Raw genomic sequence first — 115343 nt, forward strand, 5'->3', positions numbered from 1 at the left:
CATAGACCGTCCGGGTGGTGGACCCCGACACGCCGTGATGTCGCGCCACCACCCGAACAGCCCATAGCCGTTAGTACGTTGGCAGGCTGGGGTCGACCTCGCGGGCCCACGCCAGCACACCGCCACCGACGTGCACGGCGTCCTTGAAGCCCGCCTTGTGCAGCGCCGCCAAAGCCTCCGCCGACCGAGCACCGGACTTGCAGTGCAGCACCAGCGGCTTGTCCTGCGGCAGCTCGGAGAACGCCTCCCCGGACAGGATCTTGTCCTTCGGGATCAGCACCGAACCCGGGATCCGCACGATCTCGAACTCGTGCGGCTCACGCACGTCCACCAGCAGGAAGTCCTCACCGGACTCCTGCTTGTGCTTGAGCTCCAGAGGCGTGATCGTGTTGCCCGCGGCCGCCTGCTGCGCGTCCGTGGACACGACACCGCAGAACGCCTCGTAGTCGATCAGCTCGGTGATCTTCGGCGACTCCGGGTCCTTGCGGATCTTGATGGTCCGGTAGCTCATCTCCAGCGCGTCGTAGACCATCAGGCGGCCCAGCAGCGGGTCGCCGATGCCCGTGAGCAGCTTGATCGCCTCGGTCACCATGATCGAGCCGATCGACGCGCACAGCACGCCCAGCACGCCGCCCTCGGCGCACGACGGGACCATGCCGGGAGGCGGCGGCTCCGGGTAGAGGTCGCGGTAGTTGAGGCCCTGGCCGTCCGGGGCGTCCTCCCAGAAGACGCTGACCTGGCCCTCGAACCGGAAGATCGAACCCCACACGTACGGCTTGCCCAGCAGCACCGCGGCGTCGTTCACCAGGTACCTGGTGGCGAAGTTGTCGGTGCCGTCGAGGATCAGGTCGTAGTCGCGGAAGATCTCCAGCGCGTTCTCGGAGTTGAGGTGCGTCTGGTGCAGGATCACCTTGACGAACGGGTTGATCTCGGCGACCGAGTCGCGTGCCGACTCCGCCTTGGGGCGGCCGACGTCGGACTGGCCGTGAATCACCTGGCGTTGCAGGTTCGACTCGTCCACGACGTCGAAGTCGACGACGCCGAGCGTGCCGACCCCGGCCGCGGCCAGGTACAGCAGTGCCGGGCTGCCCAGGCCGCCCGCGCCGACGACGAGCACCTTCGCGTTCTTCAGCCGCTTCTGCCCGTCCACCCCGACGTCCGGGATGATCAGGTGCCGGCTGTAGCGCGCGACTTCTTCCTTGGTCAGCTCCGCGGCTGGCTCAACGAGCGGCGGAAGCGCCATGCTGGTCCTCCTCGACGAATGTCTCCGTGTCCGAGACAACGTCTACCCTGCCTCGACTCTTCCCCGTTGGAAAGCTGTCTCAGCCTGCGGGAAACGCGTTCGGAGTGCAGACCTTGCCATCAGCGGGAACGACGTCCTGACCCGCGTTGAGCTGTGACACGAAGTCGTTCGAGACTCCGAAGGTCTGCTGCATCATCACGGGGGCGGGCGCGCCGTTCTCCCCGCAGGCCGCGTGGCCGTTGCCCAGGGCGTGACCGACCTCGTGGTTGATCACGTAGGTGCGGTATCCGGCCAGGTCAGGGCCGTAGACCATGGCGCCGCGCACCCAACGGGCGACGTTGATGATCACGCGCTTGGTTCCCGGGTTCCAGCAGGAGGTCTCGAACGGGATCTCCTTGCCGCAGAGCGTGTGCGTCGTCTTCGTCGTGGTCAGCGCCACGAAGAAGTCCGGGTTCTGGTTCGCCTCGACCCGCTGCAACGCGACCTGCTTGGTGCCGACCCAGCTGCGCGGGTCGGACAGGATTCCGTCGATCGTGCGGGCGAACGCGGCCGGGTCGTCGTTGAAGTCGGCGGGCTTCACACCGTCCTCGACGGCGATCGCGTACTTGCGGAACTTCGGCGCGTTGGCCTCGCCGACGCGCGGACCGCTGCCGGCGATCACTTTGAACGTGCCGACGCCGTCCTGCGAGAAGTCCGGACCGGCCGGCAACTCGGCGGTCGGGATCTTCAGGTCGGGCTTCTTGGCCGGCAACTCGGTGGCGGGCACCTCGGGCGTGCTGGCCGGGGTCTCGGCGGCGTTCGTGCTGCCGCCGTCAGCGGCCCCCGGCGCCTTCGGCTGGACCGTGTCGAGCACCACCAGCGCGGTCAGCACGAGAAGCACCGGGATCGCGTAGATCCGCCACCCGTAGTTGGCGACGAGCTTCTTCACGCCGCGGCGTCTGGGCGGCCTTCGCAGGGCCTGCGTGCCCTCCGGTTCCCAGGCGGCCGCGAGCGGTTCCGCGCTGGTCCGGCGCTCGCCGCGGCGGTAGCGGTCAGCGGGCGGAGCAGTACGTCCTCGCTCGGGGGCGCGATTCACGTGTTCCAGGGTCCCACATCCCCCGTATGGCCGTCGTTCATCACCATGAGTGTCGGTCGACCGCCTCCCACATGCCCAGCACAGCCCTCGCCACGGTGGCGGGCCGCTCCATCTGGGCGACATGGCCGGTCTTGGGAAGCACCAGCAGTCGCCCCTTGGGCAGCGATCGCGCCGTTCGCGGCCCCTTCCGCACGCTGACGAGCCGGTCGTTCTCGCCCCAGAGCACCAGCGTCGGCGCCTTGACCAACGGCAGCAGCCTCCACAGCGACCTCGGACCGGGCGTGAGCCAGCTCTGCATCAATCCGAACGTGCTGCGGTTGAGCGCCTGCCCCGCCCACTTCTGCCGGGCGCGCTCCTCGTTCTCCGCGATCGACTCCTCGATGCGGTGGTCGGGCACCACGCTCGGGTCGGCGAAGCACAGTTCGAGCATCTGCTTCGTGCGCTGGTGCGCGGTCAGCTTCGCGAGCTCGCGGCGCACCTTCGACCCGACGATCGGCAGGACGGCGAGCGCCATCCGCGGATCGGACATGCGGTCGAGGCGCGGCCTGAGGTCGGGCACGGCCGGCGAGACCAGCGTGAGCGTCTTCACGAGATCCGGCCTGCTGGCGGCGGTGATGACCGAGATCGCGCCACCCATGGAGTTCCCGAGCAGGTGCACGGGCTGTGAGAGCGTTTCCAGGTACTTGATCACCGTGCGGGCGTGCGTCGCGAGACTGAAGTCGTACCCGGGAATCGGCTCCGACCGCCCGAACCCGGGCAGGTCGATCGAGTAGCCGCTCACGTGGTCCTTCAGCTGCGCCGCGAGATCTGTCCAGTTCGTCGCGGACCCGCCAAGTCCGTGCACGTACACGGCCGGCGGCCCGTCGCCAGGAGTGACTCGCACGTGCACTTCGTGGTCGTCTACCTGGTGAAACTCGCCTGGCCACGGCGTCTGGGTCTTGTCCAGCGGCGGCAGCGCGACCGTGGACAACGGGGCGGGAATGATGGCGCTCACCGGACCAGGATGCGGGAAAGAACGCTCAGATGGTTCCCGGATGTGGGCTACCAGCGAGTAAGGTTGCGCTCAGCCTCGGTCTGGCAACCCCTCTCCGACGGCCGGATCACTCGTGCTGGAGGCACCATGACGGAGACGGCGCAGAGCGCACCCGCAGGCAGGGGCGTTCGACTGCCGCGCACCGCCCGCCGCGCGCAACTGCTGGCAGCGGCGCAGGACGTGTTCGTCGCCAACGGCTACCACGCCGCGGCGATGGACGAGATCGCCGAGCGCGCGGGCGTGTCCAAGCCGGTGCTGTACCAACACTTCCCCGGCAAGCTGGAGCTCTACATGGCGCTCCTCGAGTCCCATGTGGACGAGCTGGTCGGCCGTGTCCGCACCGCCATCGGCTCCACCACGGACAACAAGCTCCGCGTGCGCGCCGCCGTGGCCGCCTTCTACGACTTCGTGGACGGCGAGGGCCAGGCGTTCCGCATGGTGTTCGAGTCGGACCTGCGCTCCGAGCCGTCCGTGCAGTCGGCCGTCGAGCGCGCCACCACCGACTCGGTGGACGCCATCACCGACACCATCACCGCGGACGCGGGCCTGGACGCCGAACGCGCCCGCCTGCTGGCCGTCGGGCTGGTGGGCCTGTCCCAGGTGACCGCTCGCTCGTGGCTCGCGGACAACCGCCGGGTGCCGAAGGAGGACGCGGTCGCGCTGATCTCGAACCTGGCGTGGCGCGGCATCGGTGGCGGGTTCCCGCTCCAGCACTGACGACACGAAAAAGGGCCCGCGAGTGCGGGCCCTTTTCTACATCAGCGCGGCTATCCGTCTCGCCACGTCCTCGGACCGTTCCAGCGGCAACATGTGCCCGGTCTTCGGATAGATCACGAACTGCGCGCTCGGCAACGCCTCGGCCAGCACCCGCGAGTGCCGCATCGGCGTCAGCACGTCCCAGGACCCGGCCATCACGACCGCGGGGATGTCCGCCAGCACGGCAAGCGCTTCCCGCCGCTGGTGCCGGGTGAGCTCGCCCCGGATCCCGACGAACGCCTCGCCGGTGGTGTTGCCCGCCATCGCCGCCGCTGCCCGGACGTCGGCCCAGCGCGGACGCCGCCCGAACGTCACCCGCAGCCCCGGCGTGATCACCCACCCGAACCCGACCTTGGGCCGCTTGACCAGCCACTTCCCGGCAAGCCGTTCGATGCCGCTCTGCCCGGGAAGATCCCCGCACGACGTGGCGATCAACGCCACCCCCGACACGCGCGCGAACAGCTCTGGCCGTTGCTCGGCCAGCGCCATGATCGTCATGCCGCCCAGCGAGTGGCCGGCGAGCACGATCCGCCCGGTCGGCACGTGCTTCTCCAGCACGGCGGCCAGGTCGTCGGCGAGCTCCGAGATGGTCCCGGTGCCCGTTCCGGCGGACCTCCCGTGACCGCGCACGTCGTAGCGCACCACCCGGCCAGGCAGTGCGGCGGCGACGCGGTCCCAGGTGGTCAGGTCCATGGTCCAGCCGTGCAGCAGCACGGCGGTCACGTCGGAGGGCGAAGTCCCCGACGTGACGACGTTCAGCCGATCAAGAACGAGCGACGCCATGAGCGCATCCCCGGCCTTCCCACGAGTCCGGCCTCGTCGAGGAACGTCATGATCCGCTCGCCGGACCAGCGGATGGTCTCCTGGAAGCGCTCGTTGCCCAGCGCGACCCGGTGGGCCTCGCGGACGTCCAGCCCGACGGCGGCGTACGCGGCGGGGTTGATGATCGCGCGCGTGATCATCATCGACACGTACCCGACCAGCCACTTCTGGTACGGCAGCTCGTAGCCCTTCAGCTCCGACATACCGCGCTGCAGCTCTTCGCGGGCGAACCGCACGTGCCGCGCCTCTTCCAGCACGTGGATCCGGTTCACCATCCGCACGAGCGGCTGGATGGTGTCGTCGGTCATCGCCTCGCGCTGCAACCGGTCGAGGATCTCCTCCGCGACCAGGATCGAGCCGTACATCGCGGGGCCGTAGCCGATGATCGGCAGCAGCTTGCCCATGCGGTGCGTGTGCTTGGTGGGCCCGTAGGCCGGGCAGCCGATCCGCTCGACCAGGCGCGCGAACATCGTCGAGTGACGGCATTCGTCGGCGACCTCGGTCAGCGCGTACTGGGCGTGCCGCGTGGTCGGGTCGGTGTTGTAGACCATCTTGACCAGCATCTGCATGAGCAGCAGCTCGAACCACAGGCCGACGGACGCGATCGACGCCAGCTCGTGCTTCGACAGCTCGATGCGCTGCTCCTGGCTCAGCGTGTCGTACAGCGGGGTTCCGTAGAGCGAAATGCGCTGCTCAGGGATGTAGAAGAGCCCGTCGACCAGAGGTGCGGACCAGTCGATGTCCACCTCGGGGTCGTAGAACTTCTCGGCGGACGACTTGAGCAGCCGTTCCGCGGTCTTCTCCCGATCGGCGACCCTCATCGGTTGCCCTCCCCGGTAGGTGTTACTTGAGGTAACGGTTACTTCTGGTAGCGTGCGTCACATGGCACGCACTGTCAAGGGGCCGGACGCGCGACGTGAGCGGTGGAAGGGTCATCGCGAGCAGCGCAGGGCGGAGTTCGTGGAGGCCACGATCGCCGCCGTGGCCAAGAAGGGCCCCGACGTCGGCATGGAGGACGTGGCCGCGGAGGCGGGCGTCAGCAAGCCCGTGCTGTACCGGCACTTCACCGACAAGTCCGACCTGTACCTGGCAGTGGGCCAAAAGGCCACCGAACTGCTGATGGACCGGATGGGCCCCGCGCTCATCGCCGACGGCCCGATCCGCGGCCGCATCCTCGGGATCGTCGACGCCTACCTGTCGGTCATCGAGGAGAACCCGAACCTCTACCGGTTCGTCGTCAAGGGGTCCTTCGTGGACCGCCCGGTCGAGAAGGACGTCGTCGCCGAGGACAAGAACCTCATCGCGTCGACCCTGGCCAGGATCCTCGGCGACTACCTGCGTTCCTTCGAGATGGACTCCGGCGGCGCCGAGCCGTGGGCGCACGCGCTCGTCGGCATGGTGCAGAACGCGGGCGACTGGTGGCTCGACCGCCAGACCATGTCCCGCACGAACCTCAGCGAGTACCTCACGACGCTGATCTGGCACGCCATCGACGGGCTGCTGCGGTCGGCGGGCGTCCAGGCAGACCCGGCAAAGCCCCTCACCCCGCTGCGATTGGTGGACTGATGAGCGAGCACGAGCACGACGAAGAGGGCTACACCGGCACCGCCACCCTCGTCTTCGGAGAAGAAGAAGTCGCGGTCGAGGTCGATCTGCGGGGCTACTTCCAGCCGATCGACGGCCGCTACCACTGGTACGGGCGGATCAAGAAGCACGACGACGTCACCAGCCGCGTCGAAGGGGGCGCGCGGACCGCACTGCTGCGCACCCCCACCGGTGAGGCGGAGGGGACGCTCACCGACCCAGACCCGTGGGGCCGTTACCGGGTCGGTGGCGTCTCCACTCCGCCTTACAAGATCGAAGAGCCGGCCTAGGCCCTTCGCCTGATCAACACACCCGCGAGCAGCAGGACCAGGCCGAACGCCGCCAGTGGCAGGGCCGGGAAACCGGTCCACGCGATCGGCGGGTCCTGCCGCACCTTCACGGTCGCGGAGCACCTCGGGTCGGAGCCGCCGGGCCGGCAGTTCGAGCCCGGCACGTCCGAGGTCACCACGTTCCGCAGCTCACCGGGGCCGCTCGCGGTCACCCAGTACGTCACGGTGGCCGAGGCCCCGACCGCCAGCTCGCCGGACCAGGTCAGCACCGGTGAGGTGAACGTGCCCGCGTCGGTGCCGCCCCACGTCGCGGCCTTCAGCACGTCGGCCAGCGAGTCGGTGAAGGAGCCGGTGACCGGCGTCCGGCCGGTGTTCCGGACGGTCACGGTGTAGGTGATGCGGTCGCCCGGCTTGGCGTCCGTCCGGTCCGCCTTCTTCACGATCTCGAGGCCCGACACCGGGGTCTCGGTACCGCAGTTCGAGCCGGGGCAGTTCGACGGCGTGTCCGACGTGACCACGTTGCGCAGCTTGAAGTCGCCGGTCGGCGGGTCGTTCACGCGCACCCGGTACGTCACCGTCTTCGTGGCCCCGATCGCCAGCTCACCGGTCCACGTCAGCTTCGGCTTGGCGAACACGCCAGCGTTCGTGTCCACGAAGGACGCGTCGTCCAGCACGCCGCTCAGGTCGTCGACGAAACCGGCCTGTGGCAACGAGGTCTGGCCGGTGTTCGTGACCGTCACGGTGTAGGCGACGAGATCACCCGGCTTCGCCGAGGTCCGGTCGACCTTCTTGAGGATCTCCAGCCGCGGCACCAAGACCTCGACCGCGCAGCCGTCGCGGCAGTTCGAGCCGGGGGTGTCGGACGTGACGACGTTCTTGAGCCGCAGGTCGCCCTTGCTCGTGACGGTCACCGAGTACCGCACGGTCTCGGACGCACCGACCGCCAGATCGCCCTTCCACGTCAGCTTCGGCGCCGCGTAGGTCGCGAGGCCCGAGGTCGACGCGGCGTCGCCGTTGTACGTGGCGTCGTCGAGCACCTCGGTCATGTCGTCGACGAACGCGGCGTCGCGCAGCATCGTGGCACCGGTGTTCGTGACGACGACCGTGTAGGTGACCTTCTCGCCCGGCTTGGCCTCGGCCCGGTCCGCCTTCTTCACGATCTGGAAGCCGGCGATCGGGGTGTCCGTGGTGCAGCCCTCCGTGCAGTCCGTGTCCGGGACGTCCGACGACACCACGTTCTTCAGCCGCTTGTCGCCGTCGCCGGTCACCTTCACCGTGTACGTGATGGTCACCGACTCACCGACCGCCAGATCACCGGTCCACGTCAGCTTCGGCGACGTGAACGTGCCCGCGCTCGTGCCGATCCAGGTCGCGTCGTCCAGCACACCGCTCAGGTCGTCGGTGACCGTGATTCCACTGTGGACCGTCTTGCCGGTGTTGGTGATCGTCACCGTGTACGTGACCTCGTCACCCGGCTTGGTCGACTTCGGCTCCGCTGTCTTCACCAGCTTCAACCCGGCGATCGGCGTGGTCGTGGTGCACTCGACGCACTCCCCACCCGGCGTTTCGGTCGTCACCACGTTGTCGAGGCTGAAGTCGCCCTGCACCGGGTTGGTCACCTTGACCGAGTAGGTCACGGTCACGGTCGCACCGACCGGCAGGTCACCGGTCCAGGTCAGCTTCGGCGACGTGAACGTGCCCGCGCTCGTGCCGACCCAGGTCGCGTCGTCCAGCACCTTGCTCAGGTCGTCGACGAACGACGCACCCACCAGGTCGGTCTGGCCGGTGTTGCGCACCTTCACCGAGTACGTGACGGTGTCGCCGGGCTTGGCCGACTGCACGTCGACCGACTTGCTGACCTCCATGCCCGGCAACGGGGTCGACGTCGAACACTTCGGGTCCGTCGATCCCGGCGGGCAGTTGCCGCCGGGGTCGTCCGAGGTGACGACGTTGTTCAGCCGGTGGTCGCCGGCGGCGGTCACCTTCACCGAGTACGTGATGACGGCCTGCGACCCGATCGGCAGAGCACCGCTCCAACTCAGCTTCGGAGCCGCGTAAGTCACCTCGCCCACGGAAGCCTGCTCGTCACCACTCCAGGTCGCGTCGTCCAGCACGCCCGTCAGGTCGTCGCGGAACGACGCGTTCTGCGCGGTCTGGCCGGTGTTCTTCACCGTCACCGTGTACGTCACGACATCGCCCGGCACCGGCTTCTCCGGCGCGGCCTTCTTCACGATCTCCAGGCCCGCGACCGGGGTGTCGGTCGTGCAGCCCCCCGAGCAGTCGGTGCCCGGAGTCTCCGACGACACCACGTTCTTGAGCCGCTTGTCCCCCGCACCCGTGACCTTCACCGAGTACGTGACCGTCACCGAGGCACCGACCGCCAGATCCCCGGTCCACGTCAGCTTCGGCGCCGCGAAGGCGACCGCACCAGCCGAAGCAGCCTGATCACCGTTCCAGCTCGCGTCGTCCAGCACCCCGGACAGGTCGTCGGCGACCGAGATTCCACTGTGGACGGTCTGGCCGGTGTTCGTGATCGTCACCGTGTACTTGACGGCGTCGCCGGGCTTCGTCGTGGCCGGCTCCGACTTCTTCACCAGTTTCAGCGCGGCGACCGGCGTGTCCGTCGTGCAGCCGTCGACGCAGTTGTTGCCAGGAGTGTCGGACGTGACGACGTTCTTGAGCCGCTTGTCGCCCGCCCCGGTCACCTTGACCGTGTACGTGACGGTCGCCGTCTCCCCCACGGCCAACTGCCCGGACCAGGTCAGCACGGGCGAGGCGAACACACCGGCGCTCGTGCTGACCCACATGGCGTCGTCCAGCACACCGGTCAGGTCGTCGCGGAACAACGCGTCGAGCACGGTCTTGCCGGTGTTCCGCACGGTCACCGTGTACTTCACGGTGTCGCCCGGCTTGGTCGACGCGGGCTCGGCGGTCTTCTTGATCTCCACGCCGGACACCGGGGTGTCGGTCGTGCAGTTCGGCACGCAGTTGTTGCCGGGGGTGTCGGACGTGACGACGTTCGTCAGCTGGTGATCACCCTTGCCGGTCACGACGACCGTGTAATTGATGGTCGCGGATCCGCCCACAGGCAGCACACCCGTCCACGTCAGCACGGGTGACGTGAACGTCCCGGCGCTCGTGCCGCCCCACGTCGCGTCGTCGAGGACCTTGGTGAGGTCGTCGCGGAACGACGCGTTCAGCTCGGTCTGGCCGGTGTTCCGCACGGTCACGGTGTAGGTGACGGTGTCGCCGGGGTTCGCGGACTTCCGGTCGACCTCCTTCACGATCTCCATGCCGGGCAACGGGGTCGTGGTCGAACACTTCGGGTCCGTCGAGCCCGGCGGGCAGTTGCCGGGAACCTCGCTGCTGACCACGTTCGCCAGCTCGTGGTCGCCCTTGATCGGATCGTTGACGCGAACGACGTACGTCAGCGTCGCCGTAGCGCCGATCGCGAGATCGCCGGTCCACGTCAGCGTCGGCGCGGCGAACTCGGCCTTGCCCGTGGAGGCCTGCACGGACACCCACGAGGCGTCGTCGAGCACGCCGGACAGGTCGTCCGTCACCTTCTCGCCGACCAGGGGCACCTGGCCGGTGTTGGTGATCGTCACGGTGTAGGTCACCGGGTCGCCGGGGTTCGCGGACTGCTTGTCGGCCTTCTTCTCGATCGTCAGCTCACGGCCGGGCGTCTCGGTGCTGCACGACGGATCCGTGGAGCCGGGCGGACAGTTGTTGCCGGGCGTGTCCGAGGTGACCTTGTTGTTCAGCTTCTTGTCGCCGGGGTTCGGGTTCTTCACCGTCACCGTGTAGGTGATCGTGGCGGTGCCACCGATCGGCAGGTCGCCCTTCCACTCCAGCTTCGGCCACACCAGCGTGACGGCGCCGACCGTGGCCTTCGCGTCGTCGTTGTAGACCGCGTCGTCCAGCACCTTGGTCAGGTCGTCGGTGAACGATGCTCCTGTTTGGACGGTCTGACCGGTGTTGGTGACCTTGATCGTGTAGGTCACGGTGTCACCGGGCACGACCTGGTCGCGGTCGTCGGACTTCTCGATCCGCAGCCCGGCGATCGGCGTGCTGGTCGAACACTTCTCGCCGCCGGGGCAGTTGGCGCCCGGTGTGGTCGACGTGATCACGTTGTCCAGCTTGAAGTCCGCCGGATCACCGACCTTGACCGTGTACGTGACGGTGGCCGTGCCGCCGACCGCGAGGTCTCCCGTCCAGGTCAGCTTCGGCGCCGCGAAGGACGCCGAACCCGTGGAAGCCTCAGCGGAAACCCACTCGGCGTCGTCCAGCACCTTGGTCAGGTCGTCGACGAAAGTGGCGCCCTGCAACGGAGTCTTGCCCGTGTTCCGCACGGTCACCGTGTACTTGACCGTGTCACCGGGCTTGGCCGACTGCCGGTCCACCGACTTCTCGAGCTCGACACCGGACACCGGCGTGGTGGTCGTGCAGTTCGGCACGCAGTTGTTGCCCGGCGTCTCCGAGGTGACGACGTTCGTGAGCTGCTTGTCGCCCTTGCCGTTCGCGACCACGGTGTAGGTGACCGTCGCCGACTCGCCGGGCGCCAGCGGACCGTTCCAGGTCAGCTTCGGAGCCGCGAAGGACGCCGTGCCCGAGGAAGCGCTGACCGAGCCCCACGCGGCGTCGTCGAGGACCTGGGTCAGGTCGTCGGCGAACGAGGCGTTCAGCGAGGTCTTGCCGGTGTTCCGCACGGTGACCGTGTACTTCACGGTGTCACCGGGGTTCGCCGACTGCCGGTCGACCTCCTTCTTGATCTCCACCCCGGAGACCGGCGTCGACGTGCGGCAGTCCGGGTCGGTGGAGTCCGGCGGGCAGTTGTTGCCTGGCGTGGTCGAGGTGATCACGTTGTCCAGCAGGTGATCGCCCTTGCCGGTCACCTTCACCGTGTACGTGATCGTCGCCGAACCACCGACCGCGAGAGTGCCGCTCCAGTTCAGCTTCGGAGCCGCGAACGTGGCCGTGCCGGCGGAAGCGGTGGCAGAGCCCCAGTCCGCGTCGTCCAGCACCTTCGACAGGTCGTCGGAGAACGTGGCGTTCAGCGAGGTCTTGCCGGTGTTGGTGACCTTGACCGTGTAGGTGACGGTGTCACCGGGGTTCGCGGACTGCTGACCGACGGCCTTCTCGATCTTCAGCCCGGCGACCGGCGTGGTCGTGCCGCACTTCGGATCGGTCGACCCCGGCGGGCAGTTGCCACCCGGCGTGCTGGACGTGATCGCGTTGTCCAGCTGGAAGTCGCCCTTGACCGGGTTGGCGACCTTCAGCGAGTACGTGACGGTCGCGGACCCACCGATGGGCAGGTTGCCGGTCCAGGTCAGCTTGGGCGAGACGAACTCCGCCACGCCCGAGGACGCCGTCGCGGAGACCCAGGCCGCGTCGTCGAGCACCTTCGCCAGGTCGTCGGTGAAAGTGGCGCCCTGCAACGGGGTCTTGCCCGTGTTCGTGACGGTGACGGTGTACGTCACGGTCTCGCCGGGGTTCACCGACTGCTTGTCGGCCTGCTTCTCGAACCGGACGCCGGACACCGGGGTGTCGGTCGTGCAGCTCGGCACGCAGTTGTTGCCGGGCGTGGTCGAGGTGACCACGTTCGTCAGCTGCTTGTCGCCGTTGCCGGTGACGACGACCGTGTAGGTGACGGTCGCCGACGCGCCGACGGCCAGCGCACCGGTCCAGGTCAGCTTGGGCGAGGCGAACGTGGCCGTGCCGGAGGACGCCGTCGCGCTGCCCCAGGTCGCGTCGTCGAGCACCTTCGTCAGGTCGTCGACGAACATCGCGTTCAACGGCGTTTTACCGGTGTTGGTGACCTTGACCGTGTACTTCACCGTGTCGCCGGGGTTGGCGGACTGCCGGTCGACCGACTTCTCGATCTTCAGGCCCGGCGTGTTCACCGTGGTCGAGCAGTCCGGATCGGTTGATCCAGGCGGACAGTTGCCCGCGCTGCTCACCACGGCGTTGCGCAGCTGGTGGTCGCCGGTGATCGGGTTCTTGACCGTGACGGAGTAGGTCAGCGTGACCGTCTTGCCCTTGGCGACGTCACCCGTCCACGTCAGTTTCGGTGCGGCGTAGGAGATCGAGCCCGAGGTCGCGGCCTGGTCGTTGTTGAACGTCGCGTCGTCCAGCACCTGCGTCAGGTCGTCCGACACGGTCAAACCGGTGACGTCCGTGGCGCCGGAGTTGGTGATGGTGACCGTGTACGGCACCTGGTCGCCGGGGTTGGCGGTGGTCTTGGGCGTGGACTTCTTGATGTCCAGGCACTCGACCGGCAGCTGGTAGTCCTCGACCTCACCGCTGTCCGCGAGGCCCTTGTCGTTGCGCACCTGGTCGACGTTGTAACTCGCCCGGAAGCGCGCGTAGGTGTTGCCGCACTTGATGCTGCCCGGGATCTTCCACGTGATCGTGACCGAGGTGGCGCCGGCGCCGAAGTCCGCGCAGGCGCGTTCGTTGCCGCTCTCGAACGACCCGTTGCCGTTGAAGTCGATCCACGCGCACACCCGGCCGGCCTGCGAGGCGCCGGACAACGTCACGGGCACCGAGTAGTCCTCACCGGCGTTCGACCTTGCCAGTCGCGGGAACGCCGCCACGCCGTCGTCGAGGTCGTCGCCGTTGGGCAGGTTGTTGTCCGCGCCCGCCGCCACGGCCTTGGGGCTCGGCGTGGTCGACCCGAGGTTGATCGTCGTGGGGTTGTCGACCGACACGCCCGAGCCCAACGCCAGATCACCGACGACGTGGCTCGCCGCGGCACCGGTGTCGTAGCTCGCGGGCGCGTCGCCGAAGTCCTCGTCCACCGAGACGCCCGCGACGTAGAAGTCGTCGGTCGCGTTGCTGCTGTTGGTGAGCATGTCGACCTGGAAGCTCACGGAGCTGACGGTGCCGTTCATGCGGACGCTGCCGCACGAGGCGGGAGCCAGCCTCGCGCCGTTGGAGTTGCACAGCACGTTGAGGTTGCGGTTCGGCGCCTCGATGCGGGTGCCGTTCTGCCCGATCGTCATGTTCGTCGCGCCGGCCAGCGGCCCGGTCAGCGTCACTCCGGGCGTGGTCACGGTGTGTGCGACGTGCGTGCTGCCGGTGTCGCCGATGGTCGCGCCGCTGCCGGCGAGGTGCAGCACCGGATCGCGGACCGGCCGGTTGAACGAGAACGTCAGCGTGCCCCGGTTGAAGCAGTCCACGAACGCGGCACACCCCGTGGCGGCCGCGGTGAGGCCGATCAACGCCGTGTTGGCGGGGATCTGCGGCCGGAAGTTGCCGGGCACCGCCCCTCGGTCGCCGGGAGGCGAGTTCAGCGTGGTCAGCCTCAGGTTCGCCCCGGACACCGATGCCGTGACGACCGCACCGGACGTCAGCGTCGAACGCGCCGACGCGTTCACCGCCGGCAACGCGGAACTCGTGGACCAGGACCCGGCCGCGTGCGTTTGGTACGCCTGCGCGGGCAGGGAGAAGGTCGTTGCCGAGACCACGAGCAACAGAGCCAGCAGGGCGGCGCGCATAGCACTCCTCAGCAGCGTGACGACTCCGTCACGCTAGGTGCGCGCACATGCCTCTACCAGCGAAGTCACCGCTTCAGGCGACCTCGCTGAGGCGCCGGACTGCGAGTTCGGCGGCGGTGATCGATACTGCGCCGCTGCGGAACGAGAAAGGCCCCGGTCGCAGCGACCGGGGCCTTTCTCACGTTCTGCCGTCTCAGGCGCCGAACCCGACCTTGCGCGAGTCCTGCGGGCCGATCTCCACGTACGCGACGCGGCCAGCGGGCACGACGAACCGCGCACCCTTGACGTCCACCAGCGACAGCACGCTGGACTTGCCGGACACCGCGTCCGCCACCAGAGCCTCGACCTCGGACGGGTTGAGTTCACTGGTCACGACGAGTTCGCGCCCGCTGTCCGCGACGCCGATCCTGACCTCCACGCTGACCTCCGTGCTCAAGAGAAAAATCTACGGCCGAGCCTACCTAGCCGAGACCCAGCTGCGTCATGCGCCGCGCGTGCGACTGCTGAAGGCGGCGGAACAGCTGACCGATCCCGGCGAGGTCCCCAGAGCCCCGGATGATCAGCTCGGAGAGGCCGTCCCGCTCCGCCACCACGTACTGGGCCTGCGTCAACGCCTCGCCGAGCAGTCGCCGGCCCCACAGCGCGAGCCGGTCGCGCACCCGCGGATCGGCCTCGACGGCGGCCAGGACTTCGCGTTCAGCGAACGCCGAATGACCCGTGTCGGCGAGCACGTGGAGCACGAGCTCCTTGGTCGGCGCGTCCAGCCACTCCGCGATCTCGCGGTAGAAGTCCGCCGCCAGCCCGTCCCCGACGTACGCCTTCACCAGCGACTCCAGCCACGACTTGGGGCTCGTCGACTCGTGGAACGCGTCGAAACCCTTCACGAACGGCGTCATCGCGTCCTCGACGGTGATGCCCTCGGTGGCCAGGTGCTTCTGAAGCAGCGTGAAATGCCCGATCTCGGCTGCGGCCATCTGCGCGAGCGCCGCACGGCCCGCCAATGTCGGCGCCGTGCGCGAGTCCTCCGTCATCCGGTCGAAAGCCGAGAGCTCGCCATATGCAAGCGCTCCCAGAAGATCGACAACACCCTCCGCAACACCCATGGTGGTCAAGCCTAGTGGTCAAATAGGTCTGGGCAGGTAGAATGGCCTTGGACGCCCGGCGTGACGAGTGTGACGACCACGCTGCGCGGCGCAGAAATGGTGCGCGTACACCTTTCCCGCAGCTGCTCATCGAGCGCGGTCGAGAGGCCCGGCCAGGGCTCGTACGCGCTTGGTACGAGAGAGGCTGATCACCCTGACCGCTGAAGTAGAAGCACATCTGGACCCGGTGGCACTCGAACACAGCGAGGCCGGAGTTCCTGAAGAAGACACGTCGCACCCGTTGCTGGCAGACGCCCCGGTGCAGTCCGAATCACCCACGTTCGCCGAGCTCGGCGTGCGTCACGAGATCGTCAAGGCGCTCGGCGAAGCCGGCATCGAGCGCACCTTCGCCATCCAGGAGCTGACGCTCCCGATCGCTCTCGCCGGTGACGACCTCATCGGCCAGGCCCGCACCGGCATGGGCAAGACCCTCGGGTTCGGCGTGCCGCTGCTGCACCGCGTCGACCTGCCCGGCGACGGCACCCCGCAGGCCCTTGTGGTCGTTCCCACCCGTGAGCTGTGTCTCCAGGTCTCGCACGACCTCACCGACGCGTCGCGCCACCTCGGTGTGAGGGTCGCCGCCATCTACGGCGGCATCCCCTACGAGCGTCAGATCGCGCAGCTCCGCAAGGGCGCCGATGTCATCATCGGCACGCCCGGCCGTCTGCTCGACCTGGCCGAACAGCGCCACCTGGTGCTCGGCAAGGTCCGCATGCTGGTGCTGGACGAGGCCGACGAGATGCTCGACCTGGGCTTCCTGCCCGACATCGAGCGCATCCTGAACATGGTTCCCGACGAGCGGCAGACCATGCTGTTCTCGGCGACCATGCCGGGCCCGATCATCACGCTGGCCCGCACGTTCCTGAACCAGCCGACGCACATCCGTGCCGAGGAGAACGACGCCGGTCAGACGCACGAGAACACCTCGCAGTTCGTCTACCGCGCGCACTCGATGGACAAGCCGGAGATGCTGGCCCGCGCACTGCAGGCCCGCGACCGAGGCCTGACGATGGTCTTCGCGCGCACCAAGCGGACCGCGCAGAAGGTCGCCGACGACCTGACCGAGCGCGGGTTCGCCGCGGCCGCCGTGCACGGTGACCTGGGCCAGGGCGCACGTGAGAAGGCGCTGCGGGCGTTCCGCGCCGGCAAGGTCGACGTGCTGGTCGCCACCGACGTCGCCGCGCGCGGCATCGACATCGACGACGTGACGCACGTCATCAACTACCAGTGCCCCGAGGACGAGAAGACCTACGTCCACCGCATCGGCCGCACGGGCCGTGCCGGGCGCACGGGTGTCGCGGTCACGTTCGTCGACTGGGACGAGACGCACCGCTGGGCCTCGGTCAACGACCTGCTCGGCCTCGGCCAGCCGCTGCCGGTGGAGACGTACTCCACGTCCGACCACCTGTTCGCCGACCTGGGCATCCCGTCCGGTTCCACGGGCCGGTTGCCGCTGAGCCACCGCACCCGCGCGGGCCTCGACGCCGAGGAGGAGGAGAAGCTCGACACCGGCAAGCGCAAGCGCCGCAGCAGTCGTCGTCCCGGCTCCACTCCCGCGGGCGCCGAGCAGGCTCCGGAGGCGAACACCGAGGAGACCAGGCCGAAGCGTTCCCGCTCCCGCACGCGCAGCCGCGCGGGCGTGACGCAGGAGGGCGAGCAGGCGCCGTCGGCCGAGGGTGGCGAGAGCTCCGCGAAGTCCGCCTCGGACAAGCCGCGCAGGCGTCGGCGTCGCCGAAGCTCTGCCGAACAGGCCGCACCTTCGGCAGACTGATCACCATGTCGTCCCCCGGTTCCGACGTCACCGACGTCGAGGACGTCCTCGACGAACCCGCGCACGAGAGCGTGCCCGAGTCCAAGCCCGTCGAGGAACGTCCGCCCGCCCGCTCCTGGCGCACCCGTGCCGACTTCATCGCGGTCGCGCTGATCGCCGTGGTGTCGGTGACCGCGTCCGTGCTGACCTGGGCGTTCAGCGATGCTCGTGCCACGACGTCGGTCACCGGGCCCTCGTCGTGGGAGCAGCTGCCCGAGGTCACCGCGCTGCCTCCGTCACTCGGCGAGGTGTGGCGCGCGAAGAGCGGCGCCACGCAGTCGCCCGTGGTCGTGCAGACCGCGTCGAAGGACACGGGCGAGGAGAAGCCGTCGACGGTCGTGACCGGCGACGGCGGCGAGGTCAACGGGCGCGACCCGCTGACCGGGGACGTCCGGTGGACCTACGAGCGCGACCTGCCGCTGTGCGTGGTGAGCCCGGCGTGGGGCAGGGCGATGGCCCTGTACTCCAAGGGCACGAACTGCTCGGAGCTCACCTCGCTCGACGGCGTCACCGGCGAGCGCCGGGCGCAGCGCAACGGCGACGCGGAACCGGGCACGGCACTGCTCAACGAGGGTTCGCACCTGATCACGACGGGCTCGAAGTACGTCGAGGTCTACCGGCGTGACGACCTGGTGCGCTCGCTCGAGTACGGCTCCCTGCGCGCGATCGTGAACCCCGGCAAGCAGCCGCGCGTCGGCTGCACCTACGGCTCGACGGCCGTCACGTCCGGCAAGTTCGCGATCATCGAACGCTGCCCGGACGACGCGTCGGAGCGGGTCACGGTGCTCAAGCCGAACCCGGACAAGTCCGACGAGCCCAAGGTGTTCTCCACCGCGATGACCGGCGGCAGGAACGTGCAGATCGTCGCCATCACGGAGAAGCTCGTCGCCGTGGCGGTGCCGGGTCCGAGCCGGCTGCAGATCTTCGACACGGAGACCGGCAACCAGGTCGGCGAGGCGCCGCTCGACATCCCCGACGCCGACTTCACCGACCCGCCGAACCACGTGGCGCGCGTCTTCACGACGAAGACGAACGCCTTCTGGTTCAGCGGTTCCCGGACGGTCGCGCTGTCGCTGGAGACGCTCACTCCACTGTGGACCGCCGAGGGCACGCTGGGTGCCGGCACGACGCTCGCGGGCCGCGCGCTCATCCCGGTGAAGGAGGGCCTGCGGGTGTACGAGCAGGCCACCGGTGCCGTCGTGGGCACGATCAAGCTGAACCGCGAGGGCCACACGGGCCCTGTGCAACTCGCCACAGCCGGTCCAGTCGTGCTCGAGCAGCGTGGCGAAACCCTGGTCGCGCTGCGATAGTTCAGCTCGTGTACTCGCAGATCAGCCCGAACCGGGCGCAACGCGTCGACTTTCCGGGCCGCTACGGCACGATCGCGGCTCTGCGCGCGCCCGCGATGGGCGACGACGCGATGCGCACGACCGTGCTGCTCGTGCCGGGCTACACGGGTTCCAAAGAGGACTTCGCGCCGATGATCGACCCGATCGCGGACGCGGGTTTCGAGGTCGTCGCGATCGACCTGCCGGGCCAGCAGGACTCCACGGGCCCGGACGACGAGGCGCTCTACCGGCCGGGCCCGCTGGGTTCGGTGCTCGCCGAGCTGATCGGCAAGATCGCGGCGGACGGCCGGAAAGTGCTGCTGCTGGGCCATTCCTACGGCGGCATGGTGGCACGGGCCGCGGTGTTCGCGGGCGCCCCGATCACCGGCCTGACGCTGATGTCGACGGGCCCGTCCGAACTGCCCGCAGGCGATCGCCGCACCGTGCTGGACGTCGGCGAGCACGTGCTGGCCGAGCAGGGCGTCGAGGGCACCCACAGGCTGAACGAGCTGCGGTCGGCGCAGAACCCGGCCTGGATCGCGCTTCCGCAGGAGCTGAAGGACTTCTACCGCACCAGGTTCCTCAAGTCGCAGGCCGCGGCGTTGCTCGGCATGGGCAACGGCCTGCGCTACGAACCGGACCAGGTCGCGAAGCTGGCCCGTGCGCTGCGTTCGTCCGGCACGCCCTGCCTGGTGGTGTGCGGCGACGCGGACGACGCGTGGACGCCCGCGGCCCAGCGCGACATGGCGGAACGGCTGGACGCGGACTTCGCCGTGCTGCCGGGCGTGATGCACTCGCCGAACACCGAGGCTCCGCTGGACCTCATCTCCACGCTGCTGCCGACGTGGCGAGCCTGGCTGACTTCGTGAAGTTCCGGGAACGTCACAGCCAGGCTCGGCACGGTCACATCATCACGGGTTGATCCAGATCTGCTTCTCGTCGCTCGCGGAGTGCGGGTACGAGTTCAGGTCGGCCTTGGCGTAGGCGATGCCCACGCCGAACGGCCAGCCCGGATTCGCGGTCGCGGTGACCTTGACCGTCTCGAACCCGCCGGTGCAGGTGACGACCTTGGAACCGCTGCCGGAAGCCACCCCGATGAAGAACGACTGGGTGACGTTCACGTACACGTACGACTGCGACTGACCGACCGGGCAGGAGTAGGTCACGTCGACCTCGACCGCGGCGCCCAACGCCTTCACCTTCGCGGTCGGCTCGACTCTGACGGCCCCCAGGGAAGGCGACTGCGCGCTCACCTCGGCCATGACCGGCGCGATGGACGCGAGAACCGCGCCACCCACGACGGCGACGACCGCCAGCGCCTTGCCCCCGGAAAACTTCTTCATGCAGTTGCCCCCTCACTCATTCCGTCCTTTGTGGACGGAAACCCCAGACCGGCGCAGAGGCCGGCGACGACGAGGACGACGGGCAGGTGCCACAGGAAGTCGAAGCCGCTGTGCACCAGCACGACGGCAACCGCCGCCACCGCCCCCGCCTGCAACGGCGTCCCGCGCCCTCGCCACATCGCGAACAGCACGGCGGCCACAACCCCCAGCGCGAGCACCAGCCCGACAGCCCCCAGCTCAACGAGCACCTGGAGGTACTCGTTGTGCACATAACGCATGACGCGGGTGCTTTGGTTGCCCCCGTTGAAGAAAAAAGATCCATTCCCCGGCCCGGCACCGAGCAGCGGTGCCCGCGAGACGAGTTCCAGCGCGGCCTCGGTCGCCCCGGCGCGGTCAGGTGAGCTGAACGAGACCCGCGTGGCCAGCCGGTCGGCGAACGCGAACGCGGCCACCCCGCCACCGGCCGCCAACAGCAGCGCGATCGGCACCACGAACCGCCCCAGCCTGGGCAGACCCAGCGCCACCAGTGCACCGCCTGCCAGTCCCGCGATCGCGAGCAACGGCCGCGGCTCGTCGGCCACCCGCATCGACGGCAGCAGGGCGGCAACGGCCAGAACAGCCCCGAGCAGCGGCGGCACGGCAGCCGTCACCGTCTTCTTGAGGCCCCAGAACGCACACAGCACCACCAGCCCGGCGAGCAACGCGATCACACCGGCCCGGCTCATCGTCGCGCCGATCCCCGCGCACAACAGAAAACTCATCACCGCCATGTACACCGTCGGCCGCAGAACCAGCGACAACACGGCCGCCGCAGCCATCACCGCAGCGGCGGCGTTCGGGTAGGTCAGCGTCGACGCGGCCCGCAGCAACCCTTCCGCGACCGTCGTCCACGACGGCACCCGGAACACCACGGCCACCCACCCGGTGAACCCGACCAGCGCACCGACCCCGACAACGACCGCGGCAAGCAACTCACGCTGCTCACGATCAGCCTGCGCCGCAACAAGTGTGGCGCCAACGAACACAACGCCCGCGCCCGCCGACGGCAACCCCGACACCACATCGCCTTCGAGCAGCCCACGCACCAGCGCCCAAGCCGCGAACGCTCCCCCAAGCGCCGCAAGGAGATCAGGCCGAGGCCGGGCGAGAACGACGGCCACCCCGACCAGAAGCCCCGACAACACGCGACCAGGCAGGTAGTACCCACCCTGCGCGACAACGGCAGCGGCGAACCCCGCCACCACCAGCAACACCGGAACCGGCAACGCGACCGATTCACGGCGCGCGCGAACGACGTCCCCCACGGCCATCGACTTCCCCCAAGGATTCCGAACCGCCTCCCCAAGCGGATCGAAGGCACACTGTAGGGGCCCGGACGACTCGGGCGGAAGTGCGAATTTCCGGTCAATACAACAAAACCGGCGCGGTCCTGGCGGGCTGGCGCGGTCCTAGCGGGCTGACACGGTCCTAGCGGGCTGGCACGGCCCTAGCCGGCTGGCACGGTCCTGGCGGACTGGCATGGCCCCTAGCGGACTGGCACGGTCCTAGCCGGCTGGCACGGTCCTAGCCGGCTGGCACGGTCCTGGCGGACTGGTGCGGCCCTGGCGGCCTCGCACGGTCTGGCGGGCTGGCACGGCCCTGGCGGACTGGCACGGCCCTGGCGGACTGGCACGGCCCTAGCGAGCTGGCACGGCCCTAACGCACTGGCACGGTCCTAGCGGGCTAGGCCCACCAGAAGGTCCACAACGTCGCACCGCTGACGACGAGCACCGCGAGCGAGGCGACCGGCGCCTTCCAGTCCGCGTACCGGTCGGCCACGATCTGCCCGGCGACCACGAGCAAGGCCGCCACCACGTGCGCGACGACGGACAACGTGCCAGGCCCTGGCAGGTCGCGGGAGTTCGCGTAGAACTGGACGCCGATGTTCCCCAGTGCGAGCAGCACCATGCCCACCGCGAGCACACCGCTCACAGCGCGCAGGATTCCGTAGGTCCGCGAGGGCCGCTTGGCTGCTTCCACTTCCACTCCAGCCACCCTACGGGTCAAGGCGCGCGTGGGCAGGCATGGCCCAGCCGCCGTGGCGACGGCCTACGGCAAAAGCCGCACTCCACGCATCCTTACGGGGCAGCACCGCCGTCACGCACCCTTACGGGTCAGCATCGCCGTCCCACGCAAGCCCGCAGTCCGAACACGCAAGCCGCAGTCCGAACGAGCCCGGCGATCCACACGAGCCACAAGTCGCAAACGAGCCCGGCGACCCACATGAGCCACAAGTCGCATGAGCCACAAGTCGTCCGACTCCGAACTCGCTGCCCCCGCGCGCTTCCTTGTCACGCAACGAGTGAAACGCGTCTTCGGTTCCCGGCTATCCACAGGCTAGCCGACCACGCATAACCCCAGGTCACAAAGCCACACCCTGTGGACAACTCGCGATCATGCCCAGAGAGCTACGGCGCCAGGAGCGCCCACGGGTCCAGCGGAGGCGCCGCCTCCTGCCCCTCCGCACAGCTCCGCCGGAAGTCGCACCACTGGCACTGGCGCCCCGTCACCGGTGGGAACAGGACCTCCTTGTCCCCGCCGGCCTTCAGCGTCTCCGTGGCCAGGTCGATCTCGTCCGCGGCCTCCTCGGCGCGCCGGACGTGCCGGGCCAGCGACTCCTCCGTGTGCTCCCACTCCGCCACCGACCCCGACGGCAGGTGGTGCAGCTCGACGCGGCGGCACGGCTTGCGCAGCGTTCGGCGGGCCGCCAATGCGTAGAGCGCCAGTGCCTGTGAGCCGCGTGCGTCGTCGGAGGTCAGGACGTGGCGGCCGGTCTTGTAGTCGACGATGACGAGTTCGCCGTCGCGGTAGTCGATGCGGTCGACTCGGCCCTCGGCCACGATGCGGTCGGTCGGCGACGACACCCAGCGCTCGACGCCGAGCGGTTCGAAGTCGACGTCGAGGGCGCTCACGTAGTCGTGGACCCAGCCCTGGGCGCGGGTGCGGTACTCGGCGGCCTGGTCGACGTCGCGGAAGCCCTCGGACTTCCACTGCCTGTTCAGCAGTGCCACGGCCTGGTCGGGGGTGCGGCGGTCGGGCGTCAGGTCGAAGAGTGCCTTCAGCGCGTTGTGCACGACGGCACCGAGGGTGTTGTGCGCCCAGGCACCGCCCCGAGGTGGTGAGGGACGGTCGAGGTACGTCATGCGGAAGCGGCGCGGGCAGCTCGTCCACGTCGAGAGCTTCGCGGGCGTGACGCGCACGAGCCGGCGTGGTGCCGCGGTGCCGAAGTCGAAGCCGAGTTGTTCCACCCCAACCAAGTTACTCAGCACCCCTGACAGTGTTGGATTGCCCCTGCTCCGCAGATGGCGGCGAGTTCGTCGGGAAGTCGGTCGTCCGGCCGAATCGCCGGTGCCGAATTCGGCGGTGCCGAATTCGGCACCGGCGGTTGACCGGACGACCGACACGAACTCGCTACATTTCGCCGCATGGAGATCTGGCACAACCCGCGCTGCTCGAAGAGCCGCGCGGCCAAGCAACGCCTCGACGACAGCGGCGTCGACTACACCGAACGCCGCTACCTCGACGACGTCCCGACCGCCGAAGAGCTGGACCACGTCCTGCAACTCCTCGACAAACAACCCTGGGAGATCGCCCGCACCAAGGAAGCGGCCTACCCCAAAACCCTGGAACACGACCGCGCGAAGTGGATCGCGCACATGGTCGCCAACCCGAGCCTGATCGAACGCCCGATCATCATCGACGGCACGAAAGCCCACATCGAGCGCTAGACACCCGAGGCGATGAAGCCCGCCACCGACGACGCGACGAGCTGCACGGCGATCGCGGCCAGCAGCAGACCGGCGATCTTGGCCATCAGCAGGATCCCGCTCTCCTTGAACACCTTGATCAGCAGACCGGCGGACCGCAGCGTCCCCAGCAGCACGAGGTGCACGGCCACGATCGCCGCCGCCAGCGCGAAGTAAGAGCCCCAACCGTCGGCCTGGCGCACGAACACGATCGTCGCGGCGATGGCGCCGGGGCCGGCCAGCAGCGGCGTTCCCAGCGGCACGAGGGCGATGTTCACGTCCTCGACCTCGGGGTGGTTGGTCGCGCCCTTGCCCGTGAGCAGGTCCAGCGCGATCAGCAACAGCAGCAGCCCGCCCGCGCCCTGCAGCGCGGGGATGCCGATGTGCATGTAGGCCAGGATCGAGTTGCCGGCCACGGCGAACAGCGTGATCACCAGGAACGACACCAGCACGCCCTGCCGCGCCGCCTGCTTGCGGGCCTCGCGGGACTTGCGTCCCACCAGGCCCAGGAACACCGGCACGGTCCCGGGCGGGTCCATGATCACCAGCAGGGTGATCGAGGCCTCGATGAAGAGCCGCAGGTTGAACACCGCAACACCGCCCTATCCGACGAGGATCTTGCCGCCTGTCGCCCTCTCGGCCAGAGCATCCAGCATCTCCGGCGCCGTCGTCTCCGCGCCGAGCCGGACCGTCTTGTTCGTGCCGTGGTAGTCACTCGACCCGGTGACGATGAGTCCCAGCGAGTCTGCCAGCGACCGCAACGACCGGCGCGTCTCGGGATCGTGGTCCGGGTGGTCCACCTCGACGCCGGCCAACCCGCACGAAGTCAGCGATCGCACCACGTCAGGTGCCACGACGGGGCCGCGGGAACGGGCGAAGGGGTGCGCGAGCACGGTGACGCCGCCGGCCTCGGTGATCATCTCGATCGCGCGCTCGACGGGCGTGTCGGTGCGGCCCACGTAGTACTGGCCGCCGGTCAGGAACGTCGCGAACGCCTCGTCGACCGACGACACCACCCCGGCGCGGATCAGCGCCTGGGCGAGGTGCGGGCGTCCGGCCGGCGCGTCGAACGGCAGGCGGGACATCAGGTCGACCGGGTCGATCGGGAAGCCGTCGGCCTGCATCATCTCGGCCATCTTCTGCAGCCGCTGCCGACGCTCCTCGCGCAGGCGGGACTGCTCCTTCATCAGCATGGCGTGCGTCGGGTCGTACAGGTACGCCAGCAGATGAACGGTGATGGTGCGGCCGTAGCCGTCCGGCGAGGAGCACGACAGCTCTGCTCCGCGCACGAGCCTGAGCCCGGGAGGCAACGCCGCGACGGCCTCTGCCCACCCGGCCGCCGTGTCGTGGTCCGTGATCGCCACCGCGTCGAGTCCCGCGAGGGACGCGGCCCTCACCAGGTCGGCGGGGCTGTCGGTGCCGTCGGACTCGGACGAATGGGTGTGCAGATCGATGACCACGTCGTCCAGTGTGGACGACGTGATGAACGACCGGTGTTACGGGACCATCTTCTTGCCGCGCGCCGCGCGCTGAGCCTTGATCATCGAGAACCGCTCGGCCTGGGCCTTCTTGTCGCCGAAGGTCAGCTCCGAGATGGCGTCGTAGACCTCTTCGGGGTTCGGCAGGAACTCCAGGCGGTTCAGCGCCTGGATCTGACCCGCCGACTCCACGATGAGCGTGCCGTAGCCGAACATGCGTCCGCCCACGGTGCGTTCGTAGGTGAGGTCGGTGACCTTGGTGATGGGCATCATCGCGACCTTGGTCTCGAAGACGCCCGAGGTCAGCATGAAGCGCTTGTCGGTGACGACGATGCGCTCCACCCACCACTCGATGATGAAGTACGCGACGCGCAGCAACACGAGCAAAGCCCCGTACCACAGCACGTTCTGGATCACGCCCGCGTCCGCCGGGAGCAGGTACGAGATCATCATGAAGCCGGCGAGCAGCGCCGCCGCCTCCAGGACGTCCCAGATCAGATAGGACCAGTGCCTGCGCACACGGATGACCCGACGCTCGCTCTGGAGCAGGTAGTCGTCCGGATCACGTGGTGCGAACATGCGCTACCAGCCCTTCCTGGTACCAGGCACTGCCCTGTCCATCCTGCTCCCCCGGCCGCCCGGATGGGTAGCCGGTTACCAGGAAGCCTAGAAGACGGAGCGCACGAAGGTGATCAGAGCCTCAGCCGCGGTCCGCAGCGAGTTGAGGATGTTCTGCACCAGTTGGGCCGCCTGCTGGGGCTCCGCGATGAGGAAGAAGAGCAGCAAGGCGATTCCAGCGAAAGTGAGAATCTTCTTCAAGTTCACGGTGTCCACCCCGTCCGCGTCGCACCCGTTTGGCGCCGTTCGTGACCGTTGTACAGCACGATTCAGCACCTTGGGAGATTTGTACCGCAGCCGGGGTAGCGAAGAGCACCGCCGTTCCGGTGTGACTACGCTTCGTGATCGTGACGGCCAGCAGCAAGCGCACCATCCGTTGCGTCGGAGCTATCGTTCATGACTCGAATGGGCGACTACTGCTCGTGCGACGCGCCAATCCTCCTGGTGAGGGCATGTGGTCGATACCGGGTGGGCGCGTGGAGCCAGATGAGACGGATGAGACTGCCGTGACTAGGGAACTAGTCGAGGAGACGGGACTCTCCGTCACCGTCGGCCGCCTCGTCGGCCACGTGGAGCGACCGGCCCCGAATGGGGTTTATTCGATCTTCGACTACGAATGCCAGGTCACATCGGGTTTGCTCCGAGCGGGCGACGACGCATCGGATGTCGCTTGGGTCGACAGTGCGACCTTGGACACACTTCCGACCACATATGGGCTTGTGGAAGCGCTCTCCCAGTGGAACTGCCTGCCCAGGGCCTGATCAGGGTTCACGCGTTAGTGGCCCGCGCTCAGCGCCAAACGAGACGTTGCCCGTGGGCCTCGGTGGTCGCCAGAGTGGTCGTCTCCACGCCTGAGTCACGCACATGGATGAGCCGCAGCTCACCGGCCTCGTGCGCGGCCCACCAGACAGGCCGGCCCAAAGCGGACAACGCGGGCACGAGGTCCAGTCCGGACCCGCTGGAGATCACGACGAGCGGCGCGTCGATCGGCTCGACCGCCTTGGCGAGGTCCGTGAGCGGGTCGCCGGTCACCAGGCGCGGCGGGTTCTTGCGCAGCACCCCGCAGGCCACCCCGAACAGACGCAGCCGTTCCGGCTGGTCTGCCCACACACAGGCCTCCAGCCACGCGTAGGCGTCCTCGTCGGCCAGGTCGGCGGGCGCCACCCCGATGCCGGCCTTCGCGGCCACCTTGACCGTCTTGGGCAGCTTCGGCAGCGCCGCGCCCGGCGCGAGCTCCAGCGCGCAGTGCAGGCCCAGGGCGGCCTTGGCCGGCCCGGCGACGAGCTGACCGGCCTCGGCGGTCTGGTAGCGGTACGAGTACTGGTCGAGGCCGAGCAGCAGGCCGGCGGTCGTCGCGACCTCCACGAGCCCGATCGGCCCGCCCGCCTGCTTCGCCGCGGCCACGACGGCCGGGTAGAGCAGGGCGGCGCGCTTCACCTCGTTGGTCTGGATCACCTGGGTGCTCACCAGTGCCCGCACGCGGTCGCCGCGCTCCAGCACGAAGTCCCGGAACAGCGGCCAGGTGCTCTCGTCCGCGCCGTAGGTCCCGCCGAGCGACGGGTAGTAGTTCGAGAGCTCGTGGAACGGCTCGGCCTGCACCAGCCGGTGCGCCGCCGCCAGCAGGAGCTCGCCCGTGGCGTTGTCCTCGCTGGCGGCGGTCAGCAGGTCGGCGACCTCCGGATCGGCGGCCGCACGCGACGCGAGGTGCTCGTAGAGCGGCGAGGTCGCCGCTGCCTCCTCGGCGAACGCGCGCAGACGTTGCTGTGCCAGATCCAGAGAAGTCACTTCACTCCTTGGGTTCAGGGCGTCCCGGCTGCTCTCCACCGCGAGCGTCACCGTAGGACTGCTTCGGCACCATGACCTTGCGCCTGAAGACGCACACGACCGTGCCGTCCTGTTTGTAGCCACGAGTCTCCACGTAGACCACGCCCCTGTCGTCCTTCGACTTGGACGGCGTCTTGTCGAGCACCTCGGTCTCACCGTAGATCGTGTCACCGTGGAACGTGGGCTTCACGTGCCGCAGCGACTCGATCTCCAGGTTGGCGATCGCCTTGCCGGAGACGTCGGGCACGGACATGCCCAGCAGCAACGAGTAGATGTAGTTGCCGACGACGACGTTCTTGCCGAAGTCCGTCGTGTTCTCCGCGTAGTTCACGTCCATGTGGAGCGGGTGGTGATTCATGGTGAGCAGGCAGAACAGGTGGTCGTCGTACTCCGTCACCGTCTTGCCAGGCCAGTGCTTGTAGACCGCTCCGACCTCGAACTCCTCGTAGTACCGACCGAACTGCACCGCGCCTCCAACTACGTGTGATCGAGATCTGACTCAGGTGGGGAGACAGTCTTTACGCGGAGGGAGTACCCTCGGCAACCGGTGTGTGAGGATTTCCACCACCCGTGCCTTTCGCCCTTAGGAGGTGAGGACCCCGAAATGAGCAAGGACCCCCACCCTGCCAGTACCAAGCGCGTCCTCACCGAGGTGGCTTTCTAGATCCATCTAGAAGTTCCGTTCCACCGGTCAGGACGCCCGTCGTGCATCAGCACGTTCACGCCGGCGTGTGTACCTGGAGGAACCCACCATGCCCAGCCTGCCCTCGATCCGCGGACGCGGCGCCCAGCAGCGCCCCGCGCCGCACATCGCCGTGCCGTTGTCGCACTACGTGGTCGACTGCGCGGTGTACGTGGACGGCAAGCGCTTGCCCGGCCGCTGGACGCACACCGACGCCGTCAAAGAGGTGCGCAAGCGCAAGGACGGGTTCGTCTGGATCGGCCTGCACGAACCAGATGCCGAGCAGATCGAGGGCATCGCGGAGACGTTCGGACTGCACGAGCTCGCCGTCGAGGACGCGGTGCACGCGCACCAGCGCCCGAAGCTGGAGCGCTACGACAACACGCTCTTCATGGTCTTCAAGACCGTCCGCTACGTGACCAACGAGCACCCGGACGCCGCCAACGAGATCGTCGAGTCCGGCGAGATCATGGTGTTCCTGGGCAAGGACTTCGTCATCACCGTGCGGCACGGCAACCACTCCGGTCTCTCCAAGCTGCGGCACGTGCTGGAGGCCGACCCGGAGCGGCTGGAGATCGGCCCGTCCGCGGTGATGCACGCGATCGCCGACCAGGTGGTCGACAACTACCTCGAGGTCACCGACCACATCGAGGACGACATCGACCGCATGGAGGAACGGGTCTTCGCGCCGCGCACCGAGGTGAGCGCGGAGCAGATCTACATGTTCAAGCGCGAGGTCGTGGAGCTGCGCCGCGCGGTGATGCCGCTCGCGAACCCGTTGCGCCGCTTGGCGGAGGGCTACACGCCGCTCATCCCCGAGCAGGTGCGGGCGTTCTTCCGCGACGTCGACGACCACCTCACCGAGGTCTCCGAGCGCGTCACCGCGTTCGACGAACTGCTGACGACGCTGGTCGACGCGACGCTCGCGAAGATCACGTTGCAGCAGAACACCGACATGCGCAAGATCACCTCGTGGGTCGCGATCATCTCCGTGCCCACCATGGTCGTCGGTGTGTACGGCATGAACTTCGACTACATGCCCGAGCTGAAGTGGAAGTTCGGCTATCCGCTGATCATGAGTCTGGTCCTGATCGCCTGCCTGACGCTCTACCGAATACTGCGCCGAAATCGCTGGCTCTAGTCCCGGTTTCGCTCGCTTTGTTCGTGGTAGAAGGGCTTTGTCATGACCAGAATGCTCACCAACATCCGCTTCTGGATCCTCGCGTTCCTGCTCTGCTGGATCACCACCGTGTTCGTGCTCATCAGCGGAACGCCCTGACGTGTACGAGCGGCTGACGAACCTCAGGTTCTGGCTGCTGGTGTTCCCGATCGGCTGGCTCGCGATGGTGTTCGTCTGCATCGCGGCCTGGCCGTCTCCGGGCACCGCGTCACCGGACGAACTCGCCTCCGAGGTGACGAACGCGTTGCGCGCACACGACTTCCACAAGCTGGAGCCGTTGCTGGCGGTCGGCGGCGAGGACGTCGCGAAGTCGACGGCGGACCAGTTCCAGACCGCGCTGGTGGAGCGCGGTGTCTACCGCGACGGTGCCGTCGTCGTCGAGTACACGCATGACGGCACCCGCGCGGAGTTCCGGCTGCCCGTGGAGATGCAGGACGGCCGGTACGTGGTGAACCCGGTAGTCACTCCCAAGGGGTGACGTCCCAGGTGAACGGCGTGCCGTGGCCCGCGCCGTGGCCGAGGTTCAGCGAGATCCCGGCCGGCCAGAGCTTGAGCAGCAGCTCGAACCGGTAGTCGTCGTCCGTTCGGCGCGGCTCGAAGACCAGCAGTGCCAACGGTGACGTGGGTGTCGCCTTCGCGGCCGCGTCGGCCAGCACGGCCCTGCCCATCGCCCTGTCCGCGGGCGAGACGTACTGCCACACCACCGAATGCCACACGACGGTGAGCACGTCGCGTTCGGCACGGGCGAGCTGGTGCGCGAGCCATTCCGGGCCTGCCGACCGGTCGACCTTCACGGGATCCGTGGCGGCCAGTTCGAGCGCGTCCCGCAGGCGGTTCCACCTGCCGAGCTGATCGGCCCAGACGAACGAGCTCAGGTGCAGCCGTCCGTCCTCTGTGGACACGTCGACCGGGGTGAGGTCGCAGCCCGCCCTGCCGACGACGCGCAGCCGGTGGCTCAGATCCGCCGGTGGCCTGCCGGTCCACTCCGGGTCGAGGACCAGCGGGCTGTCCGGGTCGCCGAGGACCGTGTCCTCCAGTTGGTAGCCGACGTGGTGCGGGCGCAGGTTGAGCCCGCCGCTCGCGCCGACCTCCAGCAGCCGCACGCAGAACGGCACCTGTCTGCCCGCCGCTTTCGCGGCCTCCTGCGCGGCGACCACCAGGCCGCCGTACAGGGGCGCGCTGCGGCCGGGTTCGTTGGTCTGCACGACCGTGGCCAGGACGCGGTGCCGCAGGGCGTCCGCGTGCTCGGTGAGGGCGGGCAGCGCGTCCTCCCACAGCGTCGGCAGGTTCGGCTGGCCGCCGACGGACGGGTAGTGCTTCGCGAGGGCGGGCGCACGCCCTTCGAGCACGAGCCGGTGGACGGCGCCCGCGAACCGCAGACCGGGCACGGTGCCCTCCCGGTCGCGTTCGGAACCCGCCATGATCTTCGTCGTGACGCCGCCGGCCCTGAGGTCGTCGGCGGCGTCGTTCAGGAGTCGCTGGGTCAGCGGACTGCGGTCGCGGCATCCGTGAGCGGCCGCGGCGAACAGCTCGGCAAGCACGACGTCCACGGTAATGGGAGCGCTGCCGGCCGTCATGTGGTGAAAGACCTCATTACGCTGCTGGAATGGCACGGATTCTGGCTGTCGCGGACGAGGTGGTCGAACAGCTGTGGACCGACAAGGTGTTCCAGTACGCCGACGTGGACCTGATCGTCGCGGCGGGTGACCTGCCGTTCGACTACCTGGAACACCTGGCCAACGCGCTGGACAAGCCGCTGGTGTTCGTCCCGGGCAACCACGACGTCGACCTGTCGGGCTACTCGAACGTGCGCGGCCTGTGGACCAAGGCGGGCGTTCCGGTGCGCTGGCCAGGTCCAGCCGGTGCGGTGAACGCGGACGAACGCGTGGTCGACGTCGCCGGCCTGCGGATCGCCGGTCTCGGTGGTTCGATCCGCTACAACAAGGGCCCGAACCAGTGGACGGAACGGCAGCAGGCCCGCCGCGCCCGCCGGGTGTCCCGGCTGGCCGGGTGGCGCAGGCTGCGGGACGGACGTGGCGTGGACGTGCTGCTGACCCACTCACCGCCGTTGGACTGCGGCGACGAACCTGACGCGCCGCACCGCGGTTTCGAGTGTTTACGCGGACTTGTCTCGCGGCTGCAGCCGTCGTTCATGCTGCACGGCCACATTCATCCGCACGGCCATCCACGCCCGGACCGCTCGTTGGGCTCTACCCGCGTGATCAACGTGGTTCCGCAGAAGGTGCTGGACATCTCGGGAGGTCGCGATGAGACGTGACACCGGTTTCCCCGTGGCCGACGCGGAGAGCGACTTCCTGCGCGCCCGCCGGCGCCAGGTGATGTCGCGCCTCGCGACCTGGCTGCGCCGCGAACCAGACGACGTGAACATCATGCTGCCGTTCCACGAGGTCGTGGAGGCGCTGGGCATGGCGTCGGAGAAGCGCCTGGGCCTGCAGTCGATCCGGCTCGACTCGATCGTCGGCAGCGTCGACCGCACCCGCGACTTCGACCGCCGCTTCCGGCCGACCTCCGGCCGCGTCCGCGAGCGGTGGCAACGGCTGGCCCTGGCCGCGCGCCGCGGCGAGAGCGTGCCGCCGATCGAGGTGTACCGGATCGGCGAGCTGCACTTCATCATCGACGGCCACCACCGCGTCTCGGTCGCGCACGCCCTCGGCCTGACCACGATCGACGCGTACGTGACGCAGGTGATCACGCGGATCAACTCGTCCGGCATCCGGTATCGCGGCGACCTGATCGTGAAGGACTACCGGCGCCTGTTCCTGGACCGCGTGCCGCTGGGCGGCGAGGCCCGCGCCGCCGTGGTGCTGTCCGACCCGTGGCACTACGCCCAGCTCGGCGAGCACGTCGAGGCGTGGGGGTTCCGGCTGATGCAGGACACGTGCCAGTTCCTGGACCGCGGCGAGGTCGCGCGCCGCTGGTACGCCGACGAGTACAAGCCGGTCGTGGCGATGCTGCGGCAGGCCGACATGATCGGCGACCGGACCGAGACCGAGGCGTACATGTGGGTCGCGGCGGAGCGGTACCGACTCATCCGCACGCACCGATGGGACGCCGAGGTCATCAACGCCGTGCGCGAGGAAACCCGCACGCACGGCCGCACCGGCCGTAGTTAGCGCGCCCGAGGCGCCCGCTCCGAGACGCTCACCGAGGTGCCACCCGCGGCCCCTCCGCGTCCGGCAGCGGCCGCGCCTGGTCCAGCACCTCGTCGGTGTACTTGTCGAGCAGACGGGTGCCGATCTGCTGCGCGTACCCGAAGATGACCGCCCACAGCAGCAAAGCCGCCGCCGACGGGATGCCGATCAGCCCGCTCGTCACGCCCGCGCCCAGTGCCAGGATGCCGACCACCGCCAGCGCCGCCCCGAGCATGATCTTGATCAGCGCCTGGTAGCCGATCATCACGTACGGCGAGAGCGATGGCCGGCGGCGTAAGAGCAGCACCACCGAGGCCAGCACCGCGCCGAACGAGCCGAGCACCTGCACGAGCCACACGTCCACTCCGGACGCCTTCGCCGTGCCGCCAGGACAGACGGTGGGCAGTGCGTTCTCCTTCGGGTCGACGCACAGCGGGATGATGCCCGGCTTCACGATGCCGACGACGCCGAGGACCGTGTTGATGACGAACAGCACCAGGGACGCGGCGATCAGCTTGTTGCGCAGCGCACGGGAACCCGCGTGCGCGAAGTCCGAGTTGTCGTAGGCGGCACGCAGCGCGTCCACCACGATCGCGCGCTCGACCGCGGGCGTGAACTCCCCCGGCCGCAACGCTTCCAGGGCTCGGCGGCGCGGATCGTCGTCGTCCAGGTACTGCGCCACCCGCGCCTGCAGACCCGGCAACCGCCCCAGGAACCCGCGCTCGGCGGAGATCGTCGCCACCTCGGCCTCGTGCAGGGCGCGCCAGGCGCGTTCGATGTGCCAGCCCGACCACCACGACGGCAGCATGCGCCACCACGGCTCGCGGCTGCCGAGCATCGCCTCGACCACGGCGGCCTGCGCCTCGGCGGTGCGACGCCACACGTCGCCCTCGGGATCGACCGGATCGGACGGGCCGAGCGCGGCCAGATCCGCGCGGACCCGGTCCAGCCGGGACTGCACGACGAGCCGCCAGTCGGTGACTCTGGGTTTACGTTCGGCCATGTCCCGATGGTGACAGGCGACACCGACAATTTCCGCAGCCATCCGTGTGACGTGCGCAAACGTCACCAGAACGCCTATATGCACTTGTGCTTATATACATTTTGGATTATAAAACTGCCTGTGGATGTCTTCGAGGCCGTGGCCGAACCGAACAGGCGGCACCTGATCAGCCTGCTGGCCGAACGCGAACGCACAGCGGGTGAACTCGTGGACAGCCTGCCGGCGCTGACCCAGCCCGCCGTGTCCCGCCACCTCCGCATCCTGCGCGAGACGGGCCTGGTCGAGGTGCGCCCGGACGGCCAGCGCCGCATCTACGCGCTCAAACCAGATGGCCTGCAACGCATCGACGACTGGATCACCCCGTACCGCCGCTTCTGGCGCGACCACCTCGACGCACTTCGACAGCACCTGGAGAACGAATGACCGACCTCGGCACCATCACCGTCGAAGGCGCGCACGCCACCCTCACGTTCCACCGCAGGTTCCGCTTCCCGATCGACCGCGTCTGGGCGGCCATCACCGACGACGCCGAGCGCAAGGCGTGGTTCGGCGAGGGAACCGTTGACCCGCAAGGCGAAACGGTCGTCATCGAGCCGGAGGACCCGCCCGCGCCGATGGAGGCCAAGCGCGTCACGGGCCGCATCCTGACGTGGCAGCCGCCGGAGAACGGCCGCGCGGTCTTCGAACACGAGTGGCACCAGCGCATCGTGGAGGACAGCGTCGTGCGCTACGAGCTCACCGCGGACGGCGACGAGACCCTGCTCCAGTTCACCCACCGCGGACTGTCCGAACGCAACGCCAAGGGCTTCGCACCCGGCACGCACGCGTTCTTCGACCGCGCGGCAGCGTTCCTGCGCGACGAGACCCCGCCGAACTGGTCCGAGCGCTACGCCGAGGTCGCACCGAGCTACCCGTCCTGGCGGTGAAACCGGGCAACGTGCGAGTGCGCCCGTGCGAACTGCGCGTCCGCGTCCCCGCTGTACCCCCAGGGCCACCGCGACGCTCGCTCGCCGCCGCGAGCCAGGTGCAGGGCGAGCCTGTCGGTTGCGAAGAGCTCGTAGTAGTACATCGCGAAGATCTGGTGCGCCCACAGGGAACGCGGGTGGTCGTCGGTACCGGCGAGCAGGCGGTCGGACGCGGCGTCGACCTCGGCGCGCTGCTTCTTGAGGTACGAACGGGCGATGGTCTGCCACATCCGCACCAGGAAGCTGGTCTTCCAGGTCAGGTACACGTGCATCTCGATGTGCGCGGCCGGGATCAGCGCCAGCAGCGGGTGCCCGTCGGGCAGGCCGTCGGCGGTGCCCCTCGCGAACCCGAACATCTCCTCATGGCTGCCGTACCACTTCTTGCAAGCCGCGTGCAGCCGCCGGAACGACGCGTTGAACAGGTCGGGGACCCGCTTCACGACCTCCTCGTAAACCTCCGCGGCCTCACGACGGTGTGTGGGCAGCGCGACGGCCATCGACATCATCAGCGCCCATGGCGCGACATCGTCGAGATCGAGAGCAGCTGCACGGCGCAGCGTCTCGTGGGCCCTGTGGGAGAACTTTCGCAGTCCGTCCCACTGCCCCTCCGTCGTCCGGTCCGCACCCGCCGCACCACGCGACTGCCATCCCGCGACTGACTGGGCACTGCCCAGCAACAGCAGCAGTCGAGCTCGCGGCGGTGCGGCTCGTCACGGGTGGCGGCGATGAGACGAAAGTGCGGGGCCGAGGTCGCCGGAGACCAGCGCCAAAGCCGTGCTCATGAGTCAAGTGCGGCGGTCGGCAGTCGACCACAGCGGGGAGGCGCCGCCCAGGGCACCAAGCGGCACCTCCCCAGCGGGCTCAGGCGGTCTGCGAAGGCTCCACCAGCGCACGGAGCCGGGGAGGCATCCTCTTCTCCAACCCGTACGGTTCGAGGTGCGCCTGCAACACGCCCGTGAACGCCCGCTCCACCGAAGCGGTGTCCCAGTTGTCGCTCTCCAGGATCGGCTGCTTGAAGTACGGCTGCCCGACGATGTGCAGCTGCCTGCCGTTGCACCGGATGACCTGCCCGGTGATGCCCTCGGCGCGGTCCGAGAGCAGGAACAGCACGAGCGGCGCCACCTTGCCCGGCGTCCGGTCGGCCGGAATGGCGCGCAGAGAACGTTCCGACTTCCACACCATCCGCGTGTGCGCGACAGGGCACACGGCGTTCACGCGGATGCCTTCGGACTCCAGGTCGAGAGCCCACGAGTAGCTCAGTGAGGCCACCGCGCCCTTGGTCGCCGAATAGGTGGCGAGTTTGCGCTGGCCGAATGAGGCGCCGGAGGAAATGTTGATGATGGAGCCGCCACCGGTGGTGCGCATCGCCCTCATCGCCGCGATTCCGACATAGATGACGCCGAGGACGTTCACCTCGACCACTTGCTTGATCGTCTCGGGGTCGTCTTCCCACGGCGCGGTCTCGTAGTTCAGGCCGGCGTTGTTCACCAAACCGTCGACGCGCCCGAATTCGTCGACGCACAGGTCCACGATCTTGGCCGCCTCGCTCGGATCGGCGACCGTGTGGCTCGAGGCCACGGCGCGGCCACCGAACTCGCGGATGTGCTCCGCGACCCGTTCTGCCAGGTCACCATCGTTGTCGTTGACCACCACGGACGCGCCCGCGAGGGCAGCGTGCATGGCGTAGGCCTCGCCCAGCCCTCGGCCCGCCCCCGTGATGACGACCGCTTTACCGTCCAGGATCCCCATTGCACGCTCTCTTTCACTCGGCGACGGTTCCCGGAACCCCCCTGTGGTCCGGTACCCGCCTTCGACAAGCGTGCGGACGATCGCGTGCTGAGCAGAACATGTTTCGATGAGATGACGCTGCCGAGCGCCCAATGGCGAACCGAGTTCGGCCGGGCAGATGACCCGCACTAATCGGCCCTCTCGAACACGGTCCTTTGACCCTAACTCGATCGGGTGACAAAAACGGGCCGCCTTCCCGAGTGGGGAAGGCGGCCCGAGAAACGAGAATTCACCGTTCCGTGTAAGTCAGGTTCCTGCCGCTGGACGGGTCGAAGAGCTGCACCTTGTCCGCGTCGAACCAGATCTCCGACGAAGCGCCTTCCACTGCCTCGGACGCCGAGGACAGCCGCGTCACGAGCGAGATGCCGTCACCCGGCACGTCGTCCGATCCCGCGTCCGCCGCGAGTTCCTGGAGCTCGGCCGAGGCCGCCTGCTCGCCCGTGAGGTTGAAGTAGGCGTACTTGTCCGAGCCCATCGACTCCAGCACGTCCACCTGGTGCGTGAACTTGCCGCCCGACGACAACGCCGCCGCCTCGACCAGTGCCGCGTCCTCGAAGTGCTCCGGGCGGATGCCCATGATCACCTCGCGGGGCGCGTCGGCACCCTCCACCAGCTGCCGCACCCGGTCCGTCAGCGTGACGTCGCCGAGGATCGAGCGCAACGAGCCGTTCTCCAGCGTCGCCGGCACGAAGTTCATCGACGGGGAGCCGATGAAGCCCGCGACGAACAGGTTCGCCGGCTGGTCGTAGAGGAACTGCGGCGCGCCGATCTGCTGCACGACACCGCCGCGCATGACCACGACCCGGTCGCCGAGGGTCATCGCCTCGGTCTGGTCGTGCGTCACGTACACCGTGGTCGTGCCGAGCTGCTTCTGCAGGCGCGACACCGAGGTGCGCATCTGCACGCGCAGCTTGGCGTCCAGGTTGGACAGCGGTTCGTCCATCAGGAACGCCTTGGGGTTGCGCACGATCGCGCGGCCCATCGCCACGCGCTGCCGCTGACCACCGGACAGGTTGGACGGTTTGCGGTCGAGGTGCTGCGTGAGATCGAGGATCTCCGCGGCCTCCTTGACCTTCTTCTCCACCGTCGCGTTGTCGACCTTCGCCAGCCGCAACGGGAAGGCCATGTTCTCCTTCACCGTCATGTGCGGGTACAGCGCGTAGGACTGGAACACCATCGCGATGTCGCGGTCCTTGGGCGCCTTCTCGTTGACGCGCTGCCCGCCGATGCGCAGCTCGCCGTCGGTGATGTCCTCCAGGCCCGCGATCATGTTGAGCGTGGTGGACTTCCCGCAGCCGGACGGTCCGACCAGGATGATGAACTCGCCGTCGGCGATCTCGAGGTTGACCTCCTGCACGGCCAGCGCGCCGTCGGGGTACTTCTTGGTCACCTTGTCCAGAACGATCTCTGCCATTGGTCAACTCACCCCTTGACGGCGCCGGAGGTCAGGCCGGCGACGATCCGGCGCTGGAAGAACAACACGAAGAGGATGATCGGGATGGTGATGACCACGGCGGCTGCCGCGATCGACCCGGCCGGGTCCTCGAACTGCGAGCTGCCGGTGAAGAACGACAGCGCCACCGGCACGGTCCGCGACTGCTCGGTGGAGGTGAGCGAGATCGCGAACAGGAAGTCGTTCCAGCAGAAGATGAACACCAGGATCGCCGTCGTGAACACGCCCGGCGCGGCCAGTGGCGCGATGACGCGACGGAACGCCTGCCCCGGCGTCGCACCGTCCATCTTCGCCGCCTTCTCGAGCTCCCAGGGGATCTCGCGGAAGAACGCCGACAGGGTGTAGATCGCGAGCGGCAGCGCGAACGTGATGTACGGCAGGATCAGGCCGGGCCACGTGTCGAAGAGACCCAGCGAGCGCTCGATCTCGAACAACGGCGACACCAGCGAGACCTGCGGGAACATCGCGATCAGCAGCGAGACGCCCACCAGCAGGTTCTTGCCGGGGAACTCCAGCCGCGCGATGGCGTAGGCGGCCATCGTGCCGAACACCACGGCGATCGCGGTCGCGATGATCGCGATGCCGATGGAGTTGATCAGCGCCCGCGTGAACTCCGACGTCGAGAAGATGTTCTGGTAGTTCTCCAGACTCCACTCGCGAGGGATGAAGTTGCCGTCGGACAACGTCTTCGACGACTTGAACGACAGCGACACGATCCACAGCACCGGGATCAGCGCGTAGATCACGACGACCGTGTTGAGAACGCCCCAGCCCCACTTCTTGGCCGGGGTCTCCGCTCCTCCGATGCCCGCCATCAGCGCTTCCCTCCGTCGTCACTGCCGGGGGCAGCGGTGCCGAAGAGCTTGATGAACACGAACGCGATGATCGCGACCATGATGAAGATCAGCACGGACATCGTGGATCCGATACCGAGGTTCAAGCCCTTGATCAGGTTGTTGTAGGTCAGCATCGACACCGACGACGTGCCCTGCGAACCCGCGGTGAGCACGAAGAGGTTGTCGAAGATGCGGAACGCGTCGAGCGTGCGGAACAGCAGTGCGACCAGGATCGCCGGCTTCATGATCGGCACGGTGATCCTGATGAACCGCTGCCACCCGTTCGCGCCGTCCATCGCGGCGGCCTTGAGCAGGTCGTCCGGCACCAGCGCCAGGCCCGCCATCAGCAGCAGGGCCATGAACGGCGTGGTCTTCCAGATCTCCGCGAGACCCACGACCATCAGCGCCGGAATCTTCTCCGTGAGCACGGGATCGCCACCGAGCGCCTCGGCGAGGTAGCCGGTGCCGGGCGTCCAGGCGAAGCGCCAGGAGAACGCGGCCACGACCGTGACGATGCCGTACGGGATCAGCGTCGTAGTGCGGACGATGCCCCGGCCGACCAGCGCCCGGTGCATGATCAGCGCGAGCGACATGCCCAGCACCAGTTCGACCGCGACCGTGACGACGGTGAGCAGCACCGTCACCCAGACCGCGTTCCACCAGTACGGGCTGCTGAGCACCGTGACGTAGTTGTCGAACCAGATCCACTCGGTGCGGTCCGGGAACTTCAGGTCGAACCTCTGCATCGACAGCAGCAGCGAGTAGAGGATCGGCCAGCCGGTCACCGCGATCATGGTGATCGCGGCGGGCGCGCAGAGCAGCCAGCCGAGGCGGCGTTCGGCCTTCTTGCCTTCGCTCAGCGCCTTCTTCCTGGGCGCGACGGGAGCCGGTGAGGCTCCGGTCGTCGCCGTGTCCTCTGTCGTCGTCTGGCTCACGGCAGCACCCCCTTGGAGTCGAGTGCGTCCTGAAGTTCCTTGCGCAGCCTGTCCGCCGTCGCCTGCGGGTCGATGCTCGCGGGCGGCGAGAGGATCGTGGAGATGACCGTCGAGACGTTCTGGTAGGCGGGCGTGCGCGGCCGCACACTCGCGTTCTTCAGCGTCTCCTTGATGTCGTCGCGCATCGGGTACGCCTCGGCCATCTCGGGCTCGTCGTAGACGGCCTCGATGGTCGGCGGCACACCGTCCTTGAGTGCGGCGATCTTCTGGCTTTCCGCACCGCGCAAGCACAACACCGCGTCGAACGACTCGTCCGCGTGCGTGGTGTAGTTGCTGACGGCGTAGTTGATCCCGCCGACGGTGACCTTGGCGGCGTCACCGCTCACGGTGGGGTACGGCGCCCACTTGAAGTTCTTCGCGAAGTCCGGCTTCTTCTGCGCCGCCGCGTAGACGTACGGCCAGTTCAGCTGGAACGCCGCACTGCCGTTCTCCATCGCGAGGCGCGCGTTGTCCTCGGCCGCGTTGGAGAACGACGGGTCGATCGCCTTGGACGTGGCGAGCTTCTTCAACGCCGCCAACGCCTGCACGGCCTTCTCGTCGACGACGGCCTTGGTGCCGTTCTCGTCGAGGATCGTGCCGCCGTTGGAGTTGACGAGGGTGTTGTACAGCACGACGAGCCCCTCGTACTGCTTCCCCTGCGCCACGATCTGGCCGGGCTTCCCTTCCGCCACCAGCGCCTCGGCCATGGAGATCATCTCGTCCCACGTCTTCGGCGGCGTGGGCACGAGGTCCGAGCGGTACCACAGGAGCTGGACGTTCGTGTTGTCCGGAGCTCCGTACAGCTTGCCCTCGTAGGTCGCCGTGTCGAGCGGCGTCTTGAGCGTGCCGCTCTCCACCTGGGACTTGACGGAGCCGGTGAACTCCTTGATCCAGCCCGCCTTCGCCAGCTCCGCGGTCCACGTGACGTCGAGCCCGAGGACGTCCATGCTGTCGTCTTCCGCGGCAAGTCTGCGCACCATCTGTTCGCGCTGACCGTCCGCCTCACGCGGCAGCTTGTTGTAAACGATGTTGTATCGCCCGCCGGCCTTCGCGTTGCAGCTGTCAACGATGGCCTGGAAGTTCTCCTGGGGATACTTGTAGACGTTGACGGTGATGCCGCCGTCGCCCGACCCGCACGCCGTGAGCGTTCCTGCCGCGAGTACCGCGGCTCCCACTCCGGCGGCAAGTCGATAGCGCCGTGTCGCACCCATCGGCCCTGCCTCCTTCCCGACTACACGGAGGAGCCAGACCGCAGCGCCCGGCACCTCGTCGTGCCACCGGCCGCACCGGGCGGACCGGTCAGATGAACCTAGGCCGGGTGATCACGAGCCGCAACCAAGAGAGGCAACGATTCAGAACCAATGGGCGTCTGCACCGTCTCAATTGCCGGGGTTCACGGGCCGCATCGCAAGCCTCGCGAGCAGGTCACGCCCCTTCTCGGCGGACTTCGGGTTGCACAGCACGTCGTACCGGTTCGCGACCAGCTGACTGGCCGACTGGAAGTCCCGCTTGCCGCGCGCCGACCCGTACCCGACCGCCGCGAACACCAGCCCGAAGAACACACCGGTGATCAGACCCGTGAGCACCGGCCCCACGGTCACACCGGACTCAGGGCTGAAGAGGGTGAGCAGCAACCCGACGAACAGACCGAACCAGGCCCCACTAGCCGCCCCGGTCATGAGCACCCGGCTCCACGTCAGCTTGCCGGTGATGCGTTCCACCAGCATCAGGTCCACGCCGACGATCATGACGTCCTGGACCGGGAAGTCCTCTACGGCGAGATGGTCGACCGCACGTTGCGCTTCCTCATACGTGGCGTACGAACCGACCGGCCACCCCGTCGGCGGGGTGGGCAGGCGGGGAGGGACGCCGGGCCGGTTCGGGTTGGCGAACGGACTCGTCACGGGGACCACCTCTGTCGGACGCGCTGATCGTCCCATCCTGCCAGTGCCCGCTGCGGGGTGCCGAGACGCCTACGGGTGTTTTGCCGGAATCGTTGCGGGCCGCTCATGTGGACAACGAACCGCGCCCCCAAGGCGGGCTGCGTCCGTCCGATTCACCCCGACGGCGCCAGCGGATTCTCCGAGTCGAACTCGAACGTCTCGATCGCGGCACCGGCGGGAAATTCCGGGTGATCTCGCCACATCTCCGCGATCGAGACCAGAAGATTCCACGAAGCGGTGGCGTGATGTTCGGATCTCGCCGCTTTTTCAGGCGTCACGGCACGGTAGTGACGAATGGCCGCGATCTGCCTGTAAGCGACCATGCGAAGCGTGGCGACCGCACGACGAGACTCTCCTTCCCGAAGTGCGTCAAGATCGGAAATGCGCGCAAGAACGAACTGAACCAGCAGCGAAAGCTGTTCCTCAGTGATTCGCTCCATTTCACCCTTCCGACAAGAGAACCATGTTGCACGCCACCTTCGAACCTCAGCACCAGGCGAGGTGCCCGAGCGAAACAAACCCGGCCGAGCACCTCGCCACACCGCAAGCTCTACAACGAAACCAGATTCAGCACACTAGCACCCCGGCTTGTAGTCATAAACCTTGTTGTAGTTGTGGTTGTCCAGCCAGCCGATGTTGCCTCGGTCGTTGACGACGATTCGATACCTGTTCGTGTCCTTCGCGCCCATGTCGTAAATCGTCGCTCCTTCCCACTTCCGCAGCACCTTCGGCGGGGTTTTCCCCCTTTTCTCGTACGTGTCGGGCTCAGGCCCATTGCCCTTCGGCCTCGGGGTCGCCGTTCCGGCGACAACTTCCTCGAGTCGTTGCCGAACGATGTTCGGGATCACGGGCTCATCGCCACCCGCGTTGTGCACCAGCACCGGGGTTACGCCTGCCATCACGAAATATGTGTGAAGGCTGTCGACCGTCAGGTTGAAGGTGCGCATGACGCCTGAGTACCGGTGGACCGCGACCAGTTCGGCGCGACCGTCGCCCGGTGTGCTCAGAAGATCACCAGCGTCGAGTTGGTCCGCGTCCTCCCACTCTCCCGAACTGGCGTTGAAGAACGGGTGATGGGCGGTCGTCCGAACGACGTTCAGGCCGGCCGAGGTCGACACCGTGAGGTCCACGTACTCCTTGTCCTCGTCCGTCACGATGACGGCGAGCACCTCGTGCTGTTCGACCGACGGGCTTTCCGGCCGGCTTGAGGCGACCTCGTCTCCGATCTCGATCTCGTCGATCCGCTTGACCGAGCCGTCGGCCATCAAAACCAGGGTGTCGCCGGTGAAGCTGTTGGGCCCGCTGAGCCGGCAGGACCTCGGCGCCGCACGCGACGCGGCCCCGTTGCGGATCTTCAGCGCCATTGCCCCGCCCATAGCCATGTTGGCGAACTGGGACGCGACGTCCTCCCACGCCGCACCGTTGGAGCACTTGGCGAAGTTGTCAGCGCAGTAGTTCGCCGCGATGTCCTTGGCACCGGCGACGTCGTCCGGGTGAGCGAGCAGGTAGTTCCACGCTTCCTGGCAGGCCTGACGGCCGTAGCAGGCGGCGTGGCCGTCGCCCATGTCCTGGCCCCAGTAGTCGAGGCCGTAGCTGTAGCCGACCGTGCGCGTTGAGAAGATGTCGATCAGTTTGTGCACTTCGTTGGTCGCCGGCGAGTTCTTCTTCGTCCACCGAGTCTGAAAATCGTCACCGGGCGCGTCACCACCGAGCATCGGCTCGGTGGGCGGAGGCGGCGTCTGTTCGGCCTTGGTGCCACCAGGACGGCTGCTGCACGGCCCTTCGATCATGCAGCCCATCGCCAGCAGGCCGGACGGGTCGCTGAAGGTGATCGGCGAGTTGTTGCTGTACGCGTAGCCGTTCCACTGCTGCGGATCCTGGCCGTCCATGATCGGGTCGACGGAGATGAACCGGCCGATCAGCGGGTCGTACTGCCGCGCCCCGAGCTGGAGCAGCCCCGTGGAGGCGTCGATCGTGCCGCCGACGAAACCGCGTTCTCCCGGGAACGACGCCGCGCCGCCGCGAGGTGCCCCGAACGGGAGCTGGCGGCGGCGTTCCAGCGCCATGGTGTCCCGGTTGATCGCGATCTGTGCCGTGCCCTGGTGGTCGTTGGCCAGCCACGTGATCTTGGTCTGGCCTTCGCGCATCGCGATGACCTTGCCGCCGTGCGTGTAGTAGCGCGTGACGGTGGGCTTCGTCGCACCCTTGGCGAGGCGGAGTTCTTGGCCTGCCAAGTACAACGTCGTGCCGTCGGGGTCACGACGCAGCAGACGCGAGCCATCGGTGCCGTAGACGAACTTCGTCTCCTTGGCGCCTTCGGCGACCTTGGACACGCGTCCTTCGACGTCCCAGTCGAGAGTCTGGGACGTCCCAGCGAGATCGCGCGTCTTGGTGTTGCCCGCAGCGTCGTAGGTGAAGCGGTCGAGACGACTGCCACCGGGTCCGGAGGTCGTCACGGACGCGAGTTCGTGCGCCCGCGTGTAGCCGTAGGTGCGGGTGGTGTCGCCGCCAGTGGCGTGCTGGATCTCCTTCTTGCGGTTGCCGATGGCGTCGTACTCGAACGACTGCCAGTAGGGCGCGGGTCCGGTGAGCGTGTTCGAGGGATCGTCCGAGCACGGGGCCGACGGTGTCCACGCCTGGGTCAGCCGCTGCAGGTGGTCGTAGCGGAAGCACTGCCTGTCCACGCCGAGAACCGTGCTGTCCTGAACGGACAGGACGTTGCCGGAGTCGTCGTAGCTGTAGCTGACGTCCGCCTGCTTGGGCGACGGGACCTCGGCGTCGACGATGTACCGGTTCATCCGGCGGGTGTTGTCGTCGTAGTAGTTCGACATCCAGACGCGCTTGCCCGTCGTACCGCCGAGCTCGGTCCGGTAGAGCTCGCCGTACCGCGTGTACGTCGTGCTGTTGACGAGCATGTCGGAGGTCGTGCCGTTCAGGCCGGCCACGGTCTGGATCGGCCGTCCCAGGTCGTCGTAGTGGTGCAGCACGGTTTCGGACGGCATGTCGGCACCGGCGATGGCGCCGTACGTCTCACCCTGGACGCTGCCGTCGTCGTTGTACTGGAACGTCGAAAGGTACGTGCCCCTGAGCGGTCCTTCGGCGTCCGGGATCACGGTCTCGGTCTGCAGCGGCTGATCGAGCTGGCTGTAGGACAGCACCTTCGAGGTGTAGGCGTTGCCGTCGACGTACCTCGTCGATGTCGCCGGCAGGCCAAGGCCGTAGTCCGCGGTGTCATAGGTGAACTGCTGAAGCGTGGTCGTGCCCGACTTCGTCGAGACCTTGCGGTTCAACTTGTCGTAGGCGTAGGTGAGGGTCTTGTTCAGCGCGTCCGTGACGGTCTCGGCTCGGTCAAGCGCGTCGTAGGTGGTGGTGGACACGCCCTTGTCGACGTCTTCAGCACGGATCTGACGGCCGCGGACGTCGTACTCCCACTTCCACGTGTTACCCGCCGCATCCACAGTGGACGCGAGCTGGCCGGCGAGCGTGTACGTGTGGCGGACCACGTCGTGGTCACCGCTCGCCGTCGCCCCCTTGTACTGCCACAGTTCGGTCTTCTGGCCACGTGCGTCGTAGATCGTGGTGGTAGGAGTGGCGCCACGAGGTGGCGTGACGTCGACCCGGTCACCGCCGTACGCGGTGGTGGTGCGCCACTTCTCCTGCGCTCCCGCCTGGAAGATCGAGTTCAGGACCCGGCCGGATCCGTCGTGCTCCGTCCTGGTCAGACCGGGAACCTGGTTCTCCGAGAAGACGAGCAGGTTCGTGTCCACCGGCTTGTCGTTGAAGAACGGCTGCGTCACACGGGTAGGACGGCCCTGGGTGTCGTACTTGGTGTCCGCGACCAGACGTCCGCCGTCCGTCGGTGTCTGGGTCTGCCGCGGCCGGTACTGACCGTCGAAGACCGTGGTGCTGGTGAGGTAGTTGCTCTTGGCACTGATCTGCGTCACCTTGATCGAACTGGGAGCGTCGCGCTGGACGCCGTACTCGATCGACTGCGACGGCTTGGTCGGCCAGTCCTCCCGCGGGCGGTTCGGCAACCACACCGTGGTCGCCCGGCCGAGCGCGTCGAACACCGCTTCATGCACGTTCTCGTTGGCGTCGACCCGCTTCGTCTCCACGCCCCACGCCGGTTCGTACGTCGTGGTGACGGCATGACCGAGCGCGTCGGTGACGACCACGCCCGTGGCGGGGCCGCCGGTTGCCGGAACGAAGGCCGTCTTCGTCGTGTTGCCGAGTGCGTTCGTGGCCGTCAAGCTGCGGCCGTAGATGTCGTAGGTGCTGGTGAGCTTGGTGGCCCAGACCGGACCGGACGCCGGCCTCTGGTCGATCGTCTCGACCTTGGTGATGTTGCCGGCGTTGTCGTAGGTGTTGCGGACGCCGCCTAGCGACTGGGCCGGGAACGACGCCGCGGCGCCGCAGGCCGCGGCCACCGACTCCGATTCGAGCGGGTAGGACCAGCGCCAGCGGGGTTCGTCCTGCACGTAGGACGTGGTGGTGCAGCGGTCGTCGTCGGTCCTGTCGAGGTCGCCGTGGTCCTTGCTCTCGGTGACCTGGCCGTGGTCGTCGTACTTGCTCTCGGTCTTGGTCTTGCGCCAGCCACCCGACCGCAGCGCGGTGTAGGAGGTCGAGGATTCCTGCGCGGTCCAGTAGGCCTTGTGGTCGCCGCGGGTGGCGGTGGGGCCCCTCCAGGTCGGGGTCGAGATGGTCTTGGACAGGACGGTGTCGCCGGTGCCGTCGTGCACCTGCGACTCGAAGCGGAAACCGCTGAGCCAGTCGGAGTCCTCGCGTTTGCCGTTCTCCGAGTCGGTCACGTCGGCCGTGCGGGTCGCGTTGCCGGGCAGCTTGTCGCCGTGCATGCCGCGGTAGAAGCGTTCCTCGGTCATCGTGACCGGGCCGGCGATGTCGTTGTCCTTGCCGGTGAGCACGCGGACCCGGCCGAAGCCGCGGAACTCGTTGTAGGTCCGCTTGTCGTCCTTGGTGAACTCCGACTGGTCGCGCCGCCAGCCCGCGCCGTCGAGGTACTGGTAGCGCACCAGCTGTTCGGCGCTCGACGCGTAGCGGTCGGTGGTGGTGACCGATTCCACGACGTACTTGTGGAAGTAGTCGTCTCGCTGCTCGCCGTTCAGCGGCGCCCATTTGGCCGGGTAGCAGCGCTTGTTGTTGGTCTCCGGGTTGGCGGGCATGGCGGTGCCGGGAACACAGTCGGGTGCGGCGTACTTCACGGCGGTGACGCCGCCTGCCTCGGAGACCACGGCCGTGACGCGGTAGCGGTTCAGCGGGCCGATGCCGGTCGGGGTGTCGACGCGGTTCGGCATCGCGGTGCCTTCGAACGTCACCTGTGGCAGCGGGAGCTCACCACCGACCAGGCCGGTGTGCGTGATTCCCTTGAGCCACAACGCCGCGTTGTAGTCGTCGTTGGTCTTGGGGAACTCGTGCTGCAACGACCAGCGGTCGACGTTCTGGTAGCCATTGCCCTTGCGGACCTGGGTCGTGATCGTCGACAGGCGCTTCGTCGACCAGAAGGTCGGCTGGTGCTTGTCGGGGCAGGTGGCACCGTCGCAGCGGTCCGCGACGGAGGCGTCCGGCCAGTTCTCCTTGGTGTCGAGGGAGCAGTTGCTCTCCTTGACGCACCGGTTCTCCAGGCCGAACTCCACTCGCCCGCTGGCGGGGGCGTTCACGTCGTCGCGCAGGCCGTACTCGACCGACGCCAGCGTGCCGGCGCGGATGTAGGAGACAGCGGCGTTCTCGCGGTTCTTGCCGTACTTGTTGGTCTCGGTCTCGTAGTTGTAGAGGACCACGTTGCCGCGCGGGTCCACGACCTTGTCGAGCATCCACCGCCACGCGCGGTCGCACGACGAAGCCGCGAAAGTGTTCTCGTGGCACGGCTCGTTGACGTCGTCGCCGAACACGGGCACGGTCCAAGTGGACTTCGCGCCGTTCCGCGTGCCGAAGAAGTACTGCGTGCCGTCGACCGTCGTGATCTTCCACGACTCGTTGAACTTGTCGCCGTTGCCCTGCGTCGTGGTGCGCTCGACGAGCGAGCGGTCATCGGCCTTGAGCCGCCACGGGCCGGTGTCGCCGTCCCTGATCAGCATGCCGCCGCGGCCACCGAACGAGGCGGTCGCGTTGTCGCTGCGCCAGCACAGATCGCCGACCTTGGGCGGCGTGGTGCCGCCTTCGGTGTCGTCCATGCAGTTTCCGTAGGCGCGTTCGACGTACCCGGCGGAGAGGTCCCAGCCCTCACCGACCCACGACGGCTGGTTGTTCGTCACCGACGTCAGACCGTCCACAGCGGACGATCGGTAGGACAGCGCGAGCGACGGGCTGAACCCGCCGGGTGCCGGCGGCACGCGCAGTGGGTACGACCAGGAGAAGTCGCCGCTCTGCCGCGACACCTCCCACGACGACGAGGCCGAGAACGGGGTGGCGGCGAACGATCCGCCGCCCTGCTGAGTGCCGCCCGCGGACTGGTTTCCCTTCAACGCCCGCGTTGTCGCCTCGTCCTGCCCGCGGGTGCCGAGCGACCCGTTCGACACGGGAACGGACGGCACGTCCGGCGCGTTCACCGACGGGCTTCCCGCGGCGATGGCGGCCTCGTCGACCGCCACCGACACGGTGGTGATCGCGAGGCATACCGCCATCGCTCTTATGAGGGCGCGTTTGAGCTTCATGGTGTTCGTCTCCCCCAGAGGTCAGAACGTGGCGACGGTGGTGGGCGTGGTCACGAGCACGTGACCGAGTTGCTCCTCGACCAGCTGCCCCTCACAGGTGCTGCTGACCGAGTCGAACCGGTTGCCGGTCGCACCGGCACGGCAGCGCATCAGCGGCTTGGACTCCACGCCCTCCGGCGGTGAGGTCCAGACGTAGCCGATGCCTCCGAGGCGTTCCTTGCCTCCGCACGCCGAGTCCCGCGAGCTGAACGTGTCGGCGCCTTCGCGGCACAGCCAGAGAACAGCGGTGCCGGGTGCGCTTGCCAGCCCGAGGACACCGAGGACGCCTTCATGGCGGTAACCGGGAGCCACGCCGTGCGTGGTGCTCCAGTGATCCCACGGGAAGGACGTGCTGATGTACCGGGACAGCGGTGCGTAGCCACGCAGCCAGCCCAGGCGCTTCACCTTGGTCTGGCCTTCGCAGTCCTCTGCCGTGGCCGTGAACCTGTCGGCGTTGACGACGCACAGGTTGAGTTCGACGGCCGGGATGTTGACGGGCTTCACGGAGTAGACCGCGCCGGTCTCACCGATCAGCGTCGCGCCTTCGCAGTCCGCGGCGGTCGAGCTGAAGTGGTCGTTGCCCGACTTGCACGAGTACAGCGGTTGCGTGTTCGCCTCGGTCAACGACGGCGGCTGACCCATCACGCCCTCATAGCGGTAGTTCGGCAGCGGTGCCACGCCGGTGAGGCCCGTGTAGTGCTCGCCCACACCGGCGGTGCTGATGAACCGGCCGAGCTGGCCCGCGGGCGACAACGGACGGGACGCCCGTTCGAGCAGCGTCGCGTCGGGCGCCATGCCCAGCTCGACGCGGACCTCGTCGACCAGTCCGACGAACTGCTCGGCGTCCTTGCCGTCCGACTTGCTCCTGCCGACGGACATCGGGCCGTCGGCGAGCCACATGCGGCCGGACGTGGTGCCGACGAGCTTTCCGTCGACGTAGAGCTTCAGCAGTCCGGCGCCGTGGTCGTACACGCCGGCGAGGTGCGTCCAACGCCCCAGCACGGCAGGCTCCGCGGACAGCGCCTTCGCCAGCGGCGCCTCGGTCGAGTCCTGCACGGGTGCGGAGAACGCCCACCGCTTGGACTCCTGCCGGTACTGCAGGACGAAGCCGCTGACCTCGGTGCCGTCCTGGCCGAGCACGGTGGAGGTCCTGTCGTCCCGCTCCAGCCGCGCCCACGCCTGGACGGTGAAGCTGTCACGCGGGTTGACGCCGTAGGCCTTCGCCGTCGCGGAACCGGTGCCGTCGAACTTCATCGAGGTCCCGAACACCCCGCGGCCGAAGGTGACCCCGCCCGTCGTCGTCAACGTGTTGGCGCGCCAGGTGGTGTCATCGCCGTTGCTCGCGTCGAACTTCCAGAGACCGGCGTCGTTCAGCATGACGTCGTTGTGCACCAGGTTGATCTCGCCCTGCGTCAACGCCTTGGTGTAGACGCGGACGTCGTCGACGCCCTTGTTCCACCAGCTGCCCTTGACGCCGTCCCACTTGCTGCGCCCGACGGTGAACGGACCCGTGGCGTTCCAGCCGACCGCGCCGACCTTGACCGCGGACTGCACACCGTTGACGTACAGGCGAAGCTGCTTCGCCTCGGCGTCGTAGGCCACCGCAAGATGGGTCCACCGGCCGATCTTCGCGGTCTCGGACGAGACGAGCACCGTGGCGGTGCCGCCGTTCACGTCCGCGTGCGGCTGGACCACAGCCCATCGGCCCGAGTCGCCGTTGTAGGACAGGACGAAGGCGCTGTCCTGCGCGCCGTCCTGCGCCACGATCGACCGGTTGCCGGTGATGCCGGTCTCCGGGTAGGCCCACGCGCTGACGGTGTAGCTGCGCGAGGTGTCGATGACCGGCCCCGCGGTCTCCCCCGCGCCGCTCGACCCGTTGAACCAGGCGCTGCCGGCGTTGCGACCCCCGCCCCAGGTGGATCCGGAGCTCAGGGTGAGCGCGTTGCCACGGCCGCTGCTGTCCGCCGCGGTCGTGCCGGTCTTCTCGTCCAGTTTCCAGTGCCCGGCGTCCGCGACCGGCAGCGTGGCGGCCGGCTGGTCCTGCGCTGGATACGACTTGTACAGCTTGAACACGCCGTCGAGGTTGGTCGCACCGGTGTACATCCGGACGTCGTCGACGGATCCGGTCCAGCGTTCGGCCTCGGCCGGAACGCCCGCCAGCTTCGACCGGCCGATCTGCACCCCACCCGACGCGGTCCAGGCGTTGTTGAGCGCGCCCTCACCCATCCGGTTGCCGTTGACGTAGAGCAACAACTGCTTGGCCGCTCGGTCGTAGACGCCGACCAGGTGCACCCACTTCTTGAAGTCGGAACGCTCGACCGACACGGCGGCCTTCGTGATCACCGTGTTGCCGAGGTCGTCCTCGGGCATCTCGAAGATCCAGTTGGCGGGGTTGTTCCTGTCCTGGAGGTACCCGAGGCGGAACTTGCTGTTCTGGTTCGCGTCCTGGCTGACCGCCACCTTCTTGCACTTGGCGGCGGAACATTCCTCCGGCAGGTACACCCACGCCGACACCGTGAAGCTCTGGTCCGTGCGGGGTACCGCGCCCGTCGACACCTCGCCGGCGCCGTTGAAGCTCACCGCGTTGCCGAGACGGCCGGGTGCGTAGGTGGCGTTGGTGAGCGTGCCCGCCTTGCCCCCGACCGCGTCGCCGGCGGTGGCGCCGACGCCCTCGTCGAACTGCCACTTGTGCAGGAGGTTGAGGTCACGGCCCGACTTCGCGCGGATCTCGTCCGCGAACAGCGCGCGGTTGTGGACCTCCACGTCGTCGATCGCACCGGGGAAGAGGTCCACGTCGGCACCGTTCCACTGCGCACGGCCGATGCGGAACTGGCCGTCCGGCCGGTCCCAGGCGTCCGGATGAGTGGCGGAGGCTGCCTCGATGCCGTTGACGTACAACGTCATCCGGTCGCGAGCCGCGTCGTAGGTGCCCACCAGGTGGGTCCACACACCCTGCTGGGCCACCGCGCCGATCGCCCGCGTCTGGCGGCCGCCGCCGTTCGTCTCGTCCTTGCCGAACATCGCGAACGACCAGTGCCCGTCCGGCGTGGCCTGCAACTGGAAGGCGCTGACCGTGTTGCCGTCCTGGGACAGCACGGCCGGGTAGCGGTCGCTGACGACACTGTCCAGTCGCGCCCACGCGCTGACGGAGAAGTTGCGCGACGTGTCCACCGCGTGCCCGGCACGCAGTGACGACCCCGGGACACCTGTCAGGCGGACGCCGAGGTCCTTCGGGTCGGAGTTCTCGTTCTGGCCGCTCACCCAGTCGACCGGGTCGCCGAGCGTCAGGGTGCCGTTGTTGCCGGACGCGTCGACGGCGTCGCCGTCGAGGCGCCACTGCCGGACCGGGTCGGCGTCCAGCTTGACGATGTCGCGGATCTCGTCGGCCGCCAGCGCCCTGCTGTGCACGCGGACGTCGTCCAGATCGCCCTTCAGGAAGGCGCCCTGCTGGTCGGTGCCCATCACGAACGGACCGCCCGCGTCCCAGAACGGCTTGGTGGCAACGGCGCTCACCGCGGCCTCGCCACCGTCCAGGTACAGGGTCGCCTTCTTCGTGCCGGTGTCGAAGACAGCGGCCAGATGCGTCGGCACGTTCTTCACCGCGCTGCCCGGCGCGCTCTGCGCGAGCACGTTCCACGCCGTGCTGCCGTTGCCCTCGGTCATCCCGAAGAGCCAGCGACCGTCCTTCTGCTGCAGCACGAACCCGCTGGAGCTCGGACCGTCCTGCGACAGCACGGTCATCGGGCCGGTGGTGTCCGAAAGCGTGACGGATGCCGACACCGTGAAGCTCTTGTCCGTGCGCACGACGGCGCCCGTGGTGCGAGCCTGCCCGGTGCCGTCGAAGCGCACCGCGTTGTTCTTCGGCTGTGGACGCTGTTCGAAGAACGACACCCCGCCGGAAAGCGCGGCGTTCGCCCCGTTGGTGACGGCGTTGCGCGCGGTGGTGCCCGGAGCGTCCTCGAACCGCCAGTGTCCGACCTGGACGTTGTCGCGCCGCACTTCGCCGGTCACCTCGGCGTCGGTCAGCGCGCGGTCGTACACGCGCACCTCGTCGATGGCACCGAACATGCTGTGGTGGAAGGTGCCCTGCGCCTTGGCCTGGCCGATGCGCAGCTCACCGGCCGCGTGCCACGGAGTGGTGGCCTTGCCGGTGCCCTGCAGCACCCCGTTGACGTACAGCTTGACGTCCTTGGTGTCCGCGTCGAACACACCGGTGAGGTGGGTCCACGCACCCGGCGTGGGTTCCTCCAGCGACTTCACGACGCCCCAGGTGGTCGGGTTCGCGGAGTCCTGCTGTGGCATCACGAACACCCAGCGCCTGTTGTCCGCCTGGTACTGCAGGCAGAAGGCGCACACCGAGTTGCCGTCCTGGCTCACGACCGCACGCCAGTACTGGTCGAGTCCGCCGTCGAGGCGCACCCATGCCGAGACGCTGAAGCTCGAGTCGGTGCGCACGGCGTTCGGGGCGGTGGCGTGGCCACCCATGCCGTCGAGGGCGAGCGCGGAACCCACCGCGCCGGTGGTGAAGCCCGTCTCGCCGTGCGTCGTGCCGTGCCGGTCACCCAGATACGCGGTGTCGTTGACGTTGCCGTCCATGGCGTACTGGGCGATCGCGCCGGTGCCCGCACGGACGTAGATGTGGTAGACGCGTGCCGGGCCGGCGTTGCCCGCGCGGTCGACCGAGCGCACGAAGAGGTCGCGCGGGCCGTCACCGGGCATGGTCAGCGTGACCGTCGTACTGCCACCGAGCGCGTCGGCCTGCGCCGACAGCGGGGTCGTGTCGTCGTCCCAGCCGTAGGCGAACCTGTCGGTGTCGGCGTCCTTGGCGGTGAAGGTGAACTTGCCCGGCACCGTGGTGCCGCCGTGCCAGCGGTTGTCCTCCGGGTAGCCGACGCTGCTGACGTCCGGCTTGTTGACCGGATTCGTGCGGTCGATCCGGAACTGCTTGGGCCCCAGCACGTAGTCCGATCTCCACGCGCCGTCATCGGCCGCCACGAACCACGTGACCAGACGGCCGTCGGCGACCCCGGTCAGCGACACGTCCTGCGAGGTGTTGGACCAGGAGGGCAACCAGGCGTTGCTCCAGAAGACCCTCTTGTTCTGGGTGTTGGCGACGTCCGGGTTCTCGTCGTAGACGTCCCAGGTGGCCTTGACCTGGTCACCGTCCGAATCGGACACGTTGGCCTTCAACGTGATCGTCGATCCGCCGTACCACGGCATGCCGCCGCAGTGGCCGCACGCCTGGAGGTTCTCCACGGTCGCGGGGTCCCGCGGGGTGTCCGCACGGCCGTTGTAGTAGACGACCAGCTTCGACTTGCTGGGATCGAACTTGCGCCAGGCGTTCTCGTCGTCCGACGACCCGATCCAGTACGTGGAGTTGCCGGTCGTGTCGAGCCAGTGGTGGAAGGTGTCCTTGCTGAAGGAGAAGGCCTTGTGTTCCGAGCAGTTGCCGTTCACGGAGGGCACGCTCGCGCTGGTGAGGACGCCGATGTCGCCCGGCTGGTTGTTCCAGTTCGTGCCGGGCCCGATGTCCCCGTTGGCCACGTGCAGATCGTGCTGGTGCCAGGCGTTGCAGGTCGGAGAGTGCACGACGGTCGCGTCCATGCGGGCGGAGGAGACGCTCTTGCCGTTGAGGAAGCTCGTGTCGAACTGGAAGTACGACCGCGTGACCAGCTTCGGTGACGTCAGGTAGGCGCGGCCGGACCTCGCGGTCGGGTCGACCCGCACCCACGAGTACGTCTCCGCCTGGGAGTCAGCGCCGTTCCAGTGCGGCTTCTCCCTCATCGGGTTGGAGCCGTCGTCGTACACGGTCGTCCAGCCGACGTTGGACTTCTCGGCGGGCGCCGGGTCGACGTACACCGGGTACACGGTCGCGGGGTCGGTCAGCAGCTTCTGGTCCGGCAGCAGCGTGAGCGAGTCCGCCGCGAACTCGACGCCGATCGGTACCTGATCGGTGCGCGGCGCCTCGGTCTCCGCACGCTGCTTCGAGTCCCACATCAGCGACTGCGGCACCGCGAACACGACCTCGCCAGCCGCGTCGACCAGGTCGAACGCACCCTCTGCGCCAGGGCGGACGGTCAGCCCTGTGGTCTGCATCCCGAGCTTCACGGCGGTGACGTGCTCGGCCGCCGTCTTGTCCTTGACGACGAGCAACTGCTCGTAGCCGCCGTTCTTCGCGGTCATCTTCAGGTCGACGCCCTCGAAGACCTCGCGGTAGGTCGCGACCGGGCCGTCCACCGCCGGGGCCGGCAGCACGCCGGGCCAGGTCAGGGTGAACTCCTTGCCGCCCTTGCCCAGCCGGACCAGCGGTTCGGTGCCGCCACGGGAGAACGTCATGCCGACGCTGGTCGCCTTGGTCTCGAGTCCCTTGTCGGTCGGGGTCAGTTCCGGGTCGATCGACACCCACTTGCCGTCGCGCTGAACGCGTTGGGGCAGCGCGGAGACCGCGGCCTTGAGGTGCCCGCTGGGCTGCGCGAACACCTCGCGCGTCTCGGTGCGCATGTTGACCGCTTCGACCTCGATGCCCTGCGCGCGGGCGGCGTTGAGAGCCGTCGCGGTGTCAGGTGCCTCGGTGACGGGCTGCGGCGCCGCTGTCTGCGGCGTGTCGGCGACTACGGCCACGACGGTGGCGGCCAGGGCGAGTGACAGCAGGGCTGCGGAGACGTTTCTGGACGTGCGCAGGCATGACTGACTCGCCGCGCGGCGGCGGTGCAACAAAGTGGGCCCCCAGGCTCGCGCATGTCCCCCGACGACACGCGAACTAGTTATGTCGGCGTGAAGCCTGACTGACGAAAGCCCGGTTACCTATAGTCCGAACGAGTGATGACCACCACGTGTGACCGAAGTGAGAGTTCCGACATTTGGGACATTCACTTCAACGTTTGCCTCAATACGGCCGCCCAGTAGTCGAACACACGTTCGATCAACCAGGGAATGCGATTTCGAACCGGTGGGCGAAGGCGCGGTACGAACGCGCATAGGCGTCCCGGCTGTCCGCCACCCGTTCCCGCTCCTTCTTCAGCACCTCACCGGCCGCACCGGCGTTCCCGTTGAGCGCGTGGATGATCGCGAGCTTGCGCGCCCGTTCGAAGTCGAGCAACGACTCGGGCTTCGCGACGAGTTCCTTCGCCAGCGCGTCCCACTTCGCGTGCTTGTCGATGTACGGCTTGCCGTGCTTGAGGAACGCGGCCACCAGCGACGCGGCGACGGGTGCGTGGTCGCCGCGTGGGTCGAAGGTCCACTTCCAGACGGGCTTGTCGGGCATCAGGTGGCCCAGCGGCGCGGAGATGAAGGGTGTGGCCGGGATTCCGACGCCGAGGGCGCGGCAGACCTCGTCGTAGCGCTGGAAGCAGACGCCGGCGAGCGGGGTCAGGTCGAGCGAGCCCGTGACGCCGAAGCCCAGCCAGCCGGCGACGCCGTCGCCGCGGTCCTGGAGCCAGACGTGGCCGCGGCGGACGAAGCCCGTGGGGCGCAATGCGGTGTCCACGGCGATGAGCACGTCGGTTTTCGGTGATGGCCTCACGGAGGAGAGGGTCCCAAACGACAGCGCATCTCGCCGGGTCAGTGCAGCACCGGGCTGAGGAACTCGGTCAGCTTGCGCACCACGTCGGGCGGCACCTCGTCGAGGTGGTCCGTCAGCTGCAGGAGGATGCGGCCGCCGCCCAGGTGGTCGGCGGAGACGACCGGCGCGGTGGTGCAGACTTCTTGCACACCACCCAAAGCGGCGACCTGACGTGGTCCCAGCAACGTCGCCCAGTGCGGGCCGCGCGACAACTCCGCTGCCATGAAAAGGGATTCGTCGAGGCCCACGCCGACGGCGACCTCGTGCGCGGTCCGCACGCCGACGCGGTCCAGCGTGATCCAGCCGCCGCAGGCCTGCGCGAGCGTGGCGCCCGAGCGGAACGCCGACAGCCATTCCTGTTGCACCACATGGGAAATCCAGCCACCGAACAGCGAACGCGCGGCCGTGACGGTGATCTGGTGCGGGAACGCGGGGTCGTCCTTCAGCAGGATCTCCGCGGACCAGCCGCCGTCGACCAGGGGCAGGCCCTGGGAGTCGAGCTGGACGAGTTGCACGCGCAGGAACGACGGCAGGTCGTCGAGTGCGGCTGCCCACGACCGGAGGGTGAAGTCACCCGAAGAGAGCAGGAGGCGGGCATACCCCGGCGGCCCCCAGGGCGTTGTGTCGGAAGGGTGGTAGTCGCGCGCCACGGCCACGAGCTCCTCGACCGAGGCCGGGCAGAGCGGTGCGAGCAGGCCGGTGAACAGGTCGCCGAACCACTTGGCCAGCGCGGGACGGTCGACGCCGGAGAACGTGTCCAGCTCCAGACGGACCACGTGTGGCGGCGACACAGGTCTCGGAAGTGTCAGATCTGTGCTCAAAGTGAGCGAACCTTATGGCCCGCGGGCAAAAACCGTTAGGGACCAATCCCGTGAAAGATTGGCCCCTAACGGGGGAACGGGCAAGTTCGTCTAACCGCGGGACTGGTAGTCGCGCAGCAGGCCGCGCGAGATGATCGTCTTCTGGATTTCCGACGTGCCCTCGCCGATCAGCAGGAACGGGGCCTCGCGCATCAGGCGCTCGATCTCGTATTCCTTGGAATAGCCGTAGCCGCCGTGGATGCGGAACGACTCCTGCGTCACCTCGGCGCAGTATTCGGAGGCGATGAGCTTCGCCATGCCGGCCTCGACGTCGTTGCGCTGGCCCGAGTCCTTCAGACGCGCGGCGTTGACCATCATCAGGTGCGCGGCCTCGACCTTTGTCGCCATCTCGGCGAGCTTGAAGGCGATGGCCTGGTGCTCGACGATGGCCTTGCCGAACGTCTTGCGTTGCTGCGAGTACTCGATCGCGAGTTCGAAGGCGCGGATCGAGATGCCGCACGCGCGGGCGGCCACGTTCACGCGGCCGACCTCGACGCCGTCCATCATGTGCCGGAAGCCCTGGCCCGTGACGCCGCCGAGCACCTGGTCCGCGGCGATCTCGAAGCCGTCGAACACCATCTCGGTGGTGTCGACGCCCTTGTAGCCCATCTTGTCGATCTTGCCGGGGATCGTGAGGCCCGGCAGGACCTCGCCGTAGCCCTCGGGCTTCTCGACCAGGAACGTCGTGAGGTTCTGGTGCGGCTTCTCGGCGCCCTCGTCGGTCTTCACCAGCACGGCGGTGAGGTTGGACGTGCCACCGTTGGTCAGCCACATCTTCTGGCCGTTGATGGTGTAGCCGGAATCGCCGCGCACGGCCCGTGTGCGGATCGCCGCGACGTCGGAGCCGAGTTCGGGCTCGGACATGGAGAACGAGCCGCGCACCTCGCCGGTGGCCATGCGCGGCAGGTACTTCTGCTTCTGCTCGGGCGTCCCGTGCTGCTTGAGCATGTGCGCCACGATGAAGTGGGTGTTGATGACGCCGGAGACGCTCATCCAGCCCCGCGCGATCTGCTCGACCACCAGCGCGTACGTCAGCAGGGACTCGCCCAGGCCGCCGTACTCCTCCGGGATCGTCAGGCCGAAGAGACCCATCTCCTTCATGCCCTCGACGATGTCGGCGGGGTACGTGTCGCCGTGTTCCAGCGTCTGGGCGTGCGGGATGATCTCCTTGTCCACGAACGTGCGAACGGTCGCGAGGATTTCTTCCTGGATGTCCGTGAGACCCGCGGTCTGGGCGAGGCGCGCCATCGCACTTCCCTTCCAAGGCTTTGGTTACCGGCGAGTATGGACCGGTTAACGCTCGTTTGCGACCGGGGTGTGCTCTCCGCAACAACGGCGGCACCAGCTGTACCGAAACAGCATCCCTGACAGGTGTAATCGCACACCCACACGCGACGAACTGAAAGGCAGGACCTTAAGATCCCGCGTCAACACTTCTAGGGGGACCCTCGATGACCTACGACCCGTACAACCCGAAGCAGCCAGGAGATCCGTACGGACAGCAGCAGCCGCCTTACGGCCAGCCCGGCCCGTACGGCCAGCAGCAGCCCTACGGCTACGGCTACCCGCCGCCCATGCCGAAGCCGCAGCAGAACGCGATCCTGTCGCTGGTTCTGTCGTGCGTGGGTTTCGTGACGTGCGGAATCACGGCGATCGTCGGCGTCATCTTCGGCCACATCGCGATGGGGAAGATCAAGCGGGGCGAGGAGGAAGGGCACGGCATGGCCATGGCCGGCCTGATCGTCGGCTACTTCGTCATCGGTGGATGGTTGCTCTACTTCGCGTTCATCATCATCGCGATCATCGCGGCCGCGAACGGCAACACCTACTAGCGGAGAACTCAGCCCGCGAGGGCGATCTCCAGGGCGCCACCGCAGTGGCGGCAGACGTCGGCGAACACGTGGACGTCGGAAGCGCATCCGGGGCAGCCGCGGAAGCTGCGCTCGAGCAGGTCGTCCTCGCGACGCTTGAAGAGCCGCAACCGTCTGCTCGTCTTGCCGTTACTCGAACGTGACATGCCCCAGAGCATGCCCCCATGCCGGGGGCGGACCGCAAACTTCGGTGACTGATTGTGCTCCACTTCACCCGTTTCGAATGCAACCTGTGACGGTCGAACACGTCCAGTGACATTCAGGGTGAAGTGGAGCACAATCCGTAACGGAATCAGTCCTCCGGCGGCGTCCACACGTTCGCGCGCGCCATGCCCGCGGCACGGCCCTTGCCGGAGATCACCAGCGCCATCTTGCGCGACGCCTCGTCGATCATCTCGTCGCCGAGCATGACCGCGCCGCGCCGGCCGCCCGCCTCGGACGTGTAGAACTCGTACGCGTCGAGGATGTTCTCGGCGTGGTCGTAGTCGTCCTGCTTCGGGCTGAAGACCTCGTTGGCCGCGTCGATCTGGCCGGGGTGCAGCACCCACTTGCCGTCGAAGCCCAGCGCCGCGGACCGGCCGGCGACGCGCTTGTAGCCGTCGACGTCGCGAATCTGCAGGTAGGGGCCGTCGATGGCCTGCTTGTCGTGGGCCCGCGCGGCCATCAGGATCCGCATCAGGATGTAGTGGTAGGCGTCACCAACGTCGTAGCCGGGCGGCTGCTCGCCGACGACCAGCGACTTCATGTTGATCGACGCCATGAAGTCCGCCGGGCCGAAGATGATCGTCTCGACGCGCGGGGACGCGGTGGCGATCGCGTTGACGTTGTTCAGGCCCAGCGCGTTCTCGATCTGCGCCTCGATGCCGATCTTGCCGACCTCGTAGCCCATCGTCTTCTCGATCTGGGTGATCAGGAAGTCGAGCGCGACGACCTGCTCGGGCGTCTGGACCTTCGGCAGCATGATGCAGTCGAGGTTCGCTCCCGCGCCCTCGACGACCTCGGTGACGTCGCGGTAGGTCCACTCCGTCGTCCAGTCGTTGACGCGCACGACGCGGGCCTTGTCGCCCCATCCGCCCTCGTTCAGCGACGCGACGATGGTCTTGCGGGCGTCGGGCTTGGCCAGCGGGGCGCAGGCGTCCTCCAGGTCCAGGAACACCTGGTCCGCCGGCAGCGTGCGCGCCTTGTCGATCATCTTCTGGCTCGAGCCGGGGACCGCCAGACACGAGCGACGGGGACGCTGCTGGTCGACCACTGGAGTACCTCCTTGTACCGGCCGGTAACTATGAGCGCCACAGTGGCACGCATCATCTCCGGGCGCATATTCCCTGAGTCCCGTTTCACAAAGCCTGGCAGGCTGAACCGGTGGAGATCACTCGAGTGCTCGACGCGGCGCTGCGCAAGGCGGCGGCCGTCTGGATCACCTCACCCGGTCACGAACCCCGTCTCGTGCACGCGCACTGGCGTGCCGACGCGCTGTGGGTCCTCTCCGGCGGCACAGAACCCAAGGTGCCCGGGCTGGCCGATGGAGCAGAGGTCACCGTCACCGTCCGCTCCCCCAGCACGCACTCGCACCTCATCGACGCGTCCGCCGTCGCGCATCTGACCGAGCCGGACGACGAGACGGCGCTGGCGTTGAAGACCGCGCGGCTCAACACCAGACCGGAGTGGGAATCGGTGTACCGGCTGGAGTTCAGCGCATGATCACCGTCCCGGAGGGCTTCGGCGAAGGTCTCGGCGAGGGCGCGCCGGAATGGGTGGCGACGCTGCCGAGGCTGGCCACGAAAGCCTGCGCGCGGTGGCGGCTGACCCCGGACGGCGCGCTGATGAACGGGTTCTGCGCGGTCGTGCTGCCGGTGCGCCAGGCCGACGGGCATCCGGCCGTGCTCAAACTGACCTGGGTCGACACCGAGACCGAGCACGAACCGCTCGCGCTCAGGACCTACGACGGCGACGGCGCCGTGCTGCTGCTGGACCACGACGCGGAACTCGGCGCACTGCTCCTGGAACGCCTGGACCACACGCACTCGCTGCTCGACGAACCGATCGAGACCGCGGTCGACGTGATCGGCTCGATGCTGCGCCGCCATCGGCGGTTCGAGGCGCCGGCCGAGATCCACCGGTTCTCGAGCGAGGTCCCCGATCACCCCGCGGTGCCGCGAAAACTGCTGGACGCCGCACGTGAGGTGGCCACCCGGCCGATGGGCACCACTCTGGTCAACGCGGACCTGCACTACGAGAACGTGCTGCGCGGCCACCGCGAACCGTGGCTGATGATCGACCCGAAGCCGCTGGCCGGTGATCTGGAGCGCGGCGTCCTGCCGTTGCTGTGGAACAGGTTCGCCGAGATGGACGGGAGAAGGGGACTCACCGACCGCTTTCTCGCGCTGTGCGACGCGGGTGAGCTCGACGTGGAGAAGGCGCGGGACTGGACGCTGTACCGGGCCGTCACGAACTGGATGTGGTGCCTGGACGAAGACGACGAGGAACAGGCCGTGATCTGCGCCGAGATCGCCGGGTGGGCGGCAGGTTCCTGATCTAGCCTTGGCGTTGTGGTGGCTGTGAACCGGATCTACATCGCCCAGCTGGCCGGACTTCCCGTGTTCGGCCCCGACGGCGAACCCATCGGCAAGGCCCGTGACGTCGTGATCAGCCTCCGCATCGACCGGATGCCACCGCGCGTGCTCGGCATGGTCGTCGAACTCGTGACGCGCCGGCGGATCTTCGTGCCGATGCTGCGGGTCACCTCGATCGAGCCGAACGCCGTGACGCTCGCGACCGGGTCGGTGAACCTGCGGCCGTTCCACCAGCGGGTCAACGAGGTGCTGGTGATCGGCGAGCTGCTCGACGCCAAGATCCAGGTCGGGGACGGCGGCACGGCGGTCGTCGTGGACGCCGCGATGGAGGTGACCCGCACCCGCGACTGGCGCATGGTCCGCGTCGCCGGCCGGGAGCGGACCGGCCGGTTCAGCCTCAAGGGCCCGGTGCAGGTGTGGCACTGGGAGGACGTCTCCGGCCTGAGCGTCAACGAGATCGCGGGCCAGCCGCAGAGCGCGCACCAGCTGGTGGCGGTCTTCGAGGGCATGCGCGCGGCCGACGTCGCGAACTCCCTGCACGAGCTGCCGCCCAAACGCCGCTACGAGGTGGCCGACGCGCTGGACGACGAACGGCTCGCGGACGTCATCGAGGAACTGTCCGAAGAGGACCAGAAGGACGTTCTGTCCCACCTGGACGAGGAACGCGCGGCGGACGTCCTGGAGGCGATGAACCCGGACGACGCGGCGGACCTGCTCAGCGAGCTCGCCGAAGGCATGAAGGACCGGCTGCTGGAACTGATGGAACCGGAGGAGTCCGCTCCGGTCCGGCGTCTGCTGGAGTACTCGTTCGACACCGCCGGTGGCCTCATGACCCCGGAGCCGATCATCCTCACGCCGGACGCGACGATCGCGGAAGCGTTGGCACGAGTGCGAAATCCCGACCTCACGCCCGCGCTGGCGTCGATGGTCTTCGTCTGCCGCTCCCCCTCCGCGACGCCGACCGGCCGCTACCTCGGCTGCGTGCACATCCAACGGCTGCTGCGCGAACCGCCGTTCGACCTCGTCGCCGGCGTGCTCGACACGGACCTGGCCCGCCTGCCACCGAACGCCTCGCTGAGCGACGTGACGCGCTACTTCGCGACCTACAACCTGGTGTGCGCCCCGGTGCTCGACGAGGCCGAGCACCTGCTCGGCGCCGTCACCGTGGACGACGTGCTGGACCACCTGCTGCCGGCGAACTGGCGCGAGACGGGACTGAGCCATGCCTGAACTGCTGCCTCGGCGCAGACTCGATCTCCCACGGGAGCCGCGAGGTTTCCGCTTCTCGATCGACCCCGACACCTTCGGTCAGCTCTCCGAACGGCTCGCGCGGTTCCTCGGCACCGGGAAGTTCCTGTTCTGGCAGACGCTGATCGTGCTCGCCTGGATCGTGGTGAACCTCGTCGCGGTGTCGCTGAGGTGGGACCCGTACCCGTTCATCCTGCTGAACCTGGCGTTCTCGACGCAGGCCGCCTACGCCGCGCCGTTGATCCTGCTCGCGCAGAACCGGCAGGACGACCGGGATCGGGTGTCGCTGGAGGAGGACCGGTCGCGGGCGGCGCAGACCAAGGCGGACACCGAGTACCTGGCACGGGAACTGGCCGCGGTGCGGCTGGCGCTGGGCGAGGTGGCGACGCGCGACTTCATCCGCGGTGAGCTGGAGAAGCTGATGAAGGAGCAGAACAACCTCAAGAAGGTCCGGCCTTGAGCCAGGTCACCCGCTGATCTGTCCACTCGCGACCAGGTCCGCCAGGACCTCGTGGATCGCGGGCGCTGTCTCGGCGTGCTCGCGGTACTCGTCGCGCGTCACGTACGTCAGTTCGGCGATCTCGCTCGTCGGCCGCGGGGTGCCCAGCAACGAAGCCGTGAAGCAGGTCATGTCGACGATCGCGCCTTCGCCCTCGCCGTAGGCAGGGGCGACGTACCGCTTGAGGACCTCGGGCCGGTCGAGTTCGATGCCGAGCTCTTCGCGGACCTCCCTGCGCACCGCGTCGACAGGGCTCTCACCTGGCTCGATCTTGCCGCCGGGAAGGTAGAAGGCCTTCTTGTTGCGTGAGCGAACAACGAGGAGGCGGCCAGCCTCGACGTGCACCAGTCCCACCACCGTGATCACGGAAAGACGTCGTCCGCGGCCAGGCGATCGCACGTGCGGCCGAAGGCCTCGAGCTCACCGGGGCCGAAGCTCTCCCCGAAGTGCTCGGCGACGCCGGCGAGGTGGGTTGTGGAAGCACTGCGCAGGCGTTCAGCGCCCAGCGGTGTGAGCACGGCCACGATGCCGCGTCCGTCACCGTCGGCGCGTTCCCGCCCGACAAGACCGGCACGTTCCAAACGGTCCACCAGGCGGGTCACGCCAGATCGGGACAGCAGGACGGCATCGGCCAGTTCGGTCATGCGCATGCGCATGGAAGGCGTCTCGGCCAGTTGAACCAGCACGTCGTACGCCGCGAGCGATAGGCGCTGCTCAGCAATCAGTTCGGCCTCGAGGACCCTCGTGATCCGTGCATGCGCGCGGAGGAACGATCGCCACACCCCTAGCTCGACACGGGTGGGCAATCGGGAACTACCCGATTCCGGCACGGGCGTCGATGTTACGGACAGCGCGCTCCTGGCTACGACCTGGGCCTGTGCCCAGATGTGACCGGCCGGTAGGAGGGGTACGAACCGGACGTAGCATGGGGCAGGTGACCACCACACAGCCACTCCCCACCGTCGAGGACGTCCGCAAGGCGCTCTCCGGTGTGCAGGACCCCGAGATCCGCCGCCCGATCACCGAGATCGGCATGGTCAAGGACGTCGAGGTCGGCGCGGACGGCGTCGTGGTGGTCGGCATCTTCCTCACCGTCGCGGGCTGCCCGATGCGGGACAAGATCACCAAAGACGTCACCGCGGCCGTCACGGCCCTGGACGGCGTCTCGTCCGTGCGCGTCGACCTGGACGTGATGAGCGACGCCCAGCGCACCGAGCTCCGCAAGACGCTGCGCGGCGGCACCGAGGATCCGGTCATCCCGTTCGCCCAGCCGGGCTCGCTGACGCGCGTGTACTGCGTCGCGTCAGGCAAGGGCGGCGTCGGCAAGTCGTCCGTGACCGTGAACCTCGCCGTGTCGATGGCCGCTCGCGGCCTGTCGGTCGGCATCGTCGACGCGGACATCTACGGCCACTCGATCCCCCGCATGCTCGGCGCGGACGGCAAGCCCACGCAGGTCGAGAAGATGATCATGCCGCCGCAGGCGCACGGCGTGAAGGTCATCTCGATCGGCATGTTCACGCCGGGCAACACGCCGGTCGTGTGGCGCGGGCCGATGTTGCACAGGGCCCTGCAGCAGTTCCTCGCGGACGTGTTCTGGGGCGACCTGGACGTGCTGCTGATCGACCTGCCGCCCGGCACCGGCGACATCGCGATCTCCGTCGCCCAGCTCGTGCCGAACGCCGAGATCCTGGTCGTCACCACCCCGCAGCAGGCCGCCGCCGAGGTGGCCGAGCGCGCCGGGTCGATCGCGCTGCAGACCCGTCAGCGGCTCGCGGGTGTCATCGAGAACATGTCGTGGCTGGAGATGCCCGACGGTTCGCGCATGGAGATCTTCGGCACCGGTGGCGGCGCGGCTGTCGCGGAGTCGCTGACCAAGGCCATCGGGTCCGACGTGCCGCTGCTCGGCCAGGTGCCGCTCGACCCGCGCCTGCGGGAGAACGGCGACTCCGGCACGCCGATCGTGCAGGCGGTGCCGGACTCGGCCGCCGCCCAGGTGCTGACGGGGATCGCCACGAAGCTGTCGGTTCGTTCGCGCGGACTGGCGGGGCGCCTGCTGAACGTCTCCCCCGCCGGCCGCTAGCAGAACGTCAGGTCGCGTCCGGGTCGTACGGCGGACGCTCGCCCGGTGCGAGCGGACGCTGTTCGGCCGCGGGCGGGGTCGACGGCGTCGGGTAGCCGTTGGACTTGGTCGGTTCGGGGTCGTCGAAGAGGTGCTTGGTCACCGCGCGCTTCGGGTCGAAGTTGCGCAGCTCCCGCAGGTCCTCGAGGGGCTTGCGGAGCGACTCGAACTCCGGCCCCATCTCCTGCTTGAGCTGCTCCCGCGCGCCGGTCGCGTACTCGCGGACCTGCCTCACCGTCTTGCCCAGCCAGGCCGCGGCCGATGGCAGGCGTTCGGGCCCCAGGATGAAGAGACCCGCGACGACGATGATGAGGATCTCTACCCATCCGATGCTGTCGAACACAGGTCTCAGCCTACTTCTCAGTCGCTCTTCAATGTGACGTCTAGTTTGAGCTCTCGGCCCTGGCGTGCCAGGACTACCTGCACGGTTTCGCCGATTTCGTGCTCCCTGACCGCGACGACCAGTTCGGCGGCGTTGCGGACCATGCGGTCGCCGAGCTTGGTGATGACGTCGCCCTCCTGGATGCCCGCGGCGGCCGCGGCACCACCCGCGGGGACGTTCTGCACCTGCGCGCCTTCAGAGGTCTCCGCGGACACGGACTTCACGTTGAGGTTCATGTCCGCGTGCTTGACCTGGCCGTTGCGGATCAGTTCCTGACTGATCTTGCGGGCCTGCTTGCCGGAGATCGCGAAGCCGAGGCCGACCGAACCGCCGGTCTCGGTGCGGATCGACGAGTTGATGCCGATCAGGGCGCCGCGCGAGTCGACCAGCGCGCCACCCGAGTTGCCAGGGTTGATGGCGGCGTCGGTCTGGATCGCGTCGTAGGTGACCTGCGGGCCGCCGTTCTCGCCCGCGGCGGTCACCGGGCGGTGCAGCGCGGAGACGATGCCCTCGGTGACGGTGTTGGACAGCTGCAGCGGCGAACCGATGGCGATCACGCTGTCGCCGACCTGGAGGTCGTCGGAGTTGCCGAACTGCAGGACTGTCGGGTTGGTGACCTCGACCTTGATGACCGCGAGGTCGGTCTTCGGGTCGCGGCCGACGACGCGGGCCGCGGCGCGGGTGCCGTCGGTGAAGACGGCGCTGAGCTTGGCCGAGGAGTCCTGGGCGGCCGGGGCGACGACGTGGTCGTTGGTCAGGATGTAGCCGCCGGCCTCGATGATGACGCCGGAGCCGACACCCGCGACGTTCGCGCCCTTGAACTCGATCGAGACGACGCTGGGCGTCACGCGCTTGGCGATCTCCGAGATCGAGCCGGCGGGGCGTTCCTTGCCCTCGGTGATCTCGGCCAGCGTGACGGTCGAGTCGGTCAGGGGGTTCCCTGCCCGGCCGATCAGCCAGCCGACGAGACCTCCGACGGCGCCGAGCACGAGCGCGACCGTGAGCAGCAACGCGAGAGCCGTCGGCTTCACGCGACGGCCGAACAGCAGTTCGGGAACGCTCAGCTGCGGGCCGGGCTCCTGCCTGCGCTCGGGTTCACCCGGCGGGTCCTCACCGACGGCGGGCGGGCCGATCACGGCACCGGAGGCCGGGTCGCGCCACGGGTCGCCGGCGGGCTTGTCGCCCCAGAACACCGGATCGATGTCCGGATCCGGGTCGGACACGGGCTGCGGCGGCCGCTGCAACAGTTCCTGGGAGCCCTGCCGGCCGAACGCCGTGACGAGGGACTCGGGAGGCGGCGGCGCGGACTGGAGCTGGGACACGGGCACGTCGCGCGCGGCGAACGCCCCGGCGACACCGTCCGGGCGGCCGAAGGCGGTGGCGGACGCGGGGTCGACCGGCGGCTGCACCAGTGGCCGTGGCCGGAGCCGGCGATGGGCTCCGTCGTCCACTCCGGAAACGGGTGTGGACGTCTGGCCGTTGGGCGACTGCTGGCTCATCTCTCCCCGAGTTTTCCGCTAGGAGTGCTGAACTACAGCGTGCCTCACGAACAGTGAAATGACTGTCAGGGGGTGGTCGCGAAGATCGCGCCGGCGTTCTGCGGCACTGGCGTCGTGGCGGGCGCTTCGCTCTCCGGCGTGGTGAACGCGAGCGCGCTCAGCAACATGCCGCTCACGACGACCCCGGCACCCTGACGGGCACGACGGCCGCTGAACCAGCCGTTGCTGCCCAGAGGTCTCGACGAACCCAGCACCGGCCCTGAGCCGAACGCGGGCTTGTCCGTCCTCTGCACGGCGACGAACTGACCGTCCTCGGTGATCGCGAGCCCGTCCGGAGCGGACGGCAGATCGACCTCTTGCGGGATCGCGCCGAGCCTGTCGAGCAGCGAGGCGGACGCCGTGGGCGCCGAAGCGGTGCGCACGGCGGAGCGCGCCTGCTGCTGCGTGAAGGTCTCGAACGCGCAGAAGCCGCAGCGCTGGATGTGCGCGGAGGCTCGCTCGTGGGCGGTCGAGGACAGTTCTCCGTCCACGAACGCGACCACGGCATCCGGCAAGAGATGCTGCTCAGGCAGGCCCCAACCACGGAGGTCGGTCATGCAGAGTCCTCCAGCAACGATTCTTGACGACGGCGTTCGAGCGCGACCCGCAGAGCCTGGCGGCCCCGGTGGATCCTGCTCCTCACCGTACCCATCTTCACCCCGAGCGTGGCGCCGATCTCCTCGTAGGAAAGGCCCTCCACGTCGCAGAGCACGACCGCGGCGCGGAACTCCGGCGGGAGCTCGTCCAGCGCGGCCTGCAGGTCGGGGTCCAGGTGGTTCTCGTCATAGATTTCCTCAGGGGACAGGTCGTCACCCTCGAGGCGGTCGTTGTCCTCGGGCAGCGCCTCCATGCGCACGCGGCTGCGCCGGCGTGCCATGTCGAGGAAGAGGTTGGTGGTGATGCGGTGCAGCCACCCCTCGAAGGTGCCCGGCTTGTACGACGCCAGCGACCGGAAGACGCGGATGAACGTCTCCTGCGTCAGGTCCTCGGCGTCGTGCTGGTTGCCGGTCAAGCGGTACGCGAGCCGGTAGACCCTGTCCGCGTGCTCACGGACGATCGCGTCCCACGAGGGCGGCGTCCAGTCGGCCGTCTCGATGGGCGCGACGGCCTCCGGAGAACTCGACTGCGTGCGCATCAGGTGTTTCGGCACCTCCATGTGGGCCGCCCGGCGACCCTTATGCGGCTCAACGGGCGACGGGTCCGGCTTGTTCCCGACTAGAGCCTGGCTTCTTGCCTCTGTACCTTCTCCTGCTCCCTTTAAACGATCGTGAGAGTGGGCTGAGAGCACCCTGAGAATCTCGGTTCGGGCCACGTTCACCCGTTTTGGGCACTCGAAGCACTAACCTGCTACCCCGTGACCCCGGAATCGGCCCTGCGGGAGTACGTCGAGCAGTACCTCCCCGAGGACGACGTACACCTGGCAGCACGAGCACGCGGCCAGGAACTGGGCTGCGTGCCCATCGGCGCGGGCGGAGGCGCCGCCCTGCGGTTCCTGGCGACCGCACTCCAGGCCCGCGCGGTCGTCGAGATCGGCACCGGCGCGGGCACCAGCGGCCTCTACCTCCTGGCGGGCATGCCCCAGTCCGGCATCCTGACCTCGATCGACGTGGCCTCCGAACACCAACGAGCAGCCCGCGAGGCCTACGCGGCGGCAGGCATCTCCCCGTCGCGCACCCGCCTGATCATGGGCAAGGCCCTGGACGTCCTCCCACGTCTGACCGACGCGGCGTACGACCTCGTGTTCGTGGACGCCTTCAAGCCCGAGTACCCGCAGTACCTGCAACACGGCGTACGCATGCTTAGGCCGGGCGGGGTAATCGCGTTCGACAACGTGCTTTGGCACGGTAGTGTTGTGGATCCAAACAAACGCGACGAGTCGACGCAGGCGATGCGGGACATAGCCCGCCTGGTGAGGGAGGACGACCGCCTCGTGCCGGTGATCCTGCCCCTGGGCGATGGCCTCCTGGTCGCCGCTCGCAGACCCTGAGAGCTTGATGACCTACGACTGGAACGCGGTCAGGGCCGGCTGGGAAAGCGCCCGCAACGCCGTCGAAGCAGCTCTGCCCACGACCGATGACGCCCGGCTCAAACAGGGCGGAATCGGCCTCGCCGTCCGGCCGGTCGCCGTCACCGGCACACCGGGAACCGGCAAGTCCGTCCTCTACGGCGCGCTGACGGGCGAGGTGCGCAGCGGCAGCGCGGACAGCAAGCGCAGCCCCGACATCGAGGAGCACCACACGACCTTCGCGTCGGGAGGTGACTGGAAGACCGCGAAGTTCGCCGTTCTGCAGGGGCAGGACTCCAAGGGACGGACGATCAAGCTCGAAGAGATGATCGAGGGCACGAACTCCCCACACGGCATCGTCCACGTGACGTGCTGGGGACACAACAGGATCTGGGAGAGCATCGGCGAACGCGCGGTCGATCGGACCCTGCGTGCCGAGGACCCGTCCTTCGGCAGGGAGGACGTGCGGGCCTGGCACATCGAGAAGGAGACCGACGCGTTCAGCGACCTCTGCACGAGGCTCTTCGACACCGGCAACGCCAGTCGGCTGAAGTGGCTGATCGTCGCGGTGAGCAAGGCCGACCTGTACTGGGAGCGCATCTCCGAGGCCCGCGACCACTACATCCCGCACGATCCGGACAAGGAGTCGGAGTTCTGCACGCTGCTGCGCGACCTCACCTCGGTCCGCGACATCCAGGTAGCCGTGCTGCCGATGAGCTCCCGGATCATCTCCCACCAGTTCCTCCCCGGCATTCCCAAGCAGTACCCGCAGCTCGACGACGTGCAGCGGGGCCCGCTCGGCCAGCACTTCACCCGCACCCTCCAGGGCTTCCTCAACCTCTAGGAGGTACAGGGAATGGACGAGGTCGATCGCGCTCTGACCGCGGCGGAGGCCGAACTCGTGGCCATCCGCAGGACCAGGACAGGCGTCGTGGTGATCCGGTGCGCCGAGGTCCTCGCATTCGCCGCCGGTTTTGTTCACCCGCTGGGGCTGCTCGTGGCACTCGTGCTGGCCCTGCTGTCGGAACTCCTGCTGGTCAGGACGATCAACCGGACGCTCGTCGCGCGGTACCGCGAGATGATGGGCTCGGTCGTCACGGTTCGGGAGACCTTCATCCACATCGCTCACCGGGAGAAGTGGCCGGCGACCAGGATCGCCCACGTCCGGCAGCGCGTCTCCCAGTTCCCCATCGACGACCAAGGCGGCCATCTTTGATCACGAGGATCCTCACCATCGCGGGCATCGCGGCGCTGACCGGCACGCTCATGGCCGGGATCGGCTACGCCGTCACGCGCGGGATGGGCGCGCAGACGGTGTTCACCGAACGGACCGATGTGGTGGTGGCCTCCACCAGCGTGCTGACGGCGGGCGCGCTGTCGGCACGCTGGGGACTCGAGCTCTGCTTCAGCGTCATGGGTGCCTTCAAGGAGAACAACATCCTGTGGGGCGCGCTTCTGTCGCTGCTCGGCCTGACGCTGACCACCTTCGGCGTACTCGGCTTCGTCGACCTGTTCGCCTGACCGGTCGGGGTCAGTAAGCCCGGACGCCCTTCCCAAGAACCGTGACCCCGCTGGCCGACACCGTGTAGCGCTCACGGTCCATCGGCGCGTCCACACCGATCAAAGCACCGTCGGGCACAACAACGTTCTTGTCCAAAATAGCCCGCCGAACCACAGCACCCTTGCCGATCCGAACCCCGGGCAACAGCACCGACCCCTGCACAACAGACCCAACCTCAACGGTCACGTCGGAAGAGATCACCGACCCGTGGATCTTCCCGGAGATGATCGACCCGGGCCCCACCATCGAGTCCTCAGCGGACCCTCCAGCGATGAACTTGGCCGGAGGCAACGGCGGCGTGGCCGTCCGAATAGGCCACAACTGGTTGTACAGGTTGAAGATCGGATGGACCGAAACAAGATCCATGTGCGCGTCGTAGTAGGCGTCGATCGTCCCGACGTCCCGCCAGTACCCGCGATCCCGGTCGGTGGCACCGGGCACGTCGTTGTCCTGGAAGTCGTAGACGTGCGCCTTCCCCCGGTCCACCAGCATGGGGATGATGTCGCCACCCATGTCGTGATCCGAGTCGGGGTTCAACGCGTCCCCGCGAAGCGCGTCCAGCAGCGCCTCGGTGGTGAACACGTAGTTGCCCATTGAAGCGAAAGTTACATCCGGGTCGTCCGGCACGTGCGGCGGCTCGGACGGCTTCTCCAGAAAGCGCGTGATCTTCCCGGACGCGTCTGAGTCGATGCACCCGAAGGCCTTGGCCTCGTTGCGCGGCACCCGAATACCGGCAACGGTCACGGCCGCGCCCGACTCGACGTGCTGCGAGATCATCTGGCCCGGGTCCATCCGGTACACGTGGTCCGCGCCGAAGATGACGACGTGGTCCGGCTTCTCGTCGTGGACGAGGTTCAGCGACTGGAAGATCGCGTCCGCCGAGCCCGTGTACCAGCGCGGGCCCAGGCGTTGCTGCGCCGGTACCGGTGTCACGTACTGACCGAGCACATTGGACAGGCGCCACGTCGTCGAGATGTGGCGGTCCAGTGAGTGCGACTTGTACTGCGTCAGCACGCAGAGCTTCGCGAGCCCCGCGTTGACCAGGTTCGACAGCACGAAGTCGACCAGCCGGTAGTTGCCCCCGAAGGGCACAGCCGGTTTCGCGCGGTCGGCCGTCAGTGGCCACAGGCGCTTGCCTTCACCACCGGCAAGCACAATTCCGAGAACGTGCGGCTGCCCCTTCACGGTATGTGACCCTATCCGTGCGATCGTTCTCGAACCAGACGCAAACCGGTTTGTCCCAACAGGGACGTCCGTGATCTACGGTGAGTGCGTGCGAGTTGCGCTGTTGACACGGGAGTATCCGCCGGAGGTTTACGGTGGGGCTGGTGTGCACGTGGGTTTCCTCGTGCCCCATCTTCGCGAACTCGTGGACGTCGACGTGCACTGCTTCGGTGCACCCCGATCGGACGCCACGGCCCACAACCCACCGCACAGCCTGGAGCAGGCGAACGCGGCTCTGACGACCCTCGCGGTCGATCTCGAGATGGCCGCCGCGGTGTCCGCGGCGAACCTCCTGCACTCGCACACCTGGTACGCCAACATGGGCGGTCACCTGGGCAAACTCCTGCACGGGATCCCGCACGTGGTGACGGCGCACTCGCTGGAACCGCGCCGGCCGTGGAAGGCCGAGCAGCTCGGCGGCGGGTACCGGATCTCCTCCTGGGCCGAGCGCACGGCGTACGAACACGCCGACGCGGTCATCGCTGTGAGCGAGGGCATGCGGATCGACGTGCTCGACGCCTACCCCTCGCTCGACCCGGCGAAGGTGCACGTCGTCCGCAACGGGATCGACAGCGTCGCGTATCACCCGGTCGAGGAGACGGACGCCCTGACGTCCCGTGGAATCGATCCCACGAAGCCGATCGTGGCGTTCGTGGGAAGGATCACTCGGCAGAAGGGCGTCGGCCACCTCGTCGCGGCCGCGCACCACATCGACCCGGAGGCGCAGATCGTGCTGTGCGCCGGGGCGCCGGACACGCCGGAGATCGCCGAGGAGACCCGGCAGGCGGTCAGCGAGCTCTCCCAGGCGCGGCCGGGGGTGTTCTGGATCCAGAAGATGCTGCAGCCCGCCGAGGTGCGGCAGATCCTGAGCCACGCGACGGTGTTCGCGTGCCCGTCGGTCTACGAACCGCTGGGCATCGTGAACCTGGAGGCGATGGCGTGCGGCACGGCGGTCGTCGCGAGCGACGTCGGCGGCATTCCCGAGGTCGTCGTGCACGGCGAAACGGGCCTTCTCGTCCACTACGACGAGAATGATTTGTCGACATATCGACAGCAGCTCGCCGAATCGATCAACGAACTCGTCACAGACCCCGCCCGCGCGAAGCGTTTCGGAGCCGCCGGGCGCACGCGGGCTGAGCAGGAGTTCTCCTGGTCCTCGATGGCAGAGCAGACGGTCGAGGTCTACCGCAGTGTGATTTGAGTCACACTCTACCGGGGCAACCCCGAAGAGTGAGCGCCGCCTTTAACCAGTAGTGACGTTGTGGTTTCAACTGGTGAGGGGCGCGAGAACTGTGCGTTGTGCGGTGCTGGGTCTGACGGTCCTCCTGGCAGTGACCGGATGTGCCACAGCTCCCGCCGCCCAGCCGGCCGCGGTGCAGCTCACGGTGGACGGCAAGAAGCTCGCCGAGGCCTCTGACCTGCAGGCGAACGCCGAGGCGCAGCTCGCCTACACGCTGGAGTACGGCTACGTGGCACGGGCGGGCGCTGCCGCGGTCAGCTGCTGGTTCGCGAAGACGGGCCTAGAGTCCGAGGTCGACAAGCGGCTGTGGTGCGGGCCGGTCCAGGTCCCCGGCACCGGTGCCGGCACCGACTGGGTGCCCGTGCCGCTCAAGGAAGTCACCAAGACGGATGACGAGGTCCGTTACGAGGTGCAGTCGCCTCAGGTGCCGGAGAAGGGCAACCGGAGCACGCCTTCCGGGAAGCTCGTGCGCACCGACGGCAAGGAGATCGACCCGTCCAAGCAGCAGGACATGACCGCCGGGCGCGACTTCCTGGCCGTGCTGCCCGACGACGGCAAGCGCAACAACGTCGACCTCGGCCTCGGCAACGCCGACATCAAGCTGCGCGACGACCTGCTCAGCACCTCCGTCACCGGCTGGGCGAACCCGGACATCTGGTTCACCGCCGAGGGCACGGTGCGCGCGGAGGCCGGGTCACGGCTGCGGGTGGTCAGGATGAAGGTCGAGAAGCTCAACGAGACCGACAGCGGCTTCCACCGCACCAACTGGCAGGGGTTCGCCCCGCAGCCGTCCGAGCTCGCGCTGGAGGTGCCGGGCAAGCGCCAGGTCCTCCCCGCCGACCGGCTGCCGGCCAACGGCTCGGTCTTCGTCGTCTACACCGTGCCCGACCCGCAGGCGGGCGCCGAGTCGCTCGTGCTCGGCACGCTCGGCGCCAAGTCGCTGGAGCAGCGCGCCGAGGTCCCGTCCGGCAAGCGCACCGACAACCCGCCGCACGTGCTGGAGCGCGCCGCCGCCCCCGCTCAGTTCAAGGACCAGACGCAGAAGATCCGCTTCGGCGACCGCGAGCTCGGCATGAAGGTCACCGGCGTCCGGCTCGGCCGGCAGCGCCCGGTCAAGCTCGGCGAGAGCCAGTACGACGTGGCCACGATCTCCGCGGCCGACAAGGCGTTGCTGGAGGTGCGGGTCGAGGCGACCGGCAACCTGCCCGACACCGCGGGCGGCCTCCTGACCAAGGACCTGATCACCGTGACGCTGCCGGACGGGTCGACCGCCCGGCAGGTCGGCGCCCGCTACGACGGCGGCCCGCTGCCGTTCGCGATCGTGGTCGAGGTCCCGGCGGACACCCGTTCGGTCTCGGTCGGCATGGTCGACGGAACGGTGGACCTGTCGCGCCTCGGCAAGACCACCATCGCGCCGGTCGACTCGCGCGTCACCCTCGCCCTGGAGTTCTGAGCCAGCATCGCGGCCAGCGCGAGCCAGCCGAGGATCACCAGGACCAGCCCTCCCCAGCCCCACTCCTCGTACGCGGTGGCGCCGGACGTGCCGCCGACGCTGCTGCCCACGTAGAACCCGGCCAGGTACAGCCCGGACGCGTGGCCGCGGGCGTGTTCGGGAGCCCGCGCGGCCACCCAGCCGCTCGCCGTGGTGTGCGACGCGAAGAACCCGGCGGTGACGATCGCCAGGCCGAGCGGCACCCACAGCAGGCTCGCCAGGGCACCGAGAGCCACCACGCCGATGCACAGCAGCAGCACCTTGCCGCGGCCGTACCGGTCGGCCAGCCTGCCCGCGAACGCCGCCGAGGTGCTGCCGAGCCCGTAGAAGAGGAAGACCAGCGTCTCCAGCCACGCAGGGCCCTGCAGCTGGAAGCCGGCGACGTTGTAGAACGAGATGAACGTCCCCACGAGCAGCACGGCGACGACGTACATCGACAGCAGCACGGGGTCCTTCAGCGCCGCCTTCATGCCCTTCGGCGCGCGCTTCGGCATCGCCTGGGCCTTGGGCAGGAAGAACACCACGATCAGGGCCGCGACCAGCCCGAACACCCCGGCGAGCAGCACGGAGCCGCGCCACCCCAACCAGTCGACGGTCATGCCGGTGACGAGCCGTCCCGACATGCCGCCCAGGCTGTTCCCGGCGATCATCGCGCCCATCGCGGCGCCGAGCTTCTTCTTGTCCAGCGCGTCCGCCAGGTAGGCCATGGACGCCGCGGGCACCCCGGCCGCCGCGATGCCCTGCAGCACCCGCAGCCCCAGGAACAACTCGTAGTTCGGTGCGAACGGCAGCACGAGGCCGAGCAACGCCGCCGCGAGCACGCTGACCACGATCACCGGACGCCGCCCGAGGCGTTCGGACAGCATCGCGATCGGCACGACCACCACGGCCAGCGCGATCGTGGCCGCCGACAGCGCGAGCGACGCGCTGCCCGGCCCCAGCCCGTACTCGGCGGCGATCTGCGGCATGACCGGCTGCGGGGTGTACAGCAGCGCGAAGCACGCGAACCCCGATGCGGCGATGGCCGCGGTCAACCTGTTCACACGATTGACGCTAAGCCATACGTCCAATACGGAAATGCGCCAGAATCGATCCGTGGATGAATTGGAGCTGGCACCGAAGCTGGCGGTGCTGAAAGCGCTTGCCGCCGACGAGCACGTGACTCGTGTCGCAGAACGCGTCGGGCTCCCCCAGCCCACCGTCAGCCGCTGGCTCGCCGAGCTGGGTGAGCAGCTCGGCGCGCCGATCATCACGAAGACCGGCCGGCGGGTCCGCCTCACGCGGGCGGGCCGGCTGCTGGCCGAGGCCGCGACCCGATCGCTGGCCGCGCTGGAACCGGGCCTGCGCGAGGTGGAGGAGGAGCTCGATCCGGAGAAGGGCCGCGTCGTGCTGGGCTTCCTGCACATGCTCGGCCGGTCCGTGGTGCCGGAACTGGTCCGCGGGTTCCGCGACGAGCACCCGCACGTGCGCTTCGGCCTGATCCAGAACGCCCGCTACACCGTGGTCGACAAGCTGCTCCAGGGCGAGATCGACCTCGCGCTGGTCGCCCCACCGCCGGACGAGCCGGAGGTGGAGTCGGCGGTGATCTTCGAGCAGGAGCTGATCGTCGTCGCCCCGGTCTCGCACCGGCTGGCCGCACGCGAGGTCGTCCGGCTCTCCGACCTCGTGGACGAGGACCTCATCCTGCTGGAGCACGGCTACGGCCTGAGGCAGATCACCGACGACATGTTCGCGAAAGCCGGCCTCACCCCTCGCGTCGCGTTCGAGAGCCAGGAGATCGAGACCGTGCGCGGCCTGGTGGCGGCCGGGCTCGGCGTCGCGATCCTCACGCACGCCGAGTCCACACCGCCGCCAGGCCTTCGCGAGCTACCGCTGACGCCGCGGTCGGCGCGCGTGTTCGGGCTGGCCTGGCTGAAGGACCACCCGTTGCCGCCCGCCGTCCGCGCCTTCCGCGAACACGCGCTCAGGACTCACGGCGTCCAGCGCTGAGTGCCCGACCACGTCCGCAGGTACGACTCCGCGCCCCCGAGCATGTCCTGGACCAGCTGGTCGCCGCCGAGCTGACGAACCTTCTCGACCCAGTCCGGCAGCAGACCGATGTGCGCGCCGCCGTCGACGTTGATGTCCCAGACCCGCTCACCGGTGCGCTGCCGGTCGACCAGCGGGCCGTCCGGGTAGCTGCGGAACGGGTAGGTCACGCCGGTCTGCGGTGCCGGGTGCGAGCCCACGCCGTTGTAGTCGGAGCCGAACCCGATGCCCACGTCGTACTTGCGCCGCAACGGTTCCGCGGCGGCCGCCTGGGAGACGTACCCCTCGGGGCTGTTCTCGTAGCCCGCCACGAACCCGCCGAGCTGGTAGACCTTCTCGGTCCACTGCGCGTCCATCCAGCTGTGGCTGGAGACGATGCCGGGGAACTTCGCCTGCGCCGCGAGCTCCAGCGTGCGGCCGGCGGCCTTCACGCTCATGTGGTCGACCTCGATCATCATGTGCCGCTTCATCATGGCCTGCACCGCGTACTCGCCCAACGACGTCAGGCCGCGCACGTTGCACCGCTTCGCCGGGTCGTACGCGGGCGCGACGACCGAAGCCGGGATCAGCGCGTTCGGGCCGACGGTGCCGATCGGGTTGTCCTGCTGCGGGCCCTTGCACACCTCGGTCTGCCACCACTGGCCGGTGCGCAGGAACTGGCCCGCGTTGATCACCCCGCCCTGCGTGCCCGAGTCGAACCGGACGCCGCACAGCGCGTTGTCGAACTTGTGGCACAGGAACGCGCTGCGCACGCCGAGCGCGTACATCTCGTCGAGGCCGCGGTCGATGTCGCCCTTGTTGCACAACGGGATGTCGAGGAACGTCCGGCAGCCGAAGAGCTCAGAGGTCTCGATGCCGAGCACCACGGCGAGCTTGCCCTGCGCGACCACGTCACGGGCCTGCTCGGCCGACGTGACGATGCGGAACCAGCCCTTGCCCGCGCCGCCGAACTGCTTGTCGACGAACGCCTGCAGCTCGTAGGTGCGCTGGGCCTGCAGCCGGACCGACTGCATCTCGTCGCACGGCTTGTCCTTGAACGGGTGGATGACGCACAGCGTGGCGTTGCTCGTCAGGTCCTGGACCAGCACGCGCTGGCCGCCGCGCCACGCCCGTTCCAGCCAGGCGTAGTAGTTCTGCTGGTGCGAGACCGTCGTGGAGGAAGGCCAGTCCTTGAACGTCGGCCAGCCCACCGGGTCGTGGCCGTCGAAGTCGCCCGTCACGATCGCCTCGAAGATCGCACCGAGGCCCGCCGGGTGGTGCTCGGGGCAGTCCTTCAGCGCGTCCGCGATGCCCTGCTCCGAGAACGACTTGCCGCAGATCAGCCGGCCGCCGAAGCCCTCGTTGGTCATGAGGTGGTTGTGCGCGTCGACGAGCCCGCGCACCCTGCCCTGGCCGTCCGTGCCCTTGAAGGGCTCGCCGGTCACGTTGATCTGCGAGTCCACCGCGGGACGCGCCACCGGTTCCCACCACGGCGTCGCGGCCGTTGCGGGGGATGTGGCTGCTAGAACCAGCGAGACGGCGAGTGCCAGGCGGAGTAACACGAGCGCTCCTCTACGACGTTGTGAAGGAGCTCACATCATGCCGTGGAACGTCGCCGTCTCGTATGGCCGATCGTAGGTTAACGCGAATATTTTTCAGCCAGCTCGACCAGCGTCCGCGCACCGAAGCCCGTGGCTCCCGCGACGACCTCGTCGTAGACCTTCTCCGACCGTGCGGGACCCGCGATGTCGAGGTGCGCCCACGGCACGTCGCCCGCGAACTTCTGCAGGAACAACGCCGCCGTGATGCCACCCGGTCCGGGCGGGCACTGCTTGTAGTCCGCGATCTCGCTGGCGACGGCACCGACGTGCTCCTCCAGCAACGGCATCCGCCACCACTTCTCGCCGACGTTCGCGCCCACGGCGATCACCTCGGCCGCGAGCTCGTCGGACGCGCTGAACACCGCGCCCGTGCGCAGGCCGAGCGAGACCTTCATCGCGCCGGTCAGCGTCGCCACGTCCACGACGAGGTCGGGCTTCAGGTTCTTCACCGCGTACGCCATCGCGTCGGCCAGGACCATGCGGCCCTCGGCGTCGGTGTTCTGCACCTCGGTGGTCGCGCCGCCGTAGTGGCGCACGACGTCGCCGGGCCGGTAGGCGGAGCCGCTCACGTGGTTCTCCGCGCACGGCACGAGGCCGGTGACCCTGATCGGCAGCCGCCGGCGAGCCACGGTCAGCAGCGCGGAGATCACGGCGCCGCCACCCGCCATGTCGGTGCGCATGAGGTGCATGCCGTCCGCGGGCTTCACCGAGATGCCGCCCGTGTCGAACGTGATGCCCTTGCCGATGAACACCAGGTGCGGGCCGGTGGTGCCGTACGTCAGCTCCAGGAACCGCGGCGGGCGGGCAGATCCGCCACCGACCGCGAGCACACCGCCGAAGCCCTGCTGTGCCAGCCACTTCTCGTCTCGGACGGTGGCGCTCAGCCCGTCGACCTTGTCCGCCAGCTTGGCGGCGGTCGTGGCGAGCCAGCGCGGGTCCTTGACGTTGGACGGGGTGTTGGCGAGATCACGTGCCAGCGAGGTCGCGGTGGCGAGCGCGTGGGCCTTCAACGCGGCCGACGTGAGCACCTCCTCGAACCCGTCGTCGGGCGTGATCAGCCGCAACGAGCCGACGCGCTTCGGACCGTCCTCGCCGGTGACCTTGAAGCGGTAGCCGCCGAGCGCGGCGCCCAGCACGAACGCGCGCACCTTCTCGGCGTCGAAGTCCGGGGTCAGCAGGACGTCGGCCGTCTTGGGCGCGTCCTCACCGCTCAGCGCACGCACGAGGCTGGCCCCGGCCGTGCGGTAGTCGGCGAGCGTCCCGGTGCCGACACCGAGGGTCCAGGCCTCGTCGTGCCGCACCGCCTCGCCGGCCTTGCCGGTCAGGTCGGAGACGTCGATGCCGTCGCCGCCCGGTCCCAGCGCCGGACCGGTGGCCGCGAGCACGACCGCCGGAACGTTGCGGCGCGTCGAGGTGGCCACCTCGACGTCCACGAGCTTGGTTGGCACTGACGGCACCGTCGACGCCACGACTGGACCTCCCCTGTTGCATTGACGACCGCTCATTCTCCCCCAGGGCGAGAACGAAGCGATGCCCCGGTCTCCACTGTGGAAACCGGGGCTTCACGTGCTTCTCACCGGGAGGCCTCAGCCGGCGGCGGCCTTCAGCGCGTCGCCCAAGGCGCTGGCCTCGTCCGCCGACATCTCGACGACGAGGCGCCCACCACCCTCGAGCGGCACGCGCATGACGATGCCGCGTCCCTCCTTGGTGACCTCGAGGGGACCGTCGCCGGTCCGGGGCTTCATGGCCGCCATCGCGTGCTCCCTCCGTCAACATCTTCCCCGTCCGGCCAGGGCCGGATCTGCTCCATTCTCCCCTATGGCGACTCAGGGGCGAAACCGAACCGATCTTTTGGCGAGTCCGGGTGATATTTGTCGATCTTGACTTGTGCCTGATCAACACCTGTTTTCACGACAAGACAACACTTTCGGCACACCAGGTCGTGTCGTGACAGGATGGGCCGGGTGCGAGCCCGTTCCGCGCTCTTCGACGTCTACGGCGGCCACCTTCGCGAACGCGGTGGCGCCGCCACCATCGCCGCGCTCGTCCGGCTGCTCGAGCCCCTGGGTTTCGCCGCGCCGGCCGTCCGCACGGCCGTGTCCCGCACGGTCCGGCAGGGCTGGTTGCAGCCGTCCAGGCTGCCGGACGGGCCCGGATATGCGATGACACCTCGCGGGGAACGGCGCCTTGACGAGGCCGCCGCCCGCATCTACCGCACCGGGCCGTCCACGTGGGACGGTCGCTGGCACGTGGTGGTGCTGGAGGAGATCCCCGGCCGCGACTCGCGCGATCACCTGGCCTCGGAACTGCAACTGCTCGGCTACGGCGCGCTCGGTCCTGTGACGTGGATCGCTCCCCGGCCGTCCCCGGAGCTGGCCGACGTGCTGGCCGCCGGAGAAGTTCCCGCACGAACTTTTCACGGTTCACACGACGGTGGGGACGCCGAGCTCGCCGCGAAGGCCTGGGACCTGGCCGAGCTGGGCCGCGACTACGCCGGGTTCGTCGCGCACTGGCACGAGAAGGTGTCCGTTGTGGACGAAACGGACGACGCGGCGGCGTTCGCGGCGTCACAGCAGCTGCTGCACGCGTGGCGGAAGTTCCTGTTCCGCGATCCCGGTCTTCCTGCTGAACTGTTGCCACCGGACTGGCCGGGCCACGCGGCAGCGTCGTTCTTCGACGAACAGACACTGCGGCTGGCACCGGGCACGAGTCGGTTCGTCGACGAGTGCCTGCGACCGGTCCGCAACGTTTCCACAGCTTGATGGAGGTCCAGTGTCCGAGCTCCTCGTCGACGACGCCGATGGTGTGCGCACGTTCACGTTCAACCGCCCCGAGTCGTTCAACGCCTTCACCGTCACGCTGAAGGAGGCGTTCCTCGCCGCGCTGAAGGAAGCGTCGGCGGACGAGTCGGTGCGCGCGGTGGTGATCACGGGTGCGGGCAGGGCGTTCTGCGCGGGTCAGGACCTCAAGGAGCACATCGGCCTGCTGCAGGCCGGTGATCCGGCGCCGCTCAACACCGTGGAGAAGCACTACAACCCGATCGTGCGCGAGCTGATCGGCATGCCGAAGCCGGTGATCGCCGCGGTCAACGGCAGCGCGGCGGGCGCGGGCGCGTCCTTCGCCTACGCCGCCGATCTGCGCATCGCGGGCAAGTCCGCGAAGTTCCTGATGGCGTTCGCGAACGTCGGCCTGACCGCGGACTCCGGCGCGTCCTACACGCTGCCGCGGCTGATCGGCCACGGCCGCGCGATGGAGATGATGCTGCTCGCGCAGCCCGTCGGCGCCGAGGAGGCGTTGCGGGTCGGCATGGTCAACCAGGTCGTGCCGGACGAGGAACTGCTGTCCACCGCGCACCTGCTGGCCGCGAAGCTCGCCAAGGGCCCGACGACGGCTTACGCGAAGATCAAGGAAGCGCTGGCCGCGGCGGCGGACGGGACCCTGGAGGACGCGCTCGAGGCCGAGCGCCGCACCCAGGCCGACTGCGGCGCGACCGAGGATCACCGCGAGGCGGTCGACGCCTTCGTGACCAAGCGGGCGCCGAAGTTCATCGGGAAGTAGTGCGCCGGTTCGCCTTCTTGGCCCGGAAGCACGTCGAGATGTGGTCGTCGACCATGCCGGTCGCCTGCATCAGCGCGTAGCACGTGGTGGGGCCGAGGAACTTGAAGCCGCGCTTCTTCAGTTCCTTGGCCATCGCCTTGGACTCGTCCGTGATCGCCGGGACGTCCGAGATCGTCTTCGGCCGCCTGTGGCGAGCGGGCGCGAACGACCACAGCAGCGCGTCCAGGTCGACGTCCTCCGAGACGATCACGCGGGCGTTGTGGATCGCAGCCTCGATCTTCAGCCGGTTCCGGACGATGCCCGCGTCGGCCATCAGCCGTTCCACGTCGGCGGGCCCGAACTTCGCCACCAGCTGCGGGTCGAAGTCACCGAACGCCGCGCGGAACGCCGGCCGCTTGCGCAGGATCGTGATCCACGACAGTCCGGATTGGAACGCCTCCAACGACATCCGCTCGTAGAGCTCGTTGGTGCCGTGCAGCTCCACGCCCCACTCGGTGTCGTGGTACTCGACGTAGTCCGGGGTCGAGTCGCCCCAGGGACAACGCGTGATCACCGGTACTCCTCCGCGAAACGGGCGAACCGCCGCAACGAACGACGCAGCATCAGCACGAAGAGCGGCTTCACCAACGGGTAGAAGAACGGCACGTCGAGGCTTTCCGACCACACGAAACGGCTGCCGCGCACGGCGAACACGCCGGTTCCGCGCACGACGCGGCCGAGATGGAGGACCTCGACGGCGTGCGGCGGGTCCCAGCGCGTGATCCGCATGCGGTCGCTGACGCCGAACGTCACGGCGTCGATCTCGCTGCCGACGGACTTCCCGTCACCGGCGACGACCTTGACGGTGGTGCCGAAGATCCACTCCGACTGGCGCTCCCAGTCGGACATGGCCCGGAAGATCGTGTCCGGCGGCGCCGCCACCTCGACGGTCAGCTCAAGATCAGTGCTCACTGCTCTCCAGGTTCTCGGCGTCCTCGAGCTCCGCGACGCGCGCCCGCAGCGTCTCGACCTCCGTCGAGAGCCGCTGCAACGCCCAGTCGACCTCGGACATCTTGTAGCCGCGGAAGACCTGCTGGAACTTCAGCTCGCGGACGTCCTCCGCGGTGATGTCGCCGGAGGGCAGCCGCGTGGGCGACGCACCGGGCGGCAGCGGCGCGAGCTCCTCGCCGCGCCCGAACACCAACGCCGCGAGCAGGAACACCACTGCCGCGACGGCGATCATCACGATCAGGTAGATCAGGGCGTTGGTCACGCGACGATCGTGGCACAGCTCAGGCAGCGGCGAGCGAGCAGACCGAGACGAATGATCACGATCCAGGTGATCAGGCTCGCGATGCTCATCGGCAACGACTGCAGCAGCCGGGACGCGTCGAAGTGCGCGGTCGCCAGGATGATCGAGACGTTGCCCAGCAGCACGGCGCCGACGGCGGCGAGCGCGATGGTCGCGCCCAGTTTGGCCAGCAGCTTCGTGTCGTACCTGCGGGCGAGGACACGGCCGAGGATCAACGCCACGAGCGCTACGCCGGACGCGATGCCGCTGGTCAGGTCGTTGGCCTTGGCGACCCACAGGTACCAGGCCGGCGGCATCGCGCCGAAGTCCTGCCACGGCCCGATGAGCAGCAATCGCCCGTACTCCCACGCCATGTGCATCAACGGCAGCACGATCGCGAGCCAGATGAGCGTGCGCGTGCCGTACGCGACGGCCAGCTCGGCCTGGTACTCGTTCGCGATCTCGCGGACGGGGCCGAACTCCTCGACGGCGCGCTTCTGCGCCTCGTTCTCGGTCAGCCCGCGGTCCAGATGTGCCTCGGTCGCGTCGGCGAGGCTGTCGCGGGTCTCGGTGAGCAGTTCGCGGACCTGTTTCCGCGAGCCTTGCAACCGCGACCCGAGATCGGTCACGTAGCGCTCGATCACGTCTGTGCCCATTTGCCGTCACCTCCCAGCACCCCGTCGATGACCGTCGTGAACTCGCGCCACGCGGTGCGTTCGGCGTTCAGGGCGCGCTTCCCCGCCTGGGTGAGCTTGTAGGTCCTGCGCTTGCGTCCGCCGACCGTGCTCCAGTCGCTGACGACGTGGCCTGCCCGCTCCAGCCTGCGCAGCGCCGGGTAGACCGTGCCCGTCGGGAGGTCCAGCGCCCCTCCGCTGCCCTGCTGCAACGCCTCGATGATCGCGTAGCCGTGCAGCTGCCTGTCGTCGAGCGTCGCCAGCAGCAACGCGTCGAGGTGGCCGCGGAGCGCGTCGGGCTTCATGGGTAGCGAGTCTACTGATCCAGCCCTGCGGGCGGTCCCTGAAATCTCCGCTCAGGGTCAGCCCTGAGATCCCCCTGAAATGCTCGTTCGCGCCTTCATAAGTAGCGGACCTACACATAGCGTCCCTACCCATGAGCGCAGTAGACCTCGCCCGGCTCCAGTTCGCGTTGACGACCTCGTTCCACTTCCTGTTCGTGCTGCTCACGCTGGGTCTGGTCACCCTGCTGGTGATCATGCAGACGAGGTTCACGATCACCGGCGCGCCCGTGCACGAGCGGATGACGCGGTTCTGGGGCCGCATCTACGTGATCAACTACGCGCTGGGGATCGTCACCGGCATCGTGATGGAGTTCCAGTTCGGGCTGAACTGGTCGGGCCTCGCGACCTACGCCGGCGACGTGTTCGGCGCGCCGCTCGCGATGGAGACGCTGATCGCGTTCTTCCTGGAGTCGACGTTCCTCGGACTCTGGATCTTCGGCTGGGGCAGGCTGAACCGCTGGGTGCACCTGTCGTTGCTGTACCTGACGGCGCTGACCGCGTTCGCCTCGGCGTTCTGGATCATGGCGGCGAACGGGTTCCTGCAGCACCCCGTCGGCTACCGGGTCGACGGGAACGTGTTGCGGCTGGACGACTTCAGCGCACTGCTGTCGAACCCCACGTTCACCTCGGCGCTGATGCACGTGATCTTCGCGTCCATCACGGTCGGCGGCGTGTTCATGACCGGCGTCTCGGCCTACCACTTCATCCGGCGGACGCCCGAGGTCGACTTCTTCCGGCGCTCGCTGCGGCTGGGCGTGGTCACGACCGCGCTGGCCACACCGTCGCTGATCGGGGCGGGGTTCGCGCAGTTCCCGGTGATCGCGCAGTACCAGCCGCACAAGACCGAGGCGGCGCCGTGGATCGGGGCGCCACTCGGATTCATGATCATCATCGGGATGACGCTGACGACGGTCAGCTGGCTCACTCTGCCGTTGCTGATCAGGGACGCCGTAATCCGGATGCGCTTTCCGTTGTACCTCATGGTGATCGGCATTCCGCTGCCGTTCATGGCGGCCATCTTCGGGTGGTTGTTCCGCGAGATCGGGCGGCAGCCGTGGCTGGTCTACGGGCTGCTGCGCACCGAGGACGCGGTGTCGCACGTGGACGCTTCGCAGATCCTGTTGTCGCTCATCGTCTTCACGTCCCTGTTCGTCGTGCTGGCCTGTGTCGACTGGGCGTTGATCGCACGTGCGGTCCGCCGTGGTCCGGACGTGGCGCCCGCTCCCGTCTCGCCGTTGGTGGTGACCCTCTGATGGAAACGCTCTGGCTCGTCGTGCTCGGCACGCTGACCGTCGGCTACTTCGCGCTGGCCGGATTCGACTACGGCACAGGACTTCTGCTGCCGTTCCGCCGGCGCGAGGTCGCCTTGCAGCAGATGAACCCGTTCTTCCTCGGCAACGAGGTGTGGCTGGTCGCCGCGATCGGGGTACTGTTCGCGGCGTTCCCAAGGCTCGAAGGTGAGCTGCTCTCCGGCGCGCACAGCACGTTCACGCTGGTACTGGCCGGTTTGGTGCTGTTCATGGCGGCGGTGCAGCTCAGGCTGTGGTGGTGGCTGGTGTTCACCGGCGCCCTGATGGTGTCCGTGGGCTGGGGGCTGTTCCTGGCGCACCTGCTGCACGCGCCGTGGCCGGTCGCGTTCGTGATGCCGGTGCTGTTCGCGGTGCACGGCTGGGTGTTCCAGGCGCGGCTCTGGAAGCTGTTCCCGGTCACCGCGTTGCTGTGCGCGCTGCCGATCCCGCTCGCGTTCAGCTCGATCGACGTCACCGGGCTCATGGCGCACAACGACACTCTCGGTCTGCTCGCGTGGGTCGCGATCCCGATCATCCCGCTGGTGGTGTTGGTGCAATGGTCGATCGTCGCCATCTCCTCGCGCTGATCCCGATCCCGTTCCTGGTGCTGGCCCAGGCCGAACTGCTGGCGTCGGTGCTGAGCGGCGGAACGGGGCTTCTCCTGCTGTCCCTGGTCATCAGTGCGAGGGTGCTGGTGTGGTGGGTGCACCGCGAGTGGGCACATCGGGCCGCCGAACGGACTCGCGCACGGCTGCGGGAGGCGTTCCTGCGCTCGCCCGGCACCAAGGCCGGCGAGGTCGCCACGCTGGTCACGCGCGGCGTGCACGACGTGACGCCGTACGTCGTCGGGTATCTGCCGCAACAGGTTCTGGCCGTGGCCGTGCCTCTCGCGGTGGTGATCAGGCTGGCGTTCGCCGATCTCACCGCGGCTCTGACGATCCTCGTGACGCTGCCGTTGATCCCGATCTTCGGTGCTCTGGTGGGCGCGCACACCCGTGAGCGGACGGCTCGCCAATGGGACGCGCTGGCCACTCTCGGCGGGCACTTCCTCGACGTGGTCAAGGGAATCGGCACGCTGCGGGCGTTTGGGCGGGCCGAGGCGCAGTCCACGACGGTCCGCAGGCTGGCCGCGCAGCACATGACCGAGACGATGTCCGCGCTCCGGGTCGCGTTCCTCTCGGCGTTCGTGCTGGAACTCGTCGCCACGATGTCGGTGGCGATGGTCGCCGTGCCGGTCGGGCTCAGGCTGCTGGACGGCGGAGTGCCGCTGCACACCGCGCTCCTCGTACTTTTCCTTGCCCCGGAGGCATTTCTGCCGCTCAGATCCGCAGGCGCTCAGTACCACGCCAGCGCTCAGGGCCGGGAGGTGCTCGCCAAAGTGCCCGCACCACAAGAAACAACGGGCCAGGCGCCACCCGACCTCGCTCAGGCCGAGATCGTGTTCGACAACGTCTCGGTGCGCAGTCTCGAGAACTTCTCGCTGCGCATCCGGCCCGGCGAACGGATCGCGTTGGTCGGCCCGAGCGGCGCGGGCAAGAGCACGGTTCTGGGGCTGCTGCTGGGTTTCGTGCGACCCGACGGCGGCCGGGTGCTCGTCGGCGGCGTCGACCTCCGGGAGATCGACCACAGGCAGTGGCTGGAAGCGCTGTCGTGGGTGCCGCAACGACCCACGCTAGTCCCGGCGAACCTCTCGTCCGGCGAGCAGCAGCGAGTCGCGCTGGCCAACGCGCTGGACCGGCGGCACGCAGGACTCTTCCTGCTGGACGAACCGACCGCGCACCTCGACGCGGAGACGGAAGCGCTGGTGCTCAAGGCAACTCGCGACTTCACGCGAGGCAGGACGGCGGTGATCGTGGCGCACCGCCCGACACTGCTCACCGAGGTCGACAGGGTGGTGACGGTGTGAAGCTCGCGATCCTCGTCGGAACGCTCGCCGAACTGGCCGGCGTCGGACTCACCGCCACGGCGACCTGGCTGATCATGCGCGCCGCCGAGCACCCGCCGATGCAGGCGCTGACCGTGGCGATCGTCGCGGTCCGCACCCTCGCGCTGGCCAAGGGCGCCCTGCGCTACCTCGAACGCCTGACCAGCCACAAGGCCGTGCTCAGCGAGGCCGTCGAGCTGCGCGGCCAGGTCTACGACGACCTCGCGCACCGCAGGCACATCCCGTCCGGCACCGCCCTGACCCGCATCGTCACGAACGTCGACCAGCGACTCGACACCAGGCTCCGCGCGACCCTGCCGTGGATCACCGCGGCCCTGGTCAGCGCCGTCGTCGCAACAGCTTCGGGCTTCTCGCTGCCGCTGATCGCCGGCCTGCTGATCAACCTCGCCCTGCTCCCCTGGCTCGCGATCCGCAACCCGAGTGACCTGACCCCGTTGCGCGCCAGGCTGACCGAACAAACCACCGAACTGGTCCACAGCAAAGAAGAACTGATCGCCTACGGCCTGTTCGACGAGAAACTCCGCAGTGCCACCAGAACCGCGAAAGAACTGTCCCGCAAGGAACGCACCCGCGACCTGACCCCGTTGGCGATCGCCGTCCAGTTCGGCGCGGCCCTGCTCATGCTCGCCCAGCACGAACCGGCCTGGCTGATCATGGCCGCCATCGCCGCGTTCGAGATCACCGTCCCGCTCGCGGCCCTGACCAGGCCCAGCCCGGAACCCACCGACGAGCCCGAACCGGCCTACCAGCAAGAAACCCCTGACCTGCGAGGAAGAACCGCGATCGTCGGCCCGAGCGGCGCGGGCAAGACCACGTTGCTCAACGCCCTCGCCCACCGCCTCGAACCGAGCAAAGGCGCACTGGCCGACGCGCACGTCTTCCACACCACCGTCCGCACGAACGTCCTGCTGGCCAAACCCGATGCCACCCAGGAAGAACTGGACCGGGCCGCGAAGATCACCGAACTCGACCTCGACTGGGACCAGGTCGTCGGCGAACGCGGCGAGGAGATCTCCGGCGGCCAACGGCAACGCCTGATCCTCACCAGATCGGTGCTGGCCGACCCCGAAGTACTGCTTCTGGACGAACCCACGGAAGGCCTCGACCCCGAACAAGCCGACCGCGTGCTCGGCAAGGTCCTGGACAACTCCCATGGCACCGCCCTGGTCGTCACCCACCGGACCGAGCAGCTAGCCCTTTTCGATCACGTGCATCATCGGGGGCCGATCAGCCACGAGCACGTCGGTCGAGTCAGGTAGCCACTCGCCGCCGACCTGCACGAACTGCGTCAACGGCCCGGACTCCGCGACCACGCCGCACCGGGCCAGCGCCGTCCCCATGATCTGCGACGACATCGCACCGAGCTGCAGCAACGACCGGTTCCGGTGCTTGCGCACACCTAGATTCACCTGCGCCAGCGCGGAAAGCCCGTGCACCCGGTGCACGTCGAGCAGCAGCCCGATCTCCACCCCGTACCCGGCCGCGAAGGGCACCGACTCCAAAAAGGACCGGGTGGCGGCGTACTCGCCGCCGAGCGGTTGCACCACACCGGAGAGCTCCGGCCGCAGCGTGTTCAGCAACGGCCGCGCCACCAGTTCGGTGACCCGCCCGCCGCCGCTGCTCTCCAGTCGCAACGGCCGCCGGTAGAACCCCTTCACCAGGTGCACGTCGGCGTCCAGCAGCAACGGCCCGAGCAACGCCGTGACGAACGCGGTCTCCGGCTCCACCAGGTCGGAGTCCAGGAAGACGATCAGGTCGCCGGTGGTCGCGGCCAGCGACCGCCACAGCACCTCGCCCTTGCCGGGCAACGGCGGCAGCCACGGCACGACGTCCTCGCGCAGCACGACCCGTGCCCCGGCGGCGGACGCGACCTCCACCGTCCGGTCGGTGGAGCCGGAATCCATCACCACCAGCTCGTCGACGAGGGTGCCGAGCAACGGCCGGACCACGGAGACCACGTCCCCGACGGTCTCCTCCTCGTTCAGCGCGGGCAGCACCACCGACACCGTCCGGCCGCGCTTCAACGCGACCAGCTCGTCCGGCGTCCAGGTGGGCTGCTGCCAGGTGCGCGAGGCGAACCAGGCTTCGACGGAGGGCAGCATCAGGCGAGCGCCCGCATCGCCCGGACCGGCGGACGGGTGCCCGTCACGCTCGCGACCATCTCCACGACCTTCCTCGCCTGACGTACGTCGGAAGCACGAACCGCGCGTGCTCCGGACATCGCAGCCACTGTGGCAGCCGCGAGCGTGAAGTCCTCGTCCCCCGCTGGGATCGTCACCACATCCAACGTTTCGGGCAGTGACGGCAGTTCCAGATCGCCGTCGAACTCGACGACGTCGGCGCCGGCGGCCACGGCCTGTCTCAACTCGTCCGCGCTGGTCAGATGCGCAACGACCAGCACGCGGTCTTTCGGCAGCTCAGTGACGCGGAATCGGTTCACACCACCCAGCGTAGACAGTGAGCTGGCTCACAGCTCCTTGCTACTCACGAGTAGCCACCTGGTTTACTCCGCAGTAACAAACCCTGTGTGATCTACGTCATGGTCAAGGAGGACCAGAGTGCGACGATCACTTGTTTTAGTCCTGGTACTCCTCTCAACCCTGCTCGGTGCTCCGGTCGCCGCCACGGCGGCCCCCGGACACCAGATCTCGTACCGGTCGATCCCCGGCGTCGGCGGCACCGTCCTGAAGGCCCTCGTCGTCGAACCGACCGGACTGGGCAGCGGACCGTTCCCGTTGCTCGTCATGCCGTCCAGCTGGGCGGTTCCCAACATCGAGTACGTCGGCGCGGCGGCCAAGCTCGCCAAGGAGTCCGGGTACGTCGTGGTGAGCTACACCAGCCGCGGCTTCTGGGACTCGGCCGGCACGATCGACGTCGCCGGGCCCGAGACCGTCGGTGACGTCAGCAAGGTCATCGACTGGGCCATCGCCAACGCGCACGCCGACGGCACCAAGGTCGGCGCGGCCGGGATCTCCTACGGCGCAGGGCAGTCCCTGCTGGCCGCGGCGAACGACAAGCGCATCAAGGCCGCGGCGGCGCTGAGCACGTGGACCGACCTGGCCCGCTCGCTCTACCCCAACAACACCGTGAACAAGCAGGCCGTCGAGGTCCTGCTGGCGGCAGGCAAGGCCACCGGACGTCCCGGACCGGTCCTGCAGGAAGCCGAGGACGCCTACCGCGACGGCAGGTTCTGGGAGGTCGTGCCGATCTCCGCGGAGCGCTCGGCCGCCAACAAGATCGCCCAGATCAACGCCAACGGCACCGCGGTCATGCTCGGCAACGCCTGGAACGACGGCATCTTCGCGCCGGGCCAGATCACGGACTTCTACGGCAAGCTGACCGGCCCGAAGCGGCTCATGCTCTCGCCGGGTGACCACGCCACCGCCGAACTGTTCGGCGCGGCGGGGCTGCCCAACGAGATCTGGGAGTCGGTCGGCCGCTGGTTCGACCGCTACGTCAAGGGCACGGCCAACGGCATCGACGCCGAACAGCCGGTGCGGCTCAAGCCCAACAACGGCGGCTCGTGGAAGACGTTCGGCGCCTGGCCGAACGGCAACGTGGACACCGTGCAGCTCGACGGCAAGCGGATCGCCGCGGGCTGGGGCACGGTGGCCGACAGCGGCACGATCCTGCTCTCCGGTGCGCTGCAAGGGTTCCTGAACATCCCGACCGGGGTGTCACTGCCGTTCGTCGACCGCAACGTCGCGGGCGTGTGGAGCGGGCCCTCCTATCCCCGAGGAGCGACGGTGGCCGGCACGCCGAAGCTCAAGCTCCAGGTCACCCCGAGTGCGGAGACGACGACGTTGTTCGCGTACCTGTACGAGGTGGGACCGCTGGGCCTGGGCGCGCTGATCACGCACAAGCCGGTCAAGGTGACCGGCGCGGGCCGCACGCAGACGCTCGACGTGGAGCTGGAGCCGACGGTGTGGAACGTCGACGCCGGCAACCGGCTGGCGCTCGTGATCGACACGGTGGACCCGCGTTATCTGACGGAATCAACTCGCGGCTCAACCGTCACCTTCGGACCGTCGAGCCTCACGGTTCCGAAGGCGTAAGAATGTCCGGGTGGACCTCACCCGGCAGCAGGTGCTCCTCCACCGGATCCATCAGCACGAACTGGACCGGCGGATCTCTGACGCGACCGAGCTGGCGGTGCTGTCACTGGGCATCCAGGACAACACCTCCGGCTCGGCCCTGCTGAGTCTCGCCGCGCGCCTGCACAAACCCTCCGCCGACGACTTCACCCTGATCTGGTCCGTCCGCGGCGCTCCTCATCTGCACCGGGACGGTGAGCTGAAAGCCTTCTCCCGCGCGCTGTGGCCGTGGAGCGACGCCGACGCCCGTGCCCGTGCCTCGCGTCCGAAGGTGGACGACATGGTTGCGGCGCTGCGGCACATCGCCACCGCGATGAGGTCGATCGTGACGAAGCCGATGACCAAGGGCGAGGTGAGCAAGGCCCTGACGCCGTTGGCTCCCCAGCAGACGATCGAACCGTGCCGCGGCTGCCAGACCGAGCACGTCAGCGACCCGATCTTCCGCCTCGGCGCACTGCCGGCGGGTCTCCGGATCATCCCGGAGGAGAAGACCGTGACGTTCGAACGCATCCACGGCTGGCCGGGCGTCCCGCGCAAGACCGCGGGCTTCGACGAGCTGGTGCACCGGTACCTGACGCTGCACGGTCCCGCCGGACCGTCCGAAGTGGCCAGTTACTTCGGCACGTCGACGCGCGAGGTCAAGAAGCGGTGGCCTAAGGACGGCCTGGCCGAGGTGACCGTCGAGGGCCAGAAGGCGTGGCTGCCGGAGGACCTGGAGATCGCCGACGCCGAACCGCCCGAGGTCAGGCTCCTGCCGCCGACCGACCCGTATCTGCAGGCCCGTGACCGCGACCTGCTGCTGCCGGACAAGGCCGCGCAGAAGGACATCTTCCGCATCCTGGGCCGGCGCGGCGCCGTGCTGGTGGACGGCGAGATCGCGGGCTCCTGGCAGGGCAGGGTGGTGTCCGGCAAGCGGTTCGAGGTGACGGCGACGTCGTACCGACCGCTGCCGGATCTCCTGCCGGAGACCCAGATCCTGGCTCAGGCCAAGGGACTAGACGACGCAAGCGTCAAGAGCGACTGACACGTCGTCCGTGACGATCAGCGACTGCATCGCGGCGTGCGAGACGAAACCCTTGTCCCGCAACTCCGTCAGCCACTCCACGAGTCCCTTGTAGTGGTTGTCGACGTCGAGCAGCACGACGGGCTTGCCGTGCATGCCCAGCACGCCGGCCGTCCACACCTCGAAGAACTCCTCGGCGGTGCCGATGCCACCCGGCAGCGTCAGGAACGCGTCCGCCTTGTCGTCCATCATCTTCTTGCGCTCGCGCATGGTGTCGACGACGTGCAGCTCGGTCGACTCGCGGTCGGCGATCTCCCTGGTGGCCAGGCCCTTCGGGATCACCCCGTAGGTGTGCGAGCCGCCCGCACGGGCTTCCCGCGCGACCGCGCCCATCATCGACGTCTGCCCGCCGCCCCAGACGAGGTGCCAGCCGCGTGCCGCGATCTGGCGCCCCACCTCGGCGGCGAGGTCGATGTAGCTCTGCGGGACAGTGGCGAGACTTCCGCAGTAGACAGCGACATACATCAGTGTGCGTCCGCCCATGCCTTGTGTGCGTCCTTGACCACGCTGACCGCGTCGTCGATGTCGTCGGTGAGGTGCAGCAGCGCCAGGTCCTTCTCGCCGACCTTGCCGCCGGGGAGCACCGAGTTCTGGATCCAGTCGTAAAGGCCCTGCCAGTACTCGGTTCCGAACAGGACGACCGGGAACTTCGTGACCTTCTTCGTCTGCACCAGGGTCAGCGCCTCGAACAGTTCGTCGAGCGTGCCGAAACCACCCGGCAGGCAGATGAACGCCTGCGAGTACTTGATGAACATCGTCTTGCGCACGAAGAAGTAGCGGAAGTTCACGCCGAGGTCGACCCACGGGTTGAGGCCCTGCTCGAACGGAAGCTCGATGCCGAGCCCGATCGAGAAGCCACCGGCCTCCGAACAACCGCGGTTGACCGCCTCCATGGCACCGGGGCCACCGCCGGTGATCGCCGCGAACCCGGCTTCTGCCAGTGCGGCTCCGAGGTCGCGTCCGAGCTGGTACTCCGGGTGGTCACGGCCGGTGCGAGCCGATCCGAAGACCGTGACCGCGCTCGGCACCTCGGCCAGCGCGCCGAAGCCCTCGACGAACTCGGCCTGGATCCGCAGCACCCGCCACGGGTCGGTGTGCACCCAGTCCGACGGGCCGCGGGAGTCGAGCAACCGCTGGTCCGTGGTGGTGGTGCGGTCGTCCTTGCGATCACGCCGCTCCACGACCGGACCGCGACGCTTCTCCGACGGGCGCTCGTCGACGGCGCCGTTCTTCTTTTCTTCCGTCATCACTGAGATCTTAGGGATCAGTTCAACAGAAATCGCTTAAGCACGTCGAAACACCCGGTGACCTGCTGGACCGGCACGTTCTCCTCCTGGGTGTGCGCGAGCGTCGGATCGCCCGGCCCGAAGTTGACCGCGGGCATGCCCAGCGCCGCGAACCGCGCGACGTCCGTCCACCCCAGCTTGGCGACCGGCGTGCCTCCGGCGGCCTCGATGAGCTCCAGTGCCGCGGGGGCGTTGAGACCTGGCAGCGCGCCAGCCGCGAAGTCCGTGACGGTGACGTCGAAGCCCTCGAAGACCTCGCGCAGGTGCTGTTCGGCCTGCTCCACCGTGCGGTCCGGCGCGAACCGGTGGTTGACCGTGAGCACGGCCTCGTCCGGCACGACGTTGCCCGCGACGCCGCCGCTGATCTTCACGGCCTGCAGGCCCTCGTGGAAGTGGCAGCCGTCGATCTCGGGCTGCCGCGGCACGTAGGCCTCCAGCCTGCGCAGCGCCTCGCCCAGGCCGTGGATGGCGTTGCGGCCCATCCACGCCCTGGCGGTGTGGGCGCGCTTGCCGCTCGTCCTGATCTCGATGCGCATGGTGCCCTGGCAGCCGGCCTCGACCGTGCCGTTGGACGGCTCGCACACGATCGCGAGATCGCCCAGCAGCCAGTCCTGCAGCTCGCGCTCGATCCGGGTGAGCCCGTTGCGCTCGGCCTCGATCTCCTCGCAGTCGTAGAAGACGAACGTGAGGTCGTGGCGCGCGTTCTCGCTCAGGGCCGCGATCGCGAGCATGACCGCGTCGCCGCCCTTCATGTCGACGGTGCCGCAGCCGTGCAGGATCCCGCCCTCGCGGCGGCTCGGGAAGTTCTGGTTGATCGGCACGGTGTCCAGGTGACCGGCGAGCACCACGCGACGTTCCTTGCCCGTGTTGGTGCGGGCCAGGACGGCGTTCCCTGATCGGGTGATCTCCAGGTGGGGCGCGTGGAGTCGCAGCGACCGCTCCACGAGGTCCGCGATCTCCGCCTCCTCCCCGGACACGCTGCGCACATCCACCAGCGAGGTCGTCAGGTCGATCGGGTCGGCGAACAGATCAAGGGTGTCGGACACGCGTTCACCCTACTCAGTCAGCTTGGGCGCTAGGCCGTTCAGCCGATACCGTGCGCTGCGTGATCAAGCGCACACTCCTGGTCATCTCCCTGCTGCTCCTGGCGACCGGCTGCGGCGAGGCCCCTGCCGCCTGTGACCGGCAGTGCGCCGAGATCCGGGCGTTGTTCACCGCCCCGTGCGGCTCGCAGCACAACTTCACACCCGCCGACTGCGCCGGGTGGGTCGACGAGGTCGGCACCATGACCCGGCGGCTCGACACGTCCCTGCGGGGCAAGCACGTCCAGCAGGACGTCAGCGAGGTGCTGCCCCGCCTGATGACCGCCGTGGGCGACTTCGAGGCGCACCAGTGCGGTGAGGTGCGCGTCGACAACGTGTCCAGCACCGACGCGCGGCAGTCGAAGTGCAACGAGGCCCTCATCGCGACTCGCGGCGACCTGGGCTCGCTGTACTTCTCGGCAGAAGTGCCCGACTGAACCATCGGACTAAGCTCGGTAGCCGTGAGCACCGCATACGGCATCGGCTTGGCCACTGTGACCCCGGACGGCACCGTCCTCGACACCTGGTACCCCTCCCCCGCCCTCGGCGACGCGACGGACCTGGGCACCGTCCGCGTGTCGTCCGCCGAGATCGCGGAAGCGCTCGGAGAAGCCGCCGCGAAGCTGCTCGGCGAGGACCTGGAGCGCGGTGTCGAGGTCGTCGGCGTCAAGGTCGTCATCGACCTGGAAGCCGCCCCGGAGAACACCTACGACATCTGGCTGCGCCTGCACCTGCTCAGCCACCGCCTGATCAAGCCGCACGGCGCGAACCTCGACGGCATGTTCGGCCTGCTGACGAACGTCGTGTGGACGAACCACGGCCCGTGCGCCGTCGACGGCTTCGAGCAGACCCGCACCCGTCTGCGCCTGCGCGGCCCGGTGACGGTCTTCAGCGTCGACAAGTTCCCGCGCATGGTCGACTACGTCCTCCCGTCGGGTGTCCGCATCGGCGACGCGGACCGGGTCCGGCTCGGCGCCCACCTCGCGGCCGGCACCACGGTCATGCACGAGGGCTTCGTGAACTTCAACGCCGGCACGCTCGGCAGCTCGATGGTCGAGGGCCGCATCTCCGGCGGCGTCGTGGTCGGCGACGGTTCGGACGTCGGCGGCGGCGCGTCGATCATGGGCACCCTGTCCGGCGGCGGCAAGCAGGTCATCAGCATCGGCGAGCGCTGCCTGCTCGGCGCCAACGCCGGCCTGGGCATCTCGCTCGGCGACGACTGCGTGATCGAGGCGGGCCTCTACATCACCGCCGGCACGAAGGTGACCGCGCCGGACGGCGAGGTCGTCAAGGCGGTCACTTTGAGCGGACAATCGAACCTGCTGTTCATCCGGGACTCGGTTACCGGCACGGTCCTGGTGAAACCCCGCAAGGGCACCGGCGTCGAGCTCAACGCGGCTCTGCACGCCAACGACTGAGGACGCGAAACTCGGTGTCTGGGGCCCGTCTGCGAAGGCAGACTGGGTCCCAGTCGCTTCTAGGGCCTACCTAGGGAGGTGCACGTGCTGAAACAGCGACTTGAGTTGAACGCTCGCGCCGCGATCGAGCGTGCCCTGGAGGGGGCGCAGTCCGAGGACTCCTTCGTGGAGTTCAAGACGCAGTGGCCGATCGACCACGGCAAGGCCGCCCGCCAGATCGCCGCGCTGTGCAACGCCGCGCGCGGGTCGGAGGCCATGTGGATCGTCGGCGTCGACGAGAAGGGCCGCTACGTCAAAGGCGCGCTGGCCGAGGAGCTGTCGAGCTGGTGGCCCCGGGTCGAGAGCCACTTCGACGGCGTGGCACCGGGTCTGACCACCGTGGCGTTCGACTGGGCGCGCGGCCGCACGGTCGTGGTGCTGAGCCTGCAGACCGACAACGCGCCGTACGTGTTCGTCACGAAGAAAGAGCCCTACAGCAGGGAAATCCCGTGGCGCTCCGGTGAGCGGACCCGCTCCGCGCGCCGCAGCGAGGTGCTGGAACTGCTGGTGCCCAAGCTCGACATGCCCGGCTGGGAGTTCGTCAGCGCCCGCGCGACGCTGAGCCAGCACTCGCCGACGCTGCGGTTCGAGGGCGACCTCTACCTGGAGACGAACCAGCCGTTGTCGTTGCCGCACCACAGATGCCACTCGTACGCGACGTACGGGCTCGACAGCGAGACGGTCGACCTGGCGTTCAGCTTCCGCACCAACACGCGGGACGTGCGGGCGGTCGAACGCGTCGTGCGCGTCGCGGAACCGGCCGTGCTCCACGTCAGCGCGGACGCGGACGTGGAACTGGACGCGTTCTCCGACCTCTGGGACCTGCACTGGCACCTCGTGCTCGGCCTCGGCCTGAGCGGCGAGGAGATCAGCACCAGCGTGCGCCTGACGACGGACGCGGTGCCGCCCAACCAGTTCACCCGCAGGGTCTGGTCGGCCCTCAAGCCTTGAGGCGCTCGACAGCGGCCGCGACTCGCTCGTCGGTGGCCGTGAGCGCGATCCGCACGTGCTTCTCGCCGGCCGGTCCGTAGAACGTGCCGGGGGCCGCGAGGATGCCGCGGTCGGCCAGCCAGGAGATGGTCTCCCAGGCGTCCTCACCGCGCGACGACCAGAGGTAGAGCCCCGCCTCGGAGTGCGACACGGTGAACCCGGCCGCCTCCAGCGCGGGCTTGAGCACCTCACGCCGGGCCAGGTACCGGGAGCGCTGCTCGGCCACGTGCTCGTCGTCCTCGAGAGCGGCGCGCATGGCCTCCTGCACCGGCCGCGGCACGATCATGCCGGCGTGCTTGCGCAGTTCGAGCAGGCCCGCGATCAGCTCCGGGTCGCCGGTGACGAACCCGGCCCGGTAGCCCGCGAGCGACGAGGACTTCGACAGCGAGTGCACGGCGAGCACACCGTCGAAGGAGTCCACAACGGACGGATGCAGCACCGACACCGGTGAGGAGTCCCACGGCAGCGCGAGGTAGCACTCGTCGGACGCCACGACCGCGCCGACCGCGCGTGCGGCGGCGACGGCGTCCCGCAGCTGCTCGGCCGACAGCACTCGGCCGGTCGGGTTCGACGGGGAGTTCAGCCACACCAGCTTCGTGCCGGCGGGCGGCAGTTCCCCGTCGGCCAGGCGCACGACCTCGGCCCCCGCCATCAGCGCGCCCACCTCGTAGGTGGGGTACGCGACGGCGGGCACCGCGACGACGTCACCCGGCCCGACACCGAGCAGGGTGGGCAGCCACGCCACGAGCTCCTTGGAGCCGATCGTGGGCAGCACCGCCGCCTCCTCGACCCCGACGATCCCGTACCGGCGCTCCACCGCGGCGACGAAGGCCGCACGCAGCTCGGGAATGCCGTGGGTGGTCGGGTAGCCGGGGATGTCGGCGACCGACGACAACGCGGACTGGATCACCGCGGGAACCGGGTCGACAGGGGTGCCGACCGACAGGTCGACCACGCCACCGGGGTGCTTGCGCGCCTTGGCGGCGTGGCCTGCCAACAGGTCCCACGGGAAGTCCGGCAGCGCCGGGCCTCTGCGTTGAATGATCAATGCCCCTCAGCCTGCGGCGCGAGCACCTTCACGAACTCCGGGTCGGCGCTGACCTTGCCGACCTTCGACGCGCCACCGGGCGAGCCGAGCTCGTTGAAGAAGTCGACGTTCGCCTTGGTGTAGTCCTTCCACTCGTCGGGGACGTCGTCCTCGTAGTAGATGGCTTCCACCGGGCACACGGGTTCGCAAGCGCCACAGTCCACACACTCGTCGGGGTGGATGTAGAGCATCCGGTCGCCTTCGTAGATGCAGTCGACAGGGCACTCTTCGATGCAGGCCTTGTCGAGCAGGTCCACGCACGGCTGGGCGATCACATAAGTCACTGCGCTCTCCAACTTCATCGGTCACACCGCGCAAGCCGGAGAGTACGCGGCACGTTCGAGTATCACCCGGTCAGGCTTGCCTTAGCTGTGCGGTGTGCCACGTCACAACTCCTGACCGGAAACTCCCTCGCCAACATAGTCAGGATGGACGTGTGCACACCGTGGATCACCTGGAATCACTCTGCGCGCGAGCATGGCCCGTCCTGGCAGAAGTTCCGCTTGGAGACTGGTTGATGCGGGCCGCCGACGGCTTCACCGGCCGCGCCAACAGCACGCTGACCTGCGGCGACCCCGACGTCCCGATTCCGGACGCGTTGAGGGCCGCTCAAGAGTTCGCCCGCGAGCACGGCATCAAACCCACCGCTCACGTGATCAAGGGCTCATCGCCCGAACCCGAGATGGCCGCCGCGGGCTGGACCGTCGACCTGGACCACCCCGGCGGGGCCGAGTCGCTGGTGATGACCGGTCCGCTGGAGAAGTTCGCCGACGGCGTAGCCGAGAGTCGTGATCTTCCCGGATGGTGGGAGCTCACGGCCGGATCCGAGGTCTCCGCCGCCCAGCGGCACGTCCTCGGCAGCGGCGGCAACGTCTGCTTCGCGTCGATCACCGAGGACGGGGTCGTGATCGCGGCTGTGCGGGGCGCCGTGGTCGAGGACGTCCTGCACGTCGCCCGGCTCGCCGTGCGGCCGTCACATCGCCGCCAGGGCCTCGCACGGCGGCTCATGGGCGAGCTGGCGGGCTGGGGACTGGAGCAGGGCGCCACGACGTGCGTGCTGCAGGTAGCCGAGCACAACGAACCGGCGATCCGGCTGTACGAGGAACTCGGCTGCACCGAGCACCACCGCTACCGCTACTGGATCCCGGCGGTCTCGTAGAGGCCCGGCCGGTTGGCCGCGTTGCGCGCCATCACGGCCCCCACGGCCACCGCACCGGTCAGCGCGCCACCGGCGAGCAACAGCAGGCCGCGCCAGTCCTGCAACAGCAGGACGGGGCTGCCCGAGGCGTAGCCGGGCTCGAAGTAGCCGAACACCATCAGCGTCAGGAACCAGACGAGCAGCGGCAGCGCGGCGGAGAAGACCCGTTCGGACAGCGAGGCCGCCCACGACACCAGCAACGGCGTCGTGACGGCGGCCACCACGATGGTGATCGGGAACGGCCAGTCCCCGAGCCTCGGCAGCAGCGTGCCGTCGAAGCGCAGGGGCAGGAACATCGTTTCCAGCACGGCGAGTGCTGCTGCCTCGACGCACAAGAGCAGCAGGAAGAAAACTCGCCAGCTACCGGTCACCCAGTCCTCCGAAAAGATCTACCTCCGCGCCGGTCGCGGAGCCCTTGGCGAGCACGTAGTACTCGGCACCGACCAGCGGCTGCGCGATGTCGTTCGACAACGCGTACCCGCCGTCCCACACACTGACCTGCGTCGAGTGTGCACGCAAAGCGCGGCGCTTGGCCGTCAGGTGCTCCGACACGTCGACAACCGTTGTGATCTCTTCATCCGGCGTCACCGGGAGTTCGCCTGGCTCGGGCAGCCGGAACGCCTCGGGGACGTTCTCCAGCGCGGCCACACCGGCGTTCGTGGCGTCGCGGGACGTCACCGCGTAGAAGACCCGCTCGACCTCGGAGACCTGCGCGCACGCGGCGACCGTGATCTCGTGCGCGCGGATGTGGTCGGGGTGGCCGTAGCCGCCGAACGCGTCGTAGCTCACGACGACCTGTGGCTTGACCTCGCGCAGGATCTCGACCAGTTGGGCGGTCTGGTCTTCGAGCGATCCCTGGACGAACGCGCGCGGCTTCGCGTTGGACGGCACGTCGACCATGCCGGAGTCGCGCCAGCGGCCGATGCCACCGAGGAACCTGTGGTCCGTCACGCCGAGCGCGGCGCAGGCCGATCTCAGCTCGCCCACGCGGTATCCGCCCAGCTGGTCGGCTGCGTCGGCGGCGAGGTGCGCCAGCGCGGGCGGGATGATCTCGCCCTCTTCCCCCAGCGTGCAGGTGATGACCGTGACGTGCGCGCCGGCCGAGGCGTAGCGCGCGATGGTGCCGCCGGTCCAGAGACTCTCGTCGTCCGGGTGGGCGTGCACGAAGAGCAACCGTGGTGGGGCAGTCAGCGTCACCGAATCAGAGTAAAGGCCGCCCTCATCAGTTGATAAAGGCGGCCTTTGCTAAACATCTCACTTGGTCGGCGAGGCTTCTAAACGACCGAACGTTCCTCGGCGAAATGGCAGGCGGACAGTGTTCCCTCCGGTCCACCACGCCTTTCCAGCTTCGGTTCTTCGGTGGCGCAGATGTCCTGGGCCTTCCAGCACCGGGTGCGGAAGCGACACCCCGACGGCGGGTTGACCGGCGACGGCACGTCACCCGTCAGAACGATCCGCTGCCGCTGACGTTCCTTCTTCGGGTCCGGCATCGGCACCGCGGACAGCAACGCCTGCGTGTACGGGTGCATCGGCTTGCCGTAGATGGCCTCCCGCTCGCCCATCTCGATGATCTTGCCGAGGTACATGACCGCGACCCGGTCGGAGATGTGCCGCACCACCGAGAGGTCGTGCGCGACGAACAGGTACGCGAGCCCGAGCCGTTCCTGCAGCTCCTCCAGCAGGTTCACGACACCGGCCTGCACCGAGACGTCCAAAGCGGACACCGGCTCGTCCAGCACCAGGAACTTCGGGTTGAGCGCCAGCGCGCGGGCGATGCCGATGCGCTGCCGCTGACCGCCGGAGAACTCGTGCGCGTACCGGCTGCGGTGCTCGGGGTTGAGCCCGACGAGCTCCATCAGTTCGTTGACCCGCCGCTGCACGCCACCTTCGACACCGTGGATCACCAGCGGTTCCGCGATGATGTCGTTGACCTGCCACTTGGGGTTCAGCGACGCGTACGGGTCCTGGAACACGATCTGGATGTCCCTGCGCAGCGGCCGCAACTGCTTGGCGCTCATGGACGTCAGCTCGCGGCCCTCGAACTTCACCGAGCCGGAGGTCGGCTTGTGCAGCTGCAGGATCGCGCGCCCGGTCGTGGACTTGCCGCAACCGGACTCGCCGACGAGGCCGAGCGTCTCACCGGGGTGCAGCGTGAACGACACCCCGGACACGGCCTGCACCGAACCGGTGTTGCGCGGGATGATGCCCTTGCCCCGCACGGGGAACTCCTTGACGAGGTCGGTGACCTCCAGCAGTGGCCCGGTCACTTCGCCTCCTCGTCTTTCAGTTCCGTGAGCAGAGAGCCGTGCACGGCGGTCACTTCGAGCGACTCGTCGGGGTTGGCGATGGCGAACGCGGCCGGGTTCTCCACCGTGCCGATCTCGTCGTGCAGGAACAGCTTCTGCGGCTGCTCGATGGTCGCCAGGTGCTCCCAGCGGTGGCACCGCGTCTTGTGGTTCGCGGCGCCGGCCTCCTCCAGCAGCGGCTCCCACTCGTGGCACACCTCGGAGACGAGGGGGCACCGCGGCGAGAACGAGCAGCCGGTCGGCAGGTTCACCAGCGAGGGCGGCGCGCCCTTGATCGGGGTGAGCCGCTTGCCCAGGGTGGCCGGGTTCGGGACCGAGCCCAGAAGTCCCACCGTGTAAGGCATCCGCGGCCGTTCGAAGACGTCGTCGACCGGGCCGGACTCGACCACGGTGCCGCCGTACATCACCTGCACGCGGTTGACCATGCCCGCGACCACGCCGAGGTCGTGCGTGATCATGACGATCGCCGCGTCGGTCTCGGTCTGGATGCGCAGCATGGTGTCGAGGATCTGCGCCTGCACCGTCACGTCGAGCGCGGTGGTCGGCTCGTCGGCGATGATCACGCTGGGGTCGTTGATGATCGCCATCGCGATCACCACGCGCTGCCGCATGCCGCCGGAGAACTCGTGCGGGTACTGGCTCGCCCGCTTGTCCGGCTGCGGGATGCCGACCAGTTCCAGCGACTCGATCGCCTTGGCCCACGCCGCCTTCTTGGAGACGTTGTGGTGCGCGCGATAGGTCTCGGCGAGCTGCCAACCCACGGTGTAAACGGGGTTCAGCGACGTCATCGGGTCCTGGAAGATCATCGAGATGTGCTTGCTGCGGAACGGCTGCATCTGCTTGTAGCTGCGGCCGTTCAGCTCCTCACCGCGGTAGCGGATCGAGCCGTCGATGACCGCGTTCTTGGGCAGCAGCCCCATGATCGCCATGGAGGACACGGACTTGCCGGAGCCCGACTCGCCGACGATGCCGAGCACGTCGCCGGCGTTGAGGTCGAACGAGACGTTGCGCACGGCGCGGACGTCGCCGTCGTCGGTCGGGAAGGTGACCGACAGGTCCTTGACCGACAGCAGCGGTGCGGTGGTGTTGGAGGGCAGGAAGTCCTCCGACAGTTCGGAAACAGAGGTCATCAGGCACGCACCTTCGTCTGCCTCGGGTCGAACGCGTCGCGCAGGCCGTCACCGATGAAGTTGACGGCCAGGGAGAGCGACACGAGCACGATGAACGGACCCCAGAACAGCCACGGCCGGTTCAGGAACTGCCCGTAGTTCTCCAGCACGATCACGCCGAGCGAGGTGTCCGGGGGCTGGACGCCCAGTCCCAGGAACGACAGCGCGGCCTCGGTGAGCACCGCGGACGCGATCGCCAGCGTGGCGTTGACGGTGATGCTGCCGATCATGTTCGGCACGAGGTGCTTGAAGATGATCCGCGAGGTCGAGGCGCCACAGGCCCGCGCCGCCTCGATGAACTCCCGCTGCGCCAGGGAAAGCGTCTCACCGCGCGTGATGCGGGCGATCTGCATCCAGGCGAACGCGGCGAGCACCAGCGCGACGACGTACCAGCTGCCGGAGAAGCCCTTCACGACGATCGCGGCGACCGCGATCTGCGGGATGATCAGCAGCAGGTCGACCAGGCGCATCAGCGCCGTGTCGACGAAACCGCGCAGATATCCCGCCAGGGCGCCGAACGTCACGCCGATCGCGGTCGCCAGCGCGGCCACGATCAACGCGATCTGCAGCGAGTAGCCGGTGCCGCGCATGAGCAGCGCGAGCATGTCCTTGCCGACCTGGGTGGTGCCGAGCGGGTGGGTGCCGCTCATCGGCTGGTAGGACTTGCTGGTCACGTCCTCGAAGTCGTAGGTCCAGATGAACGGGCCGACGAACGCGAACAGGACCAGGAAGACGAAGACGCCGAGGCTCACCATCGCGAGCCGGTGGCGCAGGAAGCGCCGCAGGACGAGCTGGCCCTGGGTGCGGGTCTTGGACGCGTCGAACTCGTGGGAATCTGACTGGGGAGCGCTGTTCACCACTCCGCCCTCGGACGCCAGGTTGATGTTAGCCAAGGCGAATCCTAGGGTCGAGGATGCCGTACACGACGTCGGCGATCAGGTTGAACAGCACGATCAGAGTGGCCGTGATGGCGAGCCAGCCCATCAGCATCGGCGGGTCGAACTGCCGCACGGAGTTCACCAGCAGCGTGCCCATTCCGGCCCAGCCGAACACGGTCTCGGTGATGATCGCGCCGGAGAGCACGCCACCGAAGTTCAGCGAGAACAGCGTGGCCACGGGGATCAGCGCGTTGCGGAACGCGTGCCGGAAGATCACGCGGCTCTGCGAGATGCCCTTCGCCCGCGCGGTGCGCACGAAGTCCGAGTGCAGGATCTCGAGCATCGAGGCGCGTTCGAACCGGCTGTACGCGGCGAAGCTGATCAGCATCAGCGCGACCGTCGGGAGCAGGAACGTGCCGGTGTACTTGAAGATCACTTCACCGAAGCTGCCGCTGAAGCCACCCGGCCGGGGGCCCGCGGTGGTGAGCCAGCGGTCCAGCCCCATCGACTCCAGGACGTTGTTGAACTGGATGCCGTAGTTCTTCACGATGACCGCGACGCAGAAGATCGGCATCGAGAACATGAGGAACGCGGTGCTGGTGGCGAGGTAGTCGAAGATCGAGTACTGGCGCACGGCGGCGAGCACGCCGACCGAGACACCCAGTGTCAGAGCGAGGAGTTCGGCGCCGATGACGAGGCGGCCGGTGGTCCACAGCGCGTCGGTGACGGCCGGGAAGACAGCGGTCTTGGCCTGACCGAGGGCGATGCTCTGGCCCCAGTCTCCCGACAGGAAGTCGGTGAGCCAGTTCCAGTAGCGGATGATCACGGGCTTGTCGAGGCCCAGGGAGATCTCCGCGGCCTTGATGTCGGCTTCGGTGACACCGGGCCGGAATCGCATTTCCGCCAACGGGTTTCCGGCGGTCGCGACGAGGACGTAACAGGCGAAGCTGCCGATCAGCAGGATGGGTATGGAGATCAGCAGGCGCCGGATGATGTAGCGGATCACGGGCGGGCTCCTAGGGGGCAACCCGGCTCGGGCGGGGCCGGACTCGTGGTCCGGCCCCGCCCGGTCAGGCGTTGCGCACTTCAGCTGATGAGCTAAGGCGATTTACTTGGTCTGCCACTCGTTGGCGTTCCACAGCGCGCCGTAGTAGCTCTGGAAGTACACGCGGTCGAGACCCTTGAAGGCCCACATGTTCGGCATCTGGAACAGCGGGAGCGAACCGTAGGCGTTGGCCAGCTCGGAGTCCGCCTCGGACCAGTACTTCAGGGACTCGGCGATCGCGGTCTGCGAGACGGCCTGCTTCATGGCCTCGTCGGCCTTCGGCACGGTCAGGTTCTGCCAGTTCTGGCCACCACCGGTCTCGTAGATCGACTTCTTGCCGCCCTTGAACGGCGAGCCGGACCACGCGAAGAGAGCGACGTCGTAGTCACCCGCGGAGACGCGCTCGTCGAGGAAGTTCGGGTCGGTGTCGTCCTTGACCTCGATGCCGGCTTCCTTGCACTGGCCCTGGATCAGCTCGACGGTCTGCTTGCGACGCGGGATGTCGGTGTGGCTGATCCGGAAGGAGGCGCGGACGCCGTCCTTCGCGAACACGCCGTCGGCGCCCTGCGCCCAACCGGCGGCGGTCAGGATCTTCTTGGACTCGGCCGCGTCACCCTTGGCCTTGTCCGCGTAGACGTCCTTGTAGCCCTCGTCCTTCGGGAAGAAGATGAGGCTGCCCATCGGCTTCGCGTCGGCCTGGACCTCGCTGATGAGCTTGTCGATGATGTCCTGGCGCTTGACGCACATGAAGAAGGCCTTGCGGATCTCCTCCTTGGCGAGCACCGGGTTCTTCATCTGGATGTCGAGGTGCTCGAACGACAGGCCGGGGCCCGCGCCGAACGTCACGCCCTGGGCGTTGAGGCCCTTGAGCTTCGTGGCCGCGTTCGCGTCCGGCTGGGCGAAGGAGTTGACGGCGAGCTCACCGTTCTCCAGTGCCTGCGCCTGCGCGACGGGGTCCGGGATCGCCTTGAGGACGATCTTGGCGGGACCACCGGGCTTGCCCACCCACTTGGGGTTGCGCTCCAGCGTCACCGACTGGTTCGGCTCGAAGCCGGTCAGGACGTAGGAACCCGCGCCGGGCATGAGGTCCTTGGTGAAGCCGTTCCACTTCTCGTTCCAGAAGTCGGCTGCCTTCTGGATGTCCGCGGCGGCGCTGTCCTTGTTGAGCTTGGTGATGTCCGCGACGCCGGCGTTCTTCTCGAGGATGTGCGCCGGGAGGACGTCGTTGTTGAACATGTCCTCGTAGTCCGGGTACGGAGCAGAGAACGTGCCGACGAACGTCTGGTCGTCCTTGCACTCACCGGTCATGAGGTCGTACCCGGTCGTGCCGGCCGGCTTGAAGTACTTGCTGCCGTCGGCCTTCTTCGAGGAGTTGCTCTGCGTGAACCACGCCATGTAGAAGTCGTCGCAGTCCCAGGCCTCGCCGTCGGACCAGCTGACGCCCTTCTTCAGCTTCCAGGTCACGACCTGCGGAGACTTCGAGGTGACCTCGACGGACTCCATGACGTCCTTGTTCAGGATGACCTTGTTGTTGCCGTTCAGCAGGTGCGCACCAGGCTGCACGAGCGTCAGCGCGAACGTGTTGTAGGACTGGTTGGCGTCCTCCGTCGCGTTGTTGTACGAGGTGAACGGCTTGTCGGTCGACACGACGACCTGGTCGCTCTGCTTCGTATCCGGCGCGGTGTAGCCGTCCGCGGACTCACCGCGGGCAGTCGCCATCTCCGCGACAGTGGCGTCGCCACCGTCCGCGTCGCTGGTTCCGCCACCGCCACCACAGGCACCCAGCACGAGAGACGCGCTGGCAACCAGCGCGATCGCCGGAAGTGCTTTGGTTCTCCTCATTGACACGTGCCCTCCTAGCACTGGGCGGCCGTGGCCAGGTCGGCATGCACGCCCATAACCGAGATGTGCCATACGCGCCCCGAACCGGCACATCGTGGGCAGCACGGTAAGAACCCGTTGAGGTGGCGGTCACTACCTGAGAGGGGGATCGTGACCCAATGGAAACAGGTTGTTGCACGCCGCAATGGCCCGATTACCGGGCGCCAGCGTTCGTTGACCGGGCGAGTGAAATTCTGTCAACGAGAACGGCCGAACGTAGCAACACGAAAAGGACTCGCGCAACGGATTTCCCACCCGCCGCTACTTGTCGAGACGCCGCCATTCGGGTGCACCGCTGAGCACGCCCGCCAGGGGTGCCCCGGTGTCGACGCCCGAAACCGTCGCCGGCAGAACTCCGAGCAGATCGACGATCTGGAACAGGGGTACCGAAACGGCCTGGGCCGCGATCAACGGCTCGACGCGGGCCAGCACGTCGGACACCAGCGTCTTGCCGTTCAGCGCGGCGTCGATGTCGGCCTGGATCGCCGGGTCGCAGAAACCCGCGATGTTCTGCGGGCTGGGCGTCGCCCCGTCCGGAGCGTCACCGGCACACCCGTACTCGCTCGCGAGCGCCGCCGCCGAGTCACCGGCGTCCACTCGGGGCACGACGGCGATGTCGATGTCCTTCTCGGTCAGCTGCTTGCTGAAGAGGTCCTCGGCCGGGGGCGTGACGACCTCGGAGTCGATGCCCCGGTCCTTCAGCTGGGCCTTGATCCGGTTCGCGATGCCGACGTACGGCTCGACCTTCTCCGGCGCCGCGATCCTGAGCTTCAGCGCCTTGCCGGCCTTCTGCCACTCGGTGCCGGCCTTCACGTACCCGGCCTCGGTCAGCAGCTGGTCGCTCGCCGCCGCGTCGAGCGTGTTCGCGGTGATCGTCTTCACGTACCCGGCGCGACTGGGCGGAACCACGTACGAGTCGGCCCGGAACGGCGTGCTCGGCCCGCTCTGCGTCCCGGACGCGATGAGCGCCTCGCGGTCCAATGAGGCCACGATCGCCTTGCGCGTCTTGACGTCCTTGAGCTGCTCGCTCGCGGGCCGCAGCAGCACCTGCACGACCTCGTTGCGCGGCACGGGTTTCGTCGTGACGTTCTGAATCGCCTGGAACAGGTTCACGTCCGCGGCGTCAGCCCGCAGCAGCGCGGCCTGGTTGTCGCCTTTGGACAGTGACTCGGCCATCGCGCTGTGCGTGGCCCTGCGGATCACGACCCGGTCGAGCGTCGTCGGCACCTCCCAGTACCGATCGCTGCGCTCGAGCACGACCTCACCGCGCGGCTCGTCGAGGCTGCGCACCTGGAAAGGCCCTGCGGTGGCGGGAAAGCCGGTGGACAGCACGTTCGACCACGTACCGGGCGCGTCCTTGAGCAGGTGCGCGGGCAACAGGTTCGAGAAGAGGCTGCGCCACCCCGGGAACGGCTTGCCGAACGCGACCTCGACGACCTTGCCGCCCTCACGCGCGCTGATGTTGTTGATGAGCCGGTAACCTGCCGGATCCACCACACCGGGCTCGGTCCGCATACGCTGCCAGAGGTAGTAGAAGTCCTCGGCGGCGATCGGAGCGCTGTCCGACCAGCTGGCGTCCTTGCGAATCGTGTAGGTGACCGTGAACGGCTCTGCCTTGGTGACCTTCGCGCTCACCATGAGGTTCCGGTCGAGCTGCGGAGCGCCGTCGTTGCCGGGCCGGAACGGACTGGGCAGCACCAGCGAACTGAGCGCCGTCGTGATCGGACTCTGCGCCGCGAGGGCGTGCGGGTTGTAACCACCCGCCACGTCGTCCACGCCCACCACGATCTCGGTGACCTTGGGCCCCGTGGTCGTGATGACAGGCGCCTCGGACTTCGCGACCAGGGGCGGAGGCGGCGCGTTCGTGCACGCCGCGGCTGTGCCGCACAGAACGGCAGCAGCAAGCACTCCCCCGAGTCGCCTCATGGTCCTCACATTGCCAGAAGGTTGGTGGTGGCGTTCGGGCAACCCAGGATTTGTCACCCGTGCCACTGAAGGACGTGCCGCGCGGTCGCGGGGTTGCTCGCCCGGTGGGTACTACGGCTCACCTGGTCGGGTGGTTCGACCTGGATACCGTGCGGTTGTGGTGGCGAAACCCTTCCGGCGCAGGTGTGACGCGGCGTTCGCGGACGGCAACGCGCAGGGCCTGGGTTCGGGCCGGCCGCGCTCCGCTGGGGCGAGGCTTGTTCAGGCGTCCGGAAGTGTCAGACCTGCTCGGTACGTTGGGTCGCGGGGGACCCTGACTCCAAGGGGACCCTTGCGTGAGCGCGCCCGCGTCCGTTCTCGCCACCGGCGCCCACGCGGGCACCCACACGCCCCCACACACGACGAAGGGCGGCCAGGCCATCGGCCCAGCCGCCCCTGTCGGGCGTTACGTCAGCGTCGTGCTCAGCCGCGCGCCTTGAGACGCGAGCGCTCGCGGCCGCGCAGGTTCGCGTCCAGCGTGACCTTGCGGACGCGGATGACCTCCGGGGCCACCTCCACGCACTCGTCGGACGCGCAGAACTCCAGCGCCTCCTCCAGCGAGAGCTTGCGGGGGCGGGCCAGGGTCTCCATCACGTCGGCCGTGGAGGAGCGCATGTTCGTGAGCTTCTTCTCACGGGTGATGTTGACGTCGAGGTCCTCGGCGCGCGGGTTCTCGCCCACGACCATGCCCTCGTAGGCGTCGGCGCCCGGCTCCACGAAGAAGGTGCCGCGGTCGGCCAGCTGGATCATCGCGTAGGCGGTGATGGAGCCGGTGCGGTCGGCGACCAGGGAACCGTTGTGGCGGGTGCGGATCTCGCCGGCCCACGGGGCGTAGCCCTCGGAGACGGCGTTCGCGATGCCGGTGCCGCGGGTCTCGGTGAGGAACTCGGTGCGGAAGCCGATGAGGCCGCGCGACGGGACCACGTAGTCGAGCTTGATGCGGCCCGTGCCGTGGCCCGACATGTTCTCCATGCGGCCCTTGCGGTTCGCCAGCAGCTGCGTGACGGCGCCGAGGTGCTCCTCGGGGCAGTCGACGGACAGGCGCTCGAACGGCTCGTGGATCTTGCCGTCGACCGTGTGCGTGACCACCTGCGGCTTGCCCACGGTGAGCTCGAAGCCCTCGCGGCGCATCTGCTCGACCAGGATGGCCAGCGCCAGCTCGCCGCGGCCCTGCACCTCCCAGGTGTCGGGACGCTCGGTCGGGAGCACCTTGACGGACACGTTGCCGACGAGTTCGGCGTCGAGACGCGCCTTGAGCACGCGGGCGGTGAGCTTCGTGCCGCCGTTGCGGCCGGCGAGCGGCGAGGTGTTCACACCGACCGTCATCGAGATGGCCGGCTGGTCGACCGTGATCCGGTCGAGCGGCACCGGGTTCTCGGCGTCGGCCAGCGTGTCACCGATGGTGATGTCGGAGATGCCGGCGATGGCGACCAGGTCACCCGCACGAGCGAACTCGGCCGGGACGCGGTCCAGCGCCTCGGTGATGAGCAGCTCGGTGATGCGGACCTTGACCGGCTCGCCGTCCTCACGGCACCACGCCACGGTCTCGCCCTTGCGCATCGTGCCCTGGTGGATGCGGCACAGCGCGATACGACCGAGGAAGGTCGAGGCGTCGAGGTTCGTGACGAGCGCCTGAAGCGGGCCGTCGACGTCGACGTGGGGAGCCGGAATGTGGTCGAGCAGCACCTGGAACAGGACGTCCAGGTTCTCCTCGTCCGGCTGGCCGCCGTCCTCGGGCTGGTTCAGCGACGCACGACCGGCGCGCGCGGAGGCGTAGACGACCGGCAGGTCCAGCACGGACTCGTCGGCGCCCACCTCGGTCGCGAGGTCGAGCAGCAGGTCGTGGGCTTCCTCGACGACCTCGGAGATCCGGGCGTCGGGACGGTCGACCTTGTTGACCAGCAGGATCACCGGTAGGCCGGCCGCGAGCGTCTTGCGCAGCACGAAGCGCGTCTGAGGCAGAGGGCCCTCGGACGCGTCGACCAGCAGGACGACGCCGTCGACCATCGACAGCGCGCGCTCGACCTCACCGCCGAAGTCGGCGTGGCCGGGGGTGTCGACCACGTTGATGATCACGTCGCCGTCCGGCGTGTGCCTGCGCACAGCCGTGTTCTTGGCGAGGATCGTGATGCCCTTCTCGCGCTCGAGCTCGCCGGAGTCCATGACCCGGTCGACGAGCTCGGCACGCGCGGAGAAGGCGCCGGACTGGCGCAGCATCGCATCGACCAGGGTGGTCTTACCGTGGTCGACGTGCGCGACGATCGCGACATTTCGCAGGTCAGTTCGCGTCTGAAGGGCAGACGCGGTGGCCGTGGGCACGCGGAACTCCTAGAGCTTCGAAGGCGTTGGAGGGGCTCGCGCCGGACACGTCGATGCGCAGGGCCGTTACCAATACTACCGGCTGCGTCGCCATTACCACACAAGACTGCCAGTGAACTGAGCCTCACCTACTCTAGCGAAACGTGTCGGAGTGGAGTGCAACCAGTGGGTAAAAAGCTCAAGAAGAAGTGCTGCCGGTCGAAGCCCCAGTGCAAGCGCTGCCCGGTCCCGTTCCTGCTCAAGGAGCGTGACAAGGCCCGCAAGAAGGCTGCGAAGAAGGCCGCGAAGGCAGCCAAGAAGGCGTTGAAGAAGGCCGCTTGAGCACGGCCGAGGTCCGCGCACATCTGGACAGGGCCCTAGAACTTCTCCAGCTTCACTCGATCGAGAGCGCTCAGGCCCTACTGGCCCGCCCTGCGTGCCGAAGCTCACGTCGCTGTCGCCTCGGCGAACGGGCCTGAGGACACCTATGGAGCGATCCGTCACGTGATCGCCACCCTCGGCAACCCACCCACCTGATCACGGGCCGGCGCGCGGCCTCGTCTGCGCGGAAGACCGTTCCGGCCGGTCGGTTGATCGGGCTGACCGGGCGGTTGGCCGGACCGGCTGGCCAGTTGGTCGGACCAACCGGTCAGTTACCTGAGCCGACCGACCAGTTGGTTGAGCCGACCGACGAGTTGACTGAGCCGACTGAGCCGTTGGCTGGAGCGACTAACCAGTCGGCCGGGCTGACCCACCGGTTGGCCAGGCTGACCAGACGGTTACTCGAACCAACCAGTCGGTTACTCAGACCAACCGGTCGGTCGACTGGGGCAACCGGGTGGTTGCTTCTACGCGAGACCGACTCCCGCAACGGTGGGGCGTACGTCTCCGCCGGCCTCAGCTCCTGCGCGGCCTGATCGCGGGCGGCCCGACCGGGTGGGTGGTGGACCTGCGCGGCAACCGGGGCGGCGACATGCACCCGATGCTCACGGTGGTCGCGCCGCTGCTCGGCGAGGGCGAGAGGGGCAGGTTCATCGGGCCGGACGGTGACGCGTCGGGCTGGGGAGTCCGCCGCGGCCACGTCTACAACGGCGGCAAGACGGCGTTCCGGTGGCGAAGAATCCCGCCAGCGCGGACCGAACCGGGGCCGGACGCACGGCAACGAGCCGATCGCCCCGCACGAGCCCGTGAAGAACCACGCGAAGAACCCAGACGACACCCACGATCGCGTGCTCGACACCGCGATCGCGTGGCTCGCCGCAAGGCCCTAGTGCTGGAGCACGGCCTCGTTGAGCTTCACGAGCTCCGGCGCCGTCCGAGTCGCCTCGAACTCGCAGATCTCGTACTTCACCAGTTTCTGCTCGGCCCACGGGTCCGTGGCGAGCAGCGCCTCGAGCTTGCCCCGGGGCATGGGGCGCGTGATGATCACGCCGCCCGTCCTCGGTACTTGGCGCCCCGAGGCGAGGAACAGGCCTCGCTCGTACTGCTTCTCGACCCAGGCTCGGTGGTCGGGGAGGGCGTAGTCGATCTGTTCCAGTGGCGCGGCGTACTTCAGCAGCACGATGAACATCCTTCGACGGTAGCCCTATACTGGGTTACGTGCGCACTCTGAACGCCTTCTGGTGGGCCGCCTTCAGGCGGCCGGAGTAGCTGCGCGCAGAAACCACTGACGCGTACCCAGGCCGCCCCGACGGGCGGCTTTTTTGATGCGTTCGTGCCGGGGCGGTCCTAACGAAAGGACCACCACCATGATCCGGCTCTCCGCCATCACCCCGTCGGGCCAGCCCACCTTGGGCAACTACCTGGGTGCGCTGCGCACGTGGGCTCGTGAGGGCACGCACGAGGACGTGTACTTCATCAGCGACCTGCACGCGATGACGTCGTCGCACAATCCACAACGCCTGCGATCCCTGACGCGTGAACAGCTCGCCGTTCTCATCGCGTCCGGCATCGACCCGGCGAGCGTGTGCGTGCAGAGCGATCTGATCCGCGAGCTGGGGGCGTTGAACTGGGTCCTGGAGTGCACCTGCACCTACGGCGAGGCGGCGCGCATGATCCAGTTCAAGGAGAAGTCGCTCGGGCGCGAGTCGGTGCGGCTGAGCCTGCTGACCTATCCGGTGCTGATGGCCGCGGACATCCTGTTGCAGGGCACCGCGGAGGTCCCGGTCGGCGAGGACCAGCTCCAGCACGTCGAACTGGCCCGTGCGCTCGCCCGGCGGTTCAACCACGCGTATGGCGACGCGTTCATCGTGCCGACCGCGGTGGTGCCGAAGGTGGGGGCGCGCATCAAGGACCTCTCGGACCCGGCGCGCAAGATGGACAAGTCGGCGCAGAACTCCGCGGGCGTCGTCTTCGTGCTGGACGAGCCGGACCTGGTGCGGCGCAAGGTCCGCAGGGCCGTCTCGTCCACCGACGGCATCGCGAACCTGGCCGAGATCCTCAGCTCCTGCACCGGGAAGGAGCCGGAGGACTACACGAGCCGGTTCTCCGAGCTGAAGGACGTCGTGGCCGAAGCGGTGATCGAGGAGCTCAAACCCGTGCGCGACCGCACGCTGGAGCTCCTCGCCGACCCCGCCGAACTGGACAGGATCCGGGAGGCCGGTGCGGAACGGGCCCGCGACCGCGCCCAGCACCGGCTGAACGCGGCCCTGCGCCTGTCCGGACTCAGCTGAGGAGCGAGTGAAGGGCCGGCACCAGCACCCGGTCCGCTGGCAGCCAGTCCAGACCGGCCAGCTCGTCGGCGGTGAGCCACCGGACAGCGTTGTGCTCCAACGCTTCCGGCTCGCCGTCGGCGAGCTCAGCCGCGAAGATCCGCAGCACCAGGTCCTTCTTCAACGGCACGTCCGGCCCGATCTGCTCGCCGACGACGACCGTCGCCCCGAGCTCTTCCACGCACTCGCGCACCAACGCGTCGGCGGGCTTCTCGCCGGGCTCGACCCGGCCGCCGGGCAGTTCCCACTGGCCCGCATGGCTTTCCGGGTAGGACCGCTGCTGCGCCAGCAACCGTCCATCCCGGACGATCGCGGCCCCTACGACGACCCGGGCCGTGCGCAGCTCCTCACACCGCCGCGCGAGCAACGCCGAACGCTTCTCCAGCACCCGCAACGCCATGCCGCGCCCGACCGTCATGTCCGCGAACCGCCCGACGACGCCGCGCACGGAGGTCCAGCTCACCCGGTCGATCACCATCGTCCCGGCCCCGGTCACGACGAGATCCGTGTGCAGCTCCAGGAAATCGCCGGAAGCAGACACACCGGACAGGTCAGCACGGGTGACCGTCAGCCGGACTCCGAACGGCCCGACGAGCACCTCTCCTAGACACAGCAGGGGTCCCGGGACGCGAACCCCGAACCCCGTGATCAGCGACGTGTCCAACAGGGCACCCGCGACAGCGGAAACAGGCGCGTCGACCAGCGCCGACGCTCGCAACTCTGGCACCAGAGCTTGCTACCAGGACGGCCAGCGGATCTCCAAACGCGCACCACCGGCAGGTGACTCCGCGGCACGGACCGACCCGCCGCGCCGCCCGACGAGGTGCGACACCAGCGCGAGCCCCAGACCGAACCCGCCGGAGCGGCGCCCGCGGTCCTCCTCCACCCGGTAGAACCGGTCGAACACCTTCGTCCGGTGCTCGGCGGGGATCCCGTGCCCGTCGTCGTCCACGAGCAGCCGCACGTCCCGCCCGACCGGCACCAGCGTCAGCGTGATCGTCGAGTACGCGTACCGGGCGGCGTTGCGCAGCAGGTTGTCCAGCACCAGCTCGACCTCGGACCGGGTGGCCGACACCAGGCACGCCGACGGCGGCGCGGTCAGCCGGACCAGCAACTCCGTGTCCAGCCGGGAGATCGCCGCCTCGGCCTCCAGCACGAGGTCCACCGCCTCCGCCCGCCCCGGCACCCCGGTGTCCGCCCGCGCCAGGATCAGCAGCGACTCCACCAGCGCGCTGAGCCGGATCGACTCCTCGACCACCGACTCCAGCACCTCGATCGAGAAGTCCGGATCCGGATGTGCCACCGCGACCTCGGCCTGCGCCCGCACCGACGCCACCGGCGAACGCAACTCGTGCGCCGCGTCGCCCGTGAACCGCCGCAACCGGTCAGAGGCCTCGTCCCGCCGAGCCAGCAACCCGTTCAACGCCTCGGCCAGCGCCTGCAACTCGTCCCGCGCCAACGGCACCGGCAGCCGTTCCCCGTGCGGCAACTCCCCCGCCGCGACCCGCATCCGTTCGACCGGCCGCAACGACGACCGCACCGACAGCCAGGTCGCGATCCCCACCAGCCCCGCCACCAGCACCGCCGCGAACGCCAGCCAGCGCGTGCCGAGCGTGTTGGCCTTCCCGTAGCCGAGCAACGTGCTCGCGTAGACCTCCA

111 protein-coding genes (1 of these 111 only partly in view) are annotated in these 115343 nt (G+C 68.4%); 40 read left to right on the forward strand and 71 right to left on the reverse strand.

Going from position 1 to position 115343, the window contains the following annotated elements; genetic code table 11:
- Nucleotides 1-70: 70 nt before the first annotated feature.
- The 3 genes from moeZ to ACH413_RS22235 form a co-directional block, all read right to left on the reverse strand.
- Nucleotides 71-1243, reverse strand: coding sequence for an adenylyltransferase/sulfurtransferase MoeZ (gene moeZ / locus ACH413_RS22225; RefSeq protein WP_093602300.1), 1173 nt, complete (start codon nt 1241-1243; stop codon nt 71-73).
- A 79-nt stretch (nt 1244-1322) separates the two neighbouring features.
- On the reverse strand, nt 1323-2318 hold the full coding sequence (locus ACH413_RS22230; protein WP_360037540.1) for a DUF3152 domain-containing protein: 996 nt from the start codon (nt 2316-2318) through the stop codon (nt 1323-1325).
- 40 nt (nt 2319-2358) lie between these two features.
- Nucleotides 2359-3312, reverse strand: a complete 954-nt coding sequence (locus tag ACH413_RS22235; RefSeq protein ID WP_360037543.1) for an alpha/beta fold hydrolase — start codon at nt 3310-3312, stop codon at nt 2359-2361.
- 126 nt (nt 3313-3438) lie between these two features.
- On the opposite strand from ACH413_RS22235, the gene ACH413_RS22240 reads away from it, so the two are divergent.
- On the forward strand, nt 3439-4068 hold the full coding sequence (locus ACH413_RS22240; protein WP_330270896.1) for a TetR/AcrR family transcriptional regulator: 630 nt from the start codon (nt 3439-3441) through the stop codon (nt 4066-4068).
- A 36-nt stretch (nt 4069-4104) separates the two neighbouring features.
- Here ACH413_RS22240 and ACH413_RS22245 read toward each other — a convergent pair whose 3' ends face one another.
- Both ACH413_RS22245 and ACH413_RS22250 read right to left on the reverse strand, forming a co-directional pair.
- Complete coding sequence (locus ACH413_RS22245; protein WP_360037546.1) at nt 4105-4890, reverse strand: alpha/beta hydrolase; 786 nt, start codon at nt 4888-4890, stop codon at nt 4105-4107.
- A complete protein-coding gene (locus ACH413_RS22250) occupies nt 4863-5750 on the reverse strand; it encodes a diiron oxygenase (RefSeq protein WP_360037549.1) in 888 nt (295 codons plus the stop codon). The genes ACH413_RS22245 and ACH413_RS22250 overlap by 28 nt, the downstream gene beginning before the upstream one ends.
- A gap of 61 nt (nt 5751-5811) precedes the next feature.
- On the opposite strand from ACH413_RS22250, the gene ACH413_RS22255 reads away from it, so the two are divergent.
- Nucleotides 5812-6495, forward strand: coding sequence for a TetR/AcrR family transcriptional regulator (locus ACH413_RS22255; protein WP_360037552.1), 684 nt, complete (start codon nt 5812-5814; stop codon nt 6493-6495).
- The gene (locus tag ACH413_RS22260; protein WP_360037555.1) at nt 6495-6803 is read left to right on the forward strand and encodes a DUF4873 domain-containing protein; all 309 of its coding nucleotides are present in this window, start codon (nt 6495-6497) and stop codon (nt 6801-6803) included. The genes ACH413_RS22255 and ACH413_RS22260 overlap by 1 nt, the downstream gene beginning before the upstream one ends.
- Here ACH413_RS22260 and ACH413_RS22265 read toward each other — a convergent pair.
- From ACH413_RS22265 to ACH413_RS22275, 3 genes are all read right to left on the reverse strand, one after another.
- Nucleotides 6800-14302, reverse strand: a complete 7503-nt coding sequence (locus tag ACH413_RS22265; protein WP_360037558.1) for a GEVED domain-containing protein — start codon at nt 14300-14302, stop codon at nt 6800-6802. The genes ACH413_RS22260 and ACH413_RS22265 overlap by 4 nt on opposite strands.
- Before the next feature lie 193 nt (nt 14303-14495).
- The gene (locus ACH413_RS22270) at nt 14496-14720 is read right to left on the reverse strand and encodes a DUF3107 domain-containing protein (RefSeq protein WP_093602316.1); all 225 of its coding nucleotides are present in this window, start codon (nt 14718-14720) and stop codon (nt 14496-14498) included.
- 43 nt (nt 14721-14763) lie between these two features.
- Nucleotides 14764-15405, reverse strand: a complete 642-nt coding sequence (locus ACH413_RS22275) for a ferritin-like fold-containing protein (RefSeq protein WP_360037561.1) — start codon at nt 15403-15405, stop codon at nt 14764-14766.
- Nucleotides 15406-15631: 226 nt separating this feature from the next.
- Here ACH413_RS22275 and ACH413_RS22280 point away from each other — a divergent pair, with 226 nt between their 5' ends.
- Genes ACH413_RS22280 through ACH413_RS22290 form a run of 3 tightly spaced genes read left to right on the forward strand, consistent with a single transcriptional unit; the run spans nt 15632 to nt 19451 of the window.
- Nucleotides 15632-17215: a DEAD/DEAH box helicase gene (locus ACH413_RS22280; RefSeq protein ID WP_360037563.1), complete on the forward strand. Its 1584-nt coding sequence runs from the start codon at nt 15632-15634 to the stop codon at nt 17213-17215.
- Between the two features lie 5 nt (nt 17216-17220).
- Nucleotides 17221-18564: a hypothetical protein gene (locus ACH413_RS22285; protein WP_360037566.1), complete on the forward strand. Its 1344-nt coding sequence runs from the start codon at nt 17221-17223 to the stop codon at nt 18562-18564.
- A gap of 8 nt (nt 18565-18572) precedes the next feature.
- Entirely contained in the window at nt 18573-19451 is an 879-nt protein-coding gene (locus ACH413_RS22290) for an alpha/beta hydrolase (protein WP_360037569.1), read from the forward strand.
- Between the two features lie 42 nt (nt 19452-19493).
- Here the strand turns inward: ACH413_RS22290 and ACH413_RS22295 are convergent, their stop codons facing one another.
- The 4 genes from ACH413_RS22295 to ACH413_RS22310 form a co-directional block, all read right to left on the reverse strand.
- Complete coding sequence (locus ACH413_RS22295) at nt 19494-19925, reverse strand: hypothetical protein (RefSeq protein WP_360037572.1); 432 nt, start codon at nt 19923-19925, stop codon at nt 19494-19496.
- Nucleotides 19922-21235 carry an O-antigen ligase family protein gene (locus tag ACH413_RS22300; protein WP_360037575.1) on the reverse strand — a complete coding sequence of 438 codons (1314 nt, stop codon included), beginning with the start codon at nt 21233-21235 and terminating at the stop codon, nt 19922-19924. The genes ACH413_RS22295 and ACH413_RS22300 overlap by 4 nt, the downstream gene beginning before the upstream one ends.
- A 412-nt stretch (nt 21236-21647) precedes the next feature.
- Complete coding sequence (locus ACH413_RS22305; RefSeq protein ID WP_360037578.1) at nt 21648-21950, reverse strand: hypothetical protein; 303 nt, start codon at nt 21948-21950, stop codon at nt 21648-21650.
- Nucleotides 21951-22372: 422 nt separating this feature from the next.
- Nucleotides 22373-23212, reverse strand: a complete 840-nt coding sequence (locus ACH413_RS22310) for a PD-(D/E)XK nuclease family protein (RefSeq protein ID WP_360037580.1) — start codon at nt 23210-23212, stop codon at nt 22373-22375.
- Between the two features lie 177 nt (nt 23213-23389).
- Between ACH413_RS22310 and ACH413_RS22315 the strand changes: the two genes are divergently transcribed.
- Entirely contained in the window at nt 23390-23692 is a 303-nt protein-coding gene (locus ACH413_RS22315; RefSeq protein WP_360037583.1) for an ArsC/Spx/MgsR family protein, read from the forward strand.
- On the opposite strand, the gene ACH413_RS22320 is transcribed toward ACH413_RS22315, so the two are convergent.
- The 4 genes from ACH413_RS22320 to ACH413_RS22335 all read right to left on the reverse strand — a co-directional run bounded on the left by ACH413_RS22320 (nt 23689) and on the right by ACH413_RS22335 (nt 26013).
- Entirely contained in the window at nt 23689-24300 is a 612-nt protein-coding gene (locus tag ACH413_RS22320) for a MarC family protein (protein WP_360037586.1), read from the reverse strand. The genes ACH413_RS22315 and ACH413_RS22320 overlap by 4 nt on opposite strands.
- 12 nt (nt 24301-24312) lie before the next feature.
- The gene (locus tag ACH413_RS22325; protein ID WP_396425138.1) at nt 24313-25170 is read right to left on the reverse strand and encodes a PHP domain-containing protein; all 858 of its coding nucleotides are present in this window, start codon (nt 25168-25170) and stop codon (nt 24313-24315) included.
- A 36-nt stretch (nt 25171-25206) separates the two neighbouring features.
- Nucleotides 25207-25767 carry a PH domain-containing protein gene (locus ACH413_RS22330; protein ID WP_360037589.1) on the reverse strand — a complete coding sequence of 187 codons (561 nt, stop codon included), beginning with the start codon at nt 25765-25767 and terminating at the stop codon, nt 25207-25209.
- Between the two features lie 87 nt (nt 25768-25854).
- Entirely contained in the window at nt 25855-26013 is a 159-nt protein-coding gene (locus ACH413_RS22335) for a hypothetical protein (RefSeq protein WP_169746024.1), read from the reverse strand.
- 215 nt (nt 26014-26228) lie between these two features.
- Between ACH413_RS22335 and ACH413_RS22340 the strand changes: the two genes are divergently transcribed.
- The gene (locus ACH413_RS22340; RefSeq protein WP_396425147.1) at nt 26229-26567 is read left to right on the forward strand and encodes an NUDIX hydrolase; all 339 of its coding nucleotides are present in this window, start codon (nt 26229-26231) and stop codon (nt 26565-26567) included.
- Between the two features lie 28 nt (nt 26568-26595).
- Here ACH413_RS22340 and ACH413_RS22345 read toward each other — a convergent pair whose 3' ends face one another.
- Together ACH413_RS22345 and ACH413_RS22350 are read right to left on the reverse strand one after the other, a co-directional pair.
- Nucleotides 26596-27591: a DUF2332 domain-containing protein gene (locus ACH413_RS22345; RefSeq protein ID WP_360037595.1), complete on the reverse strand. Its 996-nt coding sequence runs from the start codon at nt 27589-27591 to the stop codon at nt 26596-26598.
- Between the two features lies 1 nt (nt 27592).
- Entirely contained in the window at nt 27593-28096 is a 504-nt protein-coding gene (locus ACH413_RS22350) for a MaoC family dehydratase (RefSeq protein ID WP_093602356.1), read from the reverse strand.
- A gap of 286 nt (nt 28097-28382) precedes the next feature.
- Here ACH413_RS22350 and corA point away from each other — a divergent pair, with 286 nt between their 5' ends.
- Together corA and ACH413_RS22360 are read left to right on the forward strand one after the other, a co-directional pair.
- Nucleotides 28383-29453, forward strand: a complete 1071-nt coding sequence (gene corA / locus ACH413_RS22355) for a magnesium/cobalt transporter CorA (RefSeq protein ID WP_360037599.1) — start codon at nt 28383-28385, stop codon at nt 29451-29453.
- 139 nt (nt 29454-29592) lie between these two features.
- Nucleotides 29593-29970, forward strand: a complete 378-nt coding sequence (locus ACH413_RS22360) for a hypothetical protein (protein WP_360037601.1) — start codon at nt 29593-29595, stop codon at nt 29968-29970.
- On the opposite strand, the gene ACH413_RS22365 is transcribed toward ACH413_RS22360, so the two are convergent.
- On the reverse strand, nt 29954-31033 hold the full coding sequence (locus ACH413_RS22365) for a DUF2332 domain-containing protein (RefSeq protein ID WP_360037604.1): 1080 nt from the start codon (nt 31031-31033) through the stop codon (nt 29954-29956). The genes ACH413_RS22360 and ACH413_RS22365 overlap by 17 nt on opposite strands.
- Before the next feature lie 65 nt (nt 31034-31098).
- Between ACH413_RS22365 and ACH413_RS22370 the strand changes: the two genes are divergently transcribed.
- Together ACH413_RS22370 and ACH413_RS22375 are read left to right on the forward strand one after the other, a co-directional pair.
- Nucleotides 31099-31770, forward strand: a complete 672-nt coding sequence (locus ACH413_RS22370; RefSeq protein ID WP_360037607.1) for a metallophosphoesterase — start codon at nt 31099-31101, stop codon at nt 31768-31770.
- Nucleotides 31760-32626, forward strand: coding sequence for a chromosome partitioning protein ParB (locus ACH413_RS22375; RefSeq protein WP_360037610.1), 867 nt, complete (start codon nt 31760-31762; stop codon nt 32624-32626). Before ACH413_RS22370 ends, ACH413_RS22375 begins: the two co-directional genes overlap by 11 nt.
- A gap of 28 nt (nt 32627-32654) precedes the next feature.
- On the opposite strand, the gene ACH413_RS22380 is transcribed toward ACH413_RS22375, so the two are convergent.
- On the reverse strand, nt 32655-33647 hold the full coding sequence (locus tag ACH413_RS22380) for a hypothetical protein (protein ID WP_360037613.1): 993 nt from the start codon (nt 33645-33647) through the stop codon (nt 32655-32657).
- A gap of 120 nt (nt 33648-33767) precedes the next feature.
- On the opposite strand from ACH413_RS22380, the gene ACH413_RS22385 reads away from it, so the two are divergent.
- Entirely contained in the window at nt 33768-34070 is a 303-nt protein-coding gene (locus tag ACH413_RS22385; RefSeq protein ID WP_360037616.1) for a metalloregulator ArsR/SmtB family transcription factor, read from the forward strand.
- A complete protein-coding gene (locus ACH413_RS22390) occupies nt 34067-34573 on the forward strand; it encodes an SRPBCC domain-containing protein (protein WP_360037619.1) in 507 nt (168 codons plus the stop codon). The genes ACH413_RS22385 and ACH413_RS22390 overlap by 4 nt, the downstream gene beginning before the upstream one ends.
- Here the strand turns inward: ACH413_RS22390 and ACH413_RS22395 are convergent.
- From ACH413_RS22395 to ACH413_RS22455, 13 genes are all read right to left on the reverse strand, one after another.
- A complete protein-coding gene (locus ACH413_RS22395) occupies nt 34555-35289 on the reverse strand; it encodes a hypothetical protein (RefSeq protein ID WP_360037622.1) in 735 nt (244 codons plus the stop codon). The two genes, ACH413_RS22390 and ACH413_RS22395, sit on opposite strands and share 19 nt — an antisense overlap.
- A gap of 184 nt (nt 35290-35473) precedes the next feature.
- A complete protein-coding gene (locus ACH413_RS22400; protein WP_360037625.1) occupies nt 35474-36361 on the reverse strand; it encodes an SDR family oxidoreductase in 888 nt (295 codons plus the stop codon).
- 268 nt (nt 36362-36629) lie between these two features.
- Nucleotides 36630-37814, reverse strand: coding sequence for a sn-glycerol-3-phosphate ABC transporter ATP-binding protein UgpC (locus tag ACH413_RS22405; protein ID WP_360037628.1), 1185 nt, complete (start codon nt 37812-37814; stop codon nt 36630-36632).
- A gap of 8 nt (nt 37815-37822) precedes the next feature.
- Complete coding sequence (locus ACH413_RS22410) at nt 37823-38668, reverse strand: carbohydrate ABC transporter permease (protein ID WP_319980185.1); 846 nt, start codon at nt 38666-38668, stop codon at nt 37823-37825.
- The gene (locus ACH413_RS22415; RefSeq protein WP_360037631.1) at nt 38668-39624 is read right to left on the reverse strand and encodes a sugar ABC transporter permease; all 957 of its coding nucleotides are present in this window, start codon (nt 39622-39624) and stop codon (nt 38668-38670) included. The genes ACH413_RS22410 and ACH413_RS22415 overlap by 1 nt, the downstream gene beginning before the upstream one ends.
- Complete coding sequence (locus ACH413_RS22420; RefSeq protein ID WP_319980186.1) at nt 39621-40874, reverse strand: ABC transporter substrate-binding protein; 1254 nt, start codon at nt 40872-40874, stop codon at nt 39621-39623. The genes ACH413_RS22415 and ACH413_RS22420 overlap by 4 nt, the downstream gene beginning before the upstream one ends.
- 168 nt (nt 40875-41042) lie before the next feature.
- Nucleotides 41043-41603, reverse strand: a complete 561-nt coding sequence (locus tag ACH413_RS22425; RefSeq protein WP_360037634.1) for a general stress protein — start codon at nt 41601-41603, stop codon at nt 41043-41045.
- 116 nt (nt 41604-41719) lie between these two features.
- The gene (locus tag ACH413_RS22430) at nt 41720-42046 is read right to left on the reverse strand and encodes a hypothetical protein (RefSeq protein WP_360037637.1); all 327 of its coding nucleotides are present in this window, start codon (nt 42044-42046) and stop codon (nt 41720-41722) included.
- Nucleotides 42047-42181: 135 nt separating this feature from the next.
- Nucleotides 42182-48274, reverse strand: a complete 6093-nt coding sequence (locus tag ACH413_RS22435; RefSeq protein WP_360037640.1) for an RHS repeat-associated core domain-containing protein — start codon at nt 48272-48274, stop codon at nt 42182-42184.
- A gap of 21 nt (nt 48275-48295) precedes the next feature.
- Nucleotides 48296-55030, reverse strand: a complete 6735-nt coding sequence (locus ACH413_RS22440; RefSeq protein WP_360037643.1) for a LamG domain-containing protein — start codon at nt 55028-55030, stop codon at nt 48296-48298.
- A 205-nt stretch (nt 55031-55235) separates the two neighbouring features.
- Nucleotides 55236-55835, reverse strand: coding sequence for a hypothetical protein (locus ACH413_RS22445; RefSeq protein WP_360037646.1), 600 nt, complete (start codon nt 55833-55835; stop codon nt 55236-55238).
- 38 nt (nt 55836-55873) lie between these two features.
- Nucleotides 55874-56665, reverse strand: coding sequence for a hypothetical protein (locus tag ACH413_RS22450; RefSeq protein WP_360037649.1), 792 nt, complete (start codon nt 56663-56665; stop codon nt 55874-55876).
- 120 nt (nt 56666-56785) lie between these two features.
- Complete coding sequence (locus tag ACH413_RS22455) at nt 56786-57982, reverse strand: acyl-CoA dehydrogenase family protein (RefSeq protein ID WP_319980193.1); 1197 nt, start codon at nt 57980-57982, stop codon at nt 56786-56788.
- A gap of 203 nt (nt 57983-58185) precedes the next feature.
- Here ACH413_RS22455 and ACH413_RS22460 point away from each other — a divergent pair, with 203 nt between their 5' ends.
- The gene (locus ACH413_RS22460) at nt 58186-58566 is read left to right on the forward strand and encodes a DUF4190 domain-containing protein (protein ID WP_360037652.1); all 381 of its coding nucleotides are present in this window, start codon (nt 58186-58188) and stop codon (nt 58564-58566) included.
- A gap of 8 nt (nt 58567-58574) precedes the next feature.
- Here the strand turns inward: ACH413_RS22460 and ACH413_RS22465 are convergent, their stop codons facing one another.
- Nucleotides 58575-58751, reverse strand: a complete 177-nt coding sequence (locus tag ACH413_RS22465) for a hypothetical protein (protein WP_360037655.1) — start codon at nt 58749-58751, stop codon at nt 58575-58577.
- Between the two features lie 146 nt (nt 58752-58897).
- On the reverse strand, nt 58898-59857 hold the full coding sequence (locus tag ACH413_RS22470; protein WP_360037658.1) for a CoA ester lyase: 960 nt from the start codon (nt 59855-59857) through the stop codon (nt 58898-58900).
- A gap of 110 nt (nt 59858-59967) precedes the next feature.
- Here ACH413_RS22470 and ACH413_RS22475 point away from each other — a divergent pair, with 110 nt between their 5' ends.
- The 4 genes from ACH413_RS22475 to ACH413_RS22490 are packed head-to-tail and all read left to right on the forward strand — an operon-like array spanning nt 59968 to nt 62886.
- Nucleotides 59968-60306, forward strand: coding sequence for a hypothetical protein (locus ACH413_RS22475; protein ID WP_360037661.1), 339 nt, complete (start codon nt 59968-59970; stop codon nt 60304-60306).
- Nucleotides 60303-61139, forward strand: coding sequence for an aminoglycoside phosphotransferase family protein (locus tag ACH413_RS22480; RefSeq protein WP_360037664.1), 837 nt, complete (start codon nt 60303-60305; stop codon nt 61137-61139). The genes ACH413_RS22475 and ACH413_RS22480 overlap by 4 nt, the downstream gene beginning before the upstream one ends.
- 15 nt (nt 61140-61154) lie before the next feature.
- Entirely contained in the window at nt 61155-62408 is a 1254-nt protein-coding gene (locus ACH413_RS22485) for a magnesium transporter MgtE N-terminal domain-containing protein (protein WP_360037667.1), read from the forward strand.
- Nucleotides 62401-62886: a DUF1003 domain-containing protein gene (locus tag ACH413_RS22490; RefSeq protein ID WP_319980200.1), complete on the forward strand. Its 486-nt coding sequence runs from the start codon at nt 62401-62403 to the stop codon at nt 62884-62886. The genes ACH413_RS22485 and ACH413_RS22490 overlap by 8 nt, the downstream gene beginning before the upstream one ends.
- A gap of 6 nt (nt 62887-62892) precedes the next feature.
- Here ACH413_RS22490 and ACH413_RS22495 read toward each other — a convergent pair whose 3' ends face one another.
- On the reverse strand, nt 62893-63291 hold the full coding sequence (locus tag ACH413_RS22495) for an NUDIX domain-containing protein (RefSeq protein ID WP_360037671.1): 399 nt from the start codon (nt 63289-63291) through the stop codon (nt 62893-62895).
- Nucleotides 63288-63755, reverse strand: coding sequence for a MarR family winged helix-turn-helix transcriptional regulator (locus tag ACH413_RS22500; RefSeq protein ID WP_035913526.1), 468 nt, complete (start codon nt 63753-63755; stop codon nt 63288-63290). Before ACH413_RS22500 ends, ACH413_RS22495 begins: the two co-directional genes overlap by 4 nt.
- 104 nt (nt 63756-63859) lie before the next feature.
- Here ACH413_RS22500 and ACH413_RS22505 point away from each other — a divergent pair, with 104 nt between their 5' ends.
- Nucleotides 63860-65005: a P-loop NTPase gene (locus tag ACH413_RS22505; protein WP_360037674.1), complete on the forward strand. Its 1146-nt coding sequence runs from the start codon at nt 63860-63862 to the stop codon at nt 65003-65005.
- Between the two features lie 7 nt (nt 65006-65012).
- Here the strand turns inward: ACH413_RS22505 and tatB are convergent, their stop codons facing one another.
- From tatB to sigE, 4 genes are all read right to left on the reverse strand, one after another.
- Nucleotides 65013-65387, reverse strand: coding sequence for a Sec-independent protein translocase protein TatB (tatB, locus tag ACH413_RS22510; RefSeq protein ID WP_330270937.1), 375 nt, complete (start codon nt 65385-65387; stop codon nt 65013-65015).
- Between the two features lie 17 nt (nt 65388-65404).
- Complete coding sequence (locus ACH413_RS22515) at nt 65405-66925, reverse strand: trypsin-like peptidase domain-containing protein (RefSeq protein WP_360037677.1); 1521 nt, start codon at nt 66923-66925, stop codon at nt 65405-65407.
- A gap of 65 nt (nt 66926-66990) precedes the next feature.
- Nucleotides 66991-67521, reverse strand: a complete 531-nt coding sequence (locus ACH413_RS22520) for a zf-HC2 domain-containing protein (RefSeq protein ID WP_360037680.1) — start codon at nt 67519-67521, stop codon at nt 66991-66993.
- Nucleotides 67518-68099: an RNA polymerase sigma factor SigE gene (sigE, locus tag ACH413_RS22525; RefSeq protein ID WP_169746025.1), complete on the reverse strand. Its 582-nt coding sequence runs from the start codon at nt 68097-68099 to the stop codon at nt 67518-67520. The genes ACH413_RS22520 and sigE overlap by 4 nt, the downstream gene beginning before the upstream one ends.
- A 219-nt stretch (nt 68100-68318) precedes the next feature.
- Here sigE and ACH413_RS22530 point away from each other — a divergent pair, with 219 nt between their 5' ends.
- The 4 genes from ACH413_RS22530 to ACH413_RS22545 are packed head-to-tail and all read left to right on the forward strand — an operon-like array spanning nt 68319 to nt 70490.
- On the forward strand, nt 68319-68951 hold the full coding sequence (locus tag ACH413_RS22530; protein ID WP_360037683.1) for an O-methyltransferase: 633 nt from the start codon (nt 68319-68321) through the stop codon (nt 68949-68951).
- A gap of 7 nt (nt 68952-68958) precedes the next feature.
- Nucleotides 68959-69813: a hypothetical protein gene (locus ACH413_RS22535; protein ID WP_360037686.1), complete on the forward strand. Its 855-nt coding sequence runs from the start codon at nt 68959-68961 to the stop codon at nt 69811-69813.
- Between the two features lie 12 nt (nt 69814-69825).
- Nucleotides 69826-70185 (forward strand): hypothetical protein, encoded by a 360-nt coding sequence (locus ACH413_RS22540; protein ID WP_360037689.1) that lies wholly within the window; start codon nt 69826-69828, stop codon nt 70183-70185.
- Nucleotides 70182-70490, forward strand: coding sequence for a hypothetical protein (locus ACH413_RS22545; RefSeq protein ID WP_360037692.1), 309 nt, complete (start codon nt 70182-70184; stop codon nt 70488-70490). The genes ACH413_RS22540 and ACH413_RS22545 overlap by 4 nt, the downstream gene beginning before the upstream one ends.
- 10 nt (nt 70491-70500) lie before the next feature.
- On the opposite strand, the gene glgC is transcribed toward ACH413_RS22545, so the two are convergent.
- Nucleotides 70501-71715, reverse strand: coding sequence for a glucose-1-phosphate adenylyltransferase (gene glgC / locus ACH413_RS22550; protein WP_360037695.1), 1215 nt, complete (start codon nt 71713-71715; stop codon nt 70501-70503).
- Between the two features lie 88 nt (nt 71716-71803).
- On the opposite strand from glgC, the gene glgA reads away from it, so the two are divergent.
- Entirely contained in the window at nt 71804-72955 is a 1152-nt protein-coding gene (gene glgA / locus ACH413_RS22555; protein ID WP_360037698.1) for a glycogen synthase, read from the forward strand.
- Between the two features lie 1329 nt (nt 72956-74284).
- On the opposite strand, the gene ACH413_RS22560 is transcribed toward glgA, so the two are convergent.
- Nucleotides 74285-75529, reverse strand: coding sequence for an MFS transporter (locus tag ACH413_RS22560; protein ID WP_360037700.1), 1245 nt, complete (start codon nt 75527-75529; stop codon nt 74285-74287).
- Nucleotides 75530-75581: 52 nt separating this feature from the next.
- Between ACH413_RS22560 and ACH413_RS22565 the strand changes: the two genes are divergently transcribed.
- Nucleotides 75582-76475, forward strand: a complete 894-nt coding sequence (locus ACH413_RS22565) for a LysR family transcriptional regulator (RefSeq protein ID WP_360037703.1) — start codon at nt 75582-75584, stop codon at nt 76473-76475.
- Here the strand turns inward: ACH413_RS22565 and ACH413_RS22570 are convergent.
- The 3 genes from ACH413_RS22570 to ACH413_RS22580 form a co-directional block, all read right to left on the reverse strand.
- Nucleotides 76457-78055, reverse strand: a complete 1599-nt coding sequence (locus tag ACH413_RS22570; protein WP_360037705.1) for a hypothetical protein — start codon at nt 78053-78055, stop codon at nt 76457-76459. The two genes, ACH413_RS22565 and ACH413_RS22570, sit on opposite strands and share 19 nt — an antisense overlap.
- A gap of 77 nt (nt 78056-78132) precedes the next feature.
- Nucleotides 78133-79599, reverse strand: a complete 1467-nt coding sequence (locus tag ACH413_RS22575) for a leucyl aminopeptidase family protein (RefSeq protein ID WP_360037708.1) — start codon at nt 79597-79599, stop codon at nt 78133-78135.
- An 81-nt stretch (nt 79600-79680) separates the two neighbouring features.
- The gene (locus ACH413_RS22580; protein ID WP_065914675.1) at nt 79681-79848 is read right to left on the reverse strand and encodes a DUF3117 domain-containing protein; all 168 of its coding nucleotides are present in this window, start codon (nt 79846-79848) and stop codon (nt 79681-79683) included.
- A 210-nt stretch (nt 79849-80058) separates the two neighbouring features.
- Between ACH413_RS22580 and ACH413_RS22585 the strand changes: the two genes are divergently transcribed.
- Entirely contained in the window at nt 80059-80856 is a 798-nt protein-coding gene (locus tag ACH413_RS22585) for a PaaX family transcriptional regulator C-terminal domain-containing protein (RefSeq protein ID WP_360037711.1), read from the forward strand.
- A gap of 10 nt (nt 80857-80866) precedes the next feature.
- The gene (locus tag ACH413_RS22590; protein ID WP_360037714.1) at nt 80867-81652 is read left to right on the forward strand and encodes an enoyl-CoA hydratase-related protein; all 786 of its coding nucleotides are present in this window, start codon (nt 80867-80869) and stop codon (nt 81650-81652) included.
- Here ACH413_RS22590 and ACH413_RS22595 read toward each other — a convergent pair.
- Genes ACH413_RS22595 through ACH413_RS22615 form a run of 5 tightly spaced genes read right to left on the reverse strand, consistent with a single transcriptional unit; the run spans nt 81639 to nt 83901 of the window.
- Complete coding sequence (locus ACH413_RS22595; protein WP_360037717.1) at nt 81639-82205, reverse strand: DNA-3-methyladenine glycosylase I; 567 nt, start codon at nt 82203-82205, stop codon at nt 81639-81641. The two genes, ACH413_RS22590 and ACH413_RS22595, sit on opposite strands and share 14 nt — an antisense overlap.
- Entirely contained in the window at nt 82202-82603 is a 402-nt protein-coding gene (locus ACH413_RS22600) for an SRPBCC family protein (RefSeq protein WP_360037720.1), read from the reverse strand. The genes ACH413_RS22595 and ACH413_RS22600 overlap by 4 nt, the downstream gene beginning before the upstream one ends.
- The gene (locus ACH413_RS22605; protein WP_360037722.1) at nt 82593-82904 is read right to left on the reverse strand and encodes a DivIVA domain-containing protein; all 312 of its coding nucleotides are present in this window, start codon (nt 82902-82904) and stop codon (nt 82593-82595) included. Before ACH413_RS22605 ends, ACH413_RS22600 begins: the two co-directional genes overlap by 11 nt.
- The gene (locus tag ACH413_RS22610; RefSeq protein ID WP_360037725.1) at nt 82901-83578 is read right to left on the reverse strand and encodes a permease prefix domain 1-containing protein; all 678 of its coding nucleotides are present in this window, start codon (nt 83576-83578) and stop codon (nt 82901-82903) included. Before ACH413_RS22610 ends, ACH413_RS22605 begins: the two co-directional genes overlap by 4 nt.
- Nucleotides 83563-83901 carry a helix-turn-helix transcriptional regulator gene (locus tag ACH413_RS22615; RefSeq protein ID WP_319980217.1) on the reverse strand — a complete coding sequence of 113 codons (339 nt, stop codon included), beginning with the start codon at nt 83899-83901 and terminating at the stop codon, nt 83563-83565. Before ACH413_RS22615 ends, ACH413_RS22610 begins: the two co-directional genes overlap by 16 nt.
- A gap of 131 nt (nt 83902-84032) precedes the next feature.
- Here ACH413_RS22615 and ACH413_RS22620 point away from each other — a divergent pair, with 131 nt between their 5' ends.
- The 4 genes from ACH413_RS22620 to ACH413_RS22635 are packed head-to-tail and all read left to right on the forward strand — an operon-like array spanning nt 84033 to nt 88433.
- Nucleotides 84033-85193 (forward strand): cytochrome ubiquinol oxidase subunit I, encoded by a 1161-nt coding sequence (locus ACH413_RS22620; RefSeq protein ID WP_360037728.1) that lies wholly within the window; start codon nt 84033-84035, stop codon nt 85191-85193.
- Complete coding sequence (locus tag ACH413_RS22625; protein ID WP_360037730.1) at nt 85193-85816, forward strand: cytochrome d ubiquinol oxidase subunit II; 624 nt, start codon at nt 85193-85195, stop codon at nt 85814-85816. The genes ACH413_RS22620 and ACH413_RS22625 overlap by 1 nt, the downstream gene beginning before the upstream one ends.
- Nucleotides 85786-87135 (forward strand): ATP-binding cassette domain-containing protein, encoded by a 1350-nt coding sequence (locus tag ACH413_RS22630; protein WP_360037733.1) that lies wholly within the window; start codon nt 85786-85788, stop codon nt 87133-87135. Before ACH413_RS22625 ends, ACH413_RS22630 begins: the two co-directional genes overlap by 31 nt.
- The gene (locus ACH413_RS22635) at nt 87132-88433 is read left to right on the forward strand and encodes an ATP-binding cassette domain-containing protein (RefSeq protein ID WP_360037736.1); all 1302 of its coding nucleotides are present in this window, start codon (nt 87132-87134) and stop codon (nt 88431-88433) included. The genes ACH413_RS22630 and ACH413_RS22635 overlap by 4 nt, the downstream gene beginning before the upstream one ends.
- Here the strand turns inward: ACH413_RS22635 and ACH413_RS22640 are convergent.
- Together ACH413_RS22640 and ACH413_RS22645 are read right to left on the reverse strand one after the other, a co-directional pair.
- Nucleotides 88365-89276, reverse strand: a complete 912-nt coding sequence (locus ACH413_RS22640; protein ID WP_360037739.1) for a glucosyl-3-phosphoglycerate synthase — start codon at nt 89274-89276, stop codon at nt 88365-88367. The genes ACH413_RS22635 and ACH413_RS22640 overlap by 69 nt on opposite strands.
- A complete protein-coding gene (locus ACH413_RS22645) occupies nt 89276-89614 on the reverse strand; it encodes a hypothetical protein (RefSeq protein ID WP_360037742.1) in 339 nt (112 codons plus the stop codon). Before ACH413_RS22645 ends, ACH413_RS22640 begins: the two co-directional genes overlap by 1 nt.
- Nucleotides 89615-89732: 118 nt before the next feature.
- Here ACH413_RS22645 and ACH413_RS22650 point away from each other — a divergent pair, with 118 nt between their 5' ends.
- Nucleotides 89733-91229, forward strand: a complete 1497-nt coding sequence (locus ACH413_RS22650; protein ID WP_360037745.1) for a CocE/NonD family hydrolase — start codon at nt 89733-89735, stop codon at nt 91227-91229.
- A 10-nt stretch (nt 91230-91239) separates the two neighbouring features.
- Complete coding sequence (locus ACH413_RS22655; protein ID WP_360037748.1) at nt 91240-92292, forward strand: winged helix DNA-binding domain-containing protein; 1053 nt, start codon at nt 91240-91242, stop codon at nt 92290-92292.
- Here ACH413_RS22655 and ACH413_RS22660 read toward each other — a convergent pair.
- The 3 genes from ACH413_RS22660 to dapE are packed head-to-tail and all read right to left on the reverse strand — an operon-like array spanning nt 92263 to nt 94663.
- The gene (locus tag ACH413_RS22660; protein WP_360037751.1) at nt 92263-92814 is read right to left on the reverse strand and encodes a TIGR00730 family Rossman fold protein; all 552 of its coding nucleotides are present in this window, start codon (nt 92812-92814) and stop codon (nt 92263-92265) included. The two genes, ACH413_RS22655 and ACH413_RS22660, sit on opposite strands and share 30 nt — an antisense overlap.
- Nucleotides 92796-93578 carry a TIGR00730 family Rossman fold protein gene (locus ACH413_RS22665; RefSeq protein WP_360037754.1) on the reverse strand — a complete coding sequence of 261 codons (783 nt, stop codon included), beginning with the start codon at nt 93576-93578 and terminating at the stop codon, nt 92796-92798. The genes ACH413_RS22660 and ACH413_RS22665 overlap by 19 nt, the downstream gene beginning before the upstream one ends.
- 17 nt (nt 93579-93595) lie before the next feature.
- The gene (dapE, locus tag ACH413_RS22670; RefSeq protein ID WP_360037757.1) at nt 93596-94663 is read right to left on the reverse strand and encodes a succinyl-diaminopimelate desuccinylase; all 1068 of its coding nucleotides are present in this window, start codon (nt 94661-94663) and stop codon (nt 93596-93598) included.
- A 59-nt stretch (nt 94664-94722) separates the two neighbouring features.
- Here dapE and ACH413_RS22675 point away from each other — a divergent pair, with 59 nt between their 5' ends.
- From ACH413_RS22675 to ACH413_RS22685, 3 genes are all read left to right on the forward strand, one after another.
- On the forward strand, nt 94723-95136 hold the full coding sequence (locus tag ACH413_RS22675) for a hypothetical protein (protein ID WP_360037760.1): 414 nt from the start codon (nt 94723-94725) through the stop codon (nt 95134-95136).
- 24 nt (nt 95137-95160) lie between these two features.
- The gene (dapD, locus tag ACH413_RS22680; protein WP_360037763.1) at nt 95161-96117 is read left to right on the forward strand and encodes a 2,3,4,5-tetrahydropyridine-2,6-dicarboxylate N-succinyltransferase; all 957 of its coding nucleotides are present in this window, start codon (nt 95161-95163) and stop codon (nt 96115-96117) included.
- Between the two features lie 84 nt (nt 96118-96201).
- The gene (locus ACH413_RS22685) at nt 96202-97107 is read left to right on the forward strand and encodes a hypothetical protein (protein ID WP_319980231.1); all 906 of its coding nucleotides are present in this window, start codon (nt 96202-96204) and stop codon (nt 97105-97107) included.
- Here the strand turns inward: ACH413_RS22685 and dapC are convergent.
- Together dapC and fdxA are read right to left on the reverse strand one after the other, a co-directional pair.
- Nucleotides 97097-98188, reverse strand: coding sequence for a succinyldiaminopimelate transaminase (dapC, locus tag ACH413_RS22690; protein WP_396425148.1), 1092 nt, complete (start codon nt 98186-98188; stop codon nt 97097-97099). The two genes, ACH413_RS22685 and dapC, sit on opposite strands and share 11 nt — an antisense overlap.
- A gap of 2 nt (nt 98189-98190) precedes the next feature.
- Nucleotides 98191-98517, reverse strand: coding sequence for a ferredoxin (gene fdxA, locus ACH413_RS22695; RefSeq protein WP_030480843.1), 327 nt, complete (start codon nt 98515-98517; stop codon nt 98191-98193).
- 233 nt (nt 98518-98750) lie between these two features.
- Here fdxA and ACH413_RS22700 point away from each other — a divergent pair, with 233 nt between their 5' ends.
- Entirely contained in the window at nt 98751-99392 is a 642-nt protein-coding gene (locus ACH413_RS22700) for a GNAT family N-acetyltransferase (protein WP_360037768.1), read from the forward strand.
- Here the strand turns inward: ACH413_RS22700 and ACH413_RS22705 are convergent.
- From ACH413_RS22705 to typA, 9 genes are all read right to left on the reverse strand, one after another.
- The gene (locus tag ACH413_RS22705) at nt 99368-99802 is read right to left on the reverse strand and encodes a hypothetical protein (protein WP_360037771.1); all 435 of its coding nucleotides are present in this window, start codon (nt 99800-99802) and stop codon (nt 99368-99370) included. The genes ACH413_RS22700 and ACH413_RS22705 overlap by 25 nt on opposite strands.
- Nucleotides 99792-100628 carry an N-acetyl-1-D-myo-inositol-2-amino-2-deoxy-alpha-D-glucopyranoside deacetylase gene (gene mshB / locus ACH413_RS22710; RefSeq protein ID WP_360037773.1) on the reverse strand — a complete coding sequence of 279 codons (837 nt, stop codon included), beginning with the start codon at nt 100626-100628 and terminating at the stop codon, nt 99792-99794. Before mshB ends, ACH413_RS22705 begins: the two co-directional genes overlap by 11 nt.
- A 77-nt stretch (nt 100629-100705) precedes the next feature.
- Nucleotides 100706-101698 carry a dipeptide ABC transporter ATP-binding protein gene (locus ACH413_RS22715; protein WP_360037776.1) on the reverse strand — a complete coding sequence of 331 codons (993 nt, stop codon included), beginning with the start codon at nt 101696-101698 and terminating at the stop codon, nt 100706-100708.
- Nucleotides 101695-102867 carry an ABC transporter ATP-binding protein gene (locus tag ACH413_RS22720; RefSeq protein ID WP_360037779.1) on the reverse strand — a complete coding sequence of 391 codons (1173 nt, stop codon included), beginning with the start codon at nt 102865-102867 and terminating at the stop codon, nt 101695-101697. The genes ACH413_RS22715 and ACH413_RS22720 overlap by 4 nt, the downstream gene beginning before the upstream one ends.
- Nucleotides 102867-103799 carry an ABC transporter permease gene (locus ACH413_RS22725; RefSeq protein ID WP_396425139.1) on the reverse strand — a complete coding sequence of 311 codons (933 nt, stop codon included), beginning with the start codon at nt 103797-103799 and terminating at the stop codon, nt 102867-102869. The genes ACH413_RS22720 and ACH413_RS22725 overlap by 1 nt, the downstream gene beginning before the upstream one ends.
- Nucleotides 103792-104790, reverse strand: coding sequence for an ABC transporter permease (locus ACH413_RS22730; RefSeq protein ID WP_360037782.1), 999 nt, complete (start codon nt 104788-104790; stop codon nt 103792-103794). The genes ACH413_RS22725 and ACH413_RS22730 overlap by 8 nt, the downstream gene beginning before the upstream one ends.
- Before the next feature lie 102 nt (nt 104791-104892).
- On the reverse strand, nt 104893-106671 hold the full coding sequence (locus ACH413_RS22735; RefSeq protein ID WP_360037785.1) for an ABC transporter family substrate-binding protein: 1779 nt from the start codon (nt 106669-106671) through the stop codon (nt 104893-104895).
- A 300-nt stretch (nt 106672-106971) separates the two neighbouring features.
- Nucleotides 106972-108636 (reverse strand): ABC transporter family substrate-binding protein, encoded by a 1665-nt coding sequence (locus ACH413_RS22740; protein ID WP_360037788.1) that lies wholly within the window; start codon nt 108634-108636, stop codon nt 106972-106974.
- Nucleotides 108637-109098: 462 nt separating this feature from the next.
- The gene (gene typA, locus ACH413_RS22745; RefSeq protein ID WP_360037791.1) at nt 109099-110994 is read right to left on the reverse strand and encodes a translational GTPase TypA; all 1896 of its coding nucleotides are present in this window, start codon (nt 110992-110994) and stop codon (nt 109099-109101) included.
- A gap of 165 nt (nt 110995-111159) precedes the next feature.
- Here typA and ACH413_RS22750 point away from each other — a divergent pair, with 165 nt between their 5' ends.
- The gene (locus tag ACH413_RS22750) at nt 111160-111315 is read left to right on the forward strand and encodes a hypothetical protein (RefSeq protein ID WP_162185756.1); all 156 of its coding nucleotides are present in this window, start codon (nt 111160-111162) and stop codon (nt 111313-111315) included.
- 555 nt (nt 111316-111870) lie between these two features.
- Here the strand turns inward: ACH413_RS22750 and ACH413_RS22755 are convergent.
- Together ACH413_RS22755 and ACH413_RS22760 are read right to left on the reverse strand one after the other, a co-directional pair.
- Complete coding sequence (locus tag ACH413_RS22755) at nt 111871-112008, reverse strand: hypothetical protein (protein WP_360037793.1); 138 nt, start codon at nt 112006-112008, stop codon at nt 111871-111873.
- 232 nt (nt 112009-112240) lie between these two features.
- Entirely contained in the window at nt 112241-112543 is a 303-nt protein-coding gene (locus ACH413_RS22760; RefSeq protein ID WP_285643463.1) for a YciI family protein, read from the reverse strand.
- A gap of 178 nt (nt 112544-112721) precedes the next feature.
- Here ACH413_RS22760 and trpS point away from each other — a divergent pair, with 178 nt between their 5' ends.
- Nucleotides 112722-113645: a tryptophan--tRNA ligase gene (trpS, locus tag ACH413_RS22765; protein ID WP_360037796.1), complete on the forward strand. Its 924-nt coding sequence runs from the start codon at nt 112722-112724 to the stop codon at nt 113643-113645.
- Here the strand turns inward: trpS and ACH413_RS22770 are convergent.
- Both ACH413_RS22770 and ACH413_RS22775 read right to left on the reverse strand, forming a co-directional pair.
- Complete coding sequence (locus tag ACH413_RS22770) at nt 113638-114411, reverse strand: (deoxy)nucleoside triphosphate pyrophosphohydrolase (RefSeq protein ID WP_360037799.1); 774 nt, start codon at nt 114409-114411, stop codon at nt 113638-113640. The genes trpS and ACH413_RS22770 overlap by 8 nt on opposite strands.
- A 9-nt stretch (nt 114412-114420) precedes the next feature.
- Nucleotides 114421-115343 carry the 3' portion of an ATP-binding protein gene (locus ACH413_RS22775; protein ID WP_360037802.1) on the reverse strand. The gene runs 337 nt beyond the window's last position, so only the last 923 of its 1260 coding nucleotides appear in the window; the start codon falls outside the window, past its right edge — the gene reads right to left on this strand; the stop codon is at nt 114421-114423.

It is taken from the genome of Lentzea sp. NPDC020367 (genome assembly GCF_044387305.1).
Classification (GTDB): domain Bacteria; phylum Actinomycetota; class Actinomycetes; order Mycobacteriales; family Pseudonocardiaceae; genus Lentzea.

Coding starts and splice junctions, on each gene's coding strand:
- moeZ (WP_093602300.1), bottom strand. CDS start 1,243: ATGGCGCTTCCGCCGCTCGTTGAGCCAGCCGCGGAGCTGACCAAGGAA.
- ACH413_RS22240 (WP_330270896.1), top strand. CDS start 3,439: ATGACGGAGACGGCGCAGAGCGCACCCGCAGGCAGGGGCGTTCGACTG.
- ACH413_RS22245 (WP_360037546.1), bottom strand. CDS start 4,890: ATGGCGTCGCTCGTTCTTGATCGGCTGAACGTCGTCACGTCGGGGACT.
- ACH413_RS22250 (WP_360037549.1), bottom strand. CDS start 5,750: ATGAGGGTCGCCGATCGGGAGAAGACCGCGGAACGGCTGCTCAAGTCG.
- ACH413_RS22255 (WP_360037552.1), top strand. CDS start 5,812: ATGGCACGCACTGTCAAGGGGCCGGACGCGCGACGTGAGCGGTGGAAG.
- ACH413_RS22260 (WP_360037555.1), top strand. CDS start 6,495: ATGAGCGAGCACGAGCACGACGAAGAGGGCTACACCGGCACCGCCACC.
- ACH413_RS22265 (WP_360037558.1), bottom strand. CDS start 14,302: ATGCGCGCCGCCCTGCTGGCTCTGTTGCTCGTGGTCTCGGCAACGACC.
- ACH413_RS22275 (WP_360037561.1), bottom strand. CDS start 15,405: ATGGGTGTTGCGGAGGGTGTTGTCGATCTTCTGGGAGCGCTTGCATAT.
- ACH413_RS22285 (WP_360037566.1), top strand. CDS start 17,221: ATGTCGTCCCCCGGTTCCGACGTCACCGACGTCGAGGACGTCCTCGAC.
- ACH413_RS22295 (WP_360037572.1), bottom strand. CDS start 19,925: ATGAAGAAGTTTTCCGGGGGCAAGGCGCTGGCGGTCGTCGCCGTCGTG.
- ACH413_RS22300 (WP_360037575.1), bottom strand. CDS start 21,235: ATGGCCGTGGGGGACGTCGTTCGCGCGCGCCGTGAATCGGTCGCGTTG.
- ACH413_RS22315 (WP_360037583.1), top strand. CDS start 23,390: ATGGAGATCTGGCACAACCCGCGCTGCTCGAAGAGCCGCGCGGCCAAG.
- ACH413_RS22330 (WP_360037589.1), bottom strand. CDS start 25,767: ATGTTCGCACCACGTGATCCGGACGACTACCTGCTCCAGAGCGAGCGT.
- corA (WP_360037599.1), top strand. CDS start 28,383: ATGCCCAGCCTGCCCTCGATCCGCGGACGCGGCGCCCAGCAGCGCCCC.
- ACH413_RS22370 (WP_360037607.1), top strand. CDS start 31,099: ATGGCACGGATTCTGGCTGTCGCGGACGAGGTGGTCGAACAGCTGTGG.
- ACH413_RS22375 (WP_360037610.1), top strand. CDS start 31,760: ATGAGACGTGACACCGGTTTCCCCGTGGCCGACGCGGAGAGCGACTTC.
- ACH413_RS22380 (WP_360037613.1), bottom strand. CDS start 33,647: ATGGCCGAACGTAAACCCAGAGTCACCGACTGGCGGCTCGTCGTGCAG.
- ACH413_RS22390 (WP_360037619.1), top strand. CDS start 34,067: ATGACCGACCTCGGCACCATCACCGTCGAAGGCGCGCACGCCACCCTC.
- ACH413_RS22400 (WP_360037625.1), bottom strand. CDS start 36,361: ATGGGGATCCTGGACGGTAAAGCGGTCGTCATCACGGGGGCGGGCCGA.
- ACH413_RS22405 (WP_360037628.1), bottom strand. CDS start 37,814: ATGGCAGAGATCGTTCTGGACAAGGTGACCAAGAAGTACCCCGACGGC.
- ACH413_RS22410 (WP_319980185.1), bottom strand. CDS start 38,668: ATGGCGGGCATCGGAGGAGCGGAGACCCCGGCCAAGAAGTGGGGCTGG.
- ACH413_RS22420 (WP_319980186.1), bottom strand. CDS start 40,874: ATGGGTGCGACACGGCGCTATCGACTTGCCGCCGGAGTGGGAGCCGCG.
- ACH413_RS22425 (WP_360037634.1), bottom strand. CDS start 41,603: ATGGGACGATCAGCGCGTCCGACAGAGGTGGTCCCCGTGACGAGTCCG.
- ACH413_RS22430 (WP_360037637.1), bottom strand. CDS start 42,046: ATGGAGCGAATCACTGAGGAACAGCTTTCGCTGCTGGTTCAGTTCGTT.
- ACH413_RS22435 (WP_360037640.1), bottom strand. CDS start 48,274: ATGAAGCTCAAACGCGCCCTCATAAGAGCGATGGCGGTATGCCTCGCG.
- ACH413_RS22455 (WP_319980193.1), bottom strand. CDS start 57,982: ATGGCGCGCCTCGCCCAGACCGCGGGTCTCACGGACATCCAGGAAGAA.
- ACH413_RS22460 (WP_360037652.1), top strand. CDS start 58,186: ATGACCTACGACCCGTACAACCCGAAGCAGCCAGGAGATCCGTACGGA.
- ACH413_RS22465 (WP_360037655.1), bottom strand. CDS start 58,751: ATGTCACGTTCGAGTAACGGCAAGACGAGCAGACGGTTGCGGCTCTTC.
- ACH413_RS22480 (WP_360037664.1), top strand. CDS start 60,303: ATGATCACCGTCCCGGAGGGCTTCGGCGAAGGTCTCGGCGAGGGCGCG.
- ACH413_RS22490 (WP_319980200.1), top strand. CDS start 62,401: ATGCCTGAACTGCTGCCTCGGCGCAGACTCGATCTCCCACGGGAGCCG.
- ACH413_RS22515 (WP_360037677.1), bottom strand. CDS start 66,925: ATGAGCCAGCAGTCGCCCAACGGCCAGACGTCCACACCCGTTTCCGGA.
- ACH413_RS22520 (WP_360037680.1), bottom strand. CDS start 67,521: ATGACCGACCTCCGTGGTTGGGGCCTGCCTGAGCAGCATCTCTTGCCG.
- sigE (WP_169746025.1), bottom strand. CDS start 68,099: ATGCGCACGCAGTCGAGTTCTCCGGAGGCCGTCGCGCCCATCGAGACG.
- ACH413_RS22535 (WP_360037686.1), top strand. CDS start 68,959: ATGACCTACGACTGGAACGCGGTCAGGGCCGGCTGGGAAAGCGCCCGC.
- ACH413_RS22540 (WP_360037689.1), top strand. CDS start 69,826: ATGGACGAGGTCGATCGCGCTCTGACCGCGGCGGAGGCCGAACTCGTG.
- ACH413_RS22575 (WP_360037708.1), bottom strand. CDS start 79,599: ATGAGCGGTCGTCAATGCAACAGGGGAGGTCCAGTCGTGGCGTCGACG.
- ACH413_RS22580 (WP_065914675.1), bottom strand. CDS start 79,848: ATGGCGGCCATGAAGCCCCGGACCGGCGACGGTCCCCTCGAGGTCACC.
- ACH413_RS22610 (WP_360037725.1), bottom strand. CDS start 83,578: ATGGGCACAGACGTGATCGAGCGCTACGTGACCGATCTCGGGTCGCGG.
- ACH413_RS22615 (WP_319980217.1), bottom strand. CDS start 83,901: ATGAAGCCCGACGCGCTCCGCGGCCACCTCGACGCGTTGCTGCTGGCG.
- ACH413_RS22620 (WP_360037728.1), top strand. CDS start 84,033: ATGAGCGCAGTAGACCTCGCCCGGCTCCAGTTCGCGTTGACGACCTCG.
- ACH413_RS22625 (WP_360037730.1), top strand. CDS start 85,193: ATGGAAACGCTCTGGCTCGTCGTGCTCGGCACGCTGACCGTCGGCTAC.
- ACH413_RS22630 (WP_360037733.1), top strand. CDS start 85,786: ATGGTCGATCGTCGCCATCTCCTCGCGCTGATCCCGATCCCGTTCCTG.
- ACH413_RS22640 (WP_360037739.1), bottom strand. CDS start 89,276: ATGCTGCCCTCCGTCGAAGCCTGGTTCGCCTCGCGCACCTGGCAGCAG.
- ACH413_RS22660 (WP_360037751.1), bottom strand. CDS start 92,814: ATGGGCGGACGCACACTGATGTATGTCGCTGTCTACTGCGGAAGTCTC.
- ACH413_RS22665 (WP_360037754.1), bottom strand. CDS start 93,578: ATGACGGAAGAAAAGAAGAACGGCGCCGTCGACGAGCGCCCGTCGGAG.
- ACH413_RS22700 (WP_360037768.1), top strand. CDS start 98,751: ATGCGGGCCGCCGACGGCTTCACCGGCCGCGCCAACAGCACGCTGACC.
- ACH413_RS22720 (WP_360037779.1), bottom strand. CDS start 102,867: ATGACCTCTGTTTCCGAACTGTCGGAGGACTTCCTGCCCTCCAACACC.
- ACH413_RS22735 (WP_360037785.1), bottom strand. CDS start 106,671: ATGAGGAGAACCAAAGCACTTCCGGCGATCGCGCTGGTTGCCAGCGCG.
- ACH413_RS22740 (WP_360037788.1), bottom strand. CDS start 108,636: ATGAGGCGACTCGGGGGAGTGCTTGCTGCTGCCGTTCTGTGCGGCACA.
- ACH413_RS22755 (WP_360037793.1), bottom strand. CDS start 112,008: ATGAACCTGCCCCTCTCGCCCTCGCCGAGCAGCGGCGCGACCACCGTG.
- ACH413_RS22760 (WP_285643463.1), bottom strand. CDS start 112,543: ATGTTCATCGTGCTGCTGAAGTACGCCGCGCCACTGGAACAGATCGAC.
- trpS (WP_360037796.1), top strand. CDS start 112,722: ATGATCCGGCTCTCCGCCATCACCCCGTCGGGCCAGCCCACCTTGGGC.